Origin of the sequence: Streptococcus oralis (assembly GCF_016028255.1) — a bacterium.
In the GTDB taxonomy this organism is placed as follows: Bacteria; Bacillota; Bacilli; order Lactobacillales; family Streptococcaceae; genus Streptococcus; species Streptococcus oralis_AC.
Genome location: NZ_CP065707.1, coordinates 750,343 through 865,685, shown reverse-complemented (window position 1 = coordinate 865,685; position 115,343 = coordinate 750,343). Strand labels below are relative to the sequence as shown.

The following is a 115,343-nucleotide window of genomic DNA, read 5'->3' as shown; positions in this document are numbered from 1 at the left end:
GGGCACTGAGGGTTGCTGCTACAGTCACTTGGAGCCTGCTATAAGGAAGGGCTTGATTTCTGATTTCCTTCAGCTTTTTAAAAGCTGTAGAAAGATCGATCTGACCGCCCACAAGTTCTCGAGATACTTGGTTGACATCACAGACTTTTTCGATGTTATAGGAGGATGACGTCACCCGTTTCATACGAGAAATATTGGTGTTTTCAATCGAAAAGAAAATAGCCGCGGGCATGGCAAGAACATTGCAATCCACTATTCCCTGTGAATGGGCAATGCGAATCATGGTGTCCTCAACCCGATGAATCTCCGAACCACTTTTCAAGAGAATGGTTCCAGCTAGCATAATCACATCAATGACAGCATTTAACTCTTTTGATTCGTCCATTTTCTACTCCTATTTTCTACTCCCTTTATTCTATCACAAAAGTTCATGAAAAAAAATCTTTGTCATGATTTCATGACAAAGATTGGGTTAATTTCGTTCATTACTTGACGTTCTACTGCCATCTGAAGAATCCGTTGTAGGGTTGCTACCTTGATTGTTACTCTGTGAAGGCGTCGTGTCTGTTCCTGAATTTCCGTGTTGAGACGAACTTGATGAAGAAGGAAGTGGTTTTGGTTTATAAATAGAAATCTTAACACGTGTTTTATTGAGATCTACCTTTTCTCCAGGTTTAGGGTCCTGACTAACAACTGTTCCTGCAGTAGTTCCTTCAGGAGCAGTTGATACTTCCACAACTTCGATATTGGCCTCTTTTACACCAACAATCTGAGTCAAATTGTTCTTAGTAAATTCGAGACTTGAACCAATGTAACTTGGCATCGAAACGCTGGTTACCTTCTTAGCAACTGTTAAGGTAATCGTGCTGGCTTTCGTGAGATCGTAAGTGCTTCCTGCAGCTGGGGTTTGCCTAATGACTGTTCCTGGATCGCTTTCGCTAGATTCCTCTTCCTCGATCTTAATGAGGTTTTCTGGAACCTTTTTCTCTTTGAGCTCCGCGACAACATCCGAGGACTTACGTCCTACATAGTTACTTAGTTGGAAGGATTGCTTACCTGATGAAACGATTAGATTTACTTTGCTTCCTTCTTTTCGACCGCTTCTAGCTTCTGGATCTGTTCGAATGACGCGACCTTCGGCTACTGTGTCGCTGGCCTCTGTCTTTTCTTCACCTACTTCAAAATTAGCTTTCTTCAGTGTCTCTTTAGCTTCAGCAACTGTCTGTCCCGATACATCTGGAATAGCAATAGTCGCTGGAGTTCGGGAGAAGATCCAAATCAAAGAGGCTGCAACTAGCAAGGCACTGGCCAGTAAAATCATGTAGCGAGCTTTAAACTTCCGTTTTTTCGCTGGTTTTGGTACTGGTGCTTCATCTACCACCTGCTGAGTCTGCTGTTTTGATTGAGGTCGCTCTAATTGTGGCTTAGCCTTCGGAATAGAGGTCAGAGTGCTTTGTGGAACTTTAGGCAAGGTCTTGGTATCAACCTTGCTTGCCTCATCAAAGACTAGCTTTGGTTCTCTCCTACGATTGTGAGACAAACAACTTGACAAGTCCACATACATTTCTGATACAGACTGATAGCGATCTGTCAATTTCTTGGCCGTTGCCTTGATAACAACATTTTCCAAAGCTTGTGGTACTGCTGGATTCTCAGCAATAACAGATGGAAGTGGTTTTTGGAAATGCTGGAGGGCAATAGTCACTGCACTATCCCCATCATAAGGGATATGTCCTGTCAACATCTCATAGAAAATAATCCCCATAGCATAGATGTCACTCTGCACAGTTGCCTTGGAACCACGGGCCTGCTCAGGTGAGAGATAGTGGACTGAACCGAGCATGGAGTTAGTCTGTGTCAGACTGGTCTCTGCAAAAGCCACGGCAATCCCAAAGTCTGTAACTTTGGCAGTTCCATCTGGTGTCAATAGGATATTTTGAGGTTTCAAATCTCGGTGGATAATCCCTCTCGTATGCGCCAGACGCATCGCCAAGAGAATCTGTCCCATAATACGGACGGCTTCTTCGTTTGAGAGAGGGGAGTGTTCTTTGATATAACGTTTGAGATCAAGCCCTGCCACATACTCCATAGCCAGATACTGCTGACCGTCTTCTTCACCGATATCTGTTATTCGAACGATATGGGGATGATCCAGATCCGCCATGGCTCTCGCTTCACGTTGAAAACGTGCCACAGCAATCGGATCTGTCTGATAGTTAGTCCTCAGGACCTTAACCGCCACTTCTTCCCCGTCTAGGATCAAATCCTTGGCCAAGTAAACATCCGCCATGCCTCCTCGACCAATCTGTTTGATAATCCGATATCGTCCGGCAAAAATCTTGCCGATCTGGATCATTCTACTTCCTCCTCATTCATGTGAACAAGGGCAACCGTGATATTATCTAAGCCTCCTGCATTGTTTGCAAAACGAATCAAAGTTGCCGCCTTGTCTGCCAAGGAAATATCACTCGTTACAATATCGTAGATATCGCTTCCTGAGATCATATTGGTCAAGCCGTCACTGTTGAGCAAGAGGTAGTCTCCTGGCTCTAGGCTAACCATGCCAAAATCTGGTTGAATTTCATCTTTTTGCCCAATGGATTGGGTAATGATATTTTTCTGTGGATGAATTTCTGCCTCCTCTGGAGTTAGCTGACCAGCCTTTAGCAGAGCATTAACCAAAGAATGATCACTTGTGAGCTGGCGATAATTTTCACCACGGATCAAACCGATACGAGAATCACCGATATGGGCATAAATAGCTTGATTTCCAATAATGGCTACTGCTTCAAGCGTTGTTCCCATCCCCTTATAGGCTTCGTCTTTCCCCATCTGATGAATTTTTTGATTTTCAAGTTCCAGATAGTGGGCAAACCATTCACGGACCTCATTGACGGTGTCGATTTGGGTATCAACCCAAGCCACGCCCAGGTCTGTTACCGCCATCTCACTAGCGATATTGCCTGCACGGTGTCCTCCCATCCCGTCAGCCAAGAGGATCATGGTGCGCCCTGCTCGGTTGACAAAGTGATTGACATAGTCTTGGTTATTTGTTCGTTTCTGACCAACATCTGTTAATAATGCTATTTCCATTGTGTCAGTTCCTTCCTAATCAGATATCTTGCGGAATTGGCTGATAAAGAATCCATCACTTCCGTACAATTCAGGAGTAATTAAGATACAGCCGTCCTTCAAAATATCCTTGCATTCATGTTCTAGTTTAACCTGCTCAAACTCGGGGTGACTTTCTAAAAATGCCTCAACGACGTGAAAGTTTTCCTCTGAGACGATAGTGCAGGTACTATACGTTATTATACCACCTTTTCGTAAGGTTTGACAAACACTACCTAGTATTTCCAGCTGAATTTGCTGTAATGATGCGAAATCCGCCATTTCTTTATTGTATTTGATATCTGGTTTGCGACGCAAGAGTCCAATCCCAGAACAAGGGGCATCTACTAAAATCTTATCAAAGGAGTCCTTTTCAAAAAACTCATGTACCTTTCTGGCATCCAATTTTTGCGTTTGCACCCGATCCGCCACACCCAAACGTTGGGCGTTTTCTTGGATCAAATCCAACTTGTGATCATAAAGGTCCAAAGCTGTCACCTTACCAGATGTGAGGTAAGAAGCCATATGGGCTGTTTTTCCACCCGGAGCCGCACAGGCATCTAGAACCCGCTCATCTCCTTGTAAATCAAGAGTGGGAGCAACCAGTTGACTAGATTCGTCTTGGATGGTAATGGCTCCCTCGGCGAACAAATCATGTCCCGCAAAGTGTCCCTGCTCCTTGACCAGACCAGTGGCCGCTAAAGGGGAATCAGTTACCTCTAACAAAGCTTTGATTTCCTCTTTTCGGCTTAAGTCGGTCACTCGTATGCTGGCTTTGCTGCGCACCAAGAGGCTTTCAAAAATGGCTTGTGCTCTCTCTTCACCGTATTCTTCCTTGAGTTTAGACACGAGCCAAACTGGGAGAGAATAGGCAATGGAATCACGCTTGTTTTTGCGTTTGATACTGTCAATGTCTGGCCAGCCTTCTCGCAAGATACGACGAAGGACGGCGTTGACTAATTTTTCACTGCCTTTTTTACGCGCTTTGGCTAGTTCCACTGCTTCATTAACAACAGCGTGATTAGGAATCTTATCCAGATACCGAAGTTGGTAAGCGCTCAGAAGGAGCAGGATATAGAGCCAGTTATCTAGCTTATCCCGGTCTTCGATAAAGTGGGACAGGTACCATTCCAGAGTCAGTTTTCGGGCTACCGTACCGTAGACAATCTCTGTCACCAACCCCTTATCTGTTGCTGAGAGGTGACTGCACTTGAGGTGTTTGTTTAAGGCAATATTGGAGTATGCTTGGTTGATAAAAACATCCTCTAATACTGCTAGAGCTAGACTTCTAGCCGTTTCTACTTTAGTCACCAAATCGTTCTCCTACAGTCAATGTCCGTCCAACTCCGTTGAGGAAGGAAGCAATGTCCATCTTAGGCTTCCCAGCTGGCTGCACTTGCTTGAGAGATAGAGCTCCTTCAGCCGTTGCGACAATCAATTCCTTTTTGCCAATAGAGAGGATCTCACCTGGATTTCCCTGACCTTCTACTGGTAGGGCTTCATAAATCTTAAAGCGGTCTCCTTTAAGAAAAGTATGGGCAACAGGCCATGGATTCATCCCTCTGATTTGGTTAAAGAGTTGGCGATTGGTTTTAGTCCAATCCAGTTTCTCTTCCTCTGGCTTGATATTTGGCGAGAAAGTGACTTGACTAGGATCTTGTAGTTCAGGTTGGATTTCTCCTGCTAGGTAGCCAGGTAGCGTATCCAAAAGCAAATCGCGACCAACGATTGCCAATTTTTCAAACAAGGTGCCGACATTGTCCTCGTCTGTGATAGGAATGCTACGACGGGAAATCATATCACCTGCATCCATTTCTTTAACCATTTCCATGATGGTCACACCAGCTTCCTCATCCCCTTGAATCAGGGCATAATGAATGGGAGCTCCACCACGGTGTTTGGGAAGAAGGGAAGCGTGAACATTGACCGCAAAGTCCATGCTATCAAGGAGTTTACTTGGGAGAAATTGCCCAAAAGCAGCAGTGATAATCCCATCAGCTCCTAGCTTCATAATGTCTTCCATCTCTGGACTTCCAGATAATTTTTCAGGTTGGTAGATAGGAAGACCTGCTTCTTTGGCGGCCTGCTTGACTGGGGTTTCTTGGATCACTTTTTTACGGCCAACAGCGCGGTCTGGCTGGGTCACAACAGCCAGAATCTCGTAACGGTTGTCTGATAACAACCCCTTCAAAACTGTCGCTGAAAAATCAGGTGTCCCCATAAAGATTAGTTTTGTCATTTCTTCTCCTTCTTATAAAAATTGCTGCGGTTCGTGGTCAATGCTGAGACGAAGCTCGCTATTTTCACGTTCTTGAGTCAAGGCCAAGACCTGATTGAGGGTTGGACCCAGCTCATCTTCTAAACGGTATTTAATCAAAATCTGGTAATGATAAAGGTTGTGGGTACGGGCGATTGGTTTTGGCGTTGGTCCAAGGATTTTACTAGTTTCCGATAAACCTGATCGCAAAATTCCCATGACTTCATAGGCACGTTTGACGACCTCTTCTTCTTTCTTGTGAGAGAGGGTAATCCCAATAGTGAAATAATAAGGCGGATAGCCGAGTTGGCGTCTGATACTCATTTCATAGGCATAAAAACCTTCATAGTCTTGGTCTTTGGCAAATCGAATGGCATAGTGCTCCGGATTGTAAGACTGGATCAAGACCTGCCCAGCTTTTTCCGCACGGCCTGCACGGCCTGCCACCTGAGTTAAGAGTTGGAAGGTTCTCTCGGAAGAACGGAAATCAGGCAGATTCAAGGCCGTATCCGCATTGAGCACTCCGACCAAGGTCACATTTGGAAAATCCAAGCCCTTAGCAATCATCTGAGTTCCCAGCAAGATATCTGCTTCACCTTGGCCAAACTGGTCAAGAAGAGCTTGGTGACTGCCTTTCTTACGGGTCGTATCCACATCCATCCGTAGAATGCGTGCCTGAGGAAAGAGCTCTGCTAGCTCATCATAGGCTTTCTGAGTCCCCGTCCCGTAGTAACGAATACTGCGGCTTTGACAGTTGGGACAGACATGAGGAATCCCCTTTGAAAATCCACAGTAATGGCAGTTCATGGTCTTGGTATCCATGTGGAGAGTCAGAGAAATATCACAGTTGGGACAGCTATCTACCGTTCCACACTCCCGACACATAACAAAACTAGAATAACCCCGACGGTTGAGCATGAGGACTGCCTGTTCTTTTTTATCCAAACGGTCTTGGATGGCTTCTAGCAAAGGAGGGGTAAAGTTTGATGTCTCATTTTGTCCGATATAGTCCCGAAAGTCAATCACTTGAACCTCAGGAATAGTGGCTAAAGGATTGGCCCGTTGGGTTAGCCGCAAGTGTTGATAGACACCTTTTCCAGCCCGCGCACGGCTTTCCAGACTTGGTGTCGCTGAACCAAGGACCAGGGCTGCTTGATTGTACTGGGCCCGTAGAATGGCGACCTCTCTAGCATGATAACGGGGATTGCTGTCTTGTTTGTAGCTAGCTTCATGCTCTTCATCGATAATTATGACGCCTAGACTTTTCAAAGGTGCAAAGATGGCTGATCTAGCGCCAATAACAACTTGGGCATCGCCGCGCTCAACCTTGCGCCATTCATCGTACTTTTCACCACTGGACAGGCCTGAGTGAAGAATGGCCACTTTCTCGCCGAAACGAGCAATGAAACGCTCTGTCATCTGCGGCGTCAGAGAAATCTCAGGTACCAGCAAAATGGCCGTCTTGCCCTTGTCCAAGGCTCCTTGGATGATCTGTAAGTAAACCTCAGTTTTCCCACTTCCTGTAATTCCTTGGAGGAGGAAAGGAGGCTGTTGACTGCCAATAGCACTGACAACCGCATCACGTGCCTGTCTTTGTTCAGGATTCAATTCCAAAGGTTGGCTGACTTCAATGCCTTCAAAATAAACAGCTGAGCGTTGCACTTCCTTTTGGACTATGGACACAGCACCTTGTTCCACAAAGAAGTTGACTTGCTCCCGCGAATAAGACTCTAACAAGCTAGCCAGAGGAGCACTTTCAGGATGAGACAGCAAATAGTCTCTCAGCTCTGCCTTTTTCTTAGCACGGGTAGAAATCTCAGTCTGCTCTAGTCGATTAGCATCAACCTCATACCAAGACTGGGTCTTGACCTTCTTTTGATCGACTGCCTGGTATTCTAAACGGAGTAGCCCTTTTCTAGTCAAACGCATCATTTCTGCCTGTTTGGCAAAGTCTAGAGAAGAAAAGGCTAGCGAAGCTTCTGAACCAAACAAACGCTCTTTGTCTGCCTGACTCAGACCTTCCAGAGGATAGAGAATCTTATCATAACTAGAGTTTAAAAATCCCGGCAACATGGCTTTTAGAATGGAGATTTTGTAAGAAAAGACAGACTTGCGTAACTCCTCAGCCAGCCAGAGTTGCTCTTGAGTCAAGACGGGGGAAAAGTCTAGCACTTCTGCAATCTCCTTCAAGTCCTGATCAGCTACTTCTCCCGACTGGGACTCCAAACCTAGCACAATTCCTTGGATCAAACGATTGCCCTTGCCGAAGGGGACATGGACCCGCATACCGACTTCCAGCATCTCTACAAATTCTTCAGGGACCTTATAACTATAGGGCTGGTCCGTCTGCATCAGGGGAACATCCACGATAATCTTTGCGATAGCCATTTTCTCACCTCCTTCTTGTCAGTAAATTCTTGCAATAGAAAAAATAAGATTGAGTCCCCCCAACCTTAAATTTTTTCACCATCTTCTTTTTCTTTAGCGATTTGCTCTTTGATTTTCTTTTCTTCTTCTTCTTTGCGGCGTTTTTCTTCTTCGATACGGAGACGAACCGCTTCACGTTTTCCTTCTGGATCTGGGTGAATCGTAACGTTTCCAGACTCGATTTCTTCTAAAGCACGAAGAGTTGATTTTTCAGACTTAAACTCTTGAGTTGCTGGCGCGCCTGCTTCTAGTTCGTGGGCACGCTTTGCTTCCAAGATTACGAGTGAATATTTTGATGGCACCTTGTCTAGCAAGGTATCAATAGAGGGTTTTAACATCATTTGCTTGTACCTGTTTCCTATAGTTTATCGAGTAGTTGGAGATTTTGGCAACATCTCCTGGTAATGACCAATGACACGGTCCACACGGAAGTGTTCTGCTTCGATCACACGCTTGACACGTTCAGCAGCGAGGGGCACCTGATCGTTGACAATGGCATAATCATACTCACGCATGAGGGCAATTTCTTCCTTGGCTTTTTCGATTCGTTGGGCAATCACTTCCGCGCTATCTGTTCCACGACCTACCAAACGATCTTGCAATTCATCCAAATCTGGTGGCGTTAGAAAGATAAAGACGGCATCTGGAACCTTTTTCTTAACCTGAAGGGCTCCTTGGACTTCAATCTCAAGAAAGACATCGATTCCCTTATCCAGAGTTTCATTGACATAAGTAAGAGGAGTTCCATAGTAGTTACCGACATATTCTGCATATTCCAACATCTGGCCTTGACGGATCAGCTCTTCGAACTCTTCACGAGTACGGAAGAAATAGTCCACCCCGTCCACTTCACCAGGACGTTGCGCACGCGTCGTCATCGATACAGAGTATTGAAATTGATTCTCAGAACTCTCAAAAATCTCTCTTCTAACCGTTCCTTTCCCAACTCCTGAAGGACCAGAAAAAACGATTAGCAAGCCTCGGTCTGCCATTATGTCTCCTTTAGTTAGTCTGTGAAATAAAGTGAAATTTCTCTCGGATACTGATGATAAAGTCAGTTATCCTCCTACAGTCTTTCTATCTAGTGTAACAAAAAAGCAGTAATATTTCAACTGCTCTTTCTTATTTATTTAGCATAATCTACTGCACGAAGTTCGCGAATCACGGTTACCTTGATATTTCCTGGATAATCGAGATTGTTTTCAATTTTCTCACGAACTTTGTGAGCCAAGATTGTGACTTTGTCGTCTTTGATTTGTCCTGGATTAACCATGATACGGATTTCACGTCCTGCTTGAAGGGCAAAGCTATTTTGCACCCCTTCAAAGCCATTGGCGATTTCTTCCAAATCATGGAGACGCTTGATATAGCTTTCAAGAGACTCGCTACGAGCACCTGGACGCGCTGCACTCAAGGCATCTGCTGCTGCAACGATCACTGCGATGACGCTTTCTGCTTCCACATCACCGTGGTGGCTAGCAATCGTATTGACCACAACTGGGTGTTCCTTGTACTTACGAGCCAACTCCGTACCAATCTCAACGTGGCTACCTTCAACCTCGCGGTCAATAGCTTTTCCGATGTCATGAAGGAATCCAGCACGACGGGCAAGAGCTGCATTTTCACCAAGTTCACTCGCGATGATACCAGATAACTTAGCAACCTCAATCGAATGACGCAAGACATTTTGTCCATATGAAGTACGGAACTGCAAACGTCCCATAATCTTCATCAAGTCTGGATGGAGGTTTGGCGCACCAATCTCATAAGCAGCAGCCTCCCCATATTCACGGATTTTATTGTCAATCTCCTGACGGTTTTTCTCCACCAACTCCTCGATACGAGCTGGGTGGATACGGCCATCCTTGAGCAACATTTCCATGGTCATACGAGCAATTTCACGACGAATCGGATCAAATCCTGACAAGGTTACCACTTCTGGCGTATCGTCGATGATGACATCTACCCCTGTCAAACTTTCAAAGGTACGAATATTGCGTCCTTCACGACCGATAATGCGTCCCTTCATAGTATCATCTGGTAGGTGAACTGTCGAGTTTGTTGACTCTGCTACATACTCACCAGCGATACGCTGCATAGCCTGAACCAAGATATCTTTCGCAATCTTGTCTGAACGTTCCTTCACCTCTTGCTCAGCCTCACGAATGCGGCTAGCAATTTCCTTGGTCAAGTTTTCCTCTGTCTGAGCCAAGATAATATCTCGAGCCTCAGTTTGGGAAAGGGAACCGATACGTTCAAGTTCAGCTTCTTTTTGTCTTTCGACTTCCTCTAATTGCTCTTCACGTGCATCAAGGTTTTTTGCTCTATCAGAAATACTTTGTTCTTTTTGTTCAAGTGTTTTTTCTTTGTTCGTCAAATTGTCGTCTTTGCGGTCAAGGCTCGCAGCTCTCTCCGTCAAACGACTTTCGATTTGCTTGAGTTCCTGACGTTCTGACTTAAATTCAGCGTCCACTTCTTCACGGTATTTTCTGGCTTCCTCTTTGGCCTCCAATAGTGCTTCTTTTTTAAGAGACTTGCTTTCGCTCTTAGCTTCATTTAGCAATAAATCCGCTTCGCGCTCAGCTTGTCCTCGTAAATTAGTTGCTTCTTGTTCAGCATTTAGAAGCATCAACTCTGCAGCCTCTTGAGATGATTTCATCTTAGCTGAGATGCTGACATATCCAATGACTAAACCAATGATGACGGCAAAAACAACAATCGCAATAGTCATGATTTCCATGTTTTTACCTCATTAAATTTGTTTATCGAATGACATACATTCCTTAATATTCTATCATAAAAAACCGATTTCCACAAACCCAAATTGAAGAGTTTTGTGTGAATTTTTGAAGAAATTCCTTAGATTTCAAAGCAAAATAAAGATTCTTTAAAAATTTAAATTTCCACGAAAAACGAAGCAAAAAAGAGCAATCACCCACCAAATACTACTTCTACAAATGGCTTAGAGAAAGTTCAGGAACAAGCGAAAGCGGTTCACTGTAGACAGATTCAACAGCCAGATCCCTATCGTCACACTACTTCAAAATACCAAAATTATACTGAATAAATTTCACATATTCCAACATCTCAGTCGCGCTATAATAAAGCCTTTTATCCTCAAACTTTCAGAGAAACTTTAGCACCTTGTGAGATTGACAGCCAGACGTTGACTTGTTCTGGTGAACTTCGCCATTAGTTAAAAGCAATCAGCAAGAATATAAGATATCTAGTATTTGATTTTCAAAAATTTAGAGTGATAATTCTCGTTACTTTGAATATTAGAAAAGAGAGAATCAATCTGACTCTCTCTCATGCTTAGTTAGATGTCACTCTCCACAGTTGACAAAGATCCAAAAACCCCAGATAGCCTTAGGCCATCTGGGGTTCTTGTTTTCATCGCTAAAATGATATCAACAATTTCATTTTAGTCGATTTTTGGGACTTAGTCTTCTAAATCCATTTCAGAAGCTGCTGATTTCTTCTTCTTGCCAAGAAGAGAGGCAGTTGCCAAGGCAGCTACTCCTAATCCAAGACCAGCAAATTGGTTACTTGCAGTTCCTGTATTTGGAAGTTTTCTACCGTTTGAACGTCCTGGTCCAGCAGGTTGTTGTGCAGGAGCTTGTGAGTGGTTCAATGCACTTGAGATTGAAGCACTGTCAGACAAGCTAGCTGAGGTACTTGCGCTGTTGCTCAAGCTTGTGCTTGCTGATTCAGATGCACTGATTGAAGCAGATACACTGTTGCTCAAGCTTGCTGAAGTTGAGGCATTGCCTGAACCATTGCTTGTACTTGTTGAACCTGAACCACTACCTGAGTTGTTGCTTGCGCTGATTGAAGCAGAAGCTGATTGGCTTGCTGATACAGATGCTGAAGTGCTTTGACTTGCAGATACTGATGCGCTAGCTGATTGACTAGCTGAGCCATTGCTTGTGCTTGTTGAACCTGAACCGCTACCTGAGTTGTTGCTTGCACTGATTGAAGCTGAAGCTGATTGGCTAGCTGATACAGACGCTGAAGTGCTTTGACTTGCAGATACTGATGCGCTAGCTGATTGACTAGCTGAGCCATTGCTTGTGCTTGTTGAACCTGAACCGCTACCTGAGTTGTTGCTTGCACTGATTGAGGCTGAAATGCTGTCACTCAAGCTTGTGCTTGTTGAGACTGACTCACTTGCGCTGATTGATGCTGAAGTACTATCGCTCAATGACACACTTACTGATTTGCTGAGTGAAACTGATTCACTTGCACTTACAGATTCAAGGTAGCTAGGAAGGTTAAACTCTGGCTTAGATTCGCTTGTTGGATCACCCTTACTATAGCTGAATGAGTTAGATTGTTGTGACGCACTTGTACTCAAACTACTTGAAACGCTATTGCTAAGTGATGTAGATGTGCTTACGCTGTTACTCAAGCTTACTGAAGTACTTGTTGAAACTGAAGTACTACTTGAGTTGTTGCTTGCTGATTCAGATGCACTGATTGAAGCAGACACGCTGTTGCTCAAGCTTGTGCTTGCTGATTCAGATGCACTGATTGAAGCAGATACACTGTTGCTCAAGCTTGTGCTTGCTGATTCAGATGCACTGATTGAGGCAGATACGCTGTTGCTCAAGCTTGTGCTTGCTGATTGGCTAGCACTAATTGAAGCAGATACGCTGTTGCTCAAGCTTGTGCTTGCTGATTGGCTAGCACTGATTGAAGCTGACACGCTGTTGCTCATGCTTGTGCTTGTTGATTGGCTCGCACTAATTGAAGCTGACACGCTGTTACTCAAGCTTGTGCTTGCTGATTCAGATGCACTGATTGAAGCTGACACGCTGTTGCTCAAGCTTGTGCTTACTGATTGGCTCGCACTGATTGAGGCTGATACGCTGTTGCTCAAGCTTGTGCTTACTGATTGGCTCGCACTGATTGAAGCTGACACGCTGTTGCTCAAGCTTGTGCTTACTGATTGGCTCGCACTGATTGAGGCTGATACGCTGTTGCTCAAGCTTGTGCTTGCTGAGTGGCTAGCACTAATTGAAGCAGATACGCTGTTGCTCATGCTTGTGCTTGCTGATACTGAAGCACTGATTGACGCTGATACGCTGTTGCTCAAGCTTGTGCTTGCTGATTGACTCGCACTGATTGACGCTGACACGCTGTTGCTCAAGCTTGTGCTTGCTGATTGACTCGCACTGATTGACGCTGATACGCTGTTGCTCAAGCTTGTGCTTGCTGATTGGCTGGCACTGATTGAAGCTGATACGCTGTTGCTCAAGCTTGTGCTTGCTGATACTGAAGCACTAATTGAAGCAGATACGCTGTTACTCAAGCTTGTGCTTGCTGATTCAGATGCACTAATTGACGCTGACACGCTGTTGCTCAAGCTTGTGCTTACTGATTGGCTAGCACTGATTGAAGCAGATACGCTGTTGCTCAAGCTTGTGCTTGCTGATTCAGATGCACTAATTGACGCTGACACGCTGTTGCTCAAGCTTGTGCTTACTGATTGGCTAGCACTGATTGAAGCTGATACGCTGTTGCTCAAGCTTGTGCTTGCTGAGTGGCTAGCACTAATTGAAGCAGATACGCTGTTGCTCATGCTTGTGCTTGCTGATACTGAAGCACTGATTGACGCTGATACGCTGTTGCTCAAGCTTGTGCTTGCTGATTGACTCGCACTGATTGACGCTGACACGCTGTTGCTCAAGCTTGTGCTTGCTGATTGACTCGCACTGATTGAAGCTGATACGCTGTTGCTCAAGCTTGTGCTTGCTGATTGACTCGCACTGATTGACGCTGACACGCTGTTGCTCAAGCTTGTGCTTGCTGATTGACTCGCACTGATTGACGCTGATACGCTGTTGCTCAAGCTTGTGCTTGCTGATTGGCTGGCACTGATTGAAGCTGATACGCTGTTGCTCAAGCTTGTGCTTGCTGATTGGCTGGCACTGATTGAGGCAGATACGCTGTTGCTCATGCTTGTGCTTGCTGATTGGCTAGCACTGATTGAGGCAGATACGCTGTTGCTCATGCTTGTGCTTGCTGATTGGCTAGCACTGATTGACGCTGACACGCTGTTGCTCAAGCTTGTACTTGCTGATTGACTCGCACTGATTGACGCTGATACGCTGTTGCTCAAGCTTGTGCTTGCTGATTCAGATGCACTAATTGAAGCAGATACGCTGTTGCTCAAGCTTGTGCTTGCTGATTCAGATGCACTAATTGAAGCAGACACGCTGTTGCTCAAGCTTGTGCTTGCTGAGTGGCTCGCACTGATTGAAGCAGACACGCTGTTGCTCAAGCTTGTGCTTGCTGATTCAGATGCACTAATTGATGCAGACACGCTGTTGCTCATGCTTGTGCTTGCTGATTGGCTAGCACTGATTGACGCTGACACGCTGTTGCTCAAACTTGTACTTGCTGATTGACTCGCACTGATTGACGCTGATACGCTGTTGCTCAAGCTTGTGCTTGCTGATTCAGATGCACTAATTGAAGCAGATACGCTGTTGCTCAAGCTTGTGCTTGCTGATTCAGATGCACTAATTGAAGCAGATACGCTGTTGCTCAAGCTTGTGCTTGCTGATTCAGATGCACTAATTGAAGCAGACACGCTGTTGCTCATGCTTGTGCTTGCTGAGTGGCTCGCACTGATTGAAGCAGACACGCTGTTGCTCAAGCTTGTGCTTGCTGATTCAGATGCACTAATTGAAGCAGACACGCTGTTGCTCAAGCTTGTGCTTGCTGAGTGGCTCGCACTGATTGAAGCAGACACGCTGTTGCTCAAGCTTGTGCTTGCTGATTCAGATGCACTAATTGATGCAGACACGCTGTTGCTCATGCTTGTGCTTGCTGAGTGGCTCGCACTGATTGAAGCAGACACGCTGTTGCTCAAGCTTGTGCTTGCTGAGTGGCTCGCACTGATTGAAGCAGACACGCTGTTGCTCATGCTTGTGCTTGCTGAGTGGCTCGCACTGATTGAAGCAGATACGCTGTTACTCAAGCTTGTGCTTGCTGATTGGCTCGCACTGATTGATGCAGACACGCTGTTGCTCAAGCTTGTGCTTGCTGATACTGAAGCACTGATTGATGCAGACACGCTGTTACTCAAGCTTGTGCTTGCTGATACTGAAGCACTAATTGAAGCAGACACGCTGTTGCTCAAGCTTGTGCTTGCTGATTGGCTTGCACTGATTGAGGCAGACACGCTGTTGCTCAAGCTTGTGCTTGCTGATTCAGATGCACTGATTGATGCTGACACGCTGTTGCTCAAGCTTGTGCTTACTGATTGGCTTGTACTGATTGACGCTGATACGCTGTTGCTCAAACTTGTGCTTACTGATTGGCTAGCACTGATTGATTCGGATACGCTGTTGCTCATGCTTGTGCTTACTGATTGGCTAGCACTGATTGATTCGGATACGCTGTTGCTCATGCTTGTGCTTGATGAGTGGCTCGCACTTACAGACGCTGAAGCTGATTGGCTTGCAGATACTGATGCGCTAGTTGATTGGCTTGCACTTACAGACGCTGAAGCTGATTGGCTTGCAGATACTGATGCGCTAGCTGATTGACTAGCTGATACAGATGCTGAAGTTGATTGACTTGAGCTTACTGATGCGCTAGCTGATTGACTAGCTGATACAGATGCTGAAGTTGATTGACTTGAGCTTACTGATGCTGAAGCTGATTGGCTTGCAGATACTGATGCGCTAGCTGATTGACTAGCTGATACAGATGCTGAAGCTGATTGACTTGCAGATACTGATGTGCTTGCTGATTGGCTTGCACTTACAGACGCTGAAGCTGATTGGCTTGCAGATACTGATGCGCTAGCTGATTGACTTGCTGATACAGATGCTGAAGCTGATTGACTTGCACTTACAGACGCTGAAGTTGATTGGCTTGCAGATACTGATGCGCTAGTTGATTGGCTAGCTGATACAGATGCTGAAGCTGATTGGCTTGAGCTTACTGATGCTGAAGTGCTTTGGCTTGCAGATACTGATGCTGAAGCTGATTGGCTTGCTGATACAGACGCTGAAGCTGATTGGCTAGCTGATACTGATGCTGATGCTGATTCACTTGAGCTTACTGATGCTGATGCTGATTGGCTTGAGCTTACTGATGCTGAAGTTGATTGGCTAGCTGATACAGAAGCTGAAGCTGATTCACTTGCAGATACAGACGCTGAAGCTGATTGGCTTGCAGATACTGATGCGCTAGCTGATTGACTTGCTGATACAGATGCTGAAACTGATTGGCTTGAGCTTACAGAAGCTGAAGCTGATTGGCTTGCAGATACTGATGCTGAAGCTGATTGGCTTGAGCTTACTGATGCTGAAGTTGATTGACTTGAGCTTACTGATGCGCTTGCTGATTGGCTTGCACTTACAGACGCTGAAGCTGATTGGCTTGCAGATACTGATGCTGAAGCTGATTGACTTGCACTTACTGATGCGCTAGCTGATTCACTTGCAGATACTGATGCGCTTGCTGATTGACTTGCACTTACTGATGCGCTAGCTGATTGGCTTGCAGATACTGATGCGCTAGCTGATTGGCTTGCAGATACTGATGCGCTAGCTGATTGACTAGCTGATACAGATGCTGAAGCTGATTGGCTAGCACTTACAGATGCTGAAGCTGATTGGCTTGCAGATACAGATGCTGAAGCTGATTGACTTGCTGATACAGATGCGCTAGCTGATTGGCTTGAGCTTACTGATGCTGAAGCTGATTGGCTTGAGCTTACTGATGCTGAAGCTGATTGGCTTGCTGATACAGATGCTGAAGCTGATTGACTTGCTGATACAGATGCGCTAGCTGATTGGCTTGCTGATACAGATGCTGAAACTGATTGGCTTGAGCTTACAGAAGCTGAAGCTGATTGGCTTGAGCTTACTGATGCTGATGCTGAAGCTGATTGGCTTGAGCTTACTGATGCTGAAGTTGATTGGCTTGAGCTTACAGAAGCTGAAGCTGATTGGCTTGCAGATACTGATGCTGAAGCTGATTGGCTTGAGCTTACTGATGCTGAAGCTGATTGACTTGCACTTACTGATGCGCTAGCTGATTCACTTGCAGATACTGATGCGCTTGCTGATTGACTTGCACTTACTGATGCGCTAGCTGATTGGCTTGCAGATACTGATGCGCTAGCTGATTGGCTTGCAGATACTGATGCGCTAGCTGATTGACTAGCTGATACAGATGCTGAAGCTGATTGGCTAGCACTTACAGACGCTGAAGCTGATTGACTTGCACTTACAGACGCTGAAGTTGATTGGCTTGCAGATACTGATGCGCTAGTTGATTGGCTAGCTGATACAGATGCTGAAGCTGATTGGCTTGAGCTTACTGATGCTGAAGTGCTTTGGCTTGCAGATACTGATGCTGAAGCTGATTGGCTTGCTGATACAGACGCTGAAGCTGATTGGCTAGCTGATACTGATGCTGATGCTGATTCACTTGAGCTTACTGATGCTGATGCTGATTGGCTTGCTGATACAGATGCTGAAACTGATTGGCTTGCACTTACAGACGCTGAAGCTGATTGGCTTGCAGATACTGATGCTGAAGCTGATTGGCTAGCTGATACTGATGCTGATTGACTAGCACTTACTGATGCTGAAGCGCTTTGGCTTGCTGATACAGACGCAGAGTGGCTCGCGCTTGCTGAGATAGAAGCTGAGTTCTGGTTGTTAGATGCTGAAGCTGAGGCACTTTGGCTTGCAGATACTGATGCTGAAGCTGATTGACTTGAGCTTACTGATGCGCTAGTTGATTGGCTAGCTGATACAGATGCTGAAGCTGATTCACTTGCAGATACTGATGCGCTTGCTGATTGGCTAGCTGATACAGACGCTGAAGTTGATTGACTTGAGCTTACTGATGCGCTTGCTGATTGGCTTGCAGATACTGATGCTGAAGCACTTTGGCTTGCTGATACAGAAGCTGAAGCTGATTGACTTGAGCTTACAGACGCTGAAGCTGATTGGCTTGCACTTACAGATGCTGAAGCTGATTGACTAGCTGATACAGATGCTGAAGCTGATTGGCTTGCAGATACTGATGCTGAAGCTGATTGACTAGCTGATACAGATGCTGAAGCTGATTGACTTGCAGATACTGATGCTGAAGCTGATTCACTTGCAGATACTGATGCGCTAGTTGATTGGCTAGCTGATACAGATGCTGAAGCTGATTGGCTTGCTGATACAGATGCTGAAGCTGATTGACTTGAGCTTACTGATGCTGAAGCTGATTCACTTGCAGATACTGATGCGCTAGTTGATTGACTTGAGCTTGCTGATTGGCTAGCTGATACAGATGCTGAAGCTGATTCACTTGCAGATACTGATGCTGAAGCTGATTGACTTGAGCTTACTGATGCGCTTGCTGATTGGCTAGCTGATACAGATGCTGAAGCTGATTCACTTGCAGATACTGATGCTGAAGCTGATTCACTTGCAGATACTGATGCTGAAGTTGATTGACTTGCAGATACTGATGCGCTAGTTGATTGGCTAGCTGATACAGATGCTGAAGCTGATTCACTTGAGCTTACTGATGCGCTAGTTGATTGGCTTGCAGATACTGATGCTGAAGCTGATTGACTTGCAGATACTGATGCTGAAGCTGATTGACTTGAGCTTACTGATGCGCTAGTTGATTGGCTAGCTGATACAGATGCTGAAGCTGATTCACTTGCAGATACTGATGCGCTTGCTGATTGGCTAGCTGATACAGACGCTGAAGTTGATTGACTTGAGCTTACTGATGCGCTTGCTGATTGGCTTGCAGATACTGATGCTGAAGCACTTTGGCTTGCTGATACAGAAGCTGAAGCTGATTGACTTGAGCTTACAGACGCTGAAGCTGATTGGCTTGCACTTACAGATGCTGAAGCTGATTCACTTGCAGATACTGATGCGCTTGCTGATTGGCTAGCTGATACAGACGCTGAAGTTGATTGACTTGAGCTTACTGATGCGCTTGCTGATTGGCTAGCTGATACAGATGCTGAAGCTGATTCACTTGCAGATACTGATGCTGAAGCTGATTCACTTGCAGATACTGATGCGCTAGTTGATTGACTTGCAGATACTGATGCTGAAGTACTTTGACTTGCTGATACAGACGCTGAAGCTGATTGGCTAGCTGATACTGATGCTGATTGACTAGCACTTACTGATGCTGAAGCGCTTTGGCTTGCTGATACAGACGCAGAGTGGCTCGCGCTTGCTGAGATAGAAGCTGAGTTCTGGTTGTTAGATGCTGAAGCTGAGGCACTTTGGCTAGCACTTACTGATGCTGAAGTACTTTGACTTGCTGATACAGACGCTGAAGCTGATTGGCTAGCTGATACTGATGCTGATTGACTAGCACTTACTGATGCTGAAGCGCTTTGGCTTGCTGATACAGACGCAGAGTGGCTCGCGCTTGCTGAGATAGAAGCTGAGTTCTGGTTGTTAGATGCTGAAGCTGAGGCACTTTGGCTTGCAGATACTGATGCTGAAGTACTTTGACTTGCTGATACAGACGCTGAAGCTGATTGGCTAGCTGATACTGATGCTGATTGACTAGCACTTACTGATGCTGAAGCGCTTTGGCTCGCACTAATTGACGCAGAGTGGCTCGCGCTTGCTGAGATAGAAGCTGAGTTCTGGTTGTTAGATGCTGATGCTGAAGCTGATTGGCTTGCAGATACTGATGTTGAAGCACTTTGACTAGCTGACTCTGATGCGCTTGCTGATTGGCTAGCTGATACAGAAGCGGATTGACTTGCACTTACTGATGCTGAAGCGCTTTGGCTTGCTGATACAGACGCAGAGTGGCTCGCGCTTGCTGAGATAGAAGCTGAGTTCTGGTTGTTAGATGCTGAAGCTGAAGCTGATTGGCTTGCAGATACTGATGCTGAAGTATTTTGACTTGCTGATACAGACGCTGAAGCTGATTGGCTAGCTGATACTGATGCTGATTGACTAGCACTTACTGATGCTGAAGCGCTTTGGCTTGCTGATACAGACGCAGAGTGGCTCGCGCTTGCTGAGATAGAAGCTGAGTTCTGGTTGTTAGATGCTGAAGCTGAGGCACTTTGGCTAGCACTTACTGATGCTGAAGTACTTTGACTTGCTGATACAGACGCTGAAGCTGATTGGCTAGCTGATACTGATGCTGATTGACTAGCACTTACTGATGCTGAAGCGCTTTGGCTTGCTGATACAGACGCAGAGTGGCTCGCGCTTGCTGAGATAGAAGCTGAGTTCTGGTTGTTAGATGCTGAAGCTGAGGCACTTTGGCTTGCAGATACTGATGCTGAAGTACTTTGACTTGCTGATACAGACGCTGAAGCTGATTGGCTAGCTGATACTGATGCTGATTGACTAGCACTTACTGATGCTGAAGCGCTTTGGCTTGCTGATACAGACGCAGAGTGGCTCGCGCTTGCTGAGATAGAAGCTGAGTTCTGGTTGTTAGATGCTGAAGCTGAGGCACTTTGGCTTGCAGATACTGATGCTGAAGTACTTTGACTTGCTGATACAGACGCTGAAGCTGATTGGCTAGCTGATACTGATGCTGATTGACTAGCACTTACTGATGCTGAAGCGCTTTGGCTTGCTGATACAGACGCAGAGTGGCTCGCGCTTGCTGAGATAGAAGCTGAGTTCTGGTTGTTAGATGCTGAAGCTGAGGCACTTTGGCTAGCACTTACTGATGCTGAAGTACTTTGACTTGCTGATACAGACGCTGAAGCTGATTGGCTAGCTGATACTGATGCTGATTGACTAGCACTTACTGATGCTGAAGCGCTTTGGCTTGCTGATACAGACGCAGAGTGGCTCGCGCTTGCTGAGATAGAAGCTGAGTTCTGGTTGTTAGATGCTGAAGCTGAGGCACTTTGGCTAGCACTTACTGATGCTGAAGTACTTTGACTTGCTGATACAGACGCTGAAGCTGATTGGCTAGCTGATACTGATGCTGATTGACTAGCACTTACTGATGCTGAAGCGCTTTGGCTTGCTGATACAGACGCAGAGTGGCTCGCGCTTGCTGAGATAGAAGCTGAGTTCTGGTTGTTAGATGCTGAAGCTGAGGCACTTTGGCTAGCACTTACTGATGTTGAAGCACTTTGACTAGCTGATTCTGATGCGCTTGCTGATTGGCTTGCTGATACAGATGCTGAGTGACTTGCACTTACTGATGCTGAAGCACTTTGGCTTGCGCTCACTGAAGCACTTACGCTTGCACTTGCTGAGACACTTTGGCTCGCACTTGCTGAGCTTGATGCTAATTGGCTTGCACTGATGCTTGCACTTACTGATGCTGAAGCGCTTTGGCTTGCACTAATTGACGCAGACTGGCTCGCGCTTGCTGAGATAGAAGCTGAGTTCTGGTTGTTAGATGCTGAAGCTGAAGCACTTTGACTAGCTGATACAGATGCTGAAGTTGATTGACTTGCAGATACTGATGCGCTAGTTGATTGGCTAGCTGATACTGATGCTGATTGACTAGCACTTACTGATGCTGAAGCACTTTGGCTTGCAGATACTGACGCTGAAGTACTTTGACTTGCAGATACAGACGCTGAAGCTGATTGGCTAGCTGATACAGATGCTGATTGACTAGCACTTACTGATGCTGAAGCGCTTTGGCTTGCTGATACAGACGCAGAGTGGCTCGCGCTTGCTGAGATAGAAGCTGAGTTCTGGTTGTTAGATGCTGAAGCTGAAGCACTTTGACTAGCTGATACAGATGCTGAAGTTGATTGACTTGCAGATACTGATGCGCTAGTTGATTGGCTAGCTGATACTGATGCTGATTGACTAGCACTTACTGATGCTGAAGCACTTTGGCTTGCTGATACAGACGCAGACTGGCTCGCGCTTGCTGAGATAGAAGCTGAGTTCTGGTTGTTAGATGCTGAAGCTGAGGCACTTTGGCTTGCAGATACTGACGCTGAAGTACTTTGACTTGCAGATACAGACGCTGAAGCTGATTGGCTAGCTGATACTGATGCTGATTGACTAGCACTTACTGATGCTGAAGCGCTTTGGCTTGCTGATACAGACGCAGAATGGCTCGCGCTTGCTGAAGCACTTGCCGAACGGCTTGAGCTTACACTTGCTGAGGCTGAGCGACTCGCACTAGCTGATGCACTCGCTGAACGGCTTGAGCTTACACTTGCTGAAGCTGAACGACTTGCACTAAGCGATGCACTCGCTGAAGCACTTGCCGAACGACTTGAGCTTACACTTGCTGAAGCTGAGCGACTTGCGCTAAGCGATGCGCTGGCTGATGCACTCGCTGAACGGCTTGAACTTGCAGAAGCTGATGCTGAGCGACTTGCGCTAAGCGATGCGCTGGCTGAAGCACTTGCTGAACGGCTTGAACTTACAGATGCTGAGGCTGAGCGACTCGCACTTGCTGATGCACTCGCTGAACGGCTTGAGCTTACGCTCGCTGAGGCTGAACGACTTGCACTAAGCGATGCACTGGCTGATTGGCTAGCTGATACAGAAGCAGACTGGCTGGCACTTGCTGATGCACTTTGGCTTGCATTTGCTGAGCTTGATGCTGATTGGCTCGCACTGATGCTTGCTGATACTGATGCTGATGCGCTTTGGCTCGCACTAATTGACGCAGACTGGCTCGCGCTTGCTGAGTGGGATTGATATGCACTAAGTGAGGCACTCGCTGAAGCACTGTTTGATAGTGACTGTTGCTTACTTGTTGAAGTAGACTTGCTACCAGCATCACTGATGTTCAGGCTAAAGTTTCTCAAAGGTTGATAATCCCCAACAGAACCGTATTCTCTACGAGCAAGGTAAAACGGAAGCTTAGTTTTCGCATTCGGTCCAGGCGTTTGGACAGTACCAGTAATACGAGCTATAACCCTATTAGGCCCAGATTGCGTAAACGTAGTCGTTATCCCCAATGCATGAGTAGGTCTCATATCATTGGTTACCAGTGCTAAGTACTGCGGATGGATAGGTGCCCCTTCAATCACTACTGAGTAATCAATTCTTTGACCTGGTTCAACTGTAACATGTCCTGGTCCACTTATGATTGTAGCACCGCGCGAATAAGTGATATTTCCTTGTCGGTTTAGATTTCCTGCTTGACGGAAACCTGAGTAACCTTCTTTTGGTGCAGTAGTTACTTGCTTATCTGCTGCTTGGTCTTTCTCAGCTTGCTTGGTTGTATCCTTACCTTGGGCTTGGTTCTTATCCGCTACAACACCAGCTGCGATATTATTGCTTGTTGTTGTTGCTTGACTTGTGCTAAGAGCTGCACTTACCAAACTTTGGTTAGCACTGCCTGATACAAGACTTGCCGCAGGGTTGACCTTATGGTTGAGCGATGCAGAAGCTGAGGTAGACACAGAAGCCTGCGCTGATGGTTCGCTAACAGCTGATGTACTCTCAACTACAGATGCAGGCGCTTGAGCGCTCGCTGACTCTGATGGTGTAGAGCTTGCTGAGGCAGATGCTTTTGCACTTGCTGAGGCTGATACAGGAGCTGATGTTAATTGACTCGCTGACTCAGATGCTGGAGCAGTTGACTGACCTGCTGATGTTGAAGCACTTGCAGATGCTGACTGACTTGCTGAAACTGACTGACTTGCTGAGGTAGATTGACTGACTGAAGCTGACTGACTCGCACTCGCTTGAGCCTCAACAGATTGACTGACTGATACAGAGGCTGCTGTTGCAGATGTTTGTTCTGCTTGAGCTTTCTTTACTTCTGCTTGCGCTTGAGCAATGATTGAGTTAGTACTTGTTTCAGTTGTTTCAGCTGCTTTCGGTTCAGCAGCGATGACTGTTTTATCCTTTTCTGCATACTCAGATGTTTCATCCGCATAAACAGTTTGCTCTTGAGTCATCACAAATCCTGCAGCTCCCGCGGCCAGGATTCCCCCTATACCCGCTAGCGTGTTAAAACTAAGGTGTGCGTGATCAAGTTCTTCAGTGTCTGACAGGGTACTAGAGACAACTTCGCCCATCCCACCGATACGGAAGAGATCCAATTGAGAGTTCGAGGCTTTTACCCAGTTTTTACCCGACTTGTAAAGCTTGTAACGCTTTTTCTCATCTACGATCTCGAAATCTTTGTTAAATTTTTTACTTCGAAACATTTGATTCCTTTCTTTTATCCAAATGCGACCCTTTGTTAACCTCATGATCATTAACAAAGCGTAGTTGCGCTGCCCTCTAAAAACCAAAGCCAATAAAAGCCGCAGTCAGTCTCAGTTTTTATCCCTTTGACTCAGAAAAAGCAGATTCCATCTGGGATATACCAGTTGCTTTTATCTAGTATATACCATTTATCATTCTACCAAAAAGGCTCCTCCTTTTCAAGCATTTATACTCGAAATGACCAATGAAAACGCCTAATTTTTACCTAAAATTCGCTTTTAAAGTTCAAACTATTGAAATTCTCTTACGATTTTCGAAATCAAGCCCATTAATACTTCCAATAAAAATGACTAAACCATCATTAGAAGAGATCATTTCTTTTGTAAATTCCATACTTTTAATCGTTTTTCAGACGTTTTCGAAAGATACAGATGAGGACAAGATTATTAACGCTTTGGAACACCCTGTTCTCATACAAAACGGGAAGCCACTATCAACCTTATCATAGTCATTAAACGAAATGCCTTTGATTGTTAGAACTTTGACAATGTCAAAACCAGAATTTTCATAGCTTTAAACATGACAAAAGAGAGAACCAGTCTGATTCCCTCTATGCTTCGTTATATGTCACCCACTACAGTTTCCACTTATTTCCATTCTAATCGGCACTCGACCAAAATTCTGCTCTGCTATACTTGGGTGTCCTAGTCGGTAAATCTGGTCTGCCTTTTGAGTCATAGCATCCCAAGGTTCTTTGCCAATTCGGCTGACTAGATGGATCTGCCCTTTCAGAGACTTGAGATGTTGTCTGCCTTTTTCGGTAAAGCCAAGGACATGGAGGCCTTCTGGCAAGTCACTTTCTCTGGATTGCACCAAGATATAGGTCAAGAGGCGTCTAACACGCGCCTTGGTATAACGCTTGGTCGCAACCGCCTCGACCAATTCTTCCAAAGACTGGGCTGTTTTGATAGCATCCTTGATGCGCACAGCCATTTCTTGATTGACCTGATAGATGGTGGTTAGATCTGGATTTGACAAGATTTGATAGCGTAAGAGTTGAAAATAATCTTCCCAGCTCACTTTACTAGCATTTTCAAAAAGCTCCACAGAAGGCATAAAGCGTTCTAAAAAATCTTGGTCTGATTGATGCTGACGGAGGGCTGTAGCCGAAGCAAATTCCACATCCTTGTCCACAGAGTGATAGTCAGCCCCCTGACGCTGAAGCGGATGGAGTTTGATTCTACGTCCCGCAACCGCCTTAGCATAGGCCAAAGCCAGAACATGATTGGGGGTATTGCCTGAAAAATCAAGACCAGCAAATTCCTTCCACATGGCTTGGGTTTTCTGAGGATAGGAGAGAGAATCAGGCAAATTTTCCACAAAATTCTCCATCTCTCTACCTTGCTCTGTGTATAAGTCAGCGATTTTTTGATAATCTAAAACTTCTTCTGTCCCAAAAGCGAGGCTATCAATACCCAACTGTGCTAAGATATCCACAGCCCCTTGACCAAAGAAATCCGCCGCCTGAACACTGACTAAAAAGGGCAACTCCACTACCAGATCTGCTCCATTTTCAAGCGCCATCTGGGCCCGTGTCCATTTGTCCACGATAGCAGGCTCTCCTCTTTGCATGAAGTTCCCAGACATGGCAACAATTTTCAGCCCTTCAGCCTGATCCAGCAGGTATTTGTGGCCATTATGAAAAGGATTGAACTCCGCGATAATACCTGTGATGATCATGATGTTCTCCTACTTCTGCGCTACAAAAAACCAACGTCTACTGTTTTCTGTTGGTTCCTTGTCCTCAAAGTCCGCATAGAGTTTGAAGGATTTGAAACCAGCCTGTTCCAGCAAAATATCATAGGTCAAGACCTCATAGGTCCGCTCCTCATGCACTTCATCGTGGCGACTAAAGGAACCGTCAGCCTCCTTGATAAAGAAAGTCAACTCATGCACGATGGAGTGAGGAGCTTCGTCCTCGTAGGTGTCCCAAAGCATGGCAAAATCTTCTGCATTTTCATGGTAGGAATAGCCTGAAAAAACCTCATCAGTCTGGTAGGTTGAATGCACATCAAAGATAAAAATGCCATCTTCATTAAGGGCATTATAGACTTCCTTAAAGACATCCCCAACTTCTACCTCATCCTGCATGTAGCAGATAGAGTCAGAGTAGCAAGTCACAAAATCGTATTGACCTGCCTTGGATAAATCCAGCATATTGCCTTCAATAAAAGTAATCTTTTGCTTGGCCGAAGCAGCTCTTTTCTCCGCAATCTTCAGCATATCCGCGCTCAAGTCCAGTCCTGTCACATCAAAACTAGCCTGAGAAAAGCGCACAGACTGGATACCTGTTCCACAAGCCAATTCCAAGAGTTTTTTTCTATCCTTGGTCTTAGGCAAATGACGTAGCGAAAAATCCGTCCATTTATCGTATAAACTATCGTCCATCACAGCATCGTAAACAGCCGCAAAGGTTTCATAAGTTGCCATAGTCATGATACCAAGTCCGCCCGTAATCGGAATGAAAATTAGGAGCTTGGACTTAGGATCCTGATCCAAGCCAAAGCTATCTATTTTTCGACGATTACAGGACGGGTTCAAATCCTTTCTATCACTTTCCTTTTAAAATAAGCAAATAAACCCAGTTGACTGCAACTGAGTTCATCTTCTACGCCAGAGTTTCAGATAAATCTACTGAATCCGCCTCATGCCATAGTTTTTCTAGGTTATAGTGGGCACGCATTTCTTCTGAAAAGATATGCACAACGACACCGCCGAGGTCCAACAAAACCCAGCCTCCAGCTGCATCGCCTTCAATATGGCTACCTTTAAAGCCAGCTTCAGCTACTTTTTCACGGATATTGTCAGCGATAGCGTCCAACTGACGGCTATTCATCGAGCTCGTGATAACAAAGTAGTCTGTCACACTGGTCAAATCTTGTACATCAAGTGCGAGGATATCCTCCGCACGTTTCTCATCAGCCGCTTTCACGACTAGTTCTAGTAATTCTTTTTCGTTCATTTAGTCCTCTTTCAAATAGTGCACAAAGGCGTTATAGGTTTCAAGGGTTTGGGGATAGATGGGAAATCCTTGATGAGCCAAATGCTCCACAGTACGAGCTGTTTCGTAGGCCACTGCCTTATTGAGCGATAAACTTGCAATCTCACGCGCCACATCCACTCCCGGAAAGACACGATTGTGCTCGATATAGTCAGCTACATAGATAACCTTATCAAGATCGGTCATCTGACCCGCTCCGACTGTATGGATTTCAATAGCCCGCAGGATCTCAGAATCTTTCAAATTCAAATCTTCCTGAATCTTGTAGATGCCAACCATCCCATGCCAAACATTATTGCCCCAGTTTTTGAGGTCAGGATCTAGCTGACAACGGTCAATCAAGTCTAGAAATTCCTGGTCTGACAGCTTTTTAGCATAGTCATGAAGAAGTCCTGCTAGTCCTGCTTTCTCGGTATCAACTCCAAAGCGCTGAGCCAGTTCTATGGCCGCACGCTCTACACCCAGACAATGGGTTAAACGTTTTTCAGGTAGAAGCTCTGCCATTTTTTCCAACAAAGCCTCACGGGAGCAGTTGATATAGTCTTGATAGGCCATCAGTAGAGCCCCTCCTTCTCGATGTAGTCTAGCACTGGCTGAGGTAGGAGAAAGTTAGGTTTCCGACCTTGGGCAATGAAGTCACGTACCATGCTGGATGAGATATCCATGAGCGGTACATCCACCCAGATAACTGGATAGGAAGTTCCTGCCTTGTAGCGTGGGCGCTGAACCCCCACAAACTGAACCATGTCGACCAGCCCATCAATACGGTACCATTTAGGCAGATAGTCCACCATATCAGCTCCGATAATGAAGTAATAATCCGTGTCTGGATGTTGCTCTGTCAAAATCTTCATGGTGTCGTAGGTGTAGGAAATGCCCTTGCGCTCTAACTCAATAGTTTCAATGGCTAGACCTTCAATCCCCTCTATCGCCAACTCAAGCATTTTGAGACGATGGTGCTCGGGGATGGTTTCCTTTTTATCTACATGAGGAGGTTGGTATTCAGGCATAAGCAGAACCTGGTCCAGTCCTAACTGTTGTCGTACTTGGTCCGCAACGATAAGATGGGCGTTGTGAACGGGGTTAAAATTTCCCCCTAAAATCCCGACTTGTTTGCGTTTTTTCTCCTTGATTTCTGGCTCCAACTCTACCTTGGTAAAGGGAGTCAATAATTCGATTGCCATAGGCTCGTCTTCCTTTAATTCTCTGTAAAAACAGTTCTTGGAGTAGGTGTTTAGATTTCTTTAACTTTCTTGGAAATCTTGCGATTTTCTTTCTTGCTGGATTGTTTATACAAAATTAAGATGCGTCCGATTTTTTGGACAGTATCTACACCGATTTCTTCTTCTAAAATTTCAGCTACTTCGTGGATGTTTTCGTCTGTGTTTTGCAAGAGCGTGACTTTAATCAATTCGCGAGCGTCAAGAGCTTGACGGACGCTGGTCTTGATTTGGTCGTTGAGACCATTTTTCCCGATTTGGATGATGGGTTTGAGGGTGTGTGCCTGGCTGTTGAGGAAGGCACGTTGTTTTGATGTTAATGACATAATCTTTCTTCCTTTTTTGATAGTTATTTTAGGTGGTGAGGGACGGTCGGAACTAATTTTCCAAAGATTTCATCTTTGAAAAATGGATTTCCTAACCTCACACTTGAGCCTAGGTCTCAAGTGTGCCCCTTGCCAATCTAACGATTGGCAATCACACCACGGCAATAACTATCTTTTTATGAGCTCACTTTGTTCGCTCAGTGATTTTATTTTAAATAATTGCTTTGCGTGTGACGACAGCGACGCCTTCTGGTGCCCAGACGGCGACTTTGGCAGTGCCTGTTACTCGGATCCAGCCTAGTCCTGAGATGACCAGGTCAGTCTTGTCCTTGATATTAAATACATGCTGGACTAGTTTTGGAAAATCTTCTTTTTCCTTACTATTTGGCGGTGTGAGAAGAGTTCCGAGGTGCTTTTCATAAAAGGCACTAGCGCCTTCTAGCTTGGTACGGTGGAGTTTGAGTTCATTGTCAAAGAAGGCTGTGAAGCCTTGTTTTTCTCCTGAAATGAAGTCAAATCGTCCCAAACCACCTAGAAATAGAGTTTGCTCAGGGTTAAGTTGATAGGTTTTAGGCTTGATTTCCTTTTTAGGGCTGACATACTTGAGGTTTTTGGCTGTCAAGTAGTGGGCCATCTGGTGTCGGTGGATAATTCCCGGCGTATCATAGATATAAGATCCGTCGTCAAGCGGAATCTCAATCTTGTCCAAGGTCGTCCCTGGAAAGCGTGAAGTCGTGATGACATTTTGGTCACCAGTGATTTCTTGGATAATAGCGTTGATAAGGGTTGACTTTCCAACGTTGGTCACCCCAACTACGTATACATCACGGCCCTTGCGGTAGTGTTCAATCTTGTCAATGACTTCCTTGATAGCATGCTTATTCTGAGCCGAAGTCAGGACGACATCCACAGGGCGAAGACCTTCTTCGTGGGCACGTTCCATGAGCCACTGGCTAATCTTGCTCGGTTTAACAGACTTGGGCAGGATATCTTTTTTATTTCCGACCAAGAGGACATCATTACCCGATACAAAGCGTGGCAAACCTGGGATGACAGAACCATTAAAGTCAAAAATATCAATGACATTAACCACCAAGGCATCACTATCTCCCACTTCGTGCAAGAGTTTGAGGAAATCATCATCCGTCAACTGGACATCTGTGATTTCATTGTAATGACGGAGACGGAAACAGCGTTGGCAATAGACTTCGCCTGTCTCCAAACCTTTTTCGAGTGCCGACTGGGGAGTAAATCCTAGACCAGCCTTGTCTGTCGTCTGAATGGTTGCTCCACAACCAATACAGAGAATTTCTTCCATAGTTAGATTCCTTTTTTATATGTAATTGGTCCGTACTTTTCAGTAATTTGCTTCATGACACGGCGCTCGCGAGCTCGGTTAATCTGCGTCTTGATCGAGTCGTGTTGGACCAAGGGTTTGACCAAAATCGATCGAATACCTGCACGGTGCGCTGCACGAATATCCGTCATGAGTTGGTCGCCGACCATGACCACTTCATTTTTCTCATAGTGGAATTCCTTCATGGCACGATCAATCCCAAATGTGAAAGGCTTCAAGGCCCAATAAACGTAATCAATCCCAAATTTTTCAACTGCTCGTTGAACCCGTTTTTTGGTATTATTTGAGACCACGATGATGCGGATACCTGCGTCTCGGAGGTCATGTAGCCATTGCTTCATCTCTGGCGTTCCATCAGGGTTGTTCCAAGCAATGAGGGTATTGTCCAAATCGACCAAAACAGCCTTGATCCCCTGCGCCTGCAGGCTTGGGACTGTCAGATCATAGACTGCTTCCACAGCAAAATCTGGCATATAGTTTTCAATCGCCATTCTGGCTCCTTTTCTTTTTAATTTCTAGCAATTTTCTTTAAACATTGGGCTAAGACTGCCCATAAAATGAGACTAGCTATCAAAATATAAATCCAAGCATTCGGTTCATCTGTAAACGGTAAAGGGACATTCATTCCGAAGAATCCTGTAATAACCGCAAGGATAGCTAGCAAAACTGAGATAATTGTCAAAGTTGTCAAATTATCATTTAGATTATTATTCAGGATGTTGTTGTAAGAGGCTGAGAGTTGTTGCAAAACTTGAGAAATCAAGTCTGTCATCGAAACCAACTGATGCGCTTCAATCATAGCATCATCAAACTGCTCTCTTTCTACCTCATTAAGATTGCGATAAAGAGCATGCCCTTGAATGTGTTCCAAGAGGAGACGATTTTGTTTAGCGGCAGCTGTCAGGTAAACCATACCAGTTTCCAAGTCAGAGAGGGCGAAAAGATTTTTTTTAGTTGTTTTTTGACGAAGAAGTGCACTGATTTCATCCTTACTTTTATCCATCTCTTCAATAACTGGATAGTAAGCATTGCTAATAATCTCTAAACTGGCAAAAAGAAATTTGTAGATGGAAATAATTTCATGGCTTTCAAGGTAGGTTGCCATGCGTTTAATCACATAAGTATTCTTGTGATTGCTGATAGTGATCAACCGTTGTTTTTCAACGATAAAGGTCATCGGAATCGCTTCATAATATTCTTTGTCTTTTTCTAAATCAAGAACATTATAAATGAAGGTTACCGTCCCCGTTTCACGGTTATAATCCATGTGGGCTCGTTCATTTCTATCTAGAGCATACTCGATGGTTTCCTTGTCCAATCCATAGATGTCAGAAAGATCTTCCATGTTTTTAATCTTGTCCACATCAAGGTCTATCCAGGTACAATCATGACCTAGTTTTTTCTCTACAAATAGCATACTCTCTCCTTTACCAAACTCTTTCTATTGTACCACAAATCTGCCAAAATAGCAGACCTACTCTGTACGAGAGAAGTTGCTAACAACAGTGATATTTCGGTTGGGAACAAAGTGAAGGGCTTGGTCGTCACTGCGAAGTTGGGTCGTACGGATTCCTACACTGACAACCTTTCCAGATACGGTAATAGGGCCATTTGTGAGGACCACTTCGTCGCCCACATCGAGCTGGCGTTCAAAGAGGATGAAGAAACCATTGATAACATCGGACAGAAAACCTTGTGCACCCATCCCAATGGCAACCCCAGCAATCCCCGCCCCAGCAAGGAGGCTGGAAACTGGCAAGCCCAAAATAGACAAGATACAGTAAATCAAAAAGAAATAAAGGGTGTAGTTAAAGATATTCTCAAGCAAACGAGAGATGGTCTTTTGTCTTCCTGCATCCCGATTTGAGAATTTAAGTGAGGGCTTGACAATCTTTCGTACAGTCGCATGAAGCATCTTTTTAGCTATATAAAATAACAGAAACAAAATTAAAAGAGAAATCAGCTTGGTCAAGAGATTCTCTAATACAGTTGTTAGATCCAATTTATCAAGATAACGTTGAAAAAATTCTTGCATACAAAACTCCTTTTTAGTATTATACCACAAATCATCCCGTTCAAATCCCTCATAAATATTCCGATATTCCCCCAAACTCAAAAAAAGACTTGCCTCAACGGCATATTTATACTATAATCATAAACAATACATTTTGAAGGAGACTATTATGAAAAAAATCATTCGAGCCTGGAACAAGGCCAGCCTCATCAAACGTATCCTAATCGGCATGCTTCTTGGAGCCTCTCTAGGGCTACTTTTTCCTAGTCTGTCGGGGCTCGGCATTCTCGGTGACCTATTCGTTGGGGGTCTGAAAGCCATCGCTCCTGTCTTGGTCTTTACCCTCGTCGCAAATGCCCTCTCACAACATCAAAAAGGGCAAGATACCAATATGAAGACCGTTATTTTTCTCTATCTACTCGGTACCTTTGCAGCTGCCTTGATTGCTGTACTGGCTAGTTTTCTCTTCCCCGTCCAGATTACTCTCAGCAGTGCGAGCACAGAGATTGCCCCACCAGACGGCATCGGTCAAGTTCTCAGCAACCTCCTGCTGAATCTCGTGGACAATCCCCTCAATGCCATCGTCAAAGCCAACTATATTGGAATCCTATCCTGGGCTGTTGTCTTTGGACTTGCTATGAGAGAAGCTAGCAAAAACAGCAAGGAATTGCTCAAAACCATGGCTGATGTAACTTCCAAGATTGTGGAGTGGATTATCAATTTGGCTCCTTTCGGAATTATGGGTTTGGTCTTCAAGACCATCTCTGATAAAGGAATTTCCAGCCTTGCTAACTACGGAATTTTGCTAGGACTCTTGATTGCAACTATGGCTTTTGTGGCCCTTGTCATCAATCCCCTCATTGCCTTTCTCTTTATGAGAAAAAATCCTTACCCCCTTGTTTTTAAATGTTTACGTGTCAGTGGGATTACAGCTTTCTTTACTCGTAGTTCTGCTGCTAATATTCCTGTAAACATGAAACTCTGCCAAGATCTCGGACTCAATCCAGATACCTATTCTGTTTCTATTCCCCTTGGCTCCACTATCAACATGGCTGGCGCAGCCGTAACCATTAACATTCTCACTCTAGCTGCAGTCAATACTCTGGGAATCTCTGTCGACTTTGGTACAGCCTTTGTGCTCAGTGTCGTCGCTGCCATTTCTGCCTGCGGAGCCTCTGGAATTGCTGGTGGATCACTCCTCCTCATTCCCGTCGCTTGTAGTCTATTTGGAATTTCAAATGACGTTGCTATGCAGGTAGTCGGAGTTGGTTTTGTCATCGGTGTCATCCAAGACTCCTGCGAAACTGCCCTGAACTCTTCTACCGACGTCCTCTTTACAGCAGTTGCTGAGTACGCGTCTGCCCGTAAAAAATAGATTTTTTAAGACAAGTCTTCCAAGCCTTGTCTTTTATACTCTCATTCTAGTATTATAGGAAATTCTCATGTCTATCACCCAACGTACGACAAAACTGATCTTAGCGACCTGCCTCGCTTGTTTTCTCGCTTATTTTTTAGACTTATCATCAGCAGTTTCAGCTGGAATTATCGCCCTCTTAAGCCTATCTGACACGCGCAGAAGCACGCTAAAATTAGCCCGTAACCGCCTCTTTTCTATGCTCCTAGCACTCGCTATCGGTGTTCTAGCCTTTCGACTGACAGGCTTTCACATCTGGAGTCTCGGCCTCTATCTGGCTCTCTACGTTCCTTTAGCCTATAAAATGGGTTGGGAAATTGGCATCACCCCTAGCAGTGTCTTGGTCGGCCATCTCTTGATGCAGGAGTCTACCTCTCCAGAGCTCTTGCTTAATGAGATACTCCTCTTTCTCATCGGGACAAGCTTTGCTCTATTGGTCAACCTTTATATGCCCTCTCGTGAGAAAACCATCCAAAACTACCACCTTCAGGTCGAAGAAAAGTTAAAAGATATCCTGCTTCGCTTTAAATACTATCTGTCAAGAGGAGACGGGCGCAATCGCGCCCAACTCGTTGACGAATTAGATGAACTCCTCGATGAAGCCCTCAAACTGGTCTATCTGGACCACTCGGATCACCTCTTTCACCAGACGGACTACCATATCCACTACTTTGAGATGAGACAGCGACAAAGTCGTATCCTGCGAAATATGGCCCAGCAGATCAATACTTGTCACCTAGCCGCAAGTGAAAGTTTGATCTTGGCCCAGCTCTTTTCTAAGATTGCTACCCAGCTAAGCCAGACCAATCCTGCTCACGACCTACTCGATGACATCGAACGTTATCTGCAAGTCTTCCGCAATCGGAGTCTCCCGAAAACACGTGAGGAGTTTGAGACCCGTGCCACCCTCCTGCAGCTACTACGCGAAGCCGAAACCTTCATTCAGGTCAAGGTCGATTTTTATCAGAAATATGGAAACTAGAAAAACCTCAGAAGAATTCATGTAACATGATTTCTCTGAGGTTTTTAATTTACCTTTGACTTCAATTACCTTTACTATATGAAAAAATCCACGAAGCGATATTATTCGCGGACTTTTTCTAGTAAAGCGCTTAGGTAAGCCGCCATAGCGGTTACCGATTGTTAGATTACGACACTGAGTTTTACAAATCGATTTCATTTGTAAAACGTAGTTACGACGGAAAAATCCACGAATCGATACTATTCGTGGATTTTTCCTAGTGAAGCGTTTAGGTAGACCGCCATAGCGGTTACCGTCAAATGACAGCAACTTTATGTTGCTAGTCATTTGTAACGATTCACATCTTCTCTTCCAACTCTACATCTGGATATTTATCCGCAAACCAGCGAAGGGCAAAGTCGTTTTCAAAAAGGAATACTGGTTGGTCAAAACGGTCTTTGGCCAAGATATTGCGGCTTGATGACATGCGCTCGTCTAAGTCCTCAGGCTTAATCCAGCGAACTGTCTTTTTACCCATTGGGCTCATGACCACTTCTGCATTGTACTCGCCTTCCATGCGGTGCTTAAAGACTTCAAACTGGAGTTGACCAACAGCGCCTAGCATGTACTCGCCTGTTTGGTAATTCTTATAAAGCTGAATGGCTCCTTCTTGCACCAATTGCTCGATTCCCTTGTGGAAGGATTTTTGTTTCATGACGTTCTTAGCAGAAACTTTCATGAAAATCTCAGGTGTAAAGGTTGGCAGTGGTTCAAACTCAAACTTGTTTTTTCCAACCGTCAAAGTGTCTCCAACCTGATAAGTCCCTGTATCGTAAACCCCGATAATATCACCTGCCACGGCATTGGTCACATTCTCACGACTTTCCGCCATAAACTGAGTGACATTCGACAGTTTGGCACTCTTCCCAGTACGAGGCAGGTTGACACTCATTCCACGCTCAAATTCACCTGATACGATGCGGACAAAGGCGATACGGTCACGATGACGAGGATCCATGTTAGCTTGGATTTTAAAGACAAACCCTGAGAAATCCTTGTCGTAAGGATCGACAATTTCGCCATCTGTTTTCTTGTGTCCATGTGGCTCTGGAGCAAATTTCAAAAAAGTTTCAAGGAAGGTCTGTACCCCAAAGTTAGTCAGGGCTGATCCGAAGAAGACCGGAGTCAAATCACCTGCGAGAATGGCTTCTTCTGAAAACTCATTTCCTGCTTCATTCAGGAGTTCGATATCCTCTTTTACTTGCTCATAAAATGGGTTACTTCCAAAGAGTTTGTCACCTTCTTCCAAACTGGCAAAACGTTCATCTCCTTTATAAAGTTCTAAACGTTGGTTATAGAGGTCATACAAGCCTTCAAAGGCTTTCCCCATCCCGATTGGCCAGTTCATTGGGTAGCTAGCAATACCTAGGACTTCTTCTAGTTCTTGCAAGAGGTCTAGCGGTTCACGACCGTCACGGTCCAGCTTGTTCATAAAGGTAAAGACGGGAATACCACGGTGTTTCACAACCTCAAACAATTTTTTAGTTTGGGTCTCGATACCCTTGGCAGAGTCCACGACCATGACAGCAGCATCCACCGCCATCAAGGTCCGATAGGTGTCTTCTGAGAAGTCCTCGTGCCCTGGTGTATCTAGGATGTTGACGCGTTTTCCGTCGTAGTCAAACTGCATAACAGATGAGGTTACCGAAATCCCACGTTGTTTCTCAATATCCATCCAGTCAGACTTGGCAAAAGTCCCTGTTTTCTTACCTTTTACGGTACCAGCCTCACGAATCTCGCCCCCGAAGTAGAGCAACTGCTCAGTGATGGTTGTTTTCCCGGCGTCCGGGTGGGAAATAATGGCAAAGGTACGGCGTTTCTTGATTTCTTCTTGAATAGTCATAAGTTCTCTTTCTTTGATTCTCTATTTTTGGTTGTTTCATATAGCTAAGAATGATTTTTACATTGGATTTTACCATTCCTTTCAACTCTCCATTATATCGGATTTTGGGGAGTTTTTCAATTGCTCATCCGATGAAAAAGGTAAACTAGAGCACAGATTGCGCCTGATTTCTCTTTTTCCACCGTTTCTTGAACAAGATATCAAAGAGAACCAGAGCCAGTGAGAGGATGACGGACACAAGAAGGTACTTTATCCATAGAGGAGCATTCGAGATAAATGGTGTATCCCTTAAGAGACCATAATTTCCACCAGTCACCTGATTAACCCCCAACTAGAAAGAGATTGAGAACGAAAGTATAGACTACGATCATATACTTCTTAAGTAAGCTCTTGTCATAGTGATTCATCAAGTAAACCAAGGAATTCACCAAAAGGGCATAGTGCCCAATCAAAAATGAAAAACTGGTGATGTGTGGAAAATCATAGGGGTCAAAAACGGGGTAAACCAAGGCAAATACCGCTCCACTTGCTCCTAAGAGGGCAAAATATTGCTTGCTCCGCCATTTATCTGGTAAGAAAACTACCGCAAACATGGCCAAACGGCAATGATAAAAAGGGAGACTGTTTGAAAATGGAATCTCAAAACCAACATACCAGCTATATAGGGCTAGTAACTGGAGGATCTGAATCCCCTTAAACAAGCGGACAAATTTCGGATTTTTGTGATAAGCAAGTGCCCCATAAATACAAAGCACTAAGAGAAGCATCATGATTCCGTACCAAAAAGGAGGAATGGGAGGAGGAACGGTTTGAAATCTTGTAAAAAAATTATGTAGCATATTTTCTATCCTAACTCATCTTTCGAGGAATTCTTCCTACATTAATCTCTAGTCTCACTCAATTTTTCTTTTAGTTTAACTATTATAGCGAATTAAAAGCGATTTTTCAATTTCTATTTCTTTTCAGTTCGGCTCCCTTATTTATCGGAAAATATGGTAAAATAGAACAGACTAAAAATCATCATTTCACGAAAGGATGCAAGATGAAAATTACGCAAGAAGAGGTAACACACGTTGCCAATCTTTCAAAATTAAAATTCTCTGAAGAAGAAACTGCTGCCTTTGCGACAACCTTGTCTAAAATTGTTGACATGGTTGAATTGCTGGGCGAAGTCGACACAACTGGTGTCGCACCTACTACGACCATGGCTGACCGCAAGACCGTACTCCGCCCTGATGTGGCCGAAGAAGGAACAGACCGTGACCGCTTGTTTAAAAACGTACCTGAAAAAGAAAACTACTATATTAAGGTACCAGCTATCCTAGATGATGGAGGAGATGCCTAATGACTTTTAATAACAAAACGATTGAAGACTTGCACAACCTCCTTGTATCTAAGGAGATTTCAGCTACTGAATTGACACAAGCCACGCTTGAAGATATCAAGTCTCGCGAGAAAGCTATCAATGCTTTTGTCACTATCGCTGAAGAACAAGCCCTTGCTCAAGCTAAAGCCGTTGATGAAGCTGGAATTGACGCGGATAATGTCCTTTCAGGAATTCCACTGGCTGTTAAGGATAATATTTCTACTGACGGCATCCTCACAACTGCAGCCTCAAAAATGCTCTACAACTACGAGCCAATCTTTGATGCGACAGCCGTTGCCAATGCCAAAGCTAAGGGTATGATCGTTGTTGGGAAAACCAACATGGACGAATTTGCCATGGGTGGTTCTGGTGAGACTTCCTACTACGGCGCAACAAAAAATGCTTGGGACCACAGCAAGGTTCCTGGTGGTTCATCAAGCGGTTCTGCTGCAGCTGTAGCTTCAGGGCAAGTCCGCTTGTCACTTGGTTCTGATACGGGTGGTTCCATCCGCCAACCTGCTGCCTTCAACGGGATTGTTGGTCTCAAACCAACCTACGGAACGGTTTCTCGTTTCGGTCTCATTGCCTTCGGTAGCTCATTAGACCAGATTGGACCTTTTGCGCCAACTGTTAAAGAAAATGCCCTCTTGCTTAATGCGATTGCCAGCGAAGATGCTAAAGACTCTACTTCTGCTCCTGTCCGCATCGCTGACTTTACTTCAAAAATCGGCCAAGACATCAAGGGAATGAAAATTGCTTTGCCTAAGGAATACCTTGGTGAAGGGATTGACCCAGAGGTTAAGGAAACCATTCTGAATGCAGCCAAACACTTTGAAAAGCTTGGTGCCATCGTTGAAGAAGTCAGCCTTCCTCACTCTAAATACGGTGTTGCCGTTTACTACATCATCGCTTCATCAGAAGCATCCTCAAACTTGCAACGCTTTGACGGTATCCGTTACGGCTACCGCGCAGAGGATGCGACGAATCTTGATGAAATCTATGTAAACAGCCGTAGCCAAGGTTTCGGTGAAGAAGTAAAACGCCGTATCATGCTAGGAACTTTCAGCCTTTCATCAGGTTACTATGATGCCTACTATAAGAAAGCTGGTCAGGTCCGTACCCTCATCATCCAAGATTTCGAAAAAGTCTTTGCGGATTACGACTTGATTTTGGGACCAACTGCTCCAAGCGTTGCCTATGATTTGGACTCACTCAACCACGACCCCGTTGCCATGTACTTGGCTGACCTTTTGACCATCCCAGTCAACTTAGCAGGTCTCCCAGGAATTTCAATTCCTGCTGGATTTGCTCAAGGTCTACCAGTCGGTCTCCAATTGATCGGTCCTAAGTACTCTGAGGAAACCATTTACCAAGCTGCTGCTGCCTTTGAAGCAACAACAGACTACCACAAACAACAACCCGTGATTTTTGGAGGTGACAACTAATGAACTTTGAAACAGTCATTGGACTTGAAGTCCACGTAGAGCTCAACACCAATTCAAAAATCTTCTCACCAACTTCTGCTCACTTTGGAAATGACCAAAATGCCAACACCAACGTGATTGACTGGTCTTTCCCAGGAGTACTTCCGGTTCTCAATAAAGGGGTTGTCGATGCTGGTATCAAGGCCGCTCTTGCCCTCAACATGGACATCCACAAAAAGATGCACTTCGACCGCAAGAACTACTTCTACCCTGATAATCCAAAAGCCTACCAAATTTCTCAGTTTGATGAGCCAATCGGCTACAACGGCTGGATTGAAGTGGAGCTAGAAGACGGTACGACCAAGAAAATCGGTATCGAGCGCGCTCACTTGGAAGAAGATGCTGGTAAAAACACCCACGGTACAGATGGCTACTCTTATGTTGACCTCAATCGCCAAGGGGTGCCATTGATTGAGATTGTTTCTGAAGCCGACATGCGTTCGCCAGAAGAAGCCTATGCTTATCTGACTGCCCTCAAGGAAGTCATCCAGTACGCTGGCATTTCAGACGTTAAGATGGAAGAAGGTTCCATGCGTGTGGATGCCAACATTTCGCTTCGCCCTTATGGTCAAGAGAAATTCGGTACCAAGACTGAGTTGAAAAACCTCAACTCCTTCTCTAACGTCCGTAAGGGGCTTGAATACGAAGTCCAACGACAAGCTGAAATCCTTCGCTCAGGTGGTCAAATCCGCCAAGAAACACGCCGTTACGATGAAGCTAACAAAGCAACTATCCTCATGCGTGTCAAAGAAGGTGCTGCTGACTACCGCTACTTCCCAGAACCAGACCTACCACTCTTTGAAATCTCAGATGAGTGGATTGAGGAAATGCGCACAGAATTGCCAGAATTTCCAAAAGAACGCCGTGCTCGCTACGTTGCTGACCTTGGCTTGTCAGACTACGACGCTAGCCAGTTAACTGCAAACAAAGTCACTTCTGACTTCTTTGAAAAAGCTGTTGCCCTAGGTGGCGATGCCAAACAAGTCTCTAACTGGCTCCAAGGCGAAGTCGCTCAGTTCTTGAATGCTGAAGGCAAAACACTGGAACAAATCGAATTGACACCAGAAAACTTGGTAGAAATGATTGCCATCATCGAAGACGGCACTATCTCTTCTAAGATCGCCAAGAAAGTCTTTGTCCACCTAGCTAAAAATGGCGGTGGCGCGCGTGAATACGTGGAAAAAGCAGGCTTGGTACAAATCTCAGATCCAAATATTCTGATTCCAATCATTCACCAAGTCTTCGCAGATAATGAAGCAGCCGTTGCCGACTTCAAATCAGGTAAACGCAACGCAGACAAGGCCTTCACAGGCTTCCTCATGAAGGCAACCAAAGGACAAGCCAACCCACAAGTTGCCCTTAAACTACTCGCCCAGGAATTGGCCAAGTTGAAAGAAAACTAGATAGAAAAAAACCAGCCCTAAGGTTGGTTTTTTCTTCTCTACCAACTCCCAATAACTATTTTGGCTTTATTTCCAGAGTATTTTATGGTAAAATGAAGAGTAATAATATTTATTAAAGAGGTAAAAACATGATTGAAGCAAGTAAATTAAAAGCTGGTATGACCTTTGAAACAGCTGACGGAAAATTGATCCGCGTTTTGGAAGCTAGCCACCACAAACCAGGTAAAGGAAACACGATCATGCGTATGAAATTGCGTGATGTCCGTACTGGTTCTACATTTGACACAAGCTACCGTCCAGAGGAAAAATTTGAACAAGCTATCATCGAGACTGTCCCAGCTCAATACTTGTACAAAATGGATGAAACTGCCTACTTCATGAACACTGAAACTTACGACCAATACGAAATCCCTGTAGTCAACGTTGAAAACGAGTTGCTTTACATCCTTGAAAACTCAGAAGTGAAGATTCAATTCTACGGAACTGAAGTAATCGGTGTAACTGTACCAACTACTGTTGAATTGACAGTTGCAGAAACTCAACCATCTATCAAAGGTGCTACTGTTACAGGTTCTGGTAAACCAGCAACGATGGAAACTGGACTTGTCGTAAACGTTCCAGACTTCATCGAAGCAGGACAAAAACTCGTTATCAACACTGCAGAAGGAACTTACGTTTCTCGTGCCTAATCTCTAGAAAGAGGTCATTCTATGGGAATTGAAGAACAACTTGGCGAAATCGTTATCGCCCCACGTGTACTTGAAAAAATCATTGCTATTGCTACTGCAAAAGTAGAGGGTGTACACTCTTTTTCAAACAAATCAGTATCTGACACCCTTTCAAAACTTTCGCTCGGCCGCGGTGTTTATCTTAAAAACGTGGACGAAGAACTCACAGCTGATATCTACCTCTACCTTGAGTACGGAGTAAAAGTTCCTAAGGTAGCTGTTGCTATCCAAAAAGCTGTCAAAGATGCAGTCCGCAATATGGCTGATGTAGAACTCGCTGCTATCAATATCCACGTTGCAGGTATCGTTCCAGATAAAACACCAAAACCAGACTTGAAAGACTTGTTTGATGAGGATTTCCTCAATGACTAGTCCACTATTAGAATCTAGACGTGAGCTCCGTAAATGCGCTTTTCAAGCTCTCATGAGCCTTGAGTTCGGTACAGATGTCGAAACTGCTTGTCGTTTCGCCTACACACACGATCGTGAAGATACGGATGTGCAACTTCCAGCCTTTTTGACAGAGCTAGTTTCTGGTGTTCAGGCTAAAAAGGAAGAACTAGACAAGCAAATCACACAGCATTTAAAAGCAGGTTGGACCATTGAACGCTTAACTCTGGTGGAAAGAAACCTCCTTCGCTTGGGAGTCTTTGAAATCACTTCATTTGACACCCCTCAGCTAGTTGCTGTTAATGAAGCTATCGAGCTTGCAAAGAACTTCTCAGATCAAAAGTCTGCCCGTTTTATCAATGGACTGCTCAGCCAGTTTGTAACAGAAGAACAGTGAATAGAAAAAGTGTTTGATATTTGTCAAACACTTTTTTCTTTATTTCCTACTATCTAAAAAAATAATAATAGATATAATTGTAAATAAAAATCCAGATAGGTTTTGCATGGTTGAGAAAGTTGAAAAAACTATGGCAGAGGATGGTCAATCGAAGATTGTCTGTAGAACGATAGACAAGAGCGAAAAAGAGACCAATCAAACTATAATATAATAAACTAATTGGGTCTCTGTGAGATAGGATCAAATGACTAAGCCCAAAGATAAGGCCTGATAAGATGACATCTAAATAGTACTTTGACTTAGGAAAGAAGGTGTTCATAAAATACCCACGATCAAGCGTCTCTTCCAAAATAGGACCAATAACGACTGTTAAGATAAAACTAAGAACTGTAGATAGAAAAGCTGGTTGCCCATTGGAGTATAGAATCGAAAGAAGATCTTGAAAGATATACTTGTTATCAATTAGATGATGAAACTGTAACTGAAAAGCATCTACCAATTGACGATCAAAATAAGTAGCCACTAGACCAACTACAAGGTAAAAGAATCTTGACTTCTTTGAACTCTTTTTTTCAAAAATATAGAGCATCTCTTTCTTTTTGAGCCAGTAGATAAATATTAGCAAGAGAGCTATTACTTCAACTGTTAAAAAGATAGAATAGCCATCTATCCCCCATCCTAAAAACTTAGTTAGATGCATAATCCCTAACTCTGGTAGATAAACCGATAGAAATACCAGTAAGATAAAGACCCCCAAATGCCCTAGTTTTTTCATACTTACACCTTTAATTTATTAATAGCCAATACCATAAGCACGTCTAGTCGCATGAGTCAGTATTGTACTCCATTCTGTCGCTAAACTATATGCATATGGCGAATCCCAATGTCTATCATCAACCAACCAAATCATGCCACTACCTGAAGTTTGCTCTAAGTCCTCAGTTGAAAGAACTGTAAATGTTTCTGTACCTGTCATATTAAGTACCTTCTTAAAATATTGTTGTAGGCTCACATCTACAGTATACTTCTTTTTTATCTATTTTATTAGTCTTCTCCTCAACTATCAATTTTTCGTCCTAAATTGCATTTTTCCATAAAAAATGAGACCTTTCTAGTCTCATTTAGTCATTCTTAGTATTTTCTAAACCGTTGGTAACGTTCTTCGATAAGTTGGTCAAGTGGTAGTTCTTGCAACCTATCTAGTTCTGCACGCAATTCATTTTTAACGAAACCTAGCAGTTCTTTACTTGACAGCCCTGCTTCTGAGATTACCTTGTCTACGATTCTCATTTCTAGGAGTTCGTGGGATGTGATCTTCATCAACTCTGCCGCCTCCATGGCACGACTCCCATCCTTCCAAAGGATAGAGGCAAAGCCTTCAGGGCTAAGTACTGCATAGATTGAGTTCTCTAACATCCAGACACGGTCAGCTACGGCTAGTGCTAATGCACCTCCAGATCCTCCTTCGCCGATAATAATCGCGATGATTGGAACCTTGAGGTCACTCATTTCCATCAGGTTTCGAGCAATTGCTTCACCTTGTCCACGTTCCTCAGCTCCAACACCTGGGTAAGCACCCGCCGTATTGATAAAGGTCACAACTGGACGACCAAACTTTTCTGCCTGTTTCATCAGGCGAAGAGCCTTACGATAGCCTTCTGGATGTGGTTGGCCGAAATTCCGTTTGAGGTTGTCATGAAGACTCTTCCCCTTTTGGATACCAACGACAGTTACTGCTTGTTCACCTAACCAGCCAATTCCACCAAAGACCGCACCATCATCGCGGAAAGAGCGATCTCCATGCAATTCGATAAACTCGTCAAAGATTCCATTGGCAAAATCAAGTGCAGTCAAACGACTCTGCTCGCGTGCCTCTCTGACTATTTTTGCAATATTCATCCGCGACTTCCTCCATGCAATCTTACTAATTTAGCAATTGTTTCAGGCAATTCTCTCCGTTTAACAATTGCATCAACAAATCCATGTTCAAGTAGAAATTCTGCCTTTTGGAAGTCATCCGGCAAGGTCTCACGAACTGTATTTTCGATAACACGACGCCCTGCAAAACCAACCAAACTCTGTGGCTCCGCTAGGATAATATCACCCTCCATAGCAAAAGAAGCAGTCACCCCACCTGTTGTCGGATCGGTTAAAATAGTTAGGTAAAAAAGTCCTGCCTTGGAATGACGTTGAACCGCCGCAGAAATTTTAGCCATCTGCATCAGGCTCATGATTCCTTCTTGCATACGGGCTCCACCAGAAGCTGTGAAGAGTACGACTGGCAAGTTTTCTACCGTTGCATACTCAAACAAGCGCGTGATTTTTTCACCCACAACGGTTCCCATAGAAGCCATGATAAAGTTAGAATCCATGATCCCAAGGGCAACTTTTTGCCCCTTGATGCTAGCTGTACCAGTTAGTACTGCTTCATCCAAACCTGTCTTTTCACGCATAGTAGCTAGTTTTTTCTGGTAGCCAGGAAAGTTTAATGGATCTTGAGTTTCAATACCTGTAAACATCTCCACAAAACTACCAGAATCAATCGTCAAATCCAAGCGTTCCTGAGCTGAAATACGGAAAGTATAGCTACAATGGGGACAAATTCGTTCGCTCCCAAGATCCTTTTGGTAAATGGTGTGTTTACAACCAGGACACTGGGAGAAGAGTTCATCCGGAACCTCAGGCTTGGCTTGTGGTTTCTGCCTTACGGAACGGTTAGGATTGATCCGAATATACTTATCCTTTTTACTAAATAGAGCCATAACTCCCCCTTTTAGTTCTCATACTCTTTGAAAGTCTATTCTTTTTCTTGGTATTTTGGCAAGAAAGTTTCCATCAAGAAGGAAGTATCGTAGTCACCAGCGATAACTCGGCGGTCTGAAATCAGATCCAACTGGAAGTCTGCATTGGTTTGCACTCCTTCAATATCAAGTTCATAAAGTGCCCGTTGCATCTTCATCAAGGCATCAAAACGATTCTCCCCATGAACAATGATTTTGGCAATCATACTATCATAGTAAGGAGGAATGGTATAGCCTGGATAAACTGCTGAGTCCACGCGCAAGCCAACTCCACCACTTGGTAGATAAAGATTGGTAATTTTACCTGGGCTTGGAGCAAAGTTAAATGCTGGATTTTCCGCATTGATCCTGCACTCGATAGCATGACCTCGTAGGACGATATCTTCTTGTTTGAAAGGTAAAGGTTGCCCGGCAGCAATGCGAATCTGTTCCTTCACGATATCAACACCTGAAACAAACTCTGTGACTGGGTGTTCCACTTGCACACGAGTATTCATTTCCATGAAGTAGAAATTGCCACTCGCTTCATCGAGAAGAAATTCAATCGTCCCTGCATTTTCATAGCCTACAGACTCTGCTGCACGAACGGCCGCAGCACCAATTTCATTACGAAGTGTTTTGCCAATCGCAATGGACGGACTTTCTTCTAAGACCTTTTGGTTATTCCGTTGGAGTGAACAGTCCCGTTCTCCTAGATGGACAACATGCCCCTCTTGATCCGCAAGGATCTGAACTTCGATATGACGAGCTGGATAAATCACACGCTCAAGATACATTGCGCCATTTCCAAAATTGGCCTTAGCTTCACTGGATGCTGTTTCAAAGGCTGCGACCAAGTCTTCTGCCTTTTCAACCTTACGAATCCCTTTTCCACCACCACCTGCCGATGCTTTTAGCATGACTGGATAACCAATTTTTTCTGCAACTGCAAGGGCTTCTTCAGCCGTGTGAACTTCACCATCAGATCCTGGGATAACTGGAACCCCAGCCTTGATCATTTGCTCACGCGCATTGATCTTATCTCCCATGGTATCCATTACAGCGCCAGAAGGGCCGATAAACTTAATCCCCACTTCATCACACATCGTGGCAAACTTGGAGTTTTCGCTAAGAAAACCAAAACCTGGGTGGATGGCTTCTGCTTCAGTCAAGACTGCAGCAGATAAAATAGCGTTGATATTGAGATAAGACTCTGTCGCCTTACCAGGTCCGATACAGATAGCTTCATCCGCTAGGAGTGTGTGAAGGGCTTCCTTATCAGCAGTTGAATAAACTGCTACGGTTGCAATGCCCAATTCACGCGCAGCTCGAATAATGCGAACCGCAATCTCACCACGGTTGGCAATCAAAATTTTACGAAACATGGAGAACCTCCTTAGTTTCCAATTGCAAAGGTAAGAGTACCACTCGCTGCAAGCTTACCATCTACTTCAGCCTTTGCTTCAACCACAGCAATCGTACCACGACGTTTGACAAAAGTAGCCGTCATGACTAATTGGTCACCTGGTACAACTTGCTTCTTGAACTTAACCTTGTCCATGCCAGCATAGAAGACCAGTTTCCCTTTATTTTCAGGTTTGGACAATTCCAAGACACCAGCAGTCTGGGCCAAGGCCTCCATGATAAGGACACCAGGCATGACTGGGTATTGAGGAAAATGACCATTAAAGAAAGGTTCGTTGATGGTCACATTTTTAATGGCAACAATGGTATCCTCGCTCACTTCCAAGACACGATCCACTAGGAGCATGGGGTAGCGATGGGGTAGAGCTTCTTTGATTCCTTGAATATCGATCATTTGATACGTACCAATCCTTTACCGAACTCAACCATTTCTTCATTTGAAACGAGAATTTCTGTCACCACACCATCCTTAGGTGCAGGAATCTCATTCATGACCTTCATGGCTTCGATGATCACCAAAGTCTGGCCTTTTTTAACACTGTCTCCAACTGTGACGAAGGCAGATTTATCTGGTCCAGCAGCCAAGTAAGCCACCCCTACAAGTGGGCTCTCAACGACATCCCCCTCCGGAGCAACCGTCGTTTCAGCTGGTACTGGAGCTTCTTCCACAGAACTCTCTACTGGAGTTGAAGGGGCAGAAACTACTGGACTTGCCGCTACTGCAGTTGGTGCTGGAACAACTTGAGCTGGAGCTTCAGAAGCCATTCTTGCTTCATTCTTACTGAACTGCAATTCGTCCGCTCCGTTTTTATAAGAAAATTCTCTCAAACTTGATTGGTCGAATTGAGCCATCAAGTCCTTGATCTCATTTAAATTCATAATTATTTATTCTCCCAACGTTTAAAAGCAAGAACCGCATTGTGTCCACCAAAACCAAAAGTATTTGAAATAGCATAAGGGATTTCTTGCTCCAAGCCTTGTCCATAAACTACATTCGCTTCGATATAGTCTGACAATTCACTTGTTCCAGCTGTTTTTGGCACGAAGTTATGACGCATGGCTTCAATTGTAGCGATGGCTTCTACTGCCCCTGCAGCACCAAGCAAGTGTCCTGTAAAGGACTTGGTTGAAGATACAGGTACTTCTTTACCAAGGACAGCTACGATCGCACCACTTTCTCCTTTTTCATTAGCAGGAGTTGAAGTTCCGTGGGCATTGACATAAGCCACTTGCTCTGGAGAAATCTCTGCCTCTTCCAAAGCCAATTTAATTGCCTTGATGGCACCTTGACCTTCTGGATGAGGTGAAGTCATGTGGTAAGCATCACAGGTATTACCATAACCAACTACTTCAGCTAAGATAGTTGCACCACGTTTTTCAGCATGTTCAAGGCTTTCAAGCACCAACATACCAGAACCTTCTCCCATCACAAAACCATTACGGTCTTTGTCAAATGGAATAGAAGCACGAGTTGGATCTTCTGTAGTTGATAGGGCAGTCAACGCTTGGAAACCAGCGATAGCAAATGGAGTGATTGATGATTCTGAGCCACCAACTAGCATGACATCTTGGAAACCAAACTTGATGGAACGGAAGGCATCTCCGATGGCATCGTTTGATGAGGCACAGGCTGTATTGATTGATTTACAGATACCGTTTGCTCCGAAACGCATGGCAACATTTCCTGAAGCCATATTTGGCAAGGCTTTTGGAAGTGTCATTGGTTTAACGCGTTTTGGACCTTTTTCATGAAGACGAATAACCTGATCTTCGATTTCTTTAATTCCCCCAATACCAGAAGCCACGATAACACCAAAGCGATCTTTATCGATTGCTTCTACATCAAGATTGGCATTTGTCACCGCTTCTTGAGCTGCATACAAGGCATACAAAGAATAGTTGTCAAAACGGTTGGTATCTTTTTTGACAAAGTATTTATCAAATGGGAAATCTTGAACTTCTGCCGCATTGTGCACAGCAAATTCGCTGTGGTCAAATTTAGTGATTTCTCCAATTCCAATCTTCCCAGTTTGCAAACTGTTCCAAAATTCTTCTGGAGTATTTCCGATAGGAGAGGTCAATCCGTAACCTGTTACTACAACTCGATTTAGTTTCATCTGTCTTACCTATATCTTTCCTTATTTTTTTACATACTAAGTCCGCCATCAACAGCGAGAACTTGTCCAGTCAAATAATCTTGTCCAGCTAAGAAGACAGTGGCATCCGCGATATGGTCCGCCTGACCAAACTGTTTCATAGGGATTTGCGCAAGTGTTGCTTCCTTGACCTTATCAGACAAAACGGCAGTCATATCTGACTCGATCATTCCGGGCGCAAGAGCATTTACACGCACATTGCGATTGGCAACTTCACGTGCTACTGACTTGGTAAAACCAATCAAACCTGCTTTAGAAGCTGCATAGTTTGCTTGACCGATATTTCCCATCAAACCGACCACACTCGACATATTGATAATCGCACCTTCACGCGCCTTGATCATCTGTTTCAAGACTACTTGCGTCATGTTAAAGGCACCTGTCAAATTGATCTTAAGCACTTTTTCAAAGTCTTCTTCGGTCATCTTGAGCATGAGCGTATCCTGGGTAATGCCAGCATTATTTACCAAGACATCAACCGAACCAAGTTCTGCGATTGCTTGATCTACCATACGTTTCGCATCTGCAAAGTCTGAAACATCACCCGAGATCGGTACCACTTTGACACCGTAGTTTGAAAACTCAGCTAGCAATTCTTCTGAGATTGCTCCGCGACTATTCAAGACTACATTAGCGCCTAGTTGGGCAAATTTGTGAGCAATGGCAAGCCCGATACCCCGACTTGAACCTGTGACAAAGATATTTTTATTTTTTAGTTGCATTCTGTTCTCCTGTTTCCTGTTGTATTTGTGGGAGAAGGGATTACTAGTTTCCCAGCAAAGCATCCAAACTTGCTTGGTCTTCAACGTTAGCTAGCTTAGCTGTTTTATCGATTTTTTTGACAAAGCCTGATAGGACTTTCCCAGGACCAATTTCAATAAAATTGGTCACGCCAGCATTCTGCATCACTGCGATACTCTCATAGAAACGAACAGGTTCCTTCACCTGACGCGTCAAGAGCTCTTTGATTCGATCTTTTTCCATAACAGCAGCTTCCGTATTGCCAACTAGTGGGCAAGTAAAATCAGAGAAACTCACTCCCTCAAGAGCTCCAGCTAGTTGCTGACTGGCTGGCTCAAGAAGGGCTGTATGGAAAGGACCAGATACATTTAAAGGAATCAATCGTTTTGCTCCTGCTTCTTGCAAGAGTTGAACCGCGCGGTCAACCGCAGCCGCCTCACCACCGATAACGATTTGGCTTGGGGTATTGTAGTTAGCTGGAGTCACTACTCCAACTTTAGAGGCTGCTTCACAAGCTTCCTCAATCACTTCAACTGGAGTATTAAGGACTGCAACCATCTTTCCAGAACCTGCAGGTGCAGCCTCTTCCATATAAGCACCACGCTTAGCAACTAAGGCAACTGCATCCTCAAAGTCCAAGGCACCACTTGCTACAAGAGCAGAATATTCTCCGAGGGACAATCCTGCTACCATATCTGGCTGGTAGCTCTTTTCTTTCAATAGTCGGTAAATAGCAACCGAAGTCGCTAAAATAGCTGGCTGCGTATAGCGAGTCTGGTTTAACTTAGTTTCTTCCTTATCAATCAAGTCACGAAGGTCATAACCCAAAACCTGACTGGCTTGGTCAATTGTTTCCTTGACGATAGGGTAGCTATCATAGAGATCACGTCCCATCCCTAGATACTGAGCACCTTGACCCGCAAATAGAAAGGCTGTTTTAGTCATTTCTTACAACTCCTGCCCAACGAGAGGCTTCTTCTTGAATTTTTTTGGCTGCGCCATAGTATAGATCTTTTAGGATTTCTTCGACAGTTTCCTCTTTAGATACCAAACCAGCGATCTGACCTGCCATGACAGATCCACCTTCTACATCTCCATGAACAACGGCTTTAGCAAGCGCACCAGCTCCCATTTGTTCAAAGATTTCTAAATCTGGATTTTCTTGTTTAAAGGCATCTTTTTCAGCCTGCTCAAAGTCACGTGTCAACTGATTTTTAATGGCACGAACAGCATGTCCAAAGTGTTGAGCTGAAATAGTCGTATCGATATCACGCGCTTTTAAGATTTTTTCCTTGTATTTTGGATGGGCGTTAGATTCCTTAGCTACTACGAAACGTGTACCAACTTGAACGGCCTCAGCACCAAGCATAAAGCCTGCAGCAACACCTTCACCGTCCGCAATTCCTCCAGCTGCGATAACTGGAATCGAAACAGCCGCAGCAACCTGACGAACCAAGGTCATAGTTGTTAATTTACCAATATGTCCACCGGCTTCCATTCCTTCTGCAATAACTGCATCTGCACCAATTTTTTCCATACGTTTTGCCAGAGCAACACTTGGAACAACAGGAATAACTGTAATTCCTGCATCATGGAAACGAGTCATGTATTTACTTGGGTTTCCTGCACCAGTTGTAACCACCTTGACCCCTTCTTCAATCACGAGATCAACGATGTCTTCTACAAAAGGGGACAAAAGCATGATGTTGACACCAAAAGGTTTGTCCGTAAGTGATTTGATTTTATCGATATTAGCCTTTACGACCTCTTTAGGTGCATTCCCACCACCGATGATCCCTAGACCACCAGCTTTTGATACTGCACCAGCCAAGTCACCATCCGCAACCCAGGCCATTCCTCCTTGAAAAATAGGATAATCAATGTTCAATAATTCTGTAATACGTGTTTTCATAGTGCCTCCATCATTCCTTGCTTACGTAATAGTTCGATGAGTTTATCATTTGAGTCTCAAACTATTACCTAAACAAGAGGGAGCGGGTCTCCCCTACTCCTTCTAGTAATATGTTAATTATTTTGTTTGCTCTTCAACGTAGGCAACCAAGTCACCAACTGTTTTCAAGTTATCTTCTGCTTCGATTTGGATATCGAAAGCATCTTCGATTTCAGAGATTACTTGGAACAAGTCCAATGAATCTGCATCCAAATCATCAAAAGTAGATTCAAGTGTTACTTCTGATGCGTCTTTCCCAAGTTCTTCAACGATAATTTCTTGTACTTTTTCAAATACTGCCATGATAGGACTCCTTTAAAATATAAAAAATTTATAACTATGTGTTTACCACATGATTACCTAGATTGTAAGAATGAGTGTGCCCCATGTCAAACCTCCGCCGAAGCCTGATAGGAGAATCTTCTGGCTGCCATCTAAACGAATCATGCCATTCTCCACACACTCTGAGAGCAAAATCGGGATACTTGCTGCACTGGTATTTCCATACTCCATCATATTGGCAGGAAGCTTGTCTCGATCTACACCGATCTTCTTAGCCATCTTATCCAAAATGCGGATATTTGCCTGATGAAGCAAGAGATAATCCAATTCCGATGCTGCGATTGGACCATTTTCAATGGTTTCTTTGATCGATCTAGCAACATCTCGATTTGCAAAATCAAAAACTGCTCGTCCATCCATCTTCAAAAAAGCAGGAACTGCTTCTTGATCTGAGAAAGGAGAAGCCAAAGCCGTTTGACCATAGGTCAAACACTCGCTCCGAGAGCCATCTGTATAGAGACTTTCCACAAGGAAGTGCCGTGTTTCGCTCGCTTCCAAGAGAACCCCACCAGCACCATCCCCAAAGAGAACGGCTGTCGAACGATCTGACCAATCAACTGTCTTGGATAAGGTCTCAGCCCCGATAACAATCCCTTTTTTGAACTGTCCAGAACTTAAAAACTTTTCTGCAGTTGAGAGAGCGAATACAAAGCCACTGCAAGCTGCTGTCAAATCAAAGGCGAAAGCTCTATGCGCTCCGATATTTGCCTGAACCCGAGCTGCCGTAGAAGGCATCATCGAATCAGGAGTAATCGTCGCTACAATGATAAAATCAATCTGATCCGCTGTTAAGCTCCCTTTAGCCAGCAAACTCTTAGCAACTTTTGTCGCCAAATCACTCGTTGACTCCGTTTTTGAAATATGTCTCTGTTTAATTCCTGTCCGACTTGAAATCCACTCATCGCTTGTATCCATAATTTGAGCCAAGTCCTGATTAGTGACCACTTGCTCTGGAACATAATGAGCAACCTGGCTTATTTTTGCAAAAGCCATTATTTCAAATCCTCCAAAAATTGATAAAGGTTAGTCAAGCCCCTGCCCATCACTTCTATTTCTTCAGAACTCATACCATCGATAATTTTTTCGACCATGGCCTTGTGGAAACGTTTATGAAGGCGGTGAACCAAACGACCTTTCTTTGTCAAATGCAGATAGACCACACGACGATCCTGATCAGAACGAATGCGCTCAACATAACCTTTTCTTTCGAGATTATTCAAGCTGGTCGTCACTGTCCCAAGAGTTACCATCAGTTCTTTTGAAACCTTACTTGGTGTTGCCTCCGGGAACTTGCCAATCACATCAATCGTGTGCATTTCTTTGATGGAGATGTCTTTGAAACGACTACCTCGTAAGCTAACCTCCTCAATCACAAGGACATTATTAAAAATAGATGTTAAATACTCATTCACTTGTTGGTAGTCCAAAGTATTCCCTCCTTCTCAAAAAACTTTCGAAATCAAAACATTTGACACAAAAAGTATATCAAACTTCAAAGAATTGTGCAAGTATTTTTTTATTTTCCTGAAAATTTTGGCCGTCTTCTTTCAGAATGAGCTCGGACTCCTTCTTTAAAATCTTCAGTCAAAGACAACGATTCTTGCAGTTTCAATTCTAATTCAGCATAATTCTGCCAATCCTTAAATTGGCTTTCCCAAACCAACTTTTTAATGGCTGCGTATGAGTTTGCTGAGCCTCGTCTTAATTTCTTCAGAACTTGTTCTCTAGTTTTTTCTAATTTATCAGCTTCGCAGACACGGTATACCACGCCCCATTCCAGTGCTTTTTCCGCAGTCAAAGCTTCTCCTGTCATGGCAAGTTGCGCAGCCCGTGTTACCCCGATACTACGACTCAAGAGATGGATTCCACCAGCATCTGGCGCCAATCCAACTCCAACAAAGGCTTGGATGAATTTTGCCTTGTCAGTCGCCAAACAAAAATCGACTGCCACTGCCATATTAGCTGCAGCACCAGCAACCGCTCCATCTACCTCCATCAAAACAGGTTTAGGAATTTGCTTGATTTTAAAAGAAATTGTATTGACTAATTCTGCAATCTTATTCAAAGATGGGATATCATCTTCATCCACTGCACGTTTCATCTCAACCAGATCTCCCCCAACTGAAAAGACCTTCCCATTAGCGTTAATCAAGATAAACTGAACAGTTTGATCCTGCTCTGCTAGAGTCAAAGCTTCTAAAATTTCCTCACACATTGGGATATGGAAACCGTTTGCCACTTCGGGACGATTCAAAGTGATGATAGCAAGATCATCTACGATCTGATATAAGATATGATTCATAGCTTCTCCTTTTATAAGGTGATAAAATTATTTCATTGTCAAAGTATACCTTTTTTTAGATAAAGAGGCAAGGAAAAACTAAAGGAAAGTGTCTCAGCTGATAAAAAACGCTCACTTTATCCTAAAGGCCCTAGTATTTTCTTCATTGAAAAAAGCCCCTCTTTCTGCTATAATCGTATAAAATACTTACTTGAGGAGTCCCTATGAAGGTTGTAAAATTTGGCGGAAGCTCTCTTGCCTCTGCTAGTCAGTTAGAAAAAGTTTTAAACATCGTTAAAAGCGATAAAGAACGCCGTTTTGTAGTCGTTTCTGCACCGGGTAAACGCAATTCTGAAGATACCAAGGTTACAGATGCCTTGATCAAATACTATCGTGACTATGTAGCGGGAAATGATATCAGCAAGAGCCAAAACTGGATTATCGATCGCTATGCGGCTATGGTGAGCGAACTAGGCTTAAAACCATCCGTTCTAGAAAAAATTTCTAAAAGCATCCGTGCCTTAGCGACTCTTCCTATTGAGGAAAATGACTTTCTCTATGACACCTTCCTAGCGGCTGGAGAGAATAACAACGCCAAACTTATTGCAGCCTACTTTAACCAAAACGGCATCGATGCACGTTATGTTCATCCAAGAGAAGCTGGAATCGTTGTAACAAGCGAACCTGGGAATGCTCGCATCATTCCATCTAGCTATGACAAGATTGAAGGCTTAGCTGACAGCAACGAAGTCCTTGTTATCCCTGGTTTCTTTGGGGTCACTAAGGAAAATCAAATCTGTACCTTCTCCCGTGGCGGATCCGATATAACAGGTTCCATCATCGCTGCAGGTGTTAAGGCTGATCTCTATGAAAACTTTACGGACGTAGACGGTATCTTTGCTGCCCATCCGGGTATCATTCACCAACCACACTCAATCCCTGAGTTGACCTACCGTGAAATGCGGGAATTGGCTTATGCAGGTTTCTCAGTTCTTCACGATGAAGCCCTGCTCCCTGCCTACCGGGGAAAAATCCCTCTCGTTATCAAAAATACCAATAACCCTGACCATCCGGGTACTCGTATCGTTCTAAAGCATAGCAGTGATAAATTCCCAGTCGTTGGAATCGCTGGTGATTCTGGCTTTGTCAGCATCAACATGTCGAAATACCTCATGAACCGTGAAGTTGGATTTGGACGTAAGGTTCTGCAAATCCTTGAAGATCTTAACATCGGTTGGGAGCACATGCCAACTGGTATCGATGATCTTTCAATCATTCTCCGTTCTCGCGAACTAACTCCTATCAAGGAAGAAGAAATCCTTCGTCAGTTGGTTCAAAAGGCTGAAGTGGACCATGCCGAAATCGAACATGACCTTTCCATCATTATGATTGTCGGAGAAAAAATGAAGAGTCACATCGGGGTAACTGCTACTGCAACACGTGCTTTGTCTGAGAATAAAATCAACATCCAGATGATGTCCCAAGGTTCAAGTGAAGTTTCCATCATGTTTGTTGTCAATAAAGACCAAGAAAAGGCTGCTATCAAGGCTCTCTACCATGCCTTTTTCGATGAAAGTAAGGAAGACTAATCATGGCCCAATCTCTCAATAAAGTCATTGACCTCCAAACCACTGGAACATCTTACCTCTCTATCTCTGGAAAAGTTGGAAAATTTCTAGTCGGGGACCAAGCCTTGGAGTTTTATCCCGATGTCAATGTCGAACAATATATCCAGATTCCCTGGTCCAGCATTCAGCAAATAGGAGCTAATGTAAGTGGTCGCAAGATCAGCCGTCACTTTGAAGTCTTCACCGATCAAGGAAAATTCCTTTTCGCTTCAAAAGACTCTGGAGCTATCCTCAAAATCGCTCGGGAAAAATTAGGAAACGAAAAGGTTGTGAAACTTCCGACTCTACTCCAGACCATTGGACAAAAACTTAAAAATCTATTTGCAAAAAAGTAGAAACTTTAGTATAATCATAGCAACGGATAAGTAGGTTATCCTCTTCTTTCAGAAAGTCTGCGGGTGCTGCGAGCAGATAGGGGAGATAAGTGAAATTCTACCGTTATCAACAATTAAATACAGAATCAAGTGCACACCTGTGAAGTTGGATGGAACCGTGGCCCTGCCACTCCAACGCTTTGTTAGGTGTGCTTTTTTCATAAAGGAGTTCTTATGTTAGATATCAAACGTATTCGTACAGACTTTGATGCTGTCGCTGAAAAACTAGCTACACGTGGTGTAGATGCTGCTATCCTTAACGAAATGAAAGAAATCGACGCTAAACGTCGTGACATCTTGGTCAAGGTTGAAAATCTCAAGGCAGAACGTAACACAGTTTCTGCAGAGATTGCTCAAGCCAAGCGCAACAAAGAAAATGCCGATGACAAGATTGCTGCAATGCAAACTCTCTCTGCTGAAGTCAAATCTCTCGATGCTGAATTGGCAGAAATCGATGCTAAATTGACAGAATTTACCACTACTCTTCCAAACATCCCAGCTGACAGCGTTCCTGTTGGAGCTGATGAGGATGACAACGTCGAAGTTCGCCGTTGGGGAACTCCACGCGAGTTTGACTTCGAACCAAAAGCTCACTGGGATCTTGGGGAAGACCTGGGTATCCTTGACTGGGAACGTGGCGGTAAAGTAACAGGCGCTCGCTTCCTCTTCTATAAAGGACTTGGGGCTCGTTTGGAACGTGCTATCTACAACTTCATGTTGGATGAACATGGAAAAGAGGGCTATACTGAAGTCATCACACCATACATGGTCAACCATGATTCTATGTTTGGTACTGGTCAATATCCAAAATTCAAGGAAGATACTTTTGAATTGAAAGACACTAATTATGTCCTCATTCCTACAGCTGAAGTGCCTCTTACAAACTACTACCGTGATGAAATCCTTGACGGAAAAGACCTGCCAATCTACTTCACTGCCATGAGCCCATCATTCCGTTCTGAAGCGGGTTCTGCTGGTCGTGACACACGTGGCTTGATTCGTTTGCACCAATTCCACAAGGTTGAAATGGTCAAGTTTGCCAAACCAGAAGAATCTTACGAAGAATTGGAAAAAATGACAGCCAACGCTGAAAACATCCTTCAAAAACTCAACCTTCCATACCATGTGGTTGCGCTCTCTACTGGAGATATGGGCTTCTCAGCTGCTAAGACTTACGACTTGGAAGTTTGGATTCCGGCGCAAAATACCTACCGTGAAATCTCTAGCTGCTCTAACACAGAAGATTTCCAAGCTCGTCGTGCTCAAATCCGTTACCGTGACGAAGCCGATGGCAAGGTGAAACTCCTTCACACCTTGAACGGTTCTGGACTTGCAGTTGGACGTACGGTGGCTGCTATTCTTGAAAACTACCAAAATGAAGATGGTTCTGTAACTATTCCAGAAGCACTTCGTCCATACATGGGTGGAGCTGAAGTTATCAAACCATAAAAAATAAGGCCTAGCTAGATAATAGCTAGACCTTTTTTCGTAACCAAATCAGATAACCACTCAAGACAAAGAGTAAAATAGTGAGGCATATAACCGTTTCAGCAAACACCAGATAATCCAGAAATGGAAGTTTCAAAATTCCCTGAGCCATCTTGAGCGAGGTAGCTGTGATAATGGTTGGGAAGGTGAGGGCTGAGAAGGCTGGTTGAAAGCCTTGTTTTAAAATATTAGGCAAGCGAGTCAAAACGAAGAAAAAGAAAGATTGAGACGCCAAAATCATGACGATTAAGAGCCATGTTGGCAAGCTTGCCCCTCCAACTCGAACTAGTGAGGCCAAGAGTAGGGAAAAGGGAGCACAATAGATTCCTTCCTGTCCAAGCAAGGCTACTGGGAGTGGAGTTTTCTTTAAATCCCTATAAATAAGGGGATAAAGATAGAAAGTCAAGACAAAACCAAAACTCAAGGTCGTATTGGCAATTTCAACGATGCCTACCAGAGGATAGGTCAAGGCAGCTACTGCTATCCCCACATAGAGCACCGTCCAGCTAGGAGTCGCATTGACTCTCTTGCCTGGACAGGCAAATTTAATGGTAAAGTAAGTGATTAAAGCGAGGTCCAAGAGAAAGGAAAACCACCAGAGCCCTTGTGATATCAAAGGAAGATGAGGGAACAAACGAAAGACATAGGTCGATAAAATCATCCCCGCCATAGGAAAGGTAGCTATACCAGATAAAAGAGGGGGCTTGGTCAATTCTTTCTTGGTTTCTTCCCAATTAAAAAGATGAAGAATCAGAAAGAAAATCCATAAGACCAATCCAGTCAAACTAAATAGGTGCGAAAGAACAGGCCAAGTATCCGCAATCAAGTTTCCTGCACCTGCCAAACCTAACAAACAACCAGAAAATACCAAGGGGAGTTTTTTCATGGCAACCTCCGTTAATCATATTATTATCAGTATAGCATAAAAGTCTTTGAAATAGCATAGAAAAATGAAGACTGGGTAGATCAGCCTTCATTTTTTATTTATGATTCGAACTAGGCATAGGGTTGCAATTCTGGATTGATTGGCGTATTGGCTAGGTTGTTGGCATAGTTACAGAGGCTTGCTAGACTGACACCGAGAACCACATCCAAGGCATTTTGTTGCGTATAGCCAGCTTCCAAAAATTCAGCCAAGGCTTCATCTCCTACACGCCCTTTGGTATTGATGACCGCCAAGGTAAACTTAGCTAGAGTATCTAGTTTTGGGTCTGTCTCGATTGGAGTACGGTTGCGGAGAGCTTGGAGAAGATCATCATTCATCTGGATTTGTTTGATTGAAAAGGCTGTGTGACCTGCGACACAGAAAGCACAACCATTGGTTACAGCAGCTGTGATTTGCACCACTTCACGTTCCACTGGTGTCAGACTATTGCGACGGTTGATGGCTCCGACAGTTCGGTAGGCTTCAAGCGCGGTTGGGGCATTGGCCAAGAGACCGATTAGGTTGGGAATATAGCCATTATTATCTTTTTGTACTGTTTCAAGAACTTCTTTCACTTCTGCTGGTGCTGATTCTACTGTGTGGATGGTAAATGTTGTCATAAGAAACCTCTTTTCATTTTATTGTCATTTAGTCTATCATAGAATTTCTTCTTTGGATAATATATATTTTCAATTGCCATGATAGGAAATGTTTATGAAATGAAAAAATCACACTAAAAGTGTGATTGGATTAGTTCTTAAAATACTTCTTAGTCTCAGCAACAACTACTGGCGACAAGACCAAAAGGGCAATCAAGTTCGGTAGAGCCATCAAGGCATTGACGATATCTGCAATAATCCAGACCATGTCCAACTCGATAAAACCTCCCAGCAAGACCATGAACACAAAGACCACTCGATAGAGCCAGATAAAGCGAACGCCAAAGAGAAACTCGAAACAGCGCTCTCCGTAGTAATTCCAGCCGAGAATTGTCGTAAAGGCAAAGAGAACCAAAAATATGGTCAAAAGAACGGAACCAAAATGTGAAAAAACTGTTGAAAAGGCTGACTGGGTAAGGGCTACTCCATTCAAATCACCGCTCCAAGCCCCAGTTACTAAGATAGTCAAACCTGTCAGAGTACAGATAATGAGGGTGTCAATAAAAGTTCCTGTCATGGAAATCAAGCCTTGCTCTACTGGTTCATTTGTCTTAGCCGCAGCAGCTGCAATCGGAGCTGATCCTAGGCCAGATTCGTTAGAGAAGACTCCTCGCGCCACACCATTTTGGATAGCCATCCGAATGCTGGCACCTGCAAAACCACCTACTGCAGCCGCTGGACTAAAGGCTGAAGTAAAGATGAGGGCAAGTGTGGCTGGGATTTTCTCAATATTAAAGAGAATAACTGTAAGAGTTCCCAAAATATAGACAATAGCCATAAATGGAACAACTGCTGTCGAAACCTTAGAAATAGATTTGAGTCCACCAAAGACTGCAATCGCTACAAAAACAGACAAAACGAGAGCTGTGATAGCTGGATCAATTTGAGCTGTATTTTGGATAGATTCTGTAATCGAATTGACTTGGGTGAAGGTACCAATCCCTAGAAGGGCTACCAATACACCCGCTAGGGCAAAGAAGATAGCAAGGGGGCGCCACTTTTCTCCCATCCCCAAAAGGATGTAGTGCATGGGCCCTCCAGCTACAGCGCCGTTTGCATCCTTGCTACGGTATTTGATAGCCAGCAAGCCTTCGGCATATTTGGTCGCCATCCCAAAAAAGGCTGCCATCCACATCCAAAAGAGAGCGCCTGGCCCACCAACCTTGATGGCTGTCGCGACCCCGATGATGTTTCCCGTACCAACGGTGGCGGCTAGAGCCGTACATAAAGCGGCAAAGCTCGACACATCGCCATGCCCCTTATCCTTGGTAAAGATCAACTGAAAGGCCTTTGGAAGACGTGCCACTTGTAAAAGGCCTAGTCGGATGGTCAAATAGATACCTGTTCCGACCAATAAGATCAAGAGGGGAGGCCCCCAAACGAAAGCATCAAGCGCTTTTAGCAATTCTAACATATCCTTCTCCTATCTTTTCAACCCCAAAAGAAAGAGCACATGCAGGATACATGTACTCTGGAATGCTTAGATAAATGCCAAAAAGCGGTCTATCTTAGCTCTGTCCTTTTACCTGAGAGTTTGAGCAGTTGCCTGCCTTGCCCCTTCGGTGCCTTTACGGTCTCTCCAGAGTTCCGTCCATTTACAGTCATGGAAAACAAACCTTTCTCCATTTCTATTAAACTTCATTCGGTGTTGGTATTTTATTTTTTATTATTCTACAAGAAAAGTTAGCCTTTGTCAATGTTTTCTATGAAAATTTTTAGTTTTCATTTCTTTTTTTCAGAAAGATTGACTCCTTCTTCTCTCTATCCTCTAAAGGTCACAATGGTGGCGCCACTGCCTCCAGCATTTTGTGGAGCATAGCCGAAACTCTTGACATGCTTGTTTCTTTGCAGGTATTTGGTGACGCCCTCACGGATGACTCCTGTTCCGATACCATGGATGATGTCGACTTGCGCCATGTTATTGAGCAGGGCTTGGTCGATAAAGGCGTCCAGCTCATTCATAGCCTCTTCGTACCGTTTGCCTCGGAGATCCAGTCTCGCTTGCGGACCACGACCAGAAGCACGTTTGACGACATTGACTTGTTTTTTCTTGACTGGGGCTTCTTGCTGAGCCTGAACAAGGTCAAATTCTTTCTCTTCCAAGGTCATCTTGATCAAACCGACTTGGGCTTCCCAACGGCCGTCCTTAAGCTGATTGGTCAGGGTACCACGCTGACCATAACTGAGAACCACGATATCATCTCCAACCTTTGGAGCTCGTTTTTTCTTGGCTTTTTGAAGGACCTTGTTTTTAGATAAGTCGACTTTTTCAGGAGCCAGTTTTTTCAGGTCAGCCTTGGCTTCAATGATTTCATGAGGTTTGAGTTGAGACTTGCTGTGAAGATTCTTGAGAATCTGGTCACTCTCACTTAGAGCGAGTTCCACAATCTCAGCAGCCTGTTCACGCGCCTTGTTGAGCTCAGTTTCCTTTTCCCGATTGAGCTCATTGTAAAGTTTTTTGAGTGCTCGGTTCATCTTGAGGTTTTCTTGCTCGACCTCACGGATATTGTCCAAGCGTTTGCGACTTTCAATCGTTTGCTCTTCCAGTTGCTCAATGATACGGTTGACATCATTATCTTGATTGGCCTGCTGACTGGCATCACCCACGATGACATCTGACAAGCCCAGGCGTTTGGCAATTTCAAAGGCATTACTTCGACCAGGAACTCCCTGCATAAAGCGATAAGTCGGACGCAGACTAGCTGTATCAAATTCCATGCTGGCATTTTGCACAAAGGCTGTCTCAATACCATAGGCCTTGAGCTCTGGATAGTGGGTCGTCGCCATAGTCTTGACCTGACGCAGACGAAGATCCTCCAGAATAGCCATAGCAAGGGCTGCTCCTTCCTGCGGATCGGTACCTGCCCCAAGCTCATCTAGCAACAAGAGCGAGTGCTGATTGACTTTGCCAAGAATATCTACGATATTGGTCATGTGACTGGAGAAGGTAGATAAGCTTTGTTCGATAGACTGCTCATCCCCAATATCCGCGAAGATTTCCTCGAAAATACCGACACGGCTCCCCCTATCAGCTAGAATGGGCAAGCCTGACTGGGCCATGAGTTGAGTCAAACCCAGGGTTTTGAGCATGATGGTCTTCCCACCTGTATTGGGACCTGTAATGACAATGGCCGTTAATTCCTTGCCAAAGTGTACGTCATTTGCGACAGCATTTTTAACCAAAGGATGGCGAACATGAAGGAGTTGAATCTCTTGATCCTCTGAAAGTTGAGGAACAACTGCTTGTCTTTCTTGGATAAAGCGTACTTTGGCACGAATCAGATCTAGGTGCCCGATAATCCAAGCGTCATTAGCGATTTCTGCAGCATGAGGACGAACCCGTTCCGATAGTTCCTGCAGGATGCGAATCATCTCATATCGTTCATCAGCTCGCAGACTAGCGATTTCTTCGCTTAGTTTCACGACCTCACGGGGTTCGATATAGACGGTATTTCCGCTGGCAGAGATGTCGTGGACAACACCTGCAATCTTGTTGCGGTAGGTATTCTTGACAGGTAAGACCTGACGGCCATTTCTACTAGCGATAATCCCTTCCGTCAACATCTGAGCTTTTTGCTTGAGCAAGTCTTGTAAGACATCTCGGACTTGGCTCTCACTATCATGGATTTTCCGACGGATGCGTGCTAGTTCTTCGCTGGCGAAATTTTCGATAAAACCTGCGTCATTTAGGGCTTGGAGACTTCCTTGCAAGTGTGGGAAATCATGGAGTTTTTCAAACCACCTCACCAACTGTTCCAAGCGTACGTTTTCTAGATTGGCATAAAAACTTTGTAACTCTCTGCTAGCAAGCAAGACCCGTTTGAGGAGCAGGAACTCCTCGATATTGAGGTCCGCCCCCATCTCCAGACGCTTACAAACCGCTGAAATCTCACGTGTCGCTAGGATGGTAAAGTGAGGCTGCTCCACAAATAAGGCTTGCATTTCCTCCATCTCAGCAAAAGCCTGTTTGATTTTATCCTCCTTGGTAGTCGGAGCCAAACCTTTTAGCTCCTCTAATCCCTGTTCTGTCAGGATATGAGGTTCAAACAAGGCTTTGATTTTATTAAATTCTAATGTTTCTAGTATTTTTGTATTCATATTCTTTCCTTGTGTGTTTGTTTACAAGATTGTAGCAATTAGAGGTTTTTGACTTTGCCTCGCCTTAGTCGTCCAATCTGTAAACAAAGGGCTAGGAAAACTCCCGCCCTTTTTATCCGATTAAATTTGTCACCCAGAGTTGTTTGATAAAGTTTGTCGTTAAAGGGACACTCTGGATGATATGCTTGGCTACCACGCTCTTTTCAAGGGGATTTTGCACAGTTGCCATAGGTACCGTTGCAAGAATGGTTAGAGCCATTTGCAAGACAAATAAGGTTACCAATAGAGACAAAGCACCTGCTCCGATACGAAACCATTTGACATCGAGCTTTTTAATCGGAATCAAGTGTAGGAACAAACCAATAAAACGTCCGATACTGTAACAAATCCCAAAAACTAAAAGGTAGGCCAGACCCGCATAAAAGACCTTGTCTAGCTGAAAAAGCTGGTCTGAAGGGAAGAAAAAGGTACCCTGCCCTTCCTGAGGATTGGCATAAGGGATGAGCAAGTGGAAGTGATCTCCCAGCGATTTATAAAACTGTCCAGCAACAAAGGCTGAAATCACTGCCACGAGGAAATAATAAACTTGCAGCACCAAATCCCTACGGTAGCCGATATAAAAGCCCCAAGCAAGAACCAATAAGAGAAGGATCGAAATCATAGGGAATCCTCAATCTTGCTCTGTTCTTGCTTAACAGCCACTAGCTTATTTCGAAGGTCTTTAAGCTCCTGCTCCTTATCATCAAACTCAATCTCACGACTAAGCTGCGTCGATAGGCTGTTAATCGCTAAAAGGAGGGCAATCGTTTCATCATCTGCCCCAGGCATTTGTTCTTTAATTGCTTGGTATTTTTCAGTCGCAACCTTGGCTATTTCCTCCATAAAGAGGTTGTCATGCTCGGTTGTCAAGGTTAATGTCTTTTTCCCGAATGTAAACTTATATCGATTTAGATTTGCCATAAAATTCACCTCACGATATTATACCAAATTTCGCTAATTTTGTCAGTTTTTACCAATTCTCCTGCTTTTGTGGTACAATAGAAACTATGGCAAGTATCACACTCACACCTAGCGAACAGGAAATTCAGAACTTTTTAAGTCAGTATCGGAAAGCTCTCAGTCCTAGTAAAAATCCTTATATCCGCTACTTTTTGCGCCTGCCTCAGGCAACGGTTTCCATCTATACTTCTGGAAAAGTCCTCCTGCAGGGAGAAGCTGCTGAGCAATACGCCAGTTTCTTTGGCTATCAAGTCCGACAAGAAAAGAGCGGACAAGACTTTCCTATGATTGGAACTGATGAGGTGGGAAATGGTTCCTACTTTGGTGGGCTAGCTGTCGTGGCTTCCTTTGTGACACCAGACCAGCATGACTTCTTGAGAAAACTCGGAGTGGGGGATTCCAAAACTCTGACAGACCAAAAGATTCGTCAGATCGCCCCTATCCTCAAGGAAAGGATCCAGCATCAAGCGCTGCTTCTTTCACCGAACAAGTATAATGAAGTTATCGGAGAGCGTTACAATGCTGTTTCTGTAAAGGTTGCCCTTCATAACCAGGCTATCTTTCTCCTTCTCCAAAAAGGAGTCCAGCCAGAGAAAATCGTGATCGATGCTTTTACAAGCCCTAAAAACTATGACAAGTACTTGGCGCAAGAAGCCAATCATTTCCCAAACAAGGTTAGTTTGGAAGAAAAAGCCGAAGGAAAATATATGGCTGTTGCGGTTAGCTCCATCATCGCGCGTGATCTCTTCTTGGAAAACTTGGAAAATCTTGGACGAGAACTAGGCTACCAACTGCCCAGTGGTGCAGGAACCGCTTCTGATAAGGTTGCTAGCAAAATCCTTCAAGCCTATGGTATGAAAGGGCTCAACTTCTGTGCCAAACTGCATTTTAAAAACACTGAAAAAGCCAAAGCACTGCTAGAAAGGTAAGTTATGAATTATTTTAAAACATTTCTAAAAGAGTGGGGACTTACGTTCCTCATCATTATAGTAGTGGGGCTCAGTCGCCTCTTTCTCTGGACCAATGTCCGTGTGGAAGGACACTCTATGGACCCTACCCTAGCTGACGGAGAAGTTCTCTTCGTTGTTAAACACCTCCCAATTGACCGCTTCGACATCGTTGTTGCCCATGAAGAGGATGGAAATAAAGACATTGTCAAAAGGGTCATCGGTATGCCTGGAGATACCATCCGCTACGAAAACGATAAACTTTATATCAACGATAAAGAAACGGACGAACCTTACCTAGCAGACTACCTCCAACAGTTTAAAAACGACAAACTTCAGAGCACTTATTCAGGGAAAGGCTTTGAAGGGGATAAGGGGGTCTATTTTAGAAGTCTAGCTCAGAAGGCTCAGGCCTTCACTGTCGATGTGAATTTCAACACCAGCTTCAGCTTTACAGTTCCTGAAGGCGAATACCTTCTCCTTGGAGATGATCGCTTGGTTTCTAGTGACAGTCGCCATGTTGGAACCTTTAAGGCCAGTCAAATCAAAGGGGAAGCCAAATTCCGTTTCTGGCCACTCAACCGTATCGGAATCTTTTAAAGCCAGCAACCAGATGCTGTGATAGTCTTTTTGAGTTAGCCTTTTAGGATTAGATTGCAACTTGGTGATATCTTGTACCAAGCCCCAAATCCAAGAAAAGCCTAACTGAGAGCTCTATCCCAGCTCTTTTTCTATCAAAAAGGAAACCTATGGAAGTTTATTTTTCAGGCACCATTGAACGCATTATTTTTGAAAATGTCAGTAATTTTTATCGCATCCTCCTCCTAGATATCCAAGATACCAATGCGGAGGACTTTGACGATTTTGAAATCATCGTTACCGGAACCATGGCTGATGTAATAGAGGGTGAAGACTACACTTTTTGGGGGCAAATCGTACAGCACTCCAAGTATGGTGAACAGCTACAGATCAGTCGTTACGAGCGAGCAAAACCCACTAGCAAGGGCTTGGTCAAGTATTTCTCCAGCAGTCATTTTAAGGGAATTGGACTCAAAACAGCTCAGAAAATCGTGGATACGTATGGTGAAAATACCATTGACGAAATTCTGGAGCATCCTGAAAAGCTGGAAAGCATTGCTGGACTCTCTGCCAAAAACCGTGAGGCTTTCGTCTCCACCCTCCGCCTCAACTATGGGACAGAGATGGTCTTGGCAAAACTTGCCAACTACGGCATTCCCAATAAACTAGCCTTTCAGATTCAAGACTTTTACAAGGAAGAAACTCTCGATATTGTCGAAAATTATCCCTACCAGCTGGTCGAGGATATCAAGGGTTTGGGTTTTACCATTGCTGACCAACTAGCGGAGGAACTAGGCATCGAAAGTCAGGCTCCCGAGCGCTTTCGTGCTGGCCTTGTCCATAGTCTCTTTCAAGGCTGTATGGATACGGGCGATACCTACATGGAAGCCCGCGATTTGCTGGAACAGACCCTGACTCTCCTCGAGTCTTCCCGACCCGTGGAATTGGACCCCAGCCAAGTTGCCCAAGAACTCTCCTACCTCATCGAAGAAGACAAGGTTCAGCAGATTGATACCAAAATCTTTGATAACAGCCTCTTTTTCGCTGAGGAAGGCATTCGCAGTCACTTGGTTCGTATCCTTGAAAAAGGAAAACAGAAAAATCAGGATTTAGAAACCATTCAAAAGCATATTGCTAGTGTCGAGGAAGAATTAGGTATCCAATACGATAGCATCCAAAAACAGGCTATCTGCGATGCCATTCAAAACAAGGTCTTTATCCTAACAGGTGGGCCTGGTACAGGTAAGACGACCGTTATCAATGGGATTATCGCTGTCTATGCCCTTTTAGAAGGACTTGACCTCAGAAAAAAAAGCAACCTACCTATCCTTCTTGCTGCTCCAACTGGTCGAGCGGCTCGACGCATGAATGAATTAACAGGTTTGCCTAGTGCGACCATACACCGTCATTTGGGGATGACGGGGGACGATGATACTAGCCATCTGGAAGATTATCTGGATGCCGACTTTATCATCGTGGATGAATTTTCCATGGTGGATACTTGGCTAGCCAACCAACTCTTCTCCAACATCTCCTCTAATAGTAAAATTCTCATTGTGGGAGACAGTGACCAGTTGCCTTCGGTCAGTCCTGGACAAGTCCTGGCTGACCTGCTCCAGATACCTCTGATTCCGCAGACTCGCTTGGAACGGATTTACCGTCAGAGTGAAGAATCAACTATCGTCACCTTGGCTAGTCAAATTCGACAGGGAATCTTGCCAGCAGATTTTACCCAGAAAAAAGCTGATCGCTCCTACTTTGAAATCATGAGTAGCCATATCCCAGCTACGATTGAGAAAATTCTTGGCGCTGCCCTCAGAAGTGGCATTCCGGCTCGAGATATTCAGGTGCTAGCGCCTATGTATCGAGGAACTGCTGGTATTGATGCCATCAACCAGCTCATGCAAGACCTCCTTAATCCACCACAAAAAGACCAACTCAGTTTTGAAGCCCCCCAATGCCACTATCGAACAGGGGACAAGGTCATTCACCTAGTCAACGACGCTGAAGTCAATGTCTTTAATGGAGACCTAGGCTACATCACAGACCTGATTCCTGGTAAATACACCGAGTCCAAACAAGACGAGATTGTCATTGATTTTGATGGCAATGAGGTTGTCTACCCTCGAAATGAATGGTACAAGATTCGCCTGGCTTACGCTATGAGTATCCATAAGTCTCAGGGAAGTGAGTTTCCCGTTGTCATCCTGCCCATCACCAGTGCTAGCAAGCGCATGCTGGAGCGAAATCTCATCTATACAGCCATTACACGGGCCAAGAGCAAGCTCATCCTTCTTGGCGAACTACAGGCCTTTGACTATGCAGTCAGACATATCGGAACTGCCCGTAAGACCTATCTGATTGAGCGCTTCAGTGATTTAATTGAAAATAATATTGAAGAAAGTAAACAAGCCTTCTCTGAAACTGCCACATCAAGTGACTCTGAACAATCCTACATCCTCACTGAGGAAAACTGGTCTAGCATCCCAGCAATGATCGGGATTACAGATGCAGACCTCAAAGAGATTTTTGGAAAATAGTGCATCAGAAAACCCACCTAGTTAGGTGGGCTTTTTCTCTTTTAAGATTATTTTACTGTTGCTGTACTTGTGATCAATTCAACAGCTTTTTTGATTGCGATATCGTGTTTCAACATATCAGCTGAAAGCAAGTTTTGTACTTGTGCCACTTCCATGTTGTAAGTTGTAGCCAATTGTTCGATTTCTTTTTGGATTTCTTCTTCAGTAGCGTCAAATCCTTCAGCCTTCGCAACTGCTTCGATAACAAGGTTAGTCTTAGTACGCGACTCAGCTTCTGCTTCGTATTGTTTGTGAAGGTCTTCTTGAGTAGTTCCTGTGATTTGGAAGTACATGTCAGGATTGATACCTTGACGTTGCAAGTTTCCAAGGAATTCATTTACTGAACGATGAACTTCTTCGTGGATCATTTCTTCTGGAAGTTCTACGATTTCAGCGTTTTCTACAGCTTTATCGATTGCTGCACCTTCAAGGGCATCTTTGTATGCTTCTTCTTTAGCAGCAGTCAATTCTTTGCGGTATTTTTCTTTCAATTCAGCAAGTGTTTCAACTTCTTCGTCGATGTCTTTTGCAAGTTCATCGTCAAGAGCTGGAACTTCTTTTGCTTTTACTTCGTGAATAGTTGTCACGAATTTAGCTTCTTTACCTGCAAGATCTTCTGCTTGGTAGTCTTCTGGGAATGTTACGACAACATCAACAGTTTCGCCAGCTGAGTGACCTACCAATTGGTCTTCAAAACCAGGGATGAATTGTCCTGATCCAAGTCCAAGTGAGAAGTTTTCACCTTTTCCACCGTCAAATTCAACACCGTCGATAGAACCAACGAAGTCGATAACAACAGTATCGCCATTTTCAGCAGTACCTTCTTTGATAACCAATTCAGCCAAGTTGTTGCGTTCGCGTTCGATACGCTCTTCAACGTCAGCGTCTGTCACTTCTTTTTCTACATCTACTGATACTTCAAGGTTTTTGTAGTCACCCAATTTTACTTCAGGTTTTGTCACGACTTCAGCTATGATAACCCAGTCTTGACCTTTTTCCATTGAAGTTACGTCAATTTTTGGTTGCGCAACCACTTCAAGACCAGCTTCTTTTACAGCTGCTTCATAAGCGTTTGGCAAAAGAGCGTTCAACACATCTTGGTAAAGTGTTTCTTCACCAAATTTTTTATCGAAGATAGGACGTGGAAGATGACCTTTACGGAAACCTGGAACGTTAAGAGTTTTCTTTACTGAGTTGAAGACACGATCCACTTCTGGTTTGATCTGGCCTTGAGAGATTGTGAAAGTCAAGACACCACGGTTTGTTTCTTTGTTTTCAAATGATACAGACATTCTGTCATTTCTCCTTAAAATTTTTTAAATACAGTCTATTATAACATAAACGGGCGACTTTTTTCAAGTAATGAATGCGCTTTTCAACGATGCTAAAGGTACTTGCTGGCTTCCTTGATACTAAGTTCAGCCATTCTTTTCCTATTTTTTTCAATAAAACGTGCTACCCATTCGGGATTGGTTTTAGAGTAGTCTCTTAGAGCCCAGCCAATGGCTTTGTTGATAAAAAATTCTGTCTGGTCCAGATTGTTGAGCAGGATCTTTTCCATCAGTTGGACATTTGTTTTCTCTTTTCTTAACAACTGGTGGTCAATGGCAACTCGTCTCAGCCAGATATTGTCAGATAAGCTCCATTTTAAAATCACTTCTTCAAGTTCCGGATGGTCGGCTACCAAACTTCCTACTACTCGATCTAGGATATCTACTGTGTCCCACCAAGACTTGGTCACTGCCAGACGCTCAAGCTTAGGCAAATCGTCCTTCGTTAGATAAGACTGCATGGTTTTCAAATAGTTGGCAGCCACATACTGGTATTCTCTTGGCTCCTTTTCCCAGCAAGTGTCTACAAAATCCCAATCGATAATTCTTGTTTTTTTCGCGCTTGGAAAGTATTTTCTATAGAGCGCATTTCTTTCAGGACCTGCAATCCCTAAAAAGGGAAATTGATGGCGCATATAGGCTTCCATTGGGCCTGCTTTCTCAGGGTCTTTTGCCGCCTCTAACTCCCCAAGTAAATCTGCAAGACTCATCTAAAAGTCCTCCTGCCCGACCAAGTGGTGCTGAAAGGCATAGACTGCAGCTTGGGTGCGATCACTGACCTCAAGTTTGGCTAAGATATTAGACACATGGGTCTTGACCGTCTTGAGAGAGATAAAGAGTTCATCTGCGATCCTCTGATTTTCGTATCCCTTGGCAATGAGTTGGAGCACGTCTCGCTCACGCGCAGTTAAATCCTCATGAAGCTCGATATGATTGCGGTGGTATTCGACCTTCTTGCTGACCTCTTGTTCAATAGCCAGCTCTCCAGCAGCCACCTTACGGACAGCATGGAGCAATTCGTCTGCACTAGAAGTCTTGAGCATATAGCCTTTGGCACCAGCATTCAAGACTGGCATGATTTTTTCATTGTCCAAGTAAGAGGTCACAATCAAAATCTTGGCTTCAGGCCATTCTTTGAGGATGGCCAAGGTTGCATCAATCCCATTCATCTCAGGCATGACAATATCCATGACAATGACATCTGGGCGCAATTTCAAAGCCAAATCAATGCCTTGAGACCCGTTTGCCGCCTCGCCCACAACTTCTACATCGTCTTGGAGGTCAAAATAGCTTTTCAAGCCCAATCGGACCATTTCATGGTCATCTACCAGTAAAATTTTCATCTCTACTCCTTTATGATTCCTTGTCTAGCAGGGGAATACGGATATCAACCGCCAGTCCTTGTTTGGGAGCTGTCAAGAGTTGAATCGTTCCTGCCATATCTTCAACCCGCTCCTTGATATTTCGAAGTCCATAACTCAAGTCGTCTAAACTCCCTAACTGGAAACCAATCCCGTTGTCCACCACCTTCAGCTGCAATTCAACATCTGTCTGATAGAGGTAGACATCTAGGCAAGATGCCTGGGCATGGCGTAGGGTATTGCTGATCAACTCCTGCAAAATACGGAAGATATGTTCTTCAATCTTCTTAGGCAATTTAGACACGTTTTGCTTGAGACTAACCTTGAGATCGCTCTTGTCCTCAAGCTCTTTTAAGAGGATTTGAATCCCCTCAATCAAACTCTTCTCTTCCAACTCAACTGGTCGCAAATGCAAGAGCAAAACCCGCAGATCTTTCTGGGCTGTTTCTAGGATGGCTGCGACACTTTGCAACTGGGTCTGCATCTTTTCTCTATCAAGCTTCAAAGCCTGCTGGCTGACACCTGATAAAATCATATGGGCCGCAAACAACTCCTGACTAACCGTATCGTGTAAGTCACGTGCAATCCGCTTCCGTTCTTTCTCGATGATTGCTTCTTCCTTGACCAGGCCTTGATTTTCAGCCTTTTGAACAGCCTCAGTCAAGAGATTGAGCTTGCCAGACAAGGACTTAAAACTGGCATCCAAATCTGGATCTGCAAAGGGAATCACCTCTTTTCCTGCTAGCAGTCGCTTGAGATTGATCTGCATTTTTCTGCGAGAGACTTCTTCTATCACGCGCCAAAAGAGGACAAAAAAGAAGGTCATGGAAAGGCTAAAGACCAAGATCAAGAAGATGAGTTTCTCTGTTTTCTCGATATCTTGTAGCAAATAGGACCAATCCAGTTCAAAAATATCAAGTAAACTATTAGTCAAAAAGAGGATAAAGAGGAAAGAAGTCAGACCGATTAACAGATACGATTGCTTTTTCATCCTCTGACCACCTCCACATCGCCAACCATAGTAGTTAGGAAAATCTTGACGCTCTTGTTACTCTTGAGGTAGTCTCTGGTTTCCTGATGATAGTGTTCATTGCGGAGGGATCTCTTAGGTTGATGGAGGAAGGTTAGATCTCCATAGAGGCAGTTGACACTGAGGCTGATTTCCACATCTACGGGCACGATAATCCTAGTCGTTCCGACCATCTTTCTAAGGATAATGACATTGTCATGATTGGTTAGGATAACTCTTTCTAGATGAATGGTGTCCTTACCCATCAGGCGAAAGAGGTTGATATCGTCAAACTGGCAGGTCTGGTGGCTAGAAAAATGATGGAGATTGCCAAACCAGCGATTCTTTTCATTTTTAACCGTCACCACCTCTTCAAAGACCAAATCGGTCTCCTCTCTTTCTTGATTCATCATTGGATAGAGAAGAAAGAGGCTGTATATGACCGCTACAAAGATAGCTAAAATCACAAAGGGATTGAGCATGACGATGAAAAAGAAAAGAATGGTAGCCACAAGGAGGAGAAAGTTGTTGCCCTCTTTGCCTGCATAATAGCGTATCAGGAGAAGAAAGAGGAATAAAATCAGCAGAAAACGCGAAAAATGCTCTGATACCATCAAAATCAGAGCTCCCGTCAACAGACAGGCTTCAATAAATAAAAAGATTTGAAATTTTTTCATAGACGCATCCTCTCCCTTCTATTTTATCACAATTCAAAAAAGTCACCTGGGTCTGAGGATGGAAAAAAGGAGATAGGACAGAAATCGCTCGTACAAGCTAGATTCTTTCAGACCACTACAGTTGACAATGAGAAAAAAAGGACAGGATTCTTATCCCGCCCTCACTACATCTGATCTTTTGCTTCTTTGAGTTTGCCATAAAGAATATAGTCTACGTTTTGCAGATCTGCTATGGTGGCACAATTAAGGGCACACATGATCAAACGCAGATCTTCTTTCCAGCTTTGGACAATACCAATAACCTCTTCGACGGAGTAGGTTTCAATCAACTCTAGAACGGTTCGAGACAGTCCTACAGCCTTGGCCCCAAAGACCAAGCACTTAATCATATCCAGCGGGTTCCGAACGCCTCCACTGACCAAGAGCTCGACCTTGTCTTTCCAGTCTTGGGTATTGAGAAGAGCTTGCATAGTAGACTGACCCCATTGATTGAGGTAATCACGCTGGCCACTGCGACGGTTTTCGATATAAGCAAAGCTGGTACCACCACGACCCGACAGGTCAACCGTTCTAACACCCAGTTCATAAGCTCTCTCGATGGTCTTCACATCCATCCCAAAACCCACTTCCTTGAGAATAATAGGAACAGGGATCCGCTTGCTATAATCTGCTAGATGCAATTGCCAGCTTCTGAACTTCCTTTCCCCCTCAGGCATGAGCAATTCCTGCATAACATTAACGTGCACTTGTAGGAAGAGAGGATTCATCTCTTCTACAGTCTGAAGTCCTAACTCAACAGGCTTGTCCAATCCAATATTGGTTCCAAGGAGGAGCTTTGGATGGCTAGATTTGACAGAAAAAGAGTCATCTGTTGGATCTTTGAGGGCTGCGCTATAAGATCCCGTCACAAACAAAATCCCACAGGCTTCTGCCACCTGAGCCAGCTTTTGATTGATTTCTCTCCCCTTATCGCTTCCACCCGTCATGGCATTGATATAAAAAGGAAAGTCCCACTTTCGACCTGCAAATTCTGTAGACAAATCAATCTCATCCAGGTCGTAAAGAGGCAGGGAAGAATGAATCAACTCCACCTCATCAAAGCTATTATAGGAACTTTTCTGCTCAAGGGCATAGCGGATATGCTCGTCCTTACGATTTGTCGTCATGTCCTATCCTTTCTTGGTATAAGAGCTCAATCCCCAGATTGGCCCAGCGATTTTTTAAGGTTTCAGTTGATTGCTCATCAAAACTCAAGACAATCCCACAGTCACCACCACCAGCACCGCTACTCTTGGCAACAGCCTGCAAATCTTGACTGGCTTCTTTCAACTGTCTCAGCGAAGGCGTATAAATATCTAAACTCAAGCCTTCTAAAAGCTGACTGGCTGTTTCCACCTGCTCGATAATTTTTTCTGCATTCCCCTGCTCCAAGGCTTCTACCAAAGTAACCACTGTTTCTTTTGAGGAACTTAAAAAATTCTGGTCTATGTTTTGCTTGATTTGCTGGACCATTTGACTCGATACGGCCACTTCCTTGGTCCATCCCACTAGAAAGTCACATTCTAGGGCTGGTTTTACTTGTGAAATAGAAAATCTCCAGTCACGCTCCAAAACTGTCGCCAAATTTTCTTCTTCCAACCAAGCAGCCACCTTATTGCGATCAAAAGACTGATAGAGAACCAAATCTTCTGCCACAATACAGGCAAGGTCTCCCATAGAACCATTGTCGCCTCGCTTGAGCAAGACCGCGCTAGCCAGCTTGAACAAGAGTTCCGGATCAACCGTAATATCATATAGGGCCAGTAGGGCCTTGATCACCAAGACAACGACGCTACCACTAGAACCCAGACCAAACTTTTTGCCTTCTCGTTCCATTTTCCCACGGATTTCCAAGGAAAAAGGTCGCAAAGTCTGACCACGAACAGCAAGGAAATCTCCCACTAAAGCAATCGTTTCTTGAATCAAGCTGTAGTCAGGATTTGGCGTCAAGTCCACTGCGAAATCAAACATATCTGAGTAGATACGATAGCTGTCAGAAAAAGCAATCTCAGCCTTCATATAGATGGGGATGGCCTTTATCAAGGCTAACTGTCCTGGCTCTAAAATAGCATATTCACCTGCCCAATAGAGTTTCCCACAAGTTTTAACAGCTATCATCTTGATTCAAATCCTTTGTTTTTGACACAATCAAGCGATAACGTTGACCAAAGATTTCAGATAAATGCTCCAAGTCTTCCTCTTGACAGAGGACCTTGACATTGGGACCAGCATCCATGGTAAAGTAGCAGGCTTCTCCTTGATCACGAAGCTGGCGAACAAAGTCCATCGCTTCATAAGTCGCATCTGTTAGATAAGAAAATGCTGGCGATGCTGTTTTCGTCGTAGCGTGCATGGCTAGGGCATTTCTCTCCGTTAATTCCCCAACCTTGGCAAAGTCATTCTCTTTGAGATAAACCAGCATATCTTGATAGTCTTTCTCAGACTGGCGCACCCAGTCATCAAAGGTCGTCGAGGTTTCCACACAGAGTTTCATCCCATCACGGCTAGAGATTGGTTTTTTCTTGTCCTCCAGCACCAACATAATCATAGCTAGTTTCAGGTCTGTCTCCACAGGGTAAATTTCCCCACTATCCTTATCCCAAGCTCCTAGCGGTCCATAAAAACTGCGAGAGGACGACCCTGAGGCAAACTTAGCTTCCTGTGCCAACTGACTCCGATCTAAACCAAGCTGGAAATAAGCATTGCAAGCCTTGACCAAGGCGGACAAACCACTAGAACTGGATGACAAGCCAGCTGCGGTAGGCATATTGTTTTCAGTGTCAATACGAACAAAGCCCTCACCTTCTGGACGGTAACGGTCAATGATTCTGCTCATCTTGGCATGCTCAGCCTCACTCTGTAGCTGACCATTGATATAAAAGGCATCAGCAGTCGCATAGGCTGGCAGAGGCGACAAGGTCGTCTCTGTATACATGTTTTCCAAAGTCAGAGAGATGCTGCTAGTAGCAGGAACCATCTCTTTTTCTTTTTTCTTTCCCCAATATTTGATAATGGCAATATTTGCGTAGGAACGTACTGTTACAGGCTTTCGATCCATGTCTGAACAGCTCCTTTCTCTTCTAATCGTTTTGCTAGTTCTTGCGCTTGGTCCAGATTGGCTACCAAGGCGATAATACAGCCTCCTAGTCCACCACCACTCATCTTGGCACCTAGAGCACCATGGCTAAGAGCCGTTTCAACGAGGGAGTCTGCTTCAGGGCTACTGACACCAATTTCTTTTAGATGTAAATGCGCTTGACTGAGGATTTGCCCCAATCCTTCAGCATCTTTTCGTCTAATTGCATCTTCTGCCTGCTGGGTCAATTCTCCCAAGGCATGCAAAAACGGCAGAGCATCCTTCCCCTTGCTTTGAACCACTTGGATGGCTTCGCGTGTATGACCATAAACGCCTGTATCTGCAATCACCAAATGGGCGGATAGATCCATCTCTAGCTCTGTAAATCCAACGTTCTTGATAAAGCGAATAGGTTGGTCACTGAGACAGGTCTTGGCATCCAACCCGCTTGGATTCATATGGGCAATCATCTCAGCTCGATTGACCAAGATTTCTAGCACATCATGAGGCAGGTCGGCTTGATAGTAGTCAAATACCGCACGAATAGCCGCTATGCTGATAGCCGCTGACGAACCCATTCCCCGTTTTTCAGGGATAGCAGAGTCAATCACACAGCGAATGCAGGCTTCTTTAATCTCTAAATATTCTAACGAAGCATACACAGCCATGGACAAGGTGTCCTCCTCATAGAGGCGCCAAGGACTCGCTGCAGGGACAACCTTACATGTCACCTCCACCTCCAAAAGAGGCAGGGAAATGGCAGGATAGCCATAGACGACAGCATGCTCCCCTATTAAAATAATCTTACTATGTGCCTGACCGACACCAACTTTTTTTGTCATGTTTTCCTTTAACCAGACGAAAAGACCGTCTCATTTCATACAGTAGTATTTTCTCCTATCTATTTTATTATATTTTCACAAAAAAAGCGATTGTTTCCTTCACAATCGCCTCTTTCATTATTGAACCCATTCGCCATTATAGTTGACCGTATAGCCATCCACTCTTGTACTAACTGCTAAAGCACCTGAGCTATAAGCATAGTACCAGTTGCCATTGACCTGGAACCAACCTGTCTTCATGTCACCATTATTTGCATGTAGGTAATACCAAGTCGAACCTTCCTGATACCAACCAGTTGCCATGGCTCCTGATGAACGAAGGTAGTACCACTTGTTACCGACATAAGCCCAGCCAGTTTTCATATCACCATTTGATTGGTCTAGGTAATACCAAGTTGAACCATCTTTAATCCAACTAGTTGCCATAGCTCCCGATGAGCGGAGGTAGTACCACTTATTACCTAGATATTGCCAACCAGTTTGCATAATACCAGTTGTTGGATCTAGGTAGTACCAAGTCGAATCATCGTTTATCCAACCCGCGCGTCTTTCACCACCAAGGTAAGCTTTCCCTAAATGACCTGTTTTTGCTAGATAGTACCAGTTAGATTGATCGTAGAGCCAACCTGTTTTTAAAGAATGATCTTCATTAAAGTAATAATTTGCTAATTTAAGAACTTCTGGGCCTTCAAAACCTTCACCATGTTTTTTACCAACAGTTAATGAATCTTTAACCTCTAATTGTTGCCAGCCAACAAATTCTTGTAATACCCCATCTTGGTTAAAGTAGTACCATTTATATTGAAGGCCAATTTCGAAAACTGGACGATTATCAAATAAATCATCACGATAACCCGTCCCAGGAATTTCTAAGTATTGCCAGCCAACTACCATTTCTCCATCATCACCAAAATAGTACATTTTCCCGTCAATCTTATGCCAATAGATTGCCTTATGGTCATCTTTTATATAGTATTTTCTATTGTCCTTATCAACAAACTGCCCACCTGTGGTATCCGCCAATACTGTACTTGTCGCTAACAGACCAAGAAAGAAGGCTGCTAGTCCAACTCGCATCATTTTTTTCAAAAATTTCATTTTAGTATCCTCCGCAACTGATTGTAGCAAAGACTCTACTGTATGTCAATATATAGGAATTCCTCAAAAAAAGCAGTCACACAACTGCAACTGCTTTTCTATTCTTGCATGGTATACCCAACACCACGCACGGTTTTAATGTAGCTTTTTTGACCTTTTACATCAAGCTTGCTACGTAGATAACGGATATAAACATCCACGATATTAGTTTCTGTCGCACTTTCGTACTTCCAAACACTTTCCAACAACTGCTCACGAGTCAAGACCTTCTTGCTTCCCATGAGAGTGGCCAAAAGGTCATACTCACGGCGCGTCAGAGCAATCATCTCCTCGCCACGATAAACGGTATGATGTTCTACATCCATACGCAAATTGCGGTAAGACGTTGGGACCTTCATCTGACTACAGTGTTGGTCGATAAAGTCCCGACCTCGGAAAATCGCTGAAATACGAGCCACCAGCTGATCAATAATCACTGGCTTATAGATGTAAGAAACGGCGAAGCGCTGGATTGTCTCAATCTGGTCTTGCAATTCTTCGCGATGGTCCAAGACCATGATCACTGAGGCAGGTTTTGTCCGACTCAGCTTGTCTGCAAAATCCTGGGCCGTCATATCCCCCAGACGAGCATTCAGTAAAATCAAGTCATAATCTGTCTGGAGAGCCATGGAGAGGGCTTTTCCCCCCTCCTCGACCAGATCAACACGGTATTGCTCTTTTTGGAGTTCCAGACTGAGAAAATGAGCGAGATTTCGTTCTTTCTCAAGTAATAAAATCCGTTTCCCCATGGCAGACCTACTTATTTCTCGTCATACCAAGAGTAGTGGAATGTTCCTTCTTTGTCTTTACGTTGGTAAGTGTGGGCACCAAAGTAGTCACGTTGCGCTTGGATCAAGTTAGCTGGAAGGTCAGCTGAACGGTAGCTATCAAAGTAAGTAATAGCTGCTGAGAAAGTTGGCACTGGTACACCAGCTTGAACAGCAAGAGCTACGATATCACGAACTGCTTGTTGGTACTTAGCAGTGACATCCAAGAAGTATTCATCCAAAAGAAGGTTTGCAAGGTCTGCATCACGGTTGTAGGCATCTGTAATCTTTTGCAAGAAACGAGAACGGATGATACAGCCATCACGCCAGATAGATGCGATGTCCGCAAATGGCAAGTTCCAGTTATTTTCTTTAGAAGCCACACGCAATTGAGCAAAACCTTGTGCGTATGAAATGATTTTTGAGAAGTAAAGGGCTTGACGGATCTTTTCGATCAACTCAGCCTTGTCACCTTCAAATTTGAAGGCAGCTGGTTTTGGAAGGACCTTGCTAGCATGTACACGCTCTTCTTTGTATGTAGAGATGTAACGAGCAAATACTGACTCAGTGATCAGTGACAATGGTACACCAAGGTCAAGTGATGATTGACTAGTCCATTTACCAGTTCCCTTGTTGCCTGCAGCATCAAGGATATAGTCAACGATTGGTCCATCCTGACCTTCATCGTCTTTACGGCTCAAGATATCAGCTGTGATTTGGATCAAGTAGCTGTCCAATTCACCCTTGTTCCACTCAGTGAAGATTTCAGCCATGTCTTCTGCAGAAAGACCAAGCAAGTGTTGCATGAGGTCGTAGCTTTCTGCGATCAATTGCATATCACCGTACTCGATACCGTTGTGGACCATTTTCACATAGTGACCAGCTCCATCAGGACCGATGTAAGTCACACATGGTTTGCCATCTTCTGGTGCTTTAGCTGAGATTTCTTCGAGAACATCAGCAACCAATTCGTAAGCTTCTTTTTGTCCACCAGGCATGATAGAAGGACCTTCAAGGGCACCTTTTTCACCACCAGAAACCCCTGTACCGATAAAGTTGATACCTGAGTTTGCCAATTCTTCATTACGACGGATGGTATCTTTGTAGAAAGTGTTTCCTCCGTCAATCAAGATATCACCCTTGTCAAGGTGTGGAAGAAGGGCTTGGATGGTTGCGTCTGTACCAGGTCCAGCTTGAACCATGAGCATGATGCGACGAGGTTTTTCGATAGATTGAACGAAAGACTCTACATCGTAGCTTGGAACAAAGTTCTTTTCAGGGTGGCAAGCAATTACATCTTCTGTTTTTTCTTTACTACGGTTGTAAATGGCAACTGTATAGCCACGAGATTCGATATTTAGGGCAAGGTTACGACCCATTACGGCCATACCAACGACACCAAAGTTAGCTTTTGTCATGTGACACTCCTCTTGTTTAATATGTTTTATTTTATCATTTTTACCTATGAAAGGAAAGAATTTTGTAACGGACTCCTAGTAATCCAAGTCATCTGCATGACCAGCTCCATTACCGACAAAGTATCCAGTCTTACAGTTGAGGGTGAAGAGATAGGTTCCATCTGGTTTGTAGAGGTTGTAATAACCATTTCCGTTTACGATATTGACCCGTTCTAGGATATATTGATTGCCAGTGATATAGCCACGAGCACGTGATGTTGCTAGGATTTGTTCCAAAACACCATCAGCAAAATTCCAGGCAGGGTTGTTGCTATCGTCTACAGCTGATTGGTTGTACGGTACACGGCTGACACTTCTTTGAAGGTTTACACCATCGCTAGACAAACCTCCATTTGCATCATTACTAGCTGGGGCAGTTGGAGAACTTGATGCAGAACTAGATGAAGCAGACGAACTGCTCGTACTGCTATCAGTCGTTGTGCTTGAACTTTCTTGGCTACTGCTACTTGAACTTGAGCTAGAGGCGCTTGTTTGCTGACTCTTACCAAGGCTAATGGCCTTATCTAACAGTTTATCTAGCTCTGTATTTCCTGTTTTAATTTCTGTAAATTTAGCGTCTGCCTTGATTTTTGCATTGGTATCCAAGACACCATCAGTAATTGCTGGAGTTTCAAACTGATTATTCACTTCTTGCACAGCCTTGATTTGAGTTTCCAAACTATCATACTTAGATTTTGCAAGGGTATACTCTCGACTGCCTTCGAGTTTAGCTAGCTGAGCCTTGAGTTGGTTCAACTTGTCAAACTGACTATTTTTCAAGGCTGTTTTATTAGCATCCGTATAAAAAGCATCGTAGAGGGTATTAAACTCTTGTAGGGCTGTTTGTGTTTCCTGATTGTTAGAAGACGACTGAGAAGACTGGATAGCTTGGTTAGAGCGATCTACTTGGCGATAGATATAGTAACTACCTGCCAGGATAAGGACTGCAGCTAAGGCCGAACCGATAACAAACACGCGCTTCTTTTTAGAATTAGAAGTTGTTTCTGATTCTGCCTGAGCTGATCGTGAAAGTAGAGCTGTCTCTTCTTCTTTCTCATCAGCAATCTCTGCCGGCTCTTGCTTTTCCAACACAAGCGGTTCCAAGTCTTGATTTTCCTCTCCCAAAGGAGGCAAAATCACATCCGAACTTGTAGTTTCCGCTGAATCTGACACCGTTTCTTCTGAAACTGTATCGGACTCCTCTATGATTGGCGCCGACTCTTCAGTGATCTCTGAGACTTCCTGTGTCAATTCTTCTTGAGCCTGAGTTTCTAGCAGTTCTTCTTTTTTAAATTGACGTGTTTCAAACTTATCCGCCTCGATTTCCTCGCGGTGCTGTTTAATATATTTGTCTAGAATATTATCTTCTGGCAGTACGCCAGCTTCAACCTCTTCATTTTTACGGATGACCTGACCAACTGTCAAATCTTTAGCTTCATCAAAATCAAATTTGGACTCTTGATGCTCTTTTTTATGACGATTGTGCCTTTTTTTACTCATCTGTCTTCCTTTCTACTTTACCTCTTGGCGTTTCACACGCTGACCAAAGTATTGATACAAATCCACTTTTAAGGTTCCGTTATACAGTTTTCGTTTCTTATCAGCTGGACTTCCGTATTTGCTTTCAAAAGCTTCGTCACTAGTCAGAATAAATTTACTCCAGGTTTTCAGTGGTGCAAAGACCTGTCCCATCTCAGCATAGAGCTTGGTAACTCCTGCATCATCCAACAAACGTTCACCATATGGCGGATTAGAGATAATGACACCATTTATCTTGTCTGAACGCAAGTCCTGTACCCGCATTTGCTTAAAAGTGATATCACCTGCCACACCTGCTGCTTGGGCATTTTCCTTGGCAATCTCCACCATACGAGCATCAATATCACAGCCCATAATATCCAGCTCAAGTTCACGATTGATTTTCTTAGCAGCCTCTGTGCGAACTTCTTGGATTAACCGATCGCTAACCCAGTTCCATTCTTCAAAAGCAAAGGAACGGCGAAGACCAGGAGCCATCTTTTTAGCCATCATAGCCGCCTCAATACAGAAAGTCCCCGAACCGCAGGTCGGATCGATCAAGGGCTTGTCTGGATACCAGTTAGAGAGTTGTAAAATGGCCGCTGCCATGTTTTCCTTGATAGGAGCTCCACCCTTTTCTGTACGATAGCCACGCTTAAAGAGGCTAGAACCTGTCGTGTCAATCACGACAGTTGCCACATCTTTCAGGATGGCTACCTCGATCTTAAACTCGGGACCAGTCTCCATCAAGGGAACCCCTTCTGGACGGGCATAGTGCTTTTGCAGTTTCTTCACAACCGCCTTCTTGGAAATCGCCTGAACACTGGGTTCATTGTGAAGTTTGGACTTAACACATTTTGCCTTTGAAATAGGGAAACGAGCCCCAAGTGGGAGATAGTTTTCCCAATCCAGAGCAAAAACTCCTTGAAAGAGTTCCTCAAAGGTCTTCGCGGGAAAGCTCCCGACTACAATCTTGATGCGGTCAGCTGCTCGAAGCCAAAGATTTGTCTCGATGATTGCCCGCACATCTCCTTGAAAACGGACACGCCCATTTTCAACCTGGCAGTCATAACCGAGCTCTCGCACCTCACGCCCAACGACAGCCTCGAGACCCGCCGCAGCAGTTGCGATTAAATTAAATTCTTTTTTCATTTTACAGTCTTGTAAGACCTTTCTTTTGTACACTTTAAAAAATGAGGTTGAGAAAAAGTTCTCAGCCCCAACCTATATGCAATTTTCTATAAGCCATGTTTTGTTCCAGAAGTGACTAGGACCACTTCCTTCGATAATCATCTGTCTACCACTAACAGCATGGAGCTGCCAGCAGTTAGAGTACTACGTTCGTTTCCGTGCACTCCATGCCCCGACCGAAATTTGGGTTGCTAGCTTGAGGGGTTTACCGCGTTCCACTCTCTCCGTTTCCAGAGAGACTCCGTCACTGTGGCACTTTCAAGCCTACTCTGACTTATCCGAAGACTTAGCCATTTCGACTGCCGTAACGATCTCTCGTCCCTAGGCTTATGGTTTCGCCTAGCACAAACACTACAGGCATCACAGCCTGTGCTAGCATGGACTTTCCTCATGAAAAGGGATTCTCTTCACGCGATTATCCAAAAATTGCATCTAATAGACACCTAATTATAACTCAGAATTGTCTACAATTTGCTTACCGAATACTTCTTTTTCAAGTCGATTCAATCGTTTCAAAATATCAAAATTTGTCATTGGAGTAGAACTTGTTACATCGATAGAACTTTGTTGAGTAGAACTTGCCTGTGGCTTGTTAGACAATTCCTCCTTCAAATCAGCAATCTCCTGACGAAGAGATTTAACCAAAGCTGCGTAAGTCTCATAGTCCTTGATCACATCATCTAGGAACTCGTCTACCTCTGCCTTACTATATCCGCGAACTTCACGTCCAAACTCTTGTTCAAAAATATCTTTTGCTGAAAAAATAATACTTGCCATTTCTCTCTCCATTCTTGATTGCTATTCTTATTATATAAAAAAAGACAAACAAAAATCAAGGTCAAAGCCTCACTTTTCGGAAAAATTTTCCACTATTTCGTTTAGATCCTCAAATGTTAATCTTTTTGTAATATAGCCTTCTTGATTTTTCATCATCTGGTAAAAATACTGTAACTTGGTTTCATTTTCTTCGTCATAAAAGAGATAGCACCCTTCCGTATTTTCCAGCAGAAATTTCTGATAATCGCGTAATTGTCCCTTGTGCTCATATTGTGGATAGGCGTATTTGACAAAATCAACCTGCTTGAACTCACTGAGTTTGATTTGATTGGCCTCATTCCAGTTACTACCATGGGTTTCAAAGGCAAAAATCGTTGCCAACTGAAAGCCATAGTCTGCTTTCATATCCTGTGCCACTTCCAGCACCCAGTACTCAAAGCCCAGAGTCCCTGTAAAAACAAGCCAGGTCACCCCTTCTTCTGCTAGACGTTCTAAGTCTCTGCGAATGGCTGTTTTGATAATATCAACGCGAATATCCTTGTCATTAAAGAGACCAAGGTCGAAGGCTGAATAGCCTAAAATCAAGGCTGTTGTCATTTTTAACCCTTTCTTTGTAAATTTATGATATAATAGAGTGATGTTATTGTACCAATAAGGAGAATTATGGTCAACTATCCACATAAACTTTCATCACAGAAGAGACAAGCACCCCCGTCACAAACTAAAAATTTCGCAAATCGGGGAATGTCTTTTGAAAAGATGATCAACGCTACGAACGACTACTATTTGTCGCATGGGTTGGCTGTTATCCACAAGAAACCGACACCCATCCAAATCGTACGTGTCGACTATCCCCAAAGAAGTCGAGCCAAGATCGTTGAAGCCTACTTTAGACAAGCCTCAACTACTGACTATTCAGGGGTTTATGATGGATACTACATCGACTTTGAAGCAAAGGAAACCAGGCAAAAACATGCGATTCCGATGAAGAATTTCCATCTTCACCAGATCCAGCATATGGAACAAGTTCTTGCCCAGCAAGGAATCTGCTTTGTCCTCCTTCACTTTTCTTCTCAGCAAGAAACCTACTTATTGCCGGCCATTGATTTGATTCGTTTCTATCATCAAGATATGGGACAAAAGTCAATGCCACTTGGATATATTCGAGAAAATGGATATAAGATTGAACAAGGCGCTTTTCCTCAAATTCCCTATCTCGACGTTATCAAAGAACATTTACTAGGTGGTAAAACAAGATGAACAAACAAACTTTCCTGCGGATAGCTAAGTATGTCAGTATCTGCCTTTTGACCTTATTTATCGCAGCTATTATGCTAGGCGGAGGCCTATTTCTCTACTATGTGAGCAAGGCTCCAGCCCTATCCGAAAGCAAGCTAGTCGCAACGACTTCTAGTAAGATTTATGACAGCAATGATGAACTTATCGCTGATCTTGGGTCAGAGCGCCGTGTCAATGCACAGGCTAATGAAATCCCTACGGAGCTGGTCAATGCAATTGTCTCTATTGAAGATCATCGTTTCTTCAGTCACCGAGGAGTAGATACGATTCGTATCCTAGGCGCTTCCTTACGAAATCTTCGAGGTGGTGGTGGCCTTCAGGGTGGTTCTACCTTGACACAGCAGTTAATCAAGCTGACCTATTTCTCTACGTCAACTTCTGATCAGACCCTTTCTCGTAAGGCACAGGAAGCCTGGTTAGCCTTTCAGCTAGAACAAAAAGCGACCAAACAAGAGATCCTAACTTACTACATCAATAAGGTCTACATGTCAAATGGTAACTACGGAATGCAGACAGCTGCTCAAAATTACTATGGCAAAGACCTCAAAGATTTAAGTTTGCCACAATTGGCTCTCCTAGCTGGAATGCCCCAAGCTCCAAATCAGTATGACCCCTACTCTCATCCAGAAGCAGCACAAGAACGCCGAGATCTGGTTCTCTCCGAGATGAAGGGACAAGGTTACATTACTGCCGAACAATACGAAAAAGCTATTAACACTCCGATTACAGACGGACTTCAAAGTCTAAAATCTGCTAATAGCTATCCTCCGTATATGGACAATTACCTCAAAGAAGTGATTGACCAAGTCGAACAAGAAACAGGCTACAATCTTTTGACAACGGGAATGGAAGTTTATACCAATGTCGATCCTAAAGTCCAACAACGTCTCTGGGATATCTACAATACCGACGAATATGTTAATTACCCAGATGATGAATTGCAAGTGGCTTCAACTATCGTAGATGTCACAAACGGGAAAGTCATCGCTCAATTAGGTGCCCGTCACCAATCAAGCAATGTTTCCTTCGGTATGAACCAAGCTGTTGAAACCAACCGTGACTGGGGTTCAACCATGAAACCCATCACAGATTACGCGCCAGCCTTGGAGTATGACATCTACGACTCAACTGCTTCTATCGTTCATGACGTACCATATAACTATCCTGGCACCAACACACCTGTTTATAACTGGGATAGAGGTTATTTTGGAAATATTACATTACAGTATGCCCTTCAACAGTCACGAAACGTCCCAGCCGTTGAAACTTTGAATAAGGTTGGACTAGATCGTGCTAAGACCTTCCTAAATGGACTCGGTATTGACTATCCAGATATGCACTATGCCAACGCGATTTCAAGTAACACAACCGAATCTAACAAAAAGTATGGAGCAAGTAGCGAGAAAATGGCTGCTGCTTATGCTGCTTTTGCAAACGGTGGTATCTACCGCAAACCGATGTATGTTAATAAGGTCGTCTTTAGTGACGGTAGCTCAAAAGAATTCTCTGACCCTGGTACTCGGGCTATGAAAGAAACAACTGCCTACATGATGACAGAGATGATGAAAACAGTTCTGACCTATGGAACAGGACGTGGAGCCTACCTTTCATGGCTACCACAAGCTGGTAAGACTGGTACATCAAACTATACAGATGATGAAATCGAGAAATACATTAAAAACTCTGGTTATGTAGCTCCAGACGAAATGTTTGTCGGCTATACTCGTAAATACTCGATGGCTGTCTGGACCGGTTACTCTAACCGACTTACTCCAATCGTAGGTGATGGCTTCTACGTTGCTGCTAAGGTCTACCGTTCGATGATGACCTACCTCTCAACAGATGACCATCCAGGGGATTGGACCATGCCTGAAGGCCTTTACAGAAGCGGAGAATTTGTCTTTAAGAATGGAGCACGCAATACGTGGACCCCTTCATCATCTACACAACAAAGTTCGACATCTGAAAGTTCTAGCTCAACATCTGAGAGTTCGACTTCTCAGTCAAGTTCAACTACTCCAAACACAAGTCAAACGCAGACGATTCCTCAACAATCAGGCACTGCACCTGCTGAGCAAAACCAACCAAGTCAACCGCAACAATAAGCAAAATCCTGAGAATTTTACTTCTCAGGATTTTTATTCTTTATAGCACAATAGTTTATCCCAACAGCACCATAACTCTTTTGATAGTTTCTCTAACTATTATAGAGGTTACGGAGCTGTCTTTTTCACTTTCTCTTGATGCTAAAATTTGTCAAAAACAAAGGTAATCAGATGCTATTCCTTTTTCCCTTTCGCGACAAAGATAGCAGATAGAGCTAGTCCAACACTTGCCAAGAAAATAGCTGTTTCTGACTGTTTCTCACCAGTTTCTGGCAATCTCTTGTCTTCTTTGGCAATTTGAACTGGTGCTCCTGAAGTCTGAGTTTTTTCTAACGAACTTAGCTTGAACTCTGGTTTCTCAACTATCGGTGCTGGCTGATCTCCTACTGTACCAAGCGGACCTGTGTACTCTGGTACTTCATGTACTGCTGCTTCTACCGCGTTCACATCACCTGTAAACTCTAGTTTCTCAACTGTCGGTGCTGGCTGATCTCCGGCTGTTCCAAGTGGACCTGTGTACTCTGGTACTTCATGTACTGCTGCTTCTACCGCGTTCACACCACCTGTAAACTCTGGTTTCTCAACTGTCGGTGCCGCTTGGTCTCCGGCTGTTCCAAGTGGGCCTGTGTACTCTGGTACTCCATGCACTGCTGCCTCAGCCGCATTCACTCCACCTGTAAAGTCTAGTTTCTCAACTATCGGTGCTGGCTGATCTCCTGCTGTACTAAGTGGGCCTGTGTATTCTGGCAATTCATGCACTAGAGCCATCACTGCATTGACACCACCTGTGAACTCAGGAACTTCAAGCACGGGTGCTGGTTCATCACCCTTGCTTGATTGAACCGATTCTTCTGTCAATTCTTGATAGAAGCTCGCCAATTCATAAAACTCAGCCTTGCCACCTTCCCAGACTAATTTGACATCTAGAAGAGAGCCACCATTTCGGATAGCGAAGGTTTGGAGACTAGATGTAATTGCACCGAGGTCTGTCCAACTGTCTTGACCATCCTTGAGTGTTCTAGCAAGAACACGTGCCTTAGCTCCTTCAGGAAGACTGGAAACGAGACGAAGGTGGTTGGCATTGGTTGGCTCAGATAAGTGATACACCAATTCGCCCTTCTCTTTTTCAGACTTGTAGCTGGTCAAGACTTTGCCGTCTACAAGATTATTGTAAAGATTGCCTTGGCTTTCTCCACCGTTTCCTTCTACCGTTGGATCATTGATTGGTTTGACAAATTCGCCATCATTGATGACCAATTCTGTAAAGCCTACAAACCGGGCATCATAGTCTGCAGTATAGAGGACACGGAGATAGTTAGCTTTGACTGGTGTCGTCAATTCACCTTCGATGTAGCGATTTCCTGGCATCTTAGAATCATGTGTCCAACCATCTGTCAGTGAATCATCGTGTTGGCTATTAGCCACACCATCTCCTACTGTCACAACATCTGTCCAAGTTTTACCGTCTTGGCTGACTTGAATCTTACCATCACGAAGGTAGTTTTGAGTTCCGTCTTGGATGTAGGCTCTAATCTTCTTGATAGTGCGTTCGCTACCAAGTTTCAAGGTCACATGACCATCTTTATGGGCATAGTCTGAAAACTCAACGAAGTTGTTATAAACACCGTCAAATAGTTGATCTAGGTTGTTCAGTTTACGAACATCATTGCTTCCGTATGTTGGATGAATGCCCATAGTTGTAGATTCTAGTTTAGTTGGTTGGACTTCTTTGGTAGTTACTAGGAGTGAAGTAGATGGAACAGCCTGCTCTTTGTCTGTTTTATTCACAAGACGAACGTAACGTACCAAGTGGGTCGCTACAGATCTATCAGTCAACTGGCTGGCTGGTGTCCATTCTTGTGCATTTGCAGAATACTCTAGGCTAAGAGCAGGGTTGGCTGAGCCTTGGAGCTGGATGCTCTTGATCTGATGGATACGGTCAAGCTTCATACCTAGATAGCTATGAGCAGGGAGTTTGGTTCCAGCTGGAATTTGAAGCTCGTAACTGCCCAAGCTATCCACTACTGGTGTTTCCTTCAAGGCGTCTACGTTGGTGTCCGTTAAATCACTGTTTCCAGAGCGTGTCTCAACAGAGAAGTCTTGGATACGCCACCAGAGGTCGAGGGCCTTGGTATTGCGTACTCGGATGTAACGAGCATTGATCGCTCTGGTCACTTCCTTGGTTTGTTCTCCTGATAGGCGATCGAGTTCCTGCCAAGTAGTTCCATCTGTAGAGTACTCAAGTACACCTGCGGCAAGTTTATCACCCGTTCCTTGGCGAAGACGAACTTTAGTGACTGACTTGACTTCACCGAGGTCAAGTTGTGCCCAGGCATCTACTGGAGTCGTATTGCTACCGTCAGCATTTGCCATCATGGCTTCTGTATTGTCCTTGCTATCAGTGATTTGACGGGCTGAGGTATTTAGTTTGTAAACTAAGTTTGAGCTTAGACTAACTGTCGTTGCTTGTTGGCTACGAGCTTTTTCAACTGGACGGTTAACTGCAATTTCCTGAACTGCAAACCAAGTGTTCTCGCGGTCTGCTGTCGCAATCATGCGAACTGCCTTGGCCTTGATAGTGAGATTTTCAAACTTAAGTAGGGATTCATTTCCGACATAGCTTGGCTCTTTCAAGGTTACCCAGTTATCATTTTCATCTTGATACTGTACTTCTGCCTTACTAAAGGTATCACGTGGATTTGCCTGAGTTCCCATAGCAAAGGTCAAGGTTTGAATCGCTACTGGTTTGTTGAACTTCATACCAATATAATCACCTGTCTTGATACTATTTGGTGATTTAATAATCGCATGAGTTGCCAAATCGCCATCCGTCACTTCTGCCAAACCACCTTCTACACCTGTTCGATTGGTAATAAAGGTACTGATGATTTGATCTGGATGCAAGACTTTTTGAACCTCAGACGCTAGAACTTCTTTCAAGGATAGGATAAATGGACGAATATGTTGAACACCCAATTCAGCTTTTTCCATATGGTCTACATAATGGAAGGTGTGAGTTTGAGACTGTTCGTACAATTTCAAACCTTTATAGTAGCTATCCCAGAGTTTGGCTGCATCGTTTGTAGCCATGGCTTCAGTTCCTGTAAGGAAGGCATCGAGAGCATTCATTTGATCGATTGCGTTATCCAACCAATAGTGGATTTGGGCAACCATTTTTTTATCGCCTGATGCTTTATAGAGTTCAGCTGCTTCTTTAATCTTGGCAAATTCTGCACGCAAGGCTGTACGTTCAGCAGTCACATCCTGACCGGCTTTGAGCTTGGTCATGAAGTCTGTTAATTTTGGAGCCAAGTCTACAGATTCTTCTAGTTTGACGACACGATTATCCATGTTTTGGTTGATCATGTGCTTACCAAGTTCACGGAAGGCTGCCGATACCTTGCTATCTTCAAAATGACCATTTTCTACAAAGTTGAAGGCAATGTCATTGATTTTCTTAGCTTCTTCTTCTGATTTCCACTGTTTCCATGAGTATTGAGCTCCTGAAAAGAGGGCAATCTTAGATGGTTCAGACTGTTGCATTGGGTTCAACATGATACCAGATAGCAAGCTTGGATCCACATTTGGATGAAGGAATTTCTCACCACCACCTAGAATCAAGTGTTGTTTAGAGTTATCTGTTACAGGCCAGTTAATCCAAAGTGAAACTGGGCGATAGGTCTTGCCACCTGCGGATAGATTGTTCTTGAGAGTTGAAAGGAAGCTTTCAGAGACTTCACCCCAAATCTTACCACCCGTCAAGGTCATGGATGTTGAACTCGGGAGATTTTCATTGAGGGATTTCAACTCATCTTCACGTCCATTACCCCAATACTGTCCAGGAACAAAGATCATTTCTTTACGAAGACCGCTGTAAGTTCCCTGCATTTCAGTCAACCACTTGGTCATATCTTGCATCAAGCGGTTGTAGCTATTGTAACCTCCGACTGGGCTTGGAGCATCATCTGCTAGAATACCAAATTCACGGACACCCACTTTCATCAACTGGGTAAATTTAGCCTTGATGGTTGCCAAATCTTCTTGGTAATGCGCTTCATTGCCAAAGCGGATGCGGTTGTTCATGAATGGATGGATAGTCCAGACATAGCGAGTTTTACTTTGATTGCCGACACGAGCAAGTTCACGGATTTCAGCTAGTTTTTCTTCTGGATAGAGTTCACGCCATTTCTTGTTGTGGTATGGATCATCTTTTGGTGCAAAGAAGTATTGGTTCAATTTCAAATCGCCACCATAACGCATGAGCTCTGCACGATCGGCATTAGACCATGGATTTCCATAGTAACCTTCGATGAAACCACGGTTCTTGAGCTCTGCGTAATCTTCTACTGTCACATTGCGAAGGACTGGTACTTGGCTTTCCTTGAGCATGTGTTTCAAGGTTGTCAAACCATAGAAGACCGCATCAGTGTCTTTTCCGACGATAGAAATTGAGTTATCCTTGATGGTCAAGGCATAGGCATCAATCTTGTCAAAGAGGCCTGCTGAAACATTGGACAAGTTTTGCTCTGCTTGTGAACCTTGTCCATGCACTCCAAGATAGATATTGGTTGCGCCAGCAACTGCAGATTTACCAGTTGTATAAGATACTTGATTGTCCTGCAAGACACTCTTCAAGCGATTGCGAGTATAGATATCGAGTTGATCGCCCATGACCAGATTGACTTGCTTACGAAGGGCTGTGACTCCTTCTCCATAAGTCACTTTTTGTGGAGTTGGGAAGACCTTGTACTCTTTCTTGAGATTGTCTGCGCTCTTGCTGGCAGCCACAATGCTGTCTTCGCTAGCTGGTTTACTTGCAGTGAATTGATCTGCCAATTCAACTGTTCCATCACCTGTTTGCTCTACTTTTGGTTTTTCAGGTGTAGTTGGTTTTTCTGGTTGACTTGGTGCAGGCGTTTCTTGCTCTTCTTTGACAGGTTTCAATAGATGAACTTCAGCTGCACTTGCAAAACCACCCACGCCTTCCAATACTTTCAACTCAATCTTGTTGGTATGTACTGCCGCAAAGTTGACTGTTTTTTCTTGGGCGTTGTTGTCCCAGCTTCCTTCTGAAACCTTGACCATTTGGCCATCTTTTTGTGCGTAGATTTCGTAGCGCGTCACGACACCATTTCCACCACCTGGACGTGGGAGATACGTCAAGCCATTGACTTTTTCTGCTTCTTTCAAGGTCATAGTAAGGGTGTATGGCGCAGTGTCACCAGTCCACTTAGTATGCCAGAAGGTATTTGGATCATTGTCAAAGGCCTTTTCAACAGCGCCTTCAGTCGCGTTTCCTGGAAGTTGCTGACTGCTTGCGGTTGCAGTAATCTTATCATTTGAAATCAAACGAGGATTTACAAATGGTTTGTCTGACAACTCTGCGCTATGCAAGATTCCTTTGAAACCACCGATGCTTTCAAGCGGTAGTACCAAGCTATTGTGGGCAAAGCGAGGATGGGCTGGATCTGCGATACGCTCAATTTTTTCACCATCCACATAGACTTCAGTTGACTGTGGTTTGGTTACGATGGAGATTTGATAACGTTTGTTCTTTTCAATTTTTTTATTGAATTGGATATGGAACCGTTCAAATTGATAAGCAAGATAACCATCTTTATCAGCTAGATAGATACGGTTGTCCCCACTAGTTGAGAAGGTTTGTTCCCCGTCTCCAGTGACAGTTACATCAAACTTCAAGACGTGACTTGGACCAACATCACCAGCCAAGCCTTCGATACTGCTATCTTTCTCAAACGCCAATCCTTGCTCGCTGGTCTTCACCTTCTTGCTTGCATAGTTCTTGACTGTTTCAGGATTGATGGTAAACAAGTCGCTTTGATCAATCTCTTTATCAGGATTTGACTGTGGCGCATAAGGGCTCGTTGGTAGGGTGCGTTCTGCAAAGGTCGCAGCTGCACGGTCAGATCCCCAGGTGCGTTCTGCAGTGGTTTGCATGCTCTTGAAGAAGCGTTTGAAGATATCATAAGAGGTCAAACCGGTCTCATGAAGGTCAATGTTATCATTCCAAACTGCGTGCCCTCCACCAAGGATACTTGGATGAGAAGCTGGTAGAAGTGGACCTCCACCTGTTCTAAAATCATTCGGTGTCCAGCTATTGTACTGACGTTCGTAGTTAGCATAGTCCCCGTAGGCTGCTTGACTATTGCTTCCACTTGGCACACTATAGGTCGGTACATCCGTGATGTTGATAATCTTAGCTCCCTGAGCAATGGCTTCATTTGGTCGTTGCCATCCGATACTCCAGATATCAACTTCTACTCCGTTCCAGTCAACAGGAGTGTTTCCACGTTTCGCACTGAGCGAGCCCCAGATACGAGGGGTATAGCCTTTTCCTTTAATGTATTTGATAAGGTCATTGACATAGCGACGATAGCTTTCTCTGCTGCCATAGTATTCATCCGTTCCGATATGAACAGTGGATACCCCATGAAGTGGTGCATCTGGACCATCGAGGAGTTTGTCATAAACTGATTTGACAAAAGCTAGCGTTTCATCGTATTTATTATCTAGATCGAGCATGGCAACACGTTCAACATTGTGTTTGCCAGCATAATCACTCAAACTACCTTGATACATGAGGTCTGGGCGGACTTTGACAAAGGACAAGGCGTGACCTGGTGTGTCAATTTCTGGTACTAGGTTGATATGCAAGGCCTTGGCAAGTTTAATCAGATTTTGCATTTCTTCCTTGGTATAATGCTCATCTGATGTCAGTTTTTGACCATTCTGACCGACAATGTCTGTCTCCACACGGAAACCAGTCTTGGCATGTTCAAGAACATACTTGAGTTCTTCCTCTTTGGAAAGATTCTTTCCTGCCAAGTGTTCTTTTAGGAAAATATAGTTATCATTAAGGTGCAACTGCAAGTCGTTCATCTTGTAGTAGGCCATGTTGAGCATGATGTCTACAAGGGTGTCATAAGGGATAAATTTACGACCTGTATCTAGCATAAAGCCACGATGGCTGAAACTTGGGAAATCACGAATTTCGCCATTTTGTAGGTTGCTTTCTCCCATTTGAAGAAGAGTCCGAGTGGCGTAGAAGGCTCCTGTATTTGTAGCAGCTTCGATGGTAATCACATCATTTTGGATAGTGATACCGTAGCCTTCCTTACCGTAACCCTTGTTTTCAACCTTTTTAAATTCGATTCGTTTTTGAGCCTGCTTGTCACCTGTCGCAAGTTCCAATCCACGGCTAGCAAGGTCTGACTGGTAGAAGGTTGCAGCCTGATCAAAACCTGAATCACCTGTCGCAAGAACTGTATCTGAAGTGATAGAAGATTGGCCTTCTTTCCCATACCATTGTTGAACAGCTGGTGCTACTTTTGGTTTCACACCCACACCTTCGTCCTGATGTAGCCCCTTGATGACTACTTCAAACTCTTTGGTAAAGGTATGACTGTCTTTGATTTGTTGTACCATGACCTTGACACGTTGATCTGTCAGAGGTTGGTAGATGCGATTTTGAAGGTCAATCACACCCTGCTTGTTACTGCCGATCAGACTAACCTGACCTGGCAAACTTGGTAGGACAAGAGACTTGCCATCTTCAGCCACATCCAACTGATCAACTTGGCGGATATCCGTTACTTTACTATGGTCCGGAACGTTTGAATAAGCTCGAATTTCTTGAATTCCAACGTTTCTCCAGCCCATTGTACCAGCTTGGTAATCATTGACTTCAAGTTTGAGGTACTTCGCTTTGATACTTTCAGCTAGGTCTACTTTCTCATCTAAAACAGGATCTCCAGTCTTGGTATGAGCTAGTTTCCATTGTTTTTCTCCGTTAGCGCCCACGTCTTCTTGACCTGCGTAATAGAGACTCCAAGATTTGATATTTGGGTCATTTTGCCCATTGCGAAGACGACGATCCCAGTCAATTTCCACATGTTTGATCAAGGTAGTCTTTGGCAGAGTTAGTTCAAAAGTTGGTTTTGGTACATCTTTGTCCGTTGCCCATCTAGTACTATCATCACCATCAACTGCTTTGTCAGCTGTAAAGCTTGTTCCAGCCTCATGGTTGTTTGCTGAAGCAGTAGCGCCTTCGAGGTGGTTTACATCTTCTCTGTCTTCGATTGTCTTTTCAGCTGGTTTTACTGCTGGTGTAGTGGTTTCCGCAGGCTGTTTGTCTGCCTTTGGTGTTTCAACCGGTTTCGGCGTTTCTGCTGGCTTGGGACTTGCAGGACTTGTCTCTGGTTTTGCATCTTCACTTGCTGCAGGTTTGGTTCCCTCATCAGTCGCTGGAGTTTCTTCATGACTTGCTTCTGTTGCAGCTTCTGCATCTGCTTTTTCAAGCGCAGCGGCTAAATCATCTGGTAACTTATCCAGAGCTTGAACATGAGTGATACTTCCCTCTGTCTCTGAAGGCGCTGCTGTTTCTGCTGCCTGAACCATATTGGCTCCAAAGATACTTGCACCAATCATAACTGAGGCTGCACCAATTGCAAATTTGCGGATACTATAATGACAGCGTTTCTCAAAAAAGTGTTTGTCCATATTTCTCCCATTTCCTTTCATCCGCTTACGCTAGTAAGCGTTATCATTTCTCCTTTTAAAAAGGAGAGAACCAAGAGGTCCTCTCCAGGTGTTTGATTCATTTTCCGACTCTGACCCCCATAGAAGTCCAAGTCACTTATCCAAACAATGTAGTTGTGGAATAAATAAATAAATAAATAAATATCTATTCTTTTTTACTGTTAATAGCAAAGAGGGCGGCTGACAATGCTAGGCTGATTCCTGCTAGGAAGAGGGCTGTATCAGACTGGTCTTCTCCTGTTTCTGGGAGTGTCTTTTTGCTTTCTTCATTTTTCAGAGTATCTTTGATTTCTGATGTCTTTGTATCAACTAGTGGAGCTGGTGTCAACTTATACTCTGGTTTCTCAACAGTTGGTGCTGGTTCATCACCTGCTGTACCTAGTGGGCCTGTGTACTCTGGTTTTTCATGTACGGCTGCCTCAACTCCATTAGCTCCACCTTTGTATTCTGGTAATTCGTGAACCAAGGCTTGGACTGCATTAACGCCGCCCTTGAACTCAGGGACTTCATGTACAGTTGCTTCTGCTGCATTGACGCCACCCTTAAACTCAGGGACCTCATGTACAGCTGCTTCTGCTGCATTGACGCCACCCTTAAACTCAGGGACCTCATGTACAGCTGCTTCTGCTGCATTGACGCCACCCTTAAACTCAGGGACTTCATGTACAGCTGCTTCTGCTGCATTGACGCCGCCTTTGAACTCAGGTACATCAAGAACTGGTGGTTGCTCTTCACCCTTGCTACTTGTAGGAGCGTCTGGTTTCGGAGCAGAATCTTTTAATTGATTGAGATAATCTGCAAAGTATTTCACCATTCTTTCCGTCAAGAGATGGTTATCCGTCGCATATTTCATGCTTGCCTGAACACTAGCTACTTCCTCTTGATTTTCTTTATCTGTCAATTTTTGAGCCTTAGCTAAAGCTGCTTCATAGCCAGACATGTCAAGCGGTGTTTCTGCTACCTGTGGACGAGTAAAGATGAGTTCCGCCGCAGATTGGTATTTATCTCCACCGTCTCCGTATGTCTTGGTACCCGTAAGGACAATTTTCTTAGCCTTGATTGTCTTGCCAAAGTTAATGTCTTTTGGCTTATTGTTATCTGGCCAATCTGTCACGGTGAAGGTATGTTCTTTACCAGACTCATCTGTGACAACCAGTTTCACATCACGCAAGTTACCATTTGAACCTGATCCACGTGGAACATAGCGAAGTCCTGTGATTTCAGTAGGTTCTTTCAAGACCATGGTTGCAGGCTTGCCTACATCTCCACCATTCCAAGATGTATGCCATAGACTAGACACATTGCCATCAAAGGCATTCTCTAGGCCTTCTCCCGCTTGAGCTGGCGCATCCAAACTTTCAAAGTCTTCTGCTACCAAGGCGGTTTTCTTCTGCACCAAAGCATTCTTCAAAGCTTCAATCTTGGCAATCTCTGCACGCGCTTCTTCCACGCTAATGTCATCATCTGCCTGACTGAGGTTAAAGACCGCCTCTTTCAAAGCATCCATAGACTCTTTCGTATAGTTGGTCATGGCAACCGTTGGCAAGTAGTTCTTCAGAGCATTTTCTGTCAACATCTTACCTGTTAGGGTAATTTCCTCGATTTGAAGATTATCCATCATGAAGTCATTGTAACCACGGAAGTTGGCATTTCCGCCAGCATCTCCACGAGTATTGCTTGCGTTTCCAGTTGAGTAGATACCTACCCAAGTATCGCCTGTTTCTGCACCTGTCACGAGGAAGGTTACTTTCTTGGCTTTCTTAGAATCTGTCCAAGTATTTGGCAATTCATGCATTTCCAAGTTGCTAGCTTGACTACCACGACGACCTGACTGGAATTCTCCCTTACCGACGACAAAGGCATAGGTATTGTCTGAACCTGCTTCGTATTCAAAGGTTACACGGTAAGTCTTACCAGCTTCAAAGCGGAAGTTTTGCGGAATAGTTTGGTAAACCAAGTTACGACGGCTCACTAGTCCATTTGTCTTCAATGACCAATTTCCTTCGATAACATCATCGACTTTCTTACCGTTCCAACCACGTTGTGTATATGGATCGTGTTTTTCAGACAAGTGAGTGCGGTTATCTTCAACACCTTCGACACCGCCCACTACAAATGGGAAGATCCCTTGAGCTACATTTTCAAAGTCTTGTTTGAAGGTTCCTTGACCTGTATCGTGCTTGTCTCCGTACATGCTTGAATTGTTTTCAAAGGTACGAATTTCATCGAAGTAAGTCGCTTCATCACCAGCTTCACGACTCAAAGTAAGAGTAACATTTGATACATCTGAACCAGTTGTAAAGAAGGCGTACATGTTTTGGAAGTAACTTGTATCGTCAACTGTAGCATTATCACGTCGTGTATTGTGGGCGTAGGCCTTCACATAGTTGAGTGCGAGAGACTTATTGGTATAAGTAGTCACTTCTTTTTCACCAGTATTCACTGTGATACTTGCCTTAGCATTACTACGGTTATCGACACCAACATAAACCGCATACTTGGTATTGGGTTTCAAGCCAGTCAGTTTCTGAGTAAGGCTGACTTTGCTCTTGTTGCCTTGGATACGAAGCATTTCATTTGCGCCCTGTGATTTGACAATTTCTGCTTTAGAAGCATCACCAGAAATGGTCCAGTGTTTCAAGGTACCACTGTTAAATCCTTGGTCATAGATGTGCATGCCTTCGCTCCATGACATTTCAGGATTGGTTTGTTTTGAACGGTAGAGAACGTATGGTTGATTTGCTAGAAGATCTAGAGTAATCTTGCCGTCTTTTACAGTTAGTTCTTGCTCTTCTGTCTTACCTTGGTCAGTTAGCTTGTAAAGGTAAACCTTGCTATTTGCCCAATCACTCGGAAGTGTCCAAGTTGTTGCACCAGCTTGCGTATTGAAGTAGTACATTTTTTCCTTATCAGTAGGAAGTTTCTTACCATTTGCATCCCAGTTCCAAGGAGTCAAGTAAGCTGAGCCATCTTGGATGACACGTCCATTGAGCGTTACTGTACGTTCGCGGTATTGCGGGCTATTGACATCATTTGACTTACGAGTCACAACAACCTTGTTACCTGCCGCATCGACTAGCTCAACCTTCATTTCTGGAGTCCATTTATAGGTGCTACCATTATCAGACATGGTAACTGGTGTACCATTTTCCCATTTACTTACAGTGAAGTGTTGGAAGTACTTGGTCATCAAGTCATGGGCAAACAAGTTGGTTACATAGCCATTGTAGTCACTTCTTCCTTGCCAGCCTTCAAAGTCTTTCATGCTGTAGCCACCTAGAAGTGGATAGTCGGCTGCACCACCGTAACTTCTGTAGTCTCCTACCCAAGCATCTTTTTGATGGTTACGGATAAAGCGGGTGATGGCACTGTTGATACCTTTATTGGTGTAACCACCATAGGTCAAGTCAGCTGCCCAGTGATGGAAGGTAGAGTCGTACTCGCCACCATGGCCCCACTCGATTGCAAAGCGCCAACCTTGTTTATTGATTTCTTTGGCAAGAACATGGGTAGCCCAAGCACCGTTATCACCTGATTGACCATTGCCCCAAACGTCCACATAGATAAAGTCGAGACCTTCACCAAGTTTATTTTTCAAATCTTCCCAACGTGCCAAACGGCCATGTGCTAGGTCATAAGCAGCATCAATGTTGATACCTTGGTCTAGCCAGTTCCAACCATAACTATAGCTACCATCTGGATTCTTACGGAGGATTTTTTCATTGAAGTATTTAGACTCAGGATAAGTCTCAGAAGCGTTAACATGGATACCTAGATGAGCACCATATTTCTTCGCTTTCGCAATCAAGGTCTTGAAGTCTTCAACACCACCAATACGTTTACCAATATCAGCATAGTTCAAGTGACCAGAGTCATGGCCTTCGCTACCATATCCTTTAAGGAGAACACCTTGTCCTAGACCATCTGTGTGAAGATTGATTTTCTTGATACCATCCAAAGTCATGAGGAATGGGTTCTGTGCTTGAGAACCAAAGTTCATCGCGATACGATAAGCTGTGATATCCTTGACTTTTTCCCAACCTTGAGGGTTGTTCATGATGCTACGGTAAGCAATGGCACCATCTTGCCAATCCACTTTATTGTCTGCATTGGCATCTTCAGTGATAACAACCTTAGCACTTGGAAGTTCCTTGGTATACTCTGGGAAGACAATGCCCTTATAAGCTTTTTCCCATTGCCATTCAGAACTATGAATTCCGACATAGTTGGCATTTCCGACTGTTTCTTTGTAGGCTGTCAAGCGGGTCCAGTCATAAGAACCTCCACCGTAGCTGTTTTGAGAATTACTCCAAACACCTGCAGCAAGCTTATCTGTAGAAACAAATCCATACATGTAACCCTTAGCCAAGTCCTTCATTGGATTGGTTACATCGATATGATCATCTCCGCTGACATGGGTATTGTTTGACATGGTTGCCCCATCAAACTTAGCACCAGCTTGATCACTCGAAACAGAGACTAAAGCATTGCCAAGGAAACTAATAGAAGAAAGCAGTTTTCTTTCATCATCAATCTTTTGACCTGGGGTAACTTGATTATGGTTGACAATCTTGGTCACATCAAAGTGCAACTGATTATCCACAACTTGCAGACGAACTGTCATTTCTGCATTGATAAGATTAGCATCATCGCGAAGCTTCATCAAGTATTCTGCAGTTGTCTCATTGATTTTTTTATAGGTAACTTCAGGTGTGACTTCGTGTTTGTTGATAAAGACTTTATTGAATTGTTGGACTTGTCCTGGCAAGGTATGCCCGTTCAAACTGTATTCTTTAATACGTGGGAAGGCTTGGTCAATCACTGCTTTGAGGACCTTAGACTGGATCGTGTCATAAGTCACCTTGCTATCATCAATTTCAGGACCTGTTTCTTTTTCAGCAGGAGTATCCTCTGTTTTTACCCCCTCTTGGTTATCCGTTTTAACGCTAACAACTGTTCGCTCATCGCCATAGGAGCCTGCCTTGAGAAGAATCTTCTTCTCATTTTTAAGATGATCATTGACCGCAGCTGGTAGAGTTACTGTATCAAAGAGCTTCACATCATTATTTGTTGCATTGAGTTGCCCATCTGACTTGAGGGTAATTGATAGGCGGTTAGTTGATCCTGTTTCAGGTGCAGCGACACGACTACCTCTATACCAAGTGCTAGTTGTTGGAGATTTATACTCCCAGAACCAGCCATCCTTGTCATAACCGACAAAAACATTATTATTGGTATCTTTAAATTTCAGGAAGACACCAAAGCGTGATTTGCCCTTTTCAGAATCTTCTTTGAAAGTTAAATCGACAGTCGCATTTCCATTGGCATCAACGGTCAAGCCCTTCTTTTCAAACAGGGCTGGTTTGCCTGCGTTATCATTTTGAGCAGTTGAGGATAGTTGGTTGTAGCGGACACCTTTTTCTTCTCGGATAGTGACTGTTCCCTGTTGTTCTTTTTTCTCTACTGTTTGCCATTCAGCTGTTACTTTTTCAGGTGTTTCAGGTTTAGCAGCTGGTTTGTCCTCTTTCGGTTTTTCTTCAGCTGGTTTTTCTTTCTCTTCCAAGTCTGCAGGTTTTACACTTGAAATTCCCTTCATGTGATCTTGGATCCATTTCAATTGGGCAGGTGAGAAGAGAATGCCACCACTACGTTGACCAACAACTCCATTTTGATGAACACCGACCAGTTTGCCTTCTGTATCAAAGATACCACCGCCACTAGCACCCGGTTTTCCTCCTTGGTAACCGATCCCTTGAACACCTTCTCCATATGGTTCTGCAAAATCAACTGTAGTGTTGACAATCGGATTCAATTTCCCTTCTGGATAACCAAAGACATGGAGTTTATCTCCGATTTTCTTAACAACTGGCTTTTTGGTTACTTCAACAGGCGTATTTTCCAGAACTGTTCGCAATCGAACAAGGGCCAAATCATTCTTGTAACCTTTTAGGAAACCTTCACGATCCCAGTGAATAATATCTTTTTTACTAAATTTAACATCTGGTAAGCCTGGATAAGAGATGCTATAGATATCCCCATCACCATTATCATTGTCAACGACCTTGCGATTATTGCCATCTGGAACGTCTTTTATAAAGTTATGTGAAACAGTTAAAACAAGATTTTCGCCAATGACAATCCCACTACCTTCACCTGATGGTGTCTTGATTTTGACAGTTGCTCCGTAGTTTAATTCACCATTCTTGGTTTTAGCTACATCTTCTGGAACGAGATTCTCAGTATCCTTAGCTAATTGATCCTTGTCAACTTCTTTCCCTTTATCTTCAGCCTTATCTAATTTGCCCTCTAAGCCTTCTGGTAACTTATCTGAACTAGCTGATTTTTCTTTTTCAAGTGCTAATAGTTCTTCTTCTGTCTTAGGTCCATCCGTAACTTCTGGAGACCCTTGGTCTTCTCCCGCCTTTGGCGCTTCAAAATCACGCCCATCATTCTCTTTTGCTGTTGCAAGAGCAGCAGCTAGATCCGCTGGTAAATTCGCTGTGGAGCCAGACTGCACGCTATCTGCAAGAACTGTACTTGTCCCAAAGAATGCAGCCCCAATCATAACAGAAGCAACACCTAATGAAAATTTCCGAATACTAAATTTACAACGTTTTTCAAAAAATCGTTTATCCATGAACTCCTAAATCCTTTCATTTTTGAGTAAGCGTTTACATTCCTTTTTTTTAAAAAATACTCCTTCCTCTGAAAGTGCAATGCTTAACCCTGATAAATAAAAATAATTACGCTTTTAATATAACAAATAATGGCTGAGAAAGCAATAGGAAACAAGTAAAATTAACGAAAATTTTCTCTATTCTGAGAAAACAGGCTCCAAATTTAGAATCTTTCTTTACAAATGTAAAAAAGGATTCAGCATTCAAGAGAAATACTAAATCCTTTCGTATATTTTGCAACAGTTATTTCACATGTTTTGCAAGATCTTCTTGAGCCTTTTTATTCGACTCTTCTTTTTCTTTCATCCATTTTTCTTGAGCTTTTTGATATTCTTCTGCTGTCACTGGTTTATCTTGTACGTCTAGGTATTTATACAAGAGGGCTTCGCTTGTACCCTTGTTACCAGAGTATGCAAACGGAAGCGTAAATGGTACCATCTTAGACAACATTGGACGACCAGTTTTAGAAGTTGTTGGGATGATCAAGGCACTATCGGTCAACCAAGCTTGGGCAGCAGCATATTTCTCATAACGTTTTGAAACGTCACTCACTTCTTCCCCGGCTTCTACAACCATTTTTTCGTAGTCTTCCAAACCAACTTGCTTAGCTGCAGCGTTGTTTGTTCCAGAGTCAAATCCTAGGTAAGTCTTTGTATTTTCTCCGACAGATGGCTTGATGATATCAAGGTAAGTAGATGGGTCTGCAAAGTCTGGAGACCATCCCACGTTATCTGAGATATCCCAGTCTTCTCCAGCTGCAGTTTCAGCAAAGTAAGTGATATTCAAGACATCATCTTTTTGAAGTTGTTGGATATCAACAACGACGTTCTCTGACCCTAGAGTAGCTTCAAGCGATTGTTTGAAGGATTGAACACGTTGAACTTTTGTTGTATTGGTTTGGTCTACTGGCATATCCAAGTGGATTGGGAATTTCACACCTTCTGCTTGAAGAGCTGTCTTAGCTTTGGCAAATTCTGCTTTGGCCTTATCTGCGTTATAGAGTCCATCTTGGGCATCAGCTAAATTTACATCCTTCCACTCGTCTCCATATGTCACCAATTTTTCTTTGACCAACTCACCAAAGTTTTTGCCATCTGCTTGAACAAATGTAGGTGGAACAAACAAGTTACGAAGCAGTTTAGTCGCACCACTTGCACCGTTTACTTGAGAGGCATAGGCAGTTCTATCAAAACCAAAAGCAAGAGCTTGACGGAAATCTTTGTTTAGAAGAGCTTTCTTGGTAGATGTTTTTTCTTCATCCGTTGTCTTAGAAGTATACTTATAAGACTGGCGATCAATATTCGTACCTACTAAATAAGTAGTCGAATCCTGTTGGGTATAAACGATGTTATCTTTAAATGATTTCTCAATCTCTGGGTAGCTAGCGCTTGTTGGGAAGAGACGTGCCATAGTAAAGCTTCCATCCTTGAAGGCTTCAGCTGGTTTGTTGGTATCTTGGCCATCCCAGAATGACAACTTGACCTTATCAAGATGGACATTATCCTTATCCCAATAGTTTGGATTTTTCGCAAATTCAACAGAAGATTTAGCAACAATTGATTTGAGTAAGAATGGTCCATTATAGAGAATACTACTAGGATCTGTCCCTTTGGCGAAATCATCCCCTTTAGAGTTCAAAAACTCTTCGTTAACTGGAGCCATTACCCCCATTGTTGTCTTAGAATTCCAGAAGCTTTCTGGTTTGTTCAAAGTGTACTGAACTGTCTGATCATCCAGAGCCTTAATTCCTACTTGTGAGAAATCTTTGATTTCCCCTTTTACATAGGCGTCCAATCCTTTGATCGATTCTTGGACAAGGTAAAGAGCATCTGATTTTTTATCAGCCGCATACTTAAGTCCTGTTACAAAGTCTTGAGCTTTGACTGCCGCGTATTCTTCACCTTCAGAAGTATACCATTTTGCATCCTTACGGATAGTATAAGTGTAAGTCAATCCATCCTTGGATACAGACCAATCCTCAGCCATAGACGGCACAAAGTTCCCGTAGCGATCATTTTCTAGCAAACCATCAACCACGTTACTGGTAATCTCTGTTGTCGCAGCTTTACCAGTTGTTAAATAGTTGAGGTTGTCAGGGTCTGTCTCATAAATGTATGAGAATGTCTTCTCTCCTTTAGCGCTCGAACCTGATCCAGAGCATGCAGCTAAAGTAGTCGCCGCCAATAATGTCACGCCCGCAAGGGCAAATAGTTTTGAACTTTTCATCATTTTCTCCTTTAAAACTTTCTCTCCATTATAGACTCTTTTCAAAAAGATGTCAACAGAATTTTCAGAATTTTTGTGTTAATTTGGTATATTCTGAAAAAACAAAAAAGGAGAAGACAGTGATTGTCTTCTCCAGATGTTAGCTGACAAAGAGCCGCTTTTTCCATCTCCTATTAAGATGAATAAAATGAGGAAAAGAAGTAGTCCCTCATTTTAATATCAAATCTTTAGTTTCCTAACTCTTTCTCCACAACTTCAAGTGCTCGTTCAATCACCACATGCATATCGTAATATTTATAATCTGCTAAGCGCCCACAGAAGATAACCTTATCATTCTGCGCTGCTTCCTCTTGGTACTTAGCAAACATAGCATTATTTTTCTCATCGTTGATCGGATAGTAGGGCTCGTCCCCACGCTTCCAGTCGGCTGGATATTCACGCGTGATAACTGTCTTTGGCTGCGTTCCATATTCAAAATGTTTGTGTTCGATGATACGAGTATAAGGGATCTCACGCTCTGTATAGTTCACTACAGCATTCCCTTGATAATTTTCCTCGTCCAAGGTTTCATGCTCAAAACGAAGGCTACGGTATTCTAACTCTCCGTGCTTATAGTCAAAATACTGGTCGATCATTCCTGTGAAGACAACTTTATTAGCAGATGCTTCCAACTCTTCACGATGAGCAAAAAAGTCTACTCCAAGTTCAACTTCTACATCTTTCAGCATATTTTCGATGATGACATTGTAACCACCAATAGGAATTCCTTGGTAACGGTCGTTAAAATAGTTATTATCAAAGGTTAAACGAACTGGAAGGCGTTTGATGATAAATGGTGGGAGGTCTGTTGCTGAGCGCCCCCACTGCTTTTCGGTATAGCCCTTGATCAATTTTTCATAGATATCCGGACCAATCAGCTTGATAGCTTGTTCTTCCAGATTTTTCGGCTCAACATCCTTCATATCAGCTGTCTGCTCAGCAATCTTATCTTTCACTTCCTGTGGAGTTTTTGTCCCCCACATAGCATAGAAAGTATTCATATTGAAAGGAAGATTATAAAGACTTCCCTTATAGTTCGCAACAGGGGAGTTGATATAATTATTAAACTCTGCAAATTGATTGACGTAGTCCCAGACTTTTTTATTAGACGTATGGAATATATGGGCACCATATTTATGAACATTGATACCTTCTACATTCTCACAGTAGATGTTCCCACCAATGTGATCGCGTTTATCAATCACTTTTACTTTTTTTCCACGTTTTGTAGCTTCGTGTGCGAAGATTGCTCCAGACAAACCCGCACCGACGATTAGATAGTCGTACATATTATTCTCCTTTTTATAATTTAACAATTCGATTGAAATAAGGGATTTTCATTAACATTCCAACAATAATAAAACTAACACTTAAAGTAAATATAGCAAAAAGTAAATATGCTCCTACAAAACTAAAACCAAATAGTTTTTCCCACACTTTCATAATATAAGTGTGTATTATAAAGACACCCATAGTTTGGTTAGAAAGAAAAATAATCCATTTGTTGCTATCTTGATTCAATACAAGTGAGAATATAGTTAGAAAAATTCCTAAACTTACAACTTTTACAAATAGAAGATCATAAAAATATTCAGCAAAAAAATTATGATAAGTGGTTCTTGCTAAGAAAAATAATATTAAAGGCGAAACCAGGAACAAAAACACTACGATTATTTTCATCCATCTCTTAAACCTATTTTTGATAATATCTTTGTCAAATTGAGCTATAAAGCCACCTAAAAGATAATAGAAAAACCAAGTCCATAACCTAAAGGTTTGTATAACATATGTTTGTATTGGCATTTGAAGTACAATATTTGTTAACTCAAAAATCAAACCAACAACTAGCAATACAGATAGGATGTATAAATAACTTCTTTTTGAATTAAGGAATTTTTTCAAAACAGGCAAACATATATAAATAATTATGAGTGCACCAAAAAACCAAAACTGGAAGAAATACCCCTTTTGTATCAAAGAACCTATAATTTTTTTAATTGGATTAACTGTAAAATCTCGTTTAAAAAGCCAAATGATTACGGACCATGACGATACTGTTATTAGAATCCATTTTACTTTCTGCAGTATATAGGAATAGGTAATCTCTCTCTTTCCTAACAATAAATAACCATTAACCATAAAAAATAAAGGGATAGAATAGGTTCCTAAATAGTATAAATATGTCGAAAAATTCCATGAACCTGTCTCTTTAAATCCACCCATCGCTGTATGGAGTAGAACAACCCCAACACATGCAAGTACTTTTAGTAGATCTAAGTTAATATTTCGATATTTGCGCATCTAATTTTTCCTAATTATTTGTTTTAATTCTTTCACATCTACCACTTTTAGAGATAGAATCGCAAAAAGGTAAATGATTCCACCAATCACAGCAAATGCTAAAACATTTATGGTTGGCGAAAAATGTATGACTGTTTTTGAAACTAGCAAGAGGCCATACATAATAGCTGATGCTAGAATAATCTTCATCATCGATCCGATAATCGGAACATCTTTTATATATTTGCGAGTAAAGAACAGTTGAATTGCCCAAACAAAGGCTTCAGTCAAGACCGAGACAATTGCAGCCCCCATATAACCAAGTTTGGGAAGAAACAACAAATTTAATCCCACACTGGTAATTGCGGGAACCGTTGTTGAAATCATAAATTCTTTATTTTTATTATGTGGAATTAAAATCTGGATTCCCATAATATTGGTCCAGCCGATAAAGAACATCCTAAAGATCATGATTGCTATCGCGAAACGTGCATCTTGAAAATCTTGACCAAGGAAAAATTGAACAAAATCGTCATTAACAATCAACATACCTGCCATAATCGGAAAAATAATCAAATTATAAACTAGGAATGAAATCTCATGCATCTTATTGACTTCTTCATGATTGTTTGTTGCTAATAAATTAGCAACTCGAGGCAACATGACGCTCCCCAATGACGTTACCAAGGTTAATAAAATATTCACCAATTTAAGTGCCTGATCATAGATTCCTACATCTTTTGTAGAGGCTAAAACTCCAAGCATCGTACGATCTAAAGTAACGTATAAAGAGATTGCTATCTGAGGAAGAAATAATAAAATAATTGGTTTTAAATGGTATCTAGCATATTCTAAATCAACATGGGGCTTGCCAATAAACTCTCGGGCCGGCAACCACATACTTAATTGTCCCAAGAGTTCAAATATGGTTAGCAAAAAGACATAGAGGTATAGGTCATCTGCAGATTTGACAAAGAGGAAGATAGAGATTACACCAACGAGCTTGACTGTGATATTTCGAACAGTAATCTTTCGAAAATCCTCTAGTCCTTGAAAAAGCCAAGAAATATCTAGTCCTTTGGAAACCAAACTTAATCCTAGAATGTAGGCTACTGGATTTTGCATAATGGGAAGAGTTAAACAAAGAAGACCGTATAAGGTTAGAGAAAGAACTGTTGCACCTAATTGCAGAGTGTAGATTCCCCAAAAGTTTTTTTCAATTTCCTTTCGATGCCCTGAAATGACCTTGGTCCCATAGTTCGCAATCCCTAATGTCGCCAAGAGGATAAAATAAGTAACGATGGAATTGAAATAACCATAAGTCCCTAAATCATCCGAAGAAAAGACCCGTGTTACATAGGGAGTCGTAATGGTCGGGAGTATAATTACCAACAACTGGTAAGAAAGGTTGTAGGCGTAGTTTTTTAGTACTTTCATGTTTTATTAATTTATTTCACTTGCTTCAAAAGATTTGTTTCTATCATCAACATTAAAAGTAAGAATGTCACAATAATAAGAATAAGTTGATTAGACAAATATCAAAATTTACATATGACATTATATATTATCTACTTTACGTTCCTGTTTTGTCTAATGTTACAAAGGAATAGTAGCTATACGATAATGTTAAAATCCAGAAAAATAAAAACGTCCCTTCAAAAATAATTGTTGTTACTAAGATAAAGAATAAGATAATAGCAAACTTAAAATCAAGATTAATATTTTTCTTAAACAATATCAGTATCATAGGAGAAAAGTAAATCAGGAATAATAATAAACCTCCCTGAGCCAAAATAACAAATAATGTATTACTATAGCCTAAACTTCTTTCAAACGTTGGAATATGTGATTGAATTGCTAGTATACCATTATTCAATCCATGCCCTATCCAAAAACTTGCCTTCCATACTTTAAAGCCGATGTTATAATCATCAACTCTAAGATTTGCTGAAACTGTCTCAGATTTCTCACTCAATAGGAGCAATAAAGAGAAACCTAAACCCAATGTGACAGGGAATAGTAAAAGTTTTGCCTTATGACGATTGGTAGTTATTTTATATAATATAGCTAACCCGATAATAATTATACCTGTCGTTGAAATCGTGCTTAACATTGTCAGAATAATTATATTACGCTTATTATTTTTATCAGATTTTAAAATAAGTAAATCAGTAACATAAGCGATACTTAGTATTAGCCCCCAAATAGGAGATTCAGCAAATATTCCTGAATTTCGTATTATATGGATCCCAAAAAAAATCATCTGTTGGGTTTCAAAATATAGGTTATAGTAGCTATTTATTAATCGACCACCAGACCACTGATTAATTACTGTCGAGGTAGGATGTACAACATTCAGAAGTGTCCCAAATATCCAAAAGAATAAAGAAAATATCGCTAAAATTACTACTACATTTACAAATTTAGATAGTAATGCTGGTAAAATCTTTTTATTCATATAAATGCTATTTATTAAAAAAAATAAAGGGAGCATTATAAAATACTTCGTAATATTTAGTATAGTAAGATTAGCACCTATGTTCGTTAAAAAAAATGTAACTATTGCTATAAAATATAGCCCTAACATATAAATAAATTTATGTATAAATTTTATTGACAAAGTGAATCGTAATAAATTGAGTAACAATAACATTGCCGTTGTAACTAATAACAGCACAGTCAAGTTAAAAGGTTCAGATTTTACTGTATATATTGAATGACACTGTACAATAATTAATATTATCCACATATAGTCCAGTATATCTATTAAAGATAGTTTTCTAACTGACATTTAATCCACTTTCTTTATCATTTTTTTTAATTTGTAATATTCTTTAGGAAAAAGTAAAAATAACGTATATTTCAATTTCAGTCTAAAAGAAGCTTTTGGAGATGCAAAAACACTCCAATACAATGAGAATAGTTTCCTCCTAATTAATAGTAAGGATTCTACATCTGATTCAGCGGCTGACGAAGAAATAGAAAAGGAACCCTGTACTATTTTGATGTTCAAAACATCTTCAAGTTCTTTTGAATTGTAATGCTTTTTAATAATGCTACGATTATATTCAGCAGCTTCAAAAAAGTTAAATCTCTTTACAGTAAACTTAGATCGAACAATACTTCCTGGTCGACAATAGTAATTGTAGGTTTTATATGGGCTAATCACAATTCTATTTGCTAATGCTAAATGTTCACCAACAACATAAAAATCTTCATAGATTTTCCCAATAGGGAAGGGAGCTCTTTCTAAAATACTCTTATGATATAGTTTAGCACAGGCTGATACTGTTGCAACTTTATCTTGGAGCATTAGTTCAAGTGCTTCCTCTTTCGAAAGAACATCAAGATTACTATAATCAGATTCTCCTATATGGTCAGAATTATAATCTTCATATGTCGAGGTAGATTTTACTTTAGTTGATATCAAATCTGCGTCATATCTTTTCTGAATCTTAACCAGTAGTTCTAAAGCATCTATTTCCAAATAGTCATCTGGATCCAGAAAAACTATCCAATCCGAAGAAGCTTTCTCAACACCAAAATTTCTAGCATCCGAGAGTCCGCCATTTTTTTTATGAAAAACATAAATATTCTCATGATTTTCAGCGTAGTGATTACATAATTCTCCAGAATCATCTGTTGAACCATCATTGACTAAAATAACTTCAAAGTCCTTATATGTTTGTCTAAATAAACTTTCCATTGCATAATGCAGATAGTCTTTCACATTATATACTGGAATAATAATACTAATGAACATCGGAATTACTTATTTCTTTCTTCTTTTTGGATAATATTGAATGAATTACAAAGCTGAATACTCCCTTTGTTTTATAATTTAAATACAACAAAGAGGTTGTTTTTTGTTTTCTATCGTATTTCCAATTGAAATTACTTTCTTCAGCATAAGAAAATAATCCATCTATACTACTCAGATCATTATTCATCAAATATAGTAAGCACTGTTTACCTATTAGATATGTTAATGTGTCTCTTACAATCTTTTCCAATTGTCTATTTAATTTAATTTCATGATAAAAATCCAATATTCTTTTTGTAACTCTCTCATGATGATCAGATTTTTGTTTCATTACGTTAATATTCATACTTTGATCTGGTCTACCTAAAAAATATTGATAGATATCTAAATTTAAATACATATAGTTCTCAACATATTTCATTGGCAGAAGCGTGTATTCTATATCTACATAAAAAGTATTTTCACTGATAGTAATGTTATTATCCTTCAATACATTTAATTTATATGTAAGTGCATGCATAGGAATTCGATTTTCAGGAAGAGACTGTACTACTTTCCCATCTTCTAAATTATTATTAAAATTAATTCGGACCATACTCCCATCATAAATATGTTGTTCGGTAAAATCCGTAATCACCATATCGACATCAACTTGGGATAGTTTTTCTAAAAATTGTTCGAAATGTAATGTATCAACCCAATCATCCCCATCCACAACTTTAAAGTACTTCCCTTTGGATTCTTTTATTCCTCTATTTATTGTCGAACCGTGTCCTTCATTTTCTTTATTAATGATTTTTAAATCTAAATCACTTCCATTAACCATCTCTTCTACTACATTTATAGAATTATCATGACTACCGTCATTTATAACCAATACTTCAAATAAATCATAGTACTTATCATTAATTGATTTAAAAGAATCAATACACTTCCTAATGTAACTTTCTATATTATATGTCGGTACTACTACAGTTAATAATTTCTTTCCCATTCTATTCCCCTATCATTTCTTCAATTAAGTCTTCCCACTGCTTTATAATCTTTTTCTTGCTGAATTTATCAGTATCCTTCATTGATTCATCTGAAAATTTTAATCTCAAATTCTCGTTTTCAATTAAATCAGAAATTTTTCTACTCATGTAGTCAACATCGTAATTGTCAACTAAATATCCATTTTCTTCATCTAAAACTATTTCTGATGGACCAGTTGGACATTTAAAACTAACAATAGGTAGTCCGTACTGTTTAGCTTCTAAAAGAACTAAGGGAAGGCCTTCATAACGAGAAGTCATTACATAAATAGCATGACCCGGATAAATATTTTCTGTACCTTTTACATTCCCTTTAAAATGAACTCGTGATAAAACACCACCTTTATACAATTCAGTAATCAGATCTTGTTTTATTTGCTCATTGCCCGAACCATATATATCCCATTCCCAATCTGGATTCTTTAATAATACTTGAATTGCTACCTTAGATAACAAATCATAACCTTTTTGTTTATCAAAGCGTCCAACAGTAACAAGCTTCTTAGAGTTTCTATCAAATAATTTATCTACTACAAGTGGATCCACCCAGTTATAAATATAGTCTATTTTTAGGGGATTCAATTTATATTTTTTTATATAATTATCTCTATCTGATGTAGTAAGTGTAATTATCTTATCTGCAAATCTAGATGCCACATACCTTTGAATTCTTTTTACTCTAGTATCTAAATCAACGATTGAATTTGTATGGTCACATGAAACAAATTTCACCTCCATTCCTAATGTACTTGCAATTCCAATACAATTCATACTTATTCCAATGCCCAAAACAATATCAAGATCATGCTCAATAATGTATGTTCTCAATTTTTTCACGGCTTCTAAAAAATTCTTACTCATTGATAGCTTTTTTGAAGATAAATTTACAAAACGGAAAGAATTATTCAATGGGAAAAAAACTTCAGCATTTGAAAACATTGACACTAGATGGACCTCATATTTTTGTGACAACTCACTTGCTAAATTTATTGCTACTTTTTCTCCACCACCAGCAGTATGCATTTCCCATTTCACTATACCTATTTTTTTCATTTATTTTTTAGCTCCTCAAAATGTGGAATTCTATCTTCAACCGGCGGTAACTGCATATAATCACAATAAATATTTTTTAAATAACAGTCATAATTTACTGGACAATTAATATATATATCTTCAAAGGGTAATAAAACTCCCTTTCCAAAAAAATTCTTTTCTACAATTTCTTTACTACGGTAACGACCTAAAATATTACCTACATATCTTGAACTACTATAATCATAAGTTTTTATTAATTTATTAAGTTTGCAATTCATCAATGAAGTTGAAATAAATTTATTAAGTTTGAGTAATTTGGCAATTTTAAATAATAAATTTTCAAAAGCTCCTCTATCTTTATCAACCACTTGATCTATAACTGAAAATTTATAAAGCATTCTATAAAAAAGAATTTTTCTTTCAAAAAAAAATTTTTGCAATTTATTTACTGGCATTCCATCTAACGGAAATATATCTAAACATACTTCATATTTTTCCCCCAATATTTGAACACCCGATTTTAACTTATATTGAATAACACCTAAATTCACTTCAGAACTTTCTAAAATATAATTTTTATTATATTTGTTAAAATCTATTTCATTAGTAAACTTCTCAAAATCATTTCTCGGAATTCCTAGATCCATATCATCATCCCACGGAATGAAACCTTTATGTCTTACTGCTCCTAACAGACTCCCTCCCAGAGCAAAATATTTGATTTTATTTTGAGAACATATTCTTATGAACTCTTTTAATAATTTTAATTCTTCTTCTTGGATTTTTAATAAAATTTTTTCTTTTTTCGTCATTACTAATATTTACCTTATTTCAAAATTCTATACAATTTTGGTCTAATTTTTGATTGAATAAATCCTAACAAAAATACCGCACTTTTTTTAGGTAATTTTTGAAATACTTTTAATAAAAGTGATTCTTTAACAGCATTGTAACTACCTTCATAATATTTTTTAAATTGCTCTATATGAGCTACAGTACTGCCTTCTTGCCAAGGACGTTTTGATAAAAAGCTGGTAGTAAAATGTCGTAATACGATACGATCTCTCGCTTCTTGAATTTCCTCTTTTGAATAATAATTGATTGGCTTTTTAAATGTTATCATTTCTTCATAACTCATATCTTCGAATATAGTCATATAATTATATTCAGGAGGAAGTACTCCAAATGAATTATATAATACTGCATTCAAAACTCCTAAATCACCTTGCAATATAGTCCCGTTAAACTTTTGAATTACTTGCAATAATTTTTCTTCAATATTATTATTTCGCCACTTCTCTAAATCAATAAACATAACTCCAGCATTAAACATATCTTTATCAATAGGTATATCCAAGACCTTCTTATATTCTTTATTAAAAGTATCATTAACTCCATAAAGAATTTTGTTCCCGAAATCAATATTTAAAAGACTTTTCAAAGAATTCATTACAATAATATCACTATCAAGATAGAGTATTTCACTAATTGTATTCGGAAGAACACTTCCCAAAAATAACCTACTGAATGAACTAATTGATCCTCTATCTAAATGTAATCTAAATGGAATTTCAATATTTTCAATCCAATTAATTTCCTTTTGTGCATATTGTTTTGACAAATTATTAACCTTTTCTTTATTTTTCTCAAAAACATTATCAGCAATAATCCATAAATTTAAATTTAAATCTGAATTAGTAGTATAAAGTGACTTGATAGAGGCACACAATACATCTACAAAATTATTATCTGTCGCATAAACAATATTCATAAACTTCATCCTTCAAGATTTTTTTACATATAAAGAATGATTTGGGAATGGTTACATAGGCATATATTACCAGAATATACCTTGTGTTCAACGCATCTAATTTCCCCAAAATCATATAAAGTAATTCTAAAAGCAAATATTAAATTGTCTAAAACAAGTCATTTTATCTTAAAACTTATTCAAAAATCTAACTTTGACAACAAAAACTATTTATATTTTCACACAGCATTATAGCAAAAATTGGAAAAATGGAATTAGAAAAACATGTAAAGAAATAGCTCAACCAAAGAAAAAGACCAAAATCTTAAAAACGCGTAAGCTTTAAAACCTTTGCACCAAATCTATCTAGAATATTAACAAATATCCATATCATATCAAGTGAAGTGCATTCGATGGCTTTCCTTATATATAATATAAAAGTCAGTCATTTAGCTCCCTGTCTGTTTAACACGGTCTTAACTGTCTTCAATAAAATTTCAATATCTTTCCAAATTGTCCAATCATCTATATAGGCCACATCTAATTTGACAACTTCATCGAAATTCTTAATCTCACTTCGTCCACTGACCTGCCATAAGCCTGTTATTCCAGGTTTAAAACTTAGTCGACGTTTTTGTTCTGGGGTATAGTGTTCATACTCGTCCACTGTTGGTGGTCGTGTACCTACCAAACTCATATCTCCCTTTAGAACATTATAAAACTGTGGCAGCTCGTCCAAGCTAGTCTTCCTTATAAAACGACCAATTTTCGTGATACGCGGATCATCGTCCACCTTAAACATTCCACCCTGCATGGTATTTTGTTCCATGAGTTCTCTTTTTTTGTCCTCAGCATCTACACACATGGAGCGAAACTTATAAAAAGTAAAATGTCGTCCATTTTTTCCTATACGCGTCTGTGCAAAAATAGCAGAGCCCCCATCCTTTCGAATCAAAGGGACCAGTACAACACTGACTAGACCACATAGTATCAGTCCTACCAATGCACCCACTATATCAATAATCCGCTTAGCAATCACGTGACTAGTCTTATAAAATGTTGTAGAAAAAGTCACAACGTTTAATCCTGCCATCTCACGAATTTGCTTGTTACGTGCCAAACTACGATCAAAAGCATTTAGATTGACTGTTACATCAATTCCCATCGTTTCAAACTGAGAGATAAGCTCTCCAATATTGTATTTTTCACTTGGAAGATTGATAAAGACTTCATCGACCACCTCATGAGTCGCAAAGTCTACTATCTCCTCCTCTGCTACTACCTTTAAAGAATTATGCTGAAAATCTGGTTTGTCTAAAACACTGACAGCTACCAACTCCCCAACAACCTCATTTGATTCTATTAGTCTATCCAGTACCTTTTCGGCACGAGAAGTTGCTGTGAGCAAGAGGATCTTCTTACTTCCTTTAAAATTGGGGTAAGCTCGCTTCCAATACCACTTGATAAATAAGTTTAGCACATAGACTAAGAGAGCA

Annotated in this window: 91 protein-coding genes, 1 other RNA gene, 5 pseudogenes and 1 riboswitch (2 of these 98 only partly in view); of the genes and pseudogenes, 22 read left to right on the top strand and 75 right to left on the bottom strand. The window is 42.7% G+C overall.

Features of this window, described 5'->3' with window-relative positions; translation table 11 throughout:
- The 10 genes and pseudogenes from I6G42_RS04250 to I6G42_RS10325 form a co-directional block, all read right to left on the bottom strand.
- Positions 1-385, bottom strand: partial view of a threonine/serine exporter family protein gene (locus tag I6G42_RS04250; protein WP_038804824.1) — the 5' portion only. It extends 374 nt beyond the left edge of the window; only the first 385 of its 759 coding nucleotides appear in the window; the start codon lies at positions 383-385; the stop codon falls past the left edge of the window.
- An 87-nt stretch (positions 386-472) separates the two neighbouring features.
- Positions 473-2,356 carry a Stk1 family PASTA domain-containing Ser/Thr kinase gene (gene pknB / locus I6G42_RS04245; RefSeq protein WP_038804822.1) on the bottom strand — a complete coding sequence of 628 codons (1,884 nt, stop codon included), beginning with the start codon at positions 2,354-2,356 and terminating at the stop codon, positions 473-475.
- Positions 2,353-3,093 (bottom strand): Stp1/IreP family PP2C-type Ser/Thr phosphatase, encoded by a 741-nt coding sequence (locus tag I6G42_RS04240; protein ID WP_038804821.1) that lies wholly within the window; start codon positions 3,091-3,093, stop codon positions 2,353-2,355. Before I6G42_RS04240 ends, pknB begins: the two co-directional genes overlap by 4 nt.
- Before the next feature lie 15 nt (positions 3,094-3,108).
- On the bottom strand, positions 3,109-4,422 hold the full coding sequence (gene rsmB / locus I6G42_RS04235) for a 16S rRNA (cytosine(967)-C(5))-methyltransferase RsmB (RefSeq protein WP_038805610.1): 1,314 nt from the start codon (positions 4,420-4,422) through the stop codon (positions 3,109-3,111).
- Positions 4,415-5,350: a methionyl-tRNA formyltransferase gene (fmt, locus tag I6G42_RS04230; RefSeq protein WP_000163668.1), complete on the bottom strand. Its 936-nt coding sequence runs from the start codon at positions 5,348-5,350 to the stop codon at positions 4,415-4,417. The genes rsmB and fmt overlap by 8 nt, the downstream gene beginning before the upstream one ends.
- Before the next feature lie 12 nt (positions 5,351-5,362).
- Positions 5,363-7,756, bottom strand: coding sequence for a primosomal protein N' (locus tag I6G42_RS04225; RefSeq protein ID WP_038804820.1), 2,394 nt, complete (start codon positions 7,754-7,756; stop codon positions 5,363-5,365).
- A 65-nt stretch (positions 7,757-7,821) separates the two neighbouring features.
- Positions 7,822-8,136 carry a DNA-directed RNA polymerase subunit omega gene (gene rpoZ / locus I6G42_RS04220; protein WP_002874282.1) on the bottom strand — a complete coding sequence of 105 codons (315 nt, stop codon included), beginning with the start codon at positions 8,134-8,136 and terminating at the stop codon, positions 7,822-7,824.
- Between the two features lie 24 nt (positions 8,137-8,160).
- Positions 8,161-8,787 (bottom strand): guanylate kinase, encoded by a 627-nt coding sequence (gene gmk, locus I6G42_RS04215; protein ID WP_000775041.1) that lies wholly within the window; start codon positions 8,785-8,787, stop codon positions 8,161-8,163.
- A gap of 134 nt (positions 8,788-8,921) precedes the next feature.
- Entirely contained in the window at positions 8,922-10,535 is a 1,614-nt protein-coding gene (locus I6G42_RS04210) for a ribonuclease Y (protein ID WP_038804817.1), read from the bottom strand.
- Positions 10,536-11,237: 702 nt separating this feature from the next.
- Positions 11,238-11,327: pseudogene (locus tag I6G42_RS10325) on the bottom strand (hypothetical protein); the annotation flags it as partial.
- A gap of 541 nt (positions 11,328-11,868) precedes the next feature.
- On the opposite strand from I6G42_RS10325, the gene I6G42_RS10155 reads away from it, so the two are divergent.
- From I6G42_RS10155 to I6G42_RS10140, 4 genes are all read left to right on the top strand, one after another.
- Positions 11,869-12,060, top strand: coding sequence for a hypothetical protein (locus I6G42_RS10155; RefSeq protein ID WP_269643383.1), 192 nt, complete (start codon positions 11,869-11,871; stop codon positions 12,058-12,060).
- A 108-nt stretch (positions 12,061-12,168) separates the two neighbouring features.
- Positions 12,169-12,912 carry a hypothetical protein gene (locus I6G42_RS10150; RefSeq protein ID WP_269643381.1) on the top strand — a complete coding sequence of 248 codons (744 nt, stop codon included), beginning with the start codon at positions 12,169-12,171 and terminating at the stop codon, positions 12,910-12,912.
- 81 nt (positions 12,913-12,993) lie between these two features.
- Entirely contained in the window at positions 12,994-13,452 is a 459-nt protein-coding gene (locus I6G42_RS10145; protein WP_269643379.1) for a hypothetical protein, read from the top strand.
- Positions 13,453-13,641: 189 nt separating this feature from the next.
- Entirely contained in the window at positions 13,642-13,884 is a 243-nt protein-coding gene (locus tag I6G42_RS10140; protein WP_269643377.1) for a hypothetical protein, read from the top strand.
- Here I6G42_RS10140 and I6G42_RS10320 read toward each other — a convergent pair.
- Positions 13,806-20,642, bottom strand: a pseudogene (locus I6G42_RS10320) (hypothetical protein); the annotation flags it as partial. The gene I6G42_RS10140 and the pseudogene I6G42_RS10320 sit on opposite strands and share 79 nt — an antisense overlap.
- Before the next feature lie 290 nt (positions 20,643-20,932).
- Here I6G42_RS10320 and I6G42_RS10095 point away from each other — a divergent pair.
- Positions 20,933-21,091, top strand: a complete 159-nt coding sequence (locus I6G42_RS10095; protein WP_269643355.1) for a hypothetical protein — start codon at positions 20,933-20,935, stop codon at positions 21,089-21,091.
- 2,728 nt (positions 21,092-23,819) lie between these two features.
- Here I6G42_RS10095 and I6G42_RS10040 read toward each other — a convergent pair.
- Positions 23,820-23,921: pseudogene (locus tag I6G42_RS10040) on the bottom strand (KxYKxGKxW signal peptide domain-containing protein); the annotation flags it as partial.
- Positions 23,922-24,364: 443 nt separating this feature from the next.
- On the opposite strand from I6G42_RS10040, the pseudogene I6G42_RS10295 reads away from it, so the two are divergent.
- A pseudogene (locus I6G42_RS10295) lies at positions 24,365-24,534 on the top strand (ISL3 family transposase); the annotation flags it as partial.
- Positions 24,535-24,549: 15 nt separating this feature from the next.
- Here the strand turns inward: I6G42_RS10295 and I6G42_RS04200 are convergent.
- From I6G42_RS04200 to I6G42_RS04155, 10 genes are all read right to left on the bottom strand, one after another.
- Positions 24,550-25,662, bottom strand: coding sequence for a nucleotidyltransferase (locus I6G42_RS04200; protein ID WP_038804070.1), 1,113 nt, complete (start codon positions 25,660-25,662; stop codon positions 24,550-24,552).
- 9 nt (positions 25,663-25,671) lie between these two features.
- Positions 25,672-26,412 carry a class I SAM-dependent DNA methyltransferase gene (locus I6G42_RS04195; protein ID WP_038804182.1) on the bottom strand — a complete coding sequence of 247 codons (741 nt, stop codon included), beginning with the start codon at positions 26,410-26,412 and terminating at the stop codon, positions 25,672-25,674.
- Positions 26,413-26,590: 178 nt separating this feature from the next.
- Positions 26,591-26,944, bottom strand: coding sequence for a ribosome silencing factor (rsfS, locus tag I6G42_RS04190; protein ID WP_038804071.1), 354 nt, complete (start codon positions 26,942-26,944; stop codon positions 26,591-26,593).
- Positions 26,945-27,538 (bottom strand): bis(5'-nucleosyl)-tetraphosphatase (symmetrical) YqeK, encoded by a 594-nt coding sequence (gene yqeK / locus I6G42_RS04185; protein WP_038804072.1) that lies wholly within the window; start codon positions 27,536-27,538, stop codon positions 26,945-26,947.
- A complete protein-coding gene (locus tag I6G42_RS04180; RefSeq protein ID WP_038804073.1) occupies positions 27,538-28,167 on the bottom strand; it encodes a nicotinate-nucleotide adenylyltransferase in 630 nt (209 codons plus the stop codon). The genes yqeK and I6G42_RS04180 overlap by 1 nt, the downstream gene beginning before the upstream one ends.
- Before the next feature lie 50 nt (positions 28,168-28,217).
- Entirely contained in the window at positions 28,218-28,529 is a 312-nt protein-coding gene (yhbY, locus tag I6G42_RS04175; RefSeq protein ID WP_000060171.1) for a ribosome assembly RNA-binding protein YhbY, read from the bottom strand.
- A gap of 211 nt (positions 28,530-28,740) precedes the next feature.
- Positions 28,741-29,847, bottom strand: coding sequence for a ribosome biogenesis GTPase YqeH (gene yqeH / locus I6G42_RS04170; RefSeq protein ID WP_038804074.1), 1,107 nt, complete (start codon positions 29,845-29,847; stop codon positions 28,741-28,743).
- Between the two features lie 2 nt (positions 29,848-29,849).
- A complete protein-coding gene (locus I6G42_RS04165; protein ID WP_006153778.1) occupies positions 29,850-30,377 on the bottom strand; it encodes a YqeG family HAD IIIA-type phosphatase in 528 nt (175 codons plus the stop codon).
- Positions 30,378-30,394: 17 nt separating this feature from the next.
- On the bottom strand, positions 30,395-31,303 hold the full coding sequence (locus I6G42_RS04160) for a magnesium transporter CorA family protein (protein WP_038804075.1): 909 nt from the start codon (positions 31,301-31,303) through the stop codon (positions 30,395-30,397).
- 57 nt (positions 31,304-31,360) lie between these two features.
- Positions 31,361-31,921, bottom strand: coding sequence for a mechanosensitive ion channel family protein (locus tag I6G42_RS04155; protein WP_038804076.1), 561 nt, complete (start codon positions 31,919-31,921; stop codon positions 31,361-31,363).
- A 148-nt stretch (positions 31,922-32,069) separates the two neighbouring features.
- On the opposite strand from I6G42_RS04155, the gene sstT reads away from it, so the two are divergent.
- Together sstT and I6G42_RS04145 are read left to right on the top strand one after the other, a co-directional pair.
- Positions 32,070-33,275 carry a serine/threonine transporter SstT gene (gene sstT / locus I6G42_RS04150; RefSeq protein ID WP_038804077.1) on the top strand — a complete coding sequence of 402 codons (1,206 nt, stop codon included), beginning with the start codon at positions 32,070-32,072 and terminating at the stop codon, positions 33,273-33,275.
- 67 nt (positions 33,276-33,342) lie between these two features.
- Entirely contained in the window at positions 33,343-34,296 is a 954-nt protein-coding gene (locus tag I6G42_RS04145) for an aromatic acid exporter family protein (protein WP_038804078.1), read from the top strand.
- Positions 34,297-34,633: 337 nt separating this feature from the next.
- On the opposite strand, the gene I6G42_RS04140 is transcribed toward I6G42_RS04145, so the two are convergent.
- Entirely contained in the window at positions 34,634-36,178 is a 1,545-nt protein-coding gene (locus I6G42_RS04140) for a peptide chain release factor 3 (protein ID WP_038804079.1), read from the bottom strand.
- Positions 36,179-36,323: 145 nt separating this feature from the next.
- A pseudogene (locus tag I6G42_RS04135) lies at positions 36,324-37,017 on the bottom strand (TIGR02206 family membrane protein).
- 203 nt (positions 37,018-37,220) lie between these two features.
- Between I6G42_RS04135 and gatC the strand changes: the two are divergent.
- The 6 genes from gatC (at position 37,221) to nusB (ending at position 41,946) form a co-directional block, all read left to right on the top strand.
- A complete protein-coding gene (gatC, locus tag I6G42_RS04130; protein ID WP_000705412.1) occupies positions 37,221-37,523 on the top strand; it encodes an Asp-tRNA(Asn)/Glu-tRNA(Gln) amidotransferase subunit GatC in 303 nt (100 codons plus the stop codon).
- Positions 37,523-38,989 carry an Asp-tRNA(Asn)/Glu-tRNA(Gln) amidotransferase subunit GatA gene (gatA, locus tag I6G42_RS04125; protein ID WP_038804080.1) on the top strand — a complete coding sequence of 489 codons (1,467 nt, stop codon included), beginning with the start codon at positions 37,523-37,525 and terminating at the stop codon, positions 38,987-38,989. Before gatC ends, gatA begins: the two co-directional genes overlap by 1 nt.
- Positions 38,989-40,431, top strand: coding sequence for an Asp-tRNA(Asn)/Glu-tRNA(Gln) amidotransferase subunit GatB (gatB, locus tag I6G42_RS04120; RefSeq protein ID WP_038804081.1), 1,443 nt, complete (start codon positions 38,989-38,991; stop codon positions 40,429-40,431). The genes gatA and gatB overlap by 1 nt, the downstream gene beginning before the upstream one ends.
- Positions 40,432-40,559: 128 nt before the next feature.
- Positions 40,560-41,120, top strand: a complete 561-nt coding sequence (gene efp, locus I6G42_RS04115) for an elongation factor P (RefSeq protein WP_038804082.1) — start codon at positions 40,560-40,562, stop codon at positions 41,118-41,120.
- A 21-nt stretch (positions 41,121-41,141) separates the two neighbouring features.
- Entirely contained in the window at positions 41,142-41,531 is a 390-nt protein-coding gene (locus I6G42_RS04110; protein ID WP_000510583.1) for an Asp23/Gls24 family envelope stress response protein, read from the top strand.
- A complete protein-coding gene (nusB, locus tag I6G42_RS04105; protein WP_000203645.1) occupies positions 41,524-41,946 on the top strand; it encodes a transcription antitermination factor NusB in 423 nt (140 codons plus the stop codon). The genes I6G42_RS04110 and nusB overlap by 8 nt, the downstream gene beginning before the upstream one ends.
- 49 nt (positions 41,947-41,995) lie before the next feature.
- On the opposite strand, the gene I6G42_RS04100 is transcribed toward nusB, so the two are convergent.
- The 15 genes from I6G42_RS04100 to I6G42_RS04030 all read right to left on the bottom strand — a co-directional run bounded on the left by I6G42_RS04100 (position 41,996) and on the right by I6G42_RS04030 (position 53,643).
- Positions 41,996-42,721, bottom strand: coding sequence for a CPBP family intramembrane glutamic endopeptidase (locus I6G42_RS04100; RefSeq protein ID WP_038804083.1), 726 nt, complete (start codon positions 42,719-42,721; stop codon positions 41,996-41,998).
- Positions 42,722-42,739: 18 nt separating this feature from the next.
- A complete protein-coding gene (locus tag I6G42_RS04095) occupies positions 42,740-42,922 on the bottom strand; it encodes a hypothetical protein (protein ID WP_038804084.1) in 183 nt (60 codons plus the stop codon).
- A gap of 155 nt (positions 42,923-43,077) precedes the next feature.
- Positions 43,078-43,845 (bottom strand): acetyl-CoA carboxylase carboxyl transferase subunit alpha, encoded by a 768-nt coding sequence (locus tag I6G42_RS04090; protein ID WP_038804085.1) that lies wholly within the window; start codon positions 43,843-43,845, stop codon positions 43,078-43,080.
- Positions 43,842-44,708, bottom strand: coding sequence for an acetyl-CoA carboxylase, carboxyltransferase subunit beta (gene accD / locus I6G42_RS04085; protein WP_001173379.1), 867 nt, complete (start codon positions 44,706-44,708; stop codon positions 43,842-43,844). The genes I6G42_RS04090 and accD overlap by 4 nt, the downstream gene beginning before the upstream one ends.
- Before the next feature lie 35 nt (positions 44,709-44,743).
- A complete protein-coding gene (accC, locus tag I6G42_RS04080) occupies positions 44,744-46,111 on the bottom strand; it encodes an acetyl-CoA carboxylase biotin carboxylase subunit (protein WP_000488665.1) in 1,368 nt (455 codons plus the stop codon).
- Positions 46,112-46,122: 11 nt separating this feature from the next.
- On the bottom strand, positions 46,123-46,545 hold the full coding sequence (fabZ, locus tag I6G42_RS04075) for a 3-hydroxyacyl-ACP dehydratase FabZ (protein WP_000565515.1): 423 nt from the start codon (positions 46,543-46,545) through the stop codon (positions 46,123-46,125).
- A complete protein-coding gene (gene accB / locus I6G42_RS04070) occupies positions 46,542-47,030 on the bottom strand; it encodes an acetyl-CoA carboxylase biotin carboxyl carrier protein (RefSeq protein WP_038804086.1) in 489 nt (162 codons plus the stop codon). The genes fabZ and accB overlap by 4 nt, the downstream gene beginning before the upstream one ends.
- 2 nt (positions 47,031-47,032) lie before the next feature.
- Complete coding sequence (gene fabF / locus I6G42_RS04065; RefSeq protein ID WP_038804087.1) at positions 47,033-48,268, bottom strand: beta-ketoacyl-ACP synthase II; 1,236 nt, start codon at positions 48,266-48,268, stop codon at positions 47,033-47,035.
- Positions 48,269-48,297: 29 nt separating this feature from the next.
- Positions 48,298-49,029 carry a 3-oxoacyl-[acyl-carrier-protein] reductase gene (fabG, locus tag I6G42_RS04060; RefSeq protein WP_038804088.1) on the bottom strand — a complete coding sequence of 244 codons (732 nt, stop codon included), beginning with the start codon at positions 49,027-49,029 and terminating at the stop codon, positions 48,298-48,300.
- Positions 49,030-49,072: 43 nt separating this feature from the next.
- A complete protein-coding gene (gene fabD, locus I6G42_RS04055) occupies positions 49,073-49,993 on the bottom strand; it encodes an ACP S-malonyltransferase (RefSeq protein WP_038804089.1) in 921 nt (306 codons plus the stop codon).
- Entirely contained in the window at positions 49,986-50,960 is a 975-nt protein-coding gene (gene fabK / locus I6G42_RS04050) for an enoyl-[acyl-carrier-protein] reductase FabK (RefSeq protein WP_000857452.1), read from the bottom strand. Before fabK ends, fabD begins: the two co-directional genes overlap by 8 nt.
- A 117-nt stretch (positions 50,961-51,077) precedes the next feature.
- A complete protein-coding gene (locus tag I6G42_RS04045; RefSeq protein ID WP_000257840.1) occupies positions 51,078-51,302 on the bottom strand; it encodes an acyl carrier protein in 225 nt (74 codons plus the stop codon).
- Positions 51,303-51,359: 57 nt separating this feature from the next.
- Entirely contained in the window at positions 51,360-52,334 is a 975-nt protein-coding gene (locus I6G42_RS04040; RefSeq protein WP_038804092.1) for a beta-ketoacyl-ACP synthase III, read from the bottom strand.
- Entirely contained in the window at positions 52,334-52,768 is a 435-nt protein-coding gene (locus I6G42_RS04035) for a MarR family winged helix-turn-helix transcriptional regulator (protein ID WP_000386342.1), read from the bottom strand. The genes I6G42_RS04040 and I6G42_RS04035 overlap by 1 nt, the downstream gene beginning before the upstream one ends.
- Before the next feature lie 89 nt (positions 52,769-52,857).
- Positions 52,858-53,643 (bottom strand): enoyl-CoA hydratase, encoded by a 786-nt coding sequence (locus I6G42_RS04030; protein ID WP_001015593.1) that lies wholly within the window; start codon positions 53,641-53,643, stop codon positions 52,858-52,860.
- A gap of 203 nt (positions 53,644-53,846) precedes the next feature.
- Here I6G42_RS04030 and I6G42_RS04025 point away from each other — a divergent pair, with 203 nt between their 5' ends.
- From I6G42_RS04025 to serS, 3 genes are all read left to right on the top strand, one after another.
- Positions 53,847-55,211 carry an aspartate kinase gene (locus tag I6G42_RS04025; protein WP_038804093.1) on the top strand — a complete coding sequence of 455 codons (1,365 nt, stop codon included), beginning with the start codon at positions 53,847-53,849 and terminating at the stop codon, positions 55,209-55,211.
- A gap of 2 nt (positions 55,212-55,213) precedes the next feature.
- Complete coding sequence (locus tag I6G42_RS04020; RefSeq protein WP_038804094.1) at positions 55,214-55,585, top strand: DUF956 family protein; 372 nt, start codon at positions 55,214-55,216, stop codon at positions 55,583-55,585.
- Between the two features lie 213 nt (positions 55,586-55,798).
- Positions 55,799-57,073 (top strand): serine--tRNA ligase, encoded by a 1,275-nt coding sequence (gene serS, locus I6G42_RS04015; protein WP_038804095.1) that lies wholly within the window; start codon positions 55,799-55,801, stop codon positions 57,071-57,073.
- 25 nt (positions 57,074-57,098) lie between these two features.
- On the opposite strand, the gene I6G42_RS04010 is transcribed toward serS, so the two are convergent.
- The 6 genes from I6G42_RS04010 to zapA form a co-directional block, all read right to left on the bottom strand.
- Positions 57,099-57,998, bottom strand: a complete 900-nt coding sequence (locus tag I6G42_RS04010; RefSeq protein WP_038804096.1) for a TDT family transporter — start codon at positions 57,996-57,998, stop codon at positions 57,099-57,101.
- Positions 57,999-58,108: 110 nt separating this feature from the next.
- Complete coding sequence (locus I6G42_RS04005) at positions 58,109-58,657, bottom strand: carboxymuconolactone decarboxylase family protein (RefSeq protein WP_000206774.1); 549 nt, start codon at positions 58,655-58,657, stop codon at positions 58,109-58,111.
- A gap of 130 nt (positions 58,658-58,787) precedes the next feature.
- Entirely contained in the window at positions 58,788-60,110 is a 1,323-nt protein-coding gene (locus tag I6G42_RS04000; protein ID WP_038804097.1) for an alanine/glycine:cation symporter family protein, read from the bottom strand.
- 90 nt (positions 60,111-60,200) lie between these two features.
- Positions 60,201-60,289, bottom strand: a riboswitch (glycine riboswitch).
- 168 nt (positions 60,290-60,457) lie between these two features.
- Positions 60,458-62,794 carry an endonuclease MutS2 gene (locus tag I6G42_RS03995; protein ID WP_038804098.1) on the bottom strand — a complete coding sequence of 779 codons (2,337 nt, stop codon included), beginning with the start codon at positions 62,792-62,794 and terminating at the stop codon, positions 60,458-60,460.
- 112 nt (positions 62,795-62,906) lie between these two features.
- Entirely contained in the window at positions 62,907-63,455 is a 549-nt protein-coding gene (locus I6G42_RS03990; protein WP_038804099.1) for a CvpA family protein, read from the bottom strand.
- A complete protein-coding gene (gene zapA, locus I6G42_RS03985; RefSeq protein ID WP_000002027.1) occupies positions 63,452-63,754 on the bottom strand; it encodes a cell division protein ZapA in 303 nt (100 codons plus the stop codon). The genes I6G42_RS03990 and zapA overlap by 4 nt, the downstream gene beginning before the upstream one ends.
- Positions 63,755-63,840: 86 nt before the next feature.
- Between zapA and rnhC the strand changes: the two genes are divergently transcribed.
- The 3 genes from rnhC (at position 63,841) to I6G42_RS03970 (ending at position 67,859) form a co-directional block, all read left to right on the top strand.
- Positions 63,841-64,722 carry a ribonuclease HIII gene (rnhC, locus tag I6G42_RS03980; protein WP_038804100.1) on the top strand — a complete coding sequence of 294 codons (882 nt, stop codon included), beginning with the start codon at positions 63,841-63,843 and terminating at the stop codon, positions 64,720-64,722.
- Positions 64,723-64,725: 3 nt separating this feature from the next.
- Positions 64,726-65,340 (top strand): signal peptidase I, encoded by a 615-nt coding sequence (gene lepB / locus I6G42_RS03975; RefSeq protein ID WP_038804101.1) that lies wholly within the window; start codon positions 64,726-64,728, stop codon positions 65,338-65,340.
- A gap of 149 nt (positions 65,341-65,489) precedes the next feature.
- Positions 65,490-67,859 carry an ATP-dependent RecD-like DNA helicase gene (locus I6G42_RS03970; protein ID WP_038804102.1) on the top strand — a complete coding sequence of 790 codons (2,370 nt, stop codon included), beginning with the start codon at positions 65,490-65,492 and terminating at the stop codon, positions 67,857-67,859.
- Between the two features lie 47 nt (positions 67,860-67,906).
- Here the strand turns inward: I6G42_RS03970 and tig are convergent, their stop codons facing one another.
- The 17 genes from tig to I6G42_RS03885 form a co-directional block, all read right to left on the bottom strand.
- Entirely contained in the window at positions 67,907-69,190 is a 1,284-nt protein-coding gene (tig, locus tag I6G42_RS03965; protein ID WP_038804103.1) for a trigger factor, read from the bottom strand.
- Positions 69,191-69,282: 92 nt separating this feature from the next.
- The gene (locus tag I6G42_RS03960) at positions 69,283-69,939 is read right to left on the bottom strand and encodes a DNA alkylation repair protein (RefSeq protein ID WP_038804104.1); all 657 of its coding nucleotides are present in this window, start codon (positions 69,937-69,939) and stop codon (positions 69,283-69,285) included.
- Positions 69,940-70,572, bottom strand: coding sequence for a response regulator transcription factor (locus I6G42_RS03955; RefSeq protein ID WP_038804105.1), 633 nt, complete (start codon positions 70,570-70,572; stop codon positions 69,940-69,942). It lies immediately after the preceding gene.
- 10 nt (positions 70,573-70,582) lie between these two features.
- Positions 70,583-71,581: a sensor histidine kinase gene (locus I6G42_RS03950; protein WP_038804106.1), complete on the bottom strand. Its 999-nt coding sequence runs from the start codon at positions 71,579-71,581 to the stop codon at positions 70,583-70,585.
- Positions 71,578-72,276, bottom strand: a complete 699-nt coding sequence (liaF, locus tag I6G42_RS03945) for a cell wall-active antibiotics response protein LiaF (protein WP_038804107.1) — start codon at positions 72,274-72,276, stop codon at positions 71,578-71,580. Before liaF ends, I6G42_RS03950 begins: the two co-directional genes overlap by 4 nt.
- A gap of 164 nt (positions 72,277-72,440) precedes the next feature.
- Entirely contained in the window at positions 72,441-73,442 is a 1,002-nt protein-coding gene (gene fni, locus I6G42_RS03940; RefSeq protein WP_038804108.1) for a type 2 isopentenyl-diphosphate Delta-isomerase, read from the bottom strand.
- Entirely contained in the window at positions 73,426-74,433 is a 1,008-nt protein-coding gene (locus I6G42_RS03935; protein ID WP_038804109.1) for a phosphomevalonate kinase, read from the bottom strand. Before I6G42_RS03935 ends, fni begins: the two co-directional genes overlap by 17 nt.
- Positions 74,420-75,373: a diphosphomevalonate decarboxylase gene (gene mvaD / locus I6G42_RS03930; RefSeq protein ID WP_038804110.1), complete on the bottom strand. Its 954-nt coding sequence runs from the start codon at positions 75,371-75,373 to the stop codon at positions 74,420-74,422. The genes I6G42_RS03935 and mvaD overlap by 14 nt, the downstream gene beginning before the upstream one ends.
- Positions 75,355-76,233: a mevalonate kinase gene (mvk, locus tag I6G42_RS03925; RefSeq protein ID WP_038804112.1), complete on the bottom strand. Its 879-nt coding sequence runs from the start codon at positions 76,231-76,233 to the stop codon at positions 75,355-75,357. The genes mvaD and mvk overlap by 19 nt, the downstream gene beginning before the upstream one ends.
- 117 nt (positions 76,234-76,350) lie before the next feature.
- Positions 76,351-77,331, bottom strand: coding sequence for an N-acetylmuramoyl-L-alanine amidase family protein (locus tag I6G42_RS03920; protein ID WP_038804113.1), 981 nt, complete (start codon positions 77,329-77,331; stop codon positions 76,351-76,353).
- A 98-nt stretch (positions 77,332-77,429) separates the two neighbouring features.
- Positions 77,430-78,119 carry a response regulator transcription factor gene (locus I6G42_RS03915; protein ID WP_038804114.1) on the bottom strand — a complete coding sequence of 230 codons (690 nt, stop codon included), beginning with the start codon at positions 78,117-78,119 and terminating at the stop codon, positions 77,430-77,432.
- An 11-nt stretch (positions 78,120-78,130) separates the two neighbouring features.
- Complete coding sequence (gene gndA / locus I6G42_RS03910) at positions 78,131-79,555, bottom strand: NADP-dependent phosphogluconate dehydrogenase (RefSeq protein WP_038804115.1); 1,425 nt, start codon at positions 79,553-79,555, stop codon at positions 78,131-78,133.
- Between the two features lie 75 nt (positions 79,556-79,630).
- A complete protein-coding gene (gene mapZ / locus I6G42_RS03905) occupies positions 79,631-81,094 on the bottom strand; it encodes a cell division site-positioning protein MapZ (RefSeq protein WP_038804116.1) in 1,464 nt (487 codons plus the stop codon).
- A gap of 12 nt (positions 81,095-81,106) precedes the next feature.
- Positions 81,107-82,264 (bottom strand): THUMP domain-containing class I SAM-dependent RNA methyltransferase, encoded by a 1,158-nt coding sequence (locus I6G42_RS03900; RefSeq protein ID WP_038804117.1) that lies wholly within the window; start codon positions 82,262-82,264, stop codon positions 81,107-81,109.
- An 84-nt stretch (positions 82,265-82,348) separates the two neighbouring features.
- Positions 82,349-82,730: RNase P RNA component class B (rnpB, locus tag I6G42_RS03895), an RNA gene on the bottom strand.
- Between the two features lie 20 nt (positions 82,731-82,750).
- Positions 82,751-83,080 carry a cell division regulator GpsB gene (gene gpsB / locus I6G42_RS03890; protein WP_038804118.1) on the bottom strand — a complete coding sequence of 110 codons (330 nt, stop codon included), beginning with the start codon at positions 83,078-83,080 and terminating at the stop codon, positions 82,751-82,753.
- Positions 83,081-83,149: 69 nt separating this feature from the next.
- Positions 83,150-83,677 (bottom strand): DUF1273 domain-containing protein, encoded by a 528-nt coding sequence (locus I6G42_RS03885; RefSeq protein ID WP_038804119.1) that lies wholly within the window; start codon positions 83,675-83,677, stop codon positions 83,150-83,152.
- 66 nt (positions 83,678-83,743) lie between these two features.
- Between I6G42_RS03885 and recU the strand changes: the two genes are divergently transcribed.
- Together recU and pbp1a are read left to right on the top strand one after the other, a co-directional pair.
- Positions 83,744-84,340, top strand: coding sequence for a Holliday junction resolvase RecU (recU, locus tag I6G42_RS03880; RefSeq protein ID WP_038804120.1), 597 nt, complete (start codon positions 83,744-83,746; stop codon positions 84,338-84,340).
- On the top strand, positions 84,337-86,484 hold the full coding sequence (gene pbp1a, locus I6G42_RS03875) for a penicillin-binding protein PBP1A (protein WP_038804121.1): 2,148 nt from the start codon (positions 84,337-84,339) through the stop codon (positions 86,482-86,484). Before recU ends, pbp1a begins: the two co-directional genes overlap by 4 nt.
- A gap of 174 nt (positions 86,485-86,658) precedes the next feature.
- On the opposite strand, the gene I6G42_RS03870 is transcribed toward pbp1a, so the two are convergent.
- The 13 genes from I6G42_RS03870 to I6G42_RS03810 all read right to left on the bottom strand — a co-directional run.
- Positions 86,659-95,004: an SIALI-17 repeat-containing surface protein gene (locus tag I6G42_RS03870; RefSeq protein WP_197906203.1), complete on the bottom strand. Its 8,346-nt coding sequence runs from the start codon at positions 95,002-95,004 to the stop codon at positions 86,659-86,661.
- Positions 95,005-95,188: 184 nt separating this feature from the next.
- The gene (locus I6G42_RS03865; RefSeq protein ID WP_080641266.1) at positions 95,189-101,680 is read right to left on the bottom strand and encodes a SpGH101 family endo-alpha-N-acetylgalactosaminidase; all 6,492 of its coding nucleotides are present in this window, start codon (positions 101,678-101,680) and stop codon (positions 95,189-95,191) included.
- Between the two features lie 283 nt (positions 101,681-101,963).
- Complete coding sequence (locus I6G42_RS03860; RefSeq protein WP_038804123.1) at positions 101,964-103,946, bottom strand: peptide ABC transporter substrate-binding protein; 1,983 nt, start codon at positions 103,944-103,946, stop codon at positions 101,964-101,966.
- Between the two features lie 227 nt (positions 103,947-104,173).
- On the bottom strand, positions 104,174-105,274 hold the full coding sequence (glf, locus tag I6G42_RS03855) for a UDP-galactopyranose mutase (RefSeq protein WP_038804124.1): 1,101 nt from the start codon (positions 105,272-105,274) through the stop codon (positions 104,174-104,176).
- Between the two features lie 13 nt (positions 105,275-105,287).
- A complete protein-coding gene (locus I6G42_RS03850; protein WP_038804125.1) occupies positions 105,288-106,286 on the bottom strand; it encodes an acyltransferase in 999 nt (332 codons plus the stop codon).
- Positions 106,287-107,702 (bottom strand): flippase, encoded by a 1,416-nt coding sequence (locus tag I6G42_RS03845; RefSeq protein WP_038804126.1) that lies wholly within the window; start codon positions 107,700-107,702, stop codon positions 106,287-106,289.
- Positions 107,703-107,838: 136 nt separating this feature from the next.
- Positions 107,839-108,723 (bottom strand): hypothetical protein, encoded by an 885-nt coding sequence (locus I6G42_RS03840; RefSeq protein WP_068981897.1) that lies wholly within the window; start codon positions 108,721-108,723, stop codon positions 107,839-107,841.
- Positions 108,724-109,056: 333 nt separating this feature from the next.
- Positions 109,057-110,028 (bottom strand): glycosyltransferase family 2 protein, encoded by a 972-nt coding sequence (locus tag I6G42_RS03835; RefSeq protein WP_038804127.1) that lies wholly within the window; start codon positions 110,026-110,028, stop codon positions 109,057-109,059.
- Entirely contained in the window at positions 110,018-111,022 is a 1,005-nt protein-coding gene (locus tag I6G42_RS03830) for a glycosyltransferase (protein ID WP_038804128.1), read from the bottom strand. The genes I6G42_RS03835 and I6G42_RS03830 overlap by 11 nt, the downstream gene beginning before the upstream one ends.
- Position 111,023: 1 nt before the next feature.
- Complete coding sequence (locus tag I6G42_RS03825) at positions 111,024-112,115, bottom strand: glycosyltransferase family 4 protein (RefSeq protein ID WP_038804129.1); 1,092 nt, start codon at positions 112,113-112,115, stop codon at positions 111,024-111,026.
- Positions 112,112-112,909: a LicD family protein gene (locus tag I6G42_RS03820; protein WP_038804130.1), complete on the bottom strand. Its 798-nt coding sequence runs from the start codon at positions 112,907-112,909 to the stop codon at positions 112,112-112,114. Before I6G42_RS03820 ends, I6G42_RS03825 begins: the two co-directional genes overlap by 4 nt.
- 14 nt (positions 112,910-112,923) lie before the next feature.
- A complete protein-coding gene (locus I6G42_RS03815; RefSeq protein ID WP_038804131.1) occupies positions 112,924-113,868 on the bottom strand; it encodes a glycosyltransferase family 8 protein in 945 nt (314 codons plus the stop codon).
- Positions 113,869-114,292: 424 nt separating this feature from the next.
- Positions 114,293-115,343: the 3' portion of a sugar transferase gene (locus I6G42_RS03810; protein ID WP_038804132.1), read on the bottom strand. Its footprint extends 317 nt past the window's final position; 1,051 of the gene's 1,368 nt are visible here — the last part of the coding sequence; its start codon lies beyond the right edge, outside the window; it ends in the stop codon at positions 114,293-114,295.

Coding starts and splice junctions, on each gene's coding strand:
- pknB (WP_038804822.1), bottom strand. CDS start 2,356: ATGATCCAGATCGGCAAGATTTTTGCCGGACGATATCGGATTATCAAA.
- I6G42_RS04240 (WP_038804821.1), bottom strand. CDS start 3,093: ATGGAAATAGCATTATTAACAGATGTTGGTCAGAAACGAACAAATAAC.
- fmt (WP_000163668.1), bottom strand. CDS start 5,350: ATGACAAAACTAATCTTTATGGGGACACCTGATTTTTCAGCGACAGTT.
- I6G42_RS04225 (WP_038804820.1), bottom strand. CDS start 7,756: ATGGCTATCGCAAAGATTATCGTGGATGTTCCCCTGATGCAGACGGAC.
- rpoZ (WP_002874282.1), bottom strand. CDS start 8,136: ATGATGTTAAAACCCTCTATTGATACCTTGCTAGACAAGGTGCCATCA.
- gmk (WP_000775041.1), bottom strand. CDS start 8,787: ATGGCAGACCGAGGCTTGCTAATCGTTTTTTCTGGTCCTTCAGGAGTT.
- I6G42_RS04210 (WP_038804817.1), bottom strand. CDS start 10,535: ATGGAAATCATGACTATTGCGATTGTTGTTTTTGCCGTCATCATTGGT.
- I6G42_RS10095 (WP_269643355.1), top strand. CDS start 20,933: ATGCGCTTGCTGATTGGCTTGCTGATACAGATGCTGAGTGACTTGCAC.
- I6G42_RS04200 (WP_038804070.1), bottom strand. CDS start 25,662: ATGATCATCACAGGTATTATCGCGGAGTTCAATCCTTTTCATAATGGC.
- I6G42_RS04195 (WP_038804182.1), bottom strand. CDS start 26,412: ATGGCAACTTATGAAACCTTTGCGGCTGTTTACGATGCTGTGATGGAC.
- rsfS (WP_038804071.1), bottom strand. CDS start 26,944: ATGAACGAAAAAGAATTACTAGAACTAGTCGTGAAAGCGGCTGATGAG.
- yqeK (WP_038804072.1), bottom strand. CDS start 27,538: ATGGCCTATCAAGACTATATCAACTGCTCCCGTGAGGCTTTGTTGGAA.
- I6G42_RS04180 (WP_038804073.1), bottom strand. CDS start 28,167: ATGGCAATCGAATTATTGACTCCCTTTACCAAGGTAGAGTTGGAGCCA.
- yhbY (WP_000060171.1), bottom strand. CDS start 28,529: ATGTCATTAACATCAAAACAACGTGCCTTCCTCAACAGCCAGGCACAC.
- yqeH (WP_038804074.1), bottom strand. CDS start 29,847: ATGGAAGAAATTCTCTGTATTGGTTGTGGAGCAACCATTCAGACGACA.
- I6G42_RS04165 (WP_006153778.1), bottom strand. CDS start 30,377: ATGGCGATTGAAAACTATATGCCAGATTTTGCTGTGGAAGCAGTCTAT.
- I6G42_RS04160 (WP_038804075.1), bottom strand. CDS start 31,303: ATGCTATTTGTAGAGAAAAAACTAGGTCATGATTGTACCTGGATAGAC.
- I6G42_RS04155 (WP_038804076.1), bottom strand. CDS start 31,921: ATGCAAGAATTTTTTCAACGTTATCTTGATAAATTGGATCTAACAACT.
- sstT (WP_038804077.1), top strand. CDS start 32,070: ATGAAAAAAATCATTCGAGCCTGGAACAAGGCCAGCCTCATCAAACGT.
- I6G42_RS04145 (WP_038804078.1), top strand. CDS start 33,343: ATGTCTATCACCCAACGTACGACAAAACTGATCTTAGCGACCTGCCTC.
- I6G42_RS04140 (WP_038804079.1), bottom strand. CDS start 36,178: ATGACTATTCAAGAAGAAATCAAGAAACGCCGTACCTTTGCCATTATT.
- gatC (WP_000705412.1), top strand. CDS start 37,221: ATGAAAATTACGCAAGAAGAGGTAACACACGTTGCCAATCTTTCAAAA.
- gatA (WP_038804080.1), top strand. CDS start 37,523: ATGACTTTTAATAACAAAACGATTGAAGACTTGCACAACCTCCTTGTA.
- gatB (WP_038804081.1), top strand. CDS start 38,989: ATGAACTTTGAAACAGTCATTGGACTTGAAGTCCACGTAGAGCTCAAC.
- efp (WP_038804082.1), top strand. CDS start 40,560: ATGATTGAAGCAAGTAAATTAAAAGCTGGTATGACCTTTGAAACAGCT.
- I6G42_RS04110 (WP_000510583.1), top strand. CDS start 41,142: ATGGGAATTGAAGAACAACTTGGCGAAATCGTTATCGCCCCACGTGTA.
- nusB (WP_000203645.1), top strand. CDS start 41,524: ATGACTAGTCCACTATTAGAATCTAGACGTGAGCTCCGTAAATGCGCT.
- I6G42_RS04100 (WP_038804083.1), bottom strand. CDS start 42,721: ATGAAAAAACTAGGGCATTTGGGGGTCTTTATCTTACTGGTATTTCTA.
- I6G42_RS04095 (WP_038804084.1), bottom strand. CDS start 42,922: ATGACAGGTACAGAAACATTTACAGTTCTTTCAACTGAGGACTTAGAG.
- I6G42_RS04090 (WP_038804085.1), bottom strand. CDS start 43,845: ATGAATATTGCAAAAATAGTCAGAGAGGCACGCGAGCAGAGTCGTTTG.
- accD (WP_001173379.1), bottom strand. CDS start 44,708: ATGGCTCTATTTAGTAAAAAGGATAAGTATATTCGGATCAATCCTAAC.
- accC (WP_000488665.1), bottom strand. CDS start 46,111: ATGTTTCGTAAAATTTTGATTGCCAACCGTGGTGAGATTGCGGTTCGC.
- fabZ (WP_000565515.1), bottom strand. CDS start 46,545: ATGATCGATATTCAAGGAATCAAAGAAGCTCTACCCCATCGCTACCCC.
- accB (WP_038804086.1), bottom strand. CDS start 47,030: ATGAATTTAAATGAGATCAAGGACTTGATGGCTCAATTCGACCAATCA.
- fabF (WP_038804087.1), bottom strand. CDS start 48,268: ATGAAACTAAATCGAGTTGTAGTAACAGGTTACGGATTGACCTCTCCT.
- fabG (WP_038804088.1), bottom strand. CDS start 49,029: ATGCAACTAAAAAATAAAAATATCTTTGTCACAGGTTCAAGTCGGGGT.
- fabD (WP_038804089.1), bottom strand. CDS start 49,993: ATGACTAAAACAGCCTTTCTATTTGCGGGTCAAGGTGCTCAGTATCTA.
- fabK (WP_000857452.1), bottom strand. CDS start 50,960: ATGAAAACACGTATTACAGAATTATTGAACATTGATTATCCTATTTTT.
- I6G42_RS04045 (WP_000257840.1), bottom strand. CDS start 51,302: ATGGCAGTATTTGAAAAAGTACAAGAAATTATCGTTGAAGAACTTGGG.
- I6G42_RS04040 (WP_038804092.1), bottom strand. CDS start 52,334: ATGGCTTTTGCAAAAATAAGCCAGGTTGCTCATTATGTTCCAGAGCAA.
- I6G42_RS04030 (WP_001015593.1), bottom strand. CDS start 53,643: ATGAATCATATCTTATATCAGATCGTAGATGATCTTGCTATCATCACT.
- I6G42_RS04025 (WP_038804093.1), top strand. CDS start 53,847: ATGAAGGTTGTAAAATTTGGCGGAAGCTCTCTTGCCTCTGCTAGTCAG.
- I6G42_RS04020 (WP_038804094.1), top strand. CDS start 55,214: ATGGCCCAATCTCTCAATAAAGTCATTGACCTCCAAACCACTGGAACA.
- serS (WP_038804095.1), top strand. CDS start 55,799: ATGTTAGATATCAAACGTATTCGTACAGACTTTGATGCTGTCGCTGAA.
- I6G42_RS04010 (WP_038804096.1), bottom strand. CDS start 57,998: ATGAAAAAACTCCCCTTGGTATTTTCTGGTTGTTTGTTAGGTTTGGCA.
- I6G42_RS04005 (WP_000206774.1), bottom strand. CDS start 58,657: ATGACAACATTTACCATCCACACAGTAGAATCAGCACCAGCAGAAGTG.
- I6G42_RS04000 (WP_038804097.1), bottom strand. CDS start 60,110: ATGTTAGAATTGCTAAAAGCGCTTGATGCTTTCGTTTGGGGGCCTCCC.
- I6G42_RS03995 (WP_038804098.1), bottom strand. CDS start 62,794: ATGAATACAAAAATACTAGAAACATTAGAATTTAATAAAATCAAAGCC.
- I6G42_RS03990 (WP_038804099.1), bottom strand. CDS start 63,455: ATGATTTCGATCCTTCTCTTATTGGTTCTTGCTTGGGGCTTTTATATC.
- zapA (WP_000002027.1), bottom strand. CDS start 63,754: ATGGCAAATCTAAATCGATATAAGTTTACATTCGGGAAAAAGACATTA.
- rnhC (WP_038804100.1), top strand. CDS start 63,841: ATGGCAAGTATCACACTCACACCTAGCGAACAGGAAATTCAGAACTTT.
- lepB (WP_038804101.1), top strand. CDS start 64,726: ATGAATTATTTTAAAACATTTCTAAAAGAGTGGGGACTTACGTTCCTC.
- I6G42_RS03970 (WP_038804102.1), top strand. CDS start 65,490: ATGGAAGTTTATTTTTCAGGCACCATTGAACGCATTATTTTTGAAAAT.
- tig (WP_038804103.1), bottom strand. CDS start 69,190: ATGTCTGTATCATTTGAAAACAAAGAAACAAACCGTGGTGTCTTGACT.
- I6G42_RS03960 (WP_038804104.1), bottom strand. CDS start 69,939: ATGAGTCTTGCAGATTTACTTGGGGAGTTAGAGGCGGCAAAAGACCCT.
- I6G42_RS03955 (WP_038804105.1), bottom strand. CDS start 70,572: ATGAAAATTTTACTGGTAGATGACCATGAAATGGTCCGATTGGGCTTG.
- I6G42_RS03950 (WP_038804106.1), bottom strand. CDS start 71,581: ATGAAAAAGCAATCGTATCTGTTAATCGGTCTGACTTCTTTCCTCTTT.
- liaF (WP_038804107.1), bottom strand. CDS start 72,276: ATGAAAAAATTTCAAATCTTTTTATTTATTGAAGCCTGTCTGTTGACG.
- fni (WP_038804108.1), bottom strand. CDS start 73,442: ATGACGACAAATCGTAAGGACGAGCATATCCGCTATGCCCTTGAGCAG.
- I6G42_RS03935 (WP_038804109.1), bottom strand. CDS start 74,433: ATGATAGCTGTTAAAACTTGTGGGAAACTCTATTGGGCAGGTGAATAT.
- mvaD (WP_038804110.1), bottom strand. CDS start 75,373: ATGGATCGAAAGCCTGTAACAGTACGTTCCTACGCAAATATTGCCATT.
- mvk (WP_038804112.1), bottom strand. CDS start 76,233: ATGACAAAAAAAGTTGGTGTCGGTCAGGCACATAGTAAGATTATTTTA.
- I6G42_RS03920 (WP_038804113.1), bottom strand. CDS start 77,331: ATGAAATTTTTGAAAAAAATGATGCGAGTTGGACTAGCAGCCTTCTTT.
- I6G42_RS03915 (WP_038804114.1), bottom strand. CDS start 78,119: ATGGGGAAACGGATTTTATTACTTGAGAAAGAACGAAATCTCGCTCAT.
- gndA (WP_038804115.1), bottom strand. CDS start 79,555: ATGACAAAAGCTAACTTTGGTGTCGTTGGTATGGCCGTAATGGGTCGT.
- mapZ (WP_038804116.1), bottom strand. CDS start 81,094: ATGAGTAAAAAAAGGCACAATCGTCATAAAAAAGAGCATCAAGAGTCC.
- I6G42_RS03900 (WP_038804117.1), bottom strand. CDS start 82,264: ATGAAAAAAGAATTTAATTTAATCGCAACTGCTGCGGCGGGTCTCGAG.
- gpsB (WP_038804118.1), bottom strand. CDS start 83,080: ATGGCAAGTATTATTTTTTCAGCAAAAGATATTTTTGAACAAGAGTTT.
- I6G42_RS03885 (WP_038804119.1), bottom strand. CDS start 83,677: ATGACAACAGCCTTGATTTTAGGCTATTCAGCCTTCGACCTTGGTCTC.
- recU (WP_038804120.1), top strand. CDS start 83,744: ATGGTCAACTATCCACATAAACTTTCATCACAGAAGAGACAAGCACCC.
- pbp1a (WP_038804121.1), top strand. CDS start 84,337: ATGAACAAACAAACTTTCCTGCGGATAGCTAAGTATGTCAGTATCTGC.
- I6G42_RS03870 (WP_197906203.1), bottom strand. CDS start 95,004: ATGGACAAACACTTTTTTGAGAAACGCTGTCATTATAGTATCCGCAAA.
- I6G42_RS03865 (WP_080641266.1), bottom strand. CDS start 101,680: ATGGATAAACGATTTTTTGAAAAACGTTGTAAATTTAGTATTCGGAAA.
- I6G42_RS03860 (WP_038804123.1), bottom strand. CDS start 103,946: ATGAAAAGTTCAAAACTATTTGCCCTTGCGGGCGTGACATTATTGGCG.
- glf (WP_038804124.1), bottom strand. CDS start 105,274: ATGTACGACTATCTAATCGTCGGTGCGGGTTTGTCTGGAGCAATCTTC.
- I6G42_RS03850 (WP_038804125.1), bottom strand. CDS start 106,286: ATGCGCAAATATCGAAATATTAACTTAGATCTACTAAAAGTACTTGCA.
- I6G42_RS03845 (WP_038804126.1), bottom strand. CDS start 107,702: ATGAAAGTACTAAAAAACTACGCCTACAACCTTTCTTACCAGTTGTTG.
- I6G42_RS03840 (WP_068981897.1), bottom strand. CDS start 108,723: ATGAATAAAAAGATTTTACCAGCATTACTATCTAAATTTGTAAATGTA.
- I6G42_RS03835 (WP_038804127.1), bottom strand. CDS start 110,028: ATGTTCATTAGTATTATTATTCCAGTATATAATGTGAAAGACTATCTG.
- I6G42_RS03830 (WP_038804128.1), bottom strand. CDS start 111,022: ATGGGAAAGAAATTATTAACTGTAGTAGTACCGACATATAATATAGAA.
- I6G42_RS03825 (WP_038804129.1), bottom strand. CDS start 112,115: ATGAAAAAAATAGGTATAGTGAAATGGGAAATGCATACTGCTGGTGGT.
- I6G42_RS03820 (WP_038804130.1), bottom strand. CDS start 112,909: ATGACGAAAAAAGAAAAAATTTTATTAAAAATCCAAGAAGAAGAATTA.
- I6G42_RS03815 (WP_038804131.1), bottom strand. CDS start 113,868: ATGAATATTGTTTATGCGACAGATAATAATTTTGTAGATGTATTGTGT.